This is a genomic window from Lentzea sp. NPDC058436 (genome assembly GCF_042721515.1).
GTDB lineage: Bacteria > Actinomycetota > Actinomycetes > Mycobacteriales > Pseudonocardiaceae > Lentzea.
On the sequence record NZ_JBHXLF010000002.1, the window covers coordinates 1195113 to 1308677 of the forward strand.

The following is a 113565-nucleotide window of genomic DNA, read 5'->3' on the forward strand; positions in this document are numbered from 1 at the left end:
ACCTTCATGCCGCGCATCCAGCTGCGCGCCTCGATCGCGGCGTTGCCTTCCCAGTCGTCCAGGTAGTCGATGGCGTCTTCGAGGAGCTTCTCGTAGTCCCTGCCCACCGCCATGTTCAGGTCGTTGAGCCTCGCGATGGCCTGGGTGGACGCCTCCAGGTCGCCGGAGCCGAACTCGCGGAACATGTCGGCCATGCGCGGCGCGATCGGCCCGCCGAAGAAGGCGTGGTCCTGTCCGAGCGACTCGGAGAACACGCGGTAGAGCTGCTCGAAGGTCTGGGCCTGAGCGTCCATTTCGGACTGCCACGACATCAGCTCAGCCCTTCCCGTGCGATGGTGTTCATGGCGTTCGCGCTCTGCGTGTCGGCTTCCCGGTAACGGGAGGCGATCTCGCGCAGTGCCTTCGCCGCCAGGCCGAGCGTCTCGGCGTTGTCCTCGAACACGCGCTCCAGGTACCCCCTCGCCTCCTGCCACGAGGCCAGCGCCGGTTCGCAGAGCGAGCCCTGACCGGCGCTGAACGCCTCGTCGAACTCGCCTGTCGCGGCGAGCTGCGCCCGTGCCGCGCTCAGCTCACCCGCCAACGGTGCCAGCGCCTGGTTCGCGGCGCTGTCGAGGTTCTCGGCCTCGGTCTTGAAACCCCCAGCCACATCGTCCTCCCCAGTGGTCTTCCCCAGTCGGTACGGGTCGGACGGTAGCGCTGACCCGGGAGTTCCGTGAGGTGAACCGGACGAGTAGTTGCACCTACAGCGCAAAGGCTCCCCTCCGCGCCGGGTTCGCTGCCAAGATCGGGGACGCGGTGACTCGAGCCAACTGGAGGGCAAGTGGTCCGGAGACACAGCAGGGCAGTGGCGTCCGCGGTCGTGGCGATCGCGGTGCTCCTGTCGACGGCGACGCCCGGCACGGCGGCGGGCCCGTCGGCCGAGTACCGGGAGGCGACGGCGGTCGTCCTCGCTCCGCGGGAGCCGGCGCCCGTCACGGCCGCCGCCGAACGGTTCTGGGAGCTCCAGCTCAACCTGTGCAACAGCGGGATCGCGGGCTGTTACCGGCAGGGCCGGTCGATCCCCGAAGCGGCCGACCTGATCCGTCGCGTGCGCCCGAACCTGGTGACGCTCAACGAGATCTGCTCCAACGACGTGCCGAGCCAGCTGGCGCCCGCGTTGCAGCAGGCATGGCCGGGCGACCACGTCTACCACCTGTTCGTCCCGGCGGTCCGCCGCGACACCGGCACCCCGGTGAAGTGCGTCAACGGCCAGGACTACGGCAACGCGGTGCTCGGTCGCGTGGCGGCGGCGAACTACCGTGGCGTGAACGCGTGGAGCGGCCGGTACACCAGCCAGGACAGCGGAAACGAGCAGCGCACGTTCGCCTGCGCTTACGCCGTGGGCGACCACCTTTCGTGCGCGACGCACCTGTCCGCGAGCAGTGAGCCGGTCGCGCTGGCCCAGTGCAGGGCGTTGCTGTTCGACGTCGTCCCGAACATCCGGTCCGCCGAGGGACTGACCGGGAGGACGGTCGTGGGCGGCGACTTCAACCTGGAGTACGACACGTCCGATCCGGAGAACGCGCAGAACTGCGTGCCGCCCGGCCACGTCCGCAAGGGCGACGGTGACGTGCAGCACGTGGTGTTCTCCGGCGACAACGCGTTCGTCAGCACCACGAAGTACGGCATGTCCCACACCGATCACGACGGGTTCCTGGTGCGACTGAACAAGCCGTGACGCGGGGGAGCGGCGCGTCCGTCCACTGAGGACCGGAGCGCCGCTCCTCGTTCAGCAGGACGTCCGGACGCCCTGACCGGCGGCCAGCGCCTGCTCGACGTCCGGATGGATCCTCAGCACGTCGTCGAGCCCGGTCATCTTGATCGGCCGCAGCACCACCTTGTGCGCCGCCACGATCCGGAACGGGATGCCCGCCGCCTCGGCGTCGCGGTGGTGTCTCAGGAGCTCGTTGAGCCCGGCCGACCCGAAGAACCGGACGGCGGACAGGTCGACCACGACGGGGTGCGGCGGGGTGGCCATCGCGAGCGCGGTCTGCAGCTCCATGCGCAGCGGCAGGACGGTGAACTCGTCGACCTCGCCGGCCGCGCGCACGACGATGGAGAGGTTGTGCACCTCGCGTTGCACGTGCAGCGGTCCGAGGAAGGTGTTCGGCATGGCAGGAGCCTCCTGGCCGTCGCGAACTGAGCTTCGGAAGTGGACGCAGCTGCATGTTCAACCGCTTGTTCCCGCGACTGTAGTCCTTTTCCACCTCGCAGGCACATAGGCAGGGCCACCCACTGTCGCGGGTGGCCCTGCGGCTCACGCCGTGGCGTGGGCCCGTGACTCCTGCGCCGCCCGCCCGAGTTCGGCCGTCGGACGCTTGAACGTCTCGCGTCCCGTCGCGATCGCCACCGCGCTGAGCGCGCACACGGCGGCTGTGAAGGTCGCGACACCGATCCAGTCCTCACGCGCCGAGCCGATCGCCGCGACCACGCTCGGGGCGAGACCCGCGATCGCGAACCCGATCTGCGTGCCGATCGCCATGCCGGACAGCCTGACCTCGGTGCTGAACATCTCGCCGTACAGGGACGGCCAGATGCCGTTGATCGCCGAGTAGGCGACGCCGAACAGCAGGATGCCGAGCGCGAACACCAGCCCGTACGCGCCGATGGAGATCGACCACAGGTACGGGAAGATCAGCACCGCGCACGCGCCGCAGCCTGCGAGGAACACGGGTTTGCGGCCGATCCGGTCCGAAAGGCTTGCCAGCAAAGGAATCGCGGCGAGCGCCACGACGTTGGCGAGAACGCCGACCCACAACATCGGGGTGCGCGCCAGCCCGATCGTGTTCACCGCGTAGCTCAGCGCGTAGACGGTGAAGATCGTGCTGACCGAGGCGATCGTGGCCGCGAGCACCACGCGCAGCACGTCGGCCCAGTGCGTGCGGAACAACGTCGCGACGGGGAGCTTGGCCACCTTGGTGCGCTTGAACTCCGCGGTCTCGTCGATCTTGCGGCGGATGACGAGCCCGACCACCACGACGACCGCGCTGCACCAGAACGGCACGCGCCAGCCCCACGTCAGCAGGTCCTCCTGGGGCAGCGCCGCCACGGGCAGGAAGATCGCCGTGGCGAGGATCTGCCCCGCCTGCGTGCCGCTCAGCGTGAAGCTCGTGAAGTACGCCCGGCGGTGTTCCGGCGCGTGCTCCAGCGACATCGAGTTCGCGCCCGCCTGTTCGCCTGACGCCGAAAGTCCCTGCAGCAGACGGAGAACGACGAGCGCGATCGGCGCCAGCACACCGGCCGTCTCGTAGGTCGGCAGACACCCGACGGCGAACGTCGCCACGCCCATCAGCAGCAACGTGAACACGAGGACCTTCTTGCGCCCGAACCGGTCGCCGACGTGCCCGAGGACGAACGCGCCGAGCGGCCGCGCGAGGTACCCGACGCCGAACGTGGCGAGCGCGAGCAGCGTCCCGGTGGCCGGATCGGCGGCGGGGAAGAAGACCTTGTTGAACACCAGCGCGGCGGCGGTGCCGTAGATGAAGAAGTCGTAGTACTCGAGGGCGCTGCCGATCCAGGCTGCCAGCGCAGTCTTGCGGGCCATCGATGTGGTCACGGCGTACTCCCATGTACGACCTAGTTAGTTAATACAAGGTCGGACATGGGGGCATCGCCTGTCAAGGATTTGTTTCAGCTGGTCAGGTAGTCGACCAGCATGTCACCGAGCATGCTTCGGTAGTGCTCGCGCCGGTCTGGATCGAGCATGTCGCGCCCGAAGATCGCGGCGAACGTGTGCCGGTTCGCCAGCCGGAACACGCAGAACGAGCTGATCACGATGTGCACGTCGAGCGGGTCGACGTCGGTCCGGAACCGCCCGGCCGCCCGCCCGCGTTCGAGGATCTGCGCCAGCCCGTCGAGCGCGGGGTTCGCGAGCCCCGCGAGCACCTCGGACCGCGCGATGTGCTCGGCGCGGTGGATGTTCTCGATGCTGACGAGCCGGATGAAGTCGGGATGAGCCTCGTGGTGGTCGAACGTCAGCTCGGCGAGCCGGCGGATGGCGTCCTCCGGCGCGAGGTGCTCGACGTCGAGCTCGGCCTCCAACGCCCGGATCGCCAGGTAGGCGCGCTCCAGGACAGCGATGTAGAGCTGTTCCTTGCCGCCGAAGTAGTAGTAGATCATCCGCTTCGTGGTGCTGGTCCGCTCGGCGATCTCGTCGACGCGCGCGCCCGTGTAGCCCTTGTCCGCGAACTCCCGCGTGGCAACGTCCAGGATGTCGGCGCGGGTGCGGTCCTTGTCCCGCTGGCGCTCGGCATCGGATGACGACGGTGCGGCCACCGGGCCCCCTTCTGTCTTGGGATGACCAGGCAACTCTAGTGCCTGGGGTGGGGTGCGGCCGGGGGCGGCGGGGGTGTGGCGGGTGGTCGGGTGTGCGGGCTCGGGTGGCTTGGGTGCGGGTAAGGCCGGTGGGGCGGATGGCCGGGGTGTGTGGTTCCGGCTGGTGATGTGGATGGCCGGGACGTGGGGTTCCGGCTGGTGAGGCGTGTGAGCTCCGCTCGTCGGCCAACTCGTCGTCGGGACTCGGCTGCCTTGCCGCCCCTCGGTCGGACCCTTCCCGCCGACACCCACCTGCGCTATCGTGAACTCACTAGTTCGTACATTAAGCCGGGAGGCCGCGTGACCCACTACCTGATCGGGCTCGTCGGCTCCGGCATCGGCCCGTCGCTGAGCCCAGCCCTGCACGAACGCGAGGCCGGCGAGCTGGGACTGACCTACACCTATCGCCTCCTGGACCTCGACGACCTGGACCAACCCGTGGGCGAGGTGCTCGCGACGGCACGCGCCGAGGGCTTCCACGGCCTCAACATCACCCACCCCGGCAAGCAGGCGGTCCTGGAACACCTGGACGACCTGGTCCCGGAGGCGGCGGCGCTGGGAGCGGTCAACACCGTGGTCTTCCGGAACGGCAAGGCCATCGGCCACAACACCGACGCCACCGGGTTCGCGCGCAGCCTGCGCCGGGGGCTTCCCGACGCGCGGCTCGGCGAGGTCGTGCTGCTGGGCGCCGGTGGAGCCGGCGCGGCGGTGGGGCACGCGCTGTTGTCGCTCGGCACCAGGCGTCTGGGTGTGCACGACGTCGACCAGGAACGTGCGGAACAGCTGGCCACAGCGCTGCAACGCAGGTTCGGCGCGGACAGGGCCGTCACGTGCGGTCCCGAGGCCGCGGCAACGGCCGACGGGCTGGTCCACGCGACCCCCACCGGCATGGCCGCGCATCCCGGGCTGCCGATCGACGAGTCGTTGCTGCGCAGGGAGCTCTGGGTCGCGGACATCGTCTACCGGCCGTTGGAGACCGCGCTCCTCAAGGCGGCGCGGGCGAAGGGCTGCCGTGTGTTGCACGGGGGCGGGATGGTCGTGTTGCAGGCCGCGGAGTCGTTGCGGCTGTTCACCGGCGCCGAACCGGACGCGCGCCGCATGCTCGCGCACTTCGAGGAGTTGGAAGGGGAGCCCGCGCATGCGTCCTGAACTGCGCACCGCTATCGCCACCGTGTGCCTGTCCGGCACGCTGGACGACAAGCTCGCGGCGGCTGCCGAGGCCGGGTTCGACGGGATCGAGCTGTTCGAGAACGACCTGCTCGCGTCGCCTCGCGGTCCGGCGGAGATCCGGCGGCGGTGTGCCGAGCTTGGGCTGACCATCGATCTGTACCAGCCCTTTCGCGACTTCGAGGCCGTGCCGCCGGACGTGCTCGCCCGCAACCTTCGCCGCGCCGAGCGCAAGTTCGACCTCATGGCCGAGCTGGGCGTGGACACCGTGCTGGTGTGTTCGTCGGTGTCGGAGGACGCCATCAACGACGACGACCTCGCGGCCGAGCAGCTGCACCTGCTCGCTTCCCGTGCCGCCGAACGAGGTCTGCGCATCGCCTACGAGGCGTTGGCGTGGGGCCGGTTCGTCAACGGGTACGAGCACGCGTGGCGGATCGTGCGCAGAGCAGGCCATCCCGCGCTCGGGGTGTGCCTCGACAGCTTCCACATCCTGTCCAAAGGGGACGATCCGCGGGCGATCCGCGCGATCCCCGGCGAGAAGGTCTTCTTCCTGCAGCTGGCCGACGCGCCGACGTTGCCGATGGACGTCCTGCAGTGGAGCCGCCACCACCGGCTCTTCCCTGGGCAGGGCGACTTCGACCTGACGACGTTCACCCGCAACGTGCTCGACGCGGGCTATCGCGGGCCGCTGTCGCTGGAGGTGTTCAACGACGTCTTCCGCCAGGCCGACCCCTACCGCGCCGCGGTCGACGCGATGCGGTCGCTGATCGCACTCAAGGACTCGCTGGGACTGCTGGACGTTCCGGCCGCGCCCGTTGCCGACGGGTACGCGTTCGCCGAGGTCGTGGGGGAGTCGAACCTCGCCGCGCTGGGCTTCGCGCGGGCCGGTGTGCACAAGACGAAGCCGGTGGAGCTGTGGACGCAGGGCAACGCACGCGTCCTGGTGAACGCGGAAGGTGAGCCTGGTGCGATCGGCGCGCTCGGCATCGCCATTCCGGATCCGGCAGCGGCGGCTCAGCGCGCGAAGGTGTTGCTGGCGCCACCGTTGTCCCGCACGGCCGGTCCCGGCGAAGCTCCGCTCACCGCGATCGCCGCGCCCGACGGCACCCAGATCTTCCTGTGCGCGGACGACGACTGGCTCGGCGACTTCGTGCCGACGGGGGAGTCGGCGGCCGAGGCGGGGATCACCGGCATCGACCACGTGGCGCTGACCCAGCCGTTCGACAACTTCGACGAGGCAGGGCTCTTCTACCGCTCGGTGCTGGGACTGGAACCCGGTGCCACGGCGGAGTTCGCGGCGCCGTTCGGACTGGTGCGCGGCCGGGGTGTGAGCGGCGGCGTGCGGCTCACGCTGGACGCCGCGCTCGTTCGGCGCGGCGGGTGGGCGCCTGCTGTCCAGGAACCGCAACACATCGCGTTCACCTGTGCCGACGCTGTCGCGTGCGCCGAGGTGCTCCGCCGGCAGGGCGCGGAGCTCGTGGACATCCCCGGCAACTACTACGACGACCTGGCGGCGCGCACCGACCTGTCCGCCGAGCGCATCGCCGCGCTGCGCGAGCAGTCGGTGCTGTACGACCGCGACGAGCACGGCGAGTACCTGCACTTCTACACCGAACTCGCGGGCGCGCGGGTGTTCTTCGAGGTGGTGCAGCGGATCGGCGGGTACAGCGGGTTCGGCGTGGTCAACGCGCCCGTGCGGATGGCGGCCCACCACGAGGCGCGCCGAGGTCGTTGAGCCGCTGCCGGACGCGGGCCGCCTCGCTGTCGCGGTCCTGCTCCCGGTACAGCTCCCAGGCCGTCCACCAGATCGTCCCGGCTTCCTCGTGCTGTCCCAGGGCGGCGTGCGCGTGACCGAGGTTGTCCGCGGTGTTCGCGACCTCGTACATGTTGCCGTGGCTGCGGAACAGGGCGAGAGCGCTGCGGTAGTGGTCGACGGCCTGGTCGTGGTCGCCGGTGCGCAGGGCGATGAACGCGAGGCTGTCCAGGGTGTCCGCCTCGCCGATCGGGTGCCGGTGCCGCCGGTGCAGGTCCAGCGCCGCCCGGCAGTGGTCGCGAGCCGTGTTGAAGTCGCCGAGCCGCGCGGCGAACCAGCCGACGGAGTTGAGCCCGTCGGCCTCCCACGCGGGCTGGTCCAGGGTGCGGTAGAGGGCGAGCGCCTGCCGGGCGTGGTCGTAGGCCCGCCGGTCGTCCTGCCGCCGCTCCCACACGGTCGTGAGCGCCTGATGGCTGTGCGCCGACTCCGTGGTCTCGTTGTGCCGCAACGCCAACGCGAGTGCCCGGTCGAGGTGCTCGGTCGCCTCCTCCAGCAATCCGCAGCGGGAACACGCACTGCCGACATAGCGATGAGTGCGGATGCGGGTCGTCGGATCCGGCAGGTGATCGGCGGCGACCAGAGCCGCGCGCCACGACGTGAGCGCGTCGTGCCGGTGGCCTCGCCGGTAGTGGAACGTGTCCAGCGCCCGCGCGAGGTGCCACACGACCTCGTGCAGTCCGAGCGCACCCGCGACGCGTTGCGTGGCGAGGAGGTTGGCGTGCTCGGCCTCCAGCCAGGCCAGCGCGGAGTCCGCGTCCGGCAACGGGAGCGGGCGAACACCGGCAGTCAGCGGTCCAGGCCGGACGAGCGTGCGGTGAGGGTCGAGCAGCACGTCGGCGGCGTGCGCGGTGTGCAGGTAGAAGTCCGCCACTCGCGCCAACGCGGCATCGCCGTCAAGCACGGTGGTAGCGGCATAGTCGCGCACGAGGTCATGCATCCCGTAACGACCGTGGGGCCGCTGCTCGACGAGTGACGCCTCCACCAACGCCGTCAAAGCGTTGTGCGCCAGCCCGGTGAGCGCTGCGGCAGCGGGCGCGGTGATGTCGGGGCCAGGCGCGATGCCCAGCAACCCGAACGCGGTCCGCTGTTCCTCGGTGAGCCCGCGCAACGACCACGACAGCACGGCGGGCAGGCTCGCGGCGGGATCGGTCGTGTGCCCGAGCACCGCCAGCCCGAGCTGACGCAACTCTCCGGCCACTTCAGCGAGAGTGATGGCGGGATGGGTGACGGCGTTGCGGACCGCGATCGACAGCGCCAGCGGATGACCCCCGCACAGATCGACGAGTTCGTCGGTGGCAACGGGTTCCGCGGCGACGCGGTCGGCGCCCAGCCGCGTGATCAGCAGGGCACGTCCCTCGTCACGGGTGAGCACATCGAGGGGGAGGTGGCGGGCTCCATACCGGTCGACGAGCGACGCCAGCCGGTGTCGCCCGGTGACCAGCACCGCGCAGGTCGGGCTGCCCGGGATCAGCGGGACGACCTGGCCGGCACCGGCCGCGTTGTCCAGCACCACCAGCATCCGCCGTCCGGCCACCAGGCTCCGGTACAGCGCCGCCTTGGCGTCCAGACCGGTCGGCACGCGGTCGGGCGCGACCCCCAACGCCGTGATGAACCCGAACAGCACCGCGTCGGGCGCCAGCGGCGGGTCCGGGGCGAAGCCGCGCAGGTCGGCGAACAGCTGCCCGTCGGGGAACTCGTCGGCGTGCCGATGGGCCCAGTGCAGCGCGAGCCAGGTCTTGCCGATGCCTCCGGCGCCGGCGACCGCGGTGATGAGCACGGTGCCGGAGGTGCCGAGAAGTGCCTTGTCCAGCAACGCCAACTGCTCCGCGCGGCCGGTGAGCTCCGGGGGCGCGGGCAGTTGCCGCGGCACCTCCGGACCGGCTGCGCGCGTCGTGGCCAGGATCCGCTGGTACAGCTCGCGCAGCTCAGGCCCGGGATCGGTGCCCAGCTCGTCGGCGAGGCGCACGCGGAGGTCGTGGAACCGGGACAGCGCGTCGGCCTGGCGGCCGCTGCGGTGCAGGGCGAGCACCAGCTGCCCGGTGACCCGTTCGTCCAACGGGTGCGCGTCCGCCCGCTCGGTCAGCTCGGCGACCAACGCCGCGTGCCCGCCCTGCGCGAGCGCGAGGTCCACGCGGTCGGCGTCCGCGGCGAACCGTTCGCGCGCAAGGCTTTCCCGCACTCCGGCGATCCACGGCGTCTCCACGCCTTCGAACGCCTCACCGCGCCACAGCCCCGCCGCCTCCTCCAGCAGCTCCAGAGCCTGCCCGCGGGCCTGCTCGACGAGCCGCCGGAACCGGTGCAGGTCAACGGCTTCCGGGTCCACGCGCAGGACGTAACCGCCGCCGAGCCGCACGATCTCGGCGTGCCCCGCCAGCACCCGCCGCAACCGCGACACGTAGTTGCTCGCGACCTGCCGGGCCCGGTGCGGCAACCGCTCCGCCCACACGCGGTCCAGCAGTTGATCCATGGTGACGACCCGGTTCGCGTCCACGAGCAGCACCGCCAGCACGCACCGCTGCCGTGCGTGACCGATCTCCAGCGGCCGGCCGCCGACCAGCACCTCGACCTGCCCGAGCACGCGCAGCTCCACCACGACGTACACCTCCCAGGCGGTACTTCCTACCCCGTCGGACGGCCGTTGAGCAGGCGATTGCCGAAGTCCGGTGTGAACGTGAGATGCCGGGGGCTCACGTTGTGCGGCATGACATGGAGACGCACGACCAGAAGGGTGACGACGGTGCTCGCCGCGACGACGTTGGTCGCGAGCGCACTGACGGCAGGGGGCGTTCACCAGGCCGGTGCCGCGCCCGCGTTCACGAGCCCCGTCTCGAGCTGGTTCATGGACCAGCTCCTCGCGCTGCAGCCGGGTTCGACGAACGGCGGCATCTACGCCAACAAGCGCGGCTACCACAACACCCGCGACGGCAACCCGTCCTACGACTACTCGGTCACGGACCCGGAGGACCAGGGCGGCCCCTCCAACCTCGCTGCCGGGTACGACTGGACCTTCCCCGACGCCCAGAGCGGCAGCTACACCACCATCGCCCGCTACTCGAACAGACTGCTGGCCGCGGGCAGGGCCAACGACCCCCGGCTCGCGGGGTGGCGCGAGTTCTTCGGCCAGACGGACACCGACCGCGAGGTCGAGGGGTGGGACTTCCGCAAGAAGGTGGCGGCCAGCTCGGACGACAGCCACCTGTGGCACATCCACCTCAGCGAGAACCGCAACCAGGTCACCGGCTTCGACAACAAGGTCGCCATGCTGAGCGTGCTCAAGGGGGAGACGCTCAACCAGTGGCGCAGCACCCAGCTGTTCACGTCGACCAGCACCGGCGGCCTCGTCCACACCATGCGCGGCCGCGACGGCTCGTGGACCGGCTTCGGCAACGTGAAGACCGCGACCGGCACGACGGTCACCCCGGTCGACACCGCCTCGGCGATGGTCGCCGGCGAGCAGCACGCCCTGGTGGCGGGCAACGACGGCGAACTCTGGCACGCCATCCGGCGCGTCGACGGACCGTGGACGGTCTTCGGCAACGTCGAGGACTTCGCCGGTGAGATCGGCACCATCACCAGGGTCGCCGCCACCGAGGTCGGCGGCGCGCTGCACGTGGTCGTCCTCAGCGGAGGCAACAACGTCCACCACAGCATCAGGCGACCCAACGGCACGTGGACTCCGCTGCACAGCGTGGAGGCGTTCGCCGGCGACCTGTCCGAACTCGGGGACGTGGCGGCGGCGGGGTTCGTCAACGGCGAGCTGCAGGTGGCCGTGACCAGCGGGATCCGGCTGATGCACACGTTGCGCCGCACCGACGGCAACTGGAGCGCGTGGGGCGACGTCGAGGCCTACGCCGGAAACCCCGGCGGCCCGCTGTCGGTGAGCGCCACCGAGGTCAACGGGATCTTCCACCTCGTGGCGAACTACGGCTTCGCGGGCGTGCGCCACTCCACGCGCCTGCCCAACGGCAGCTGGACGCCGCTGCTCAAGATCGACGACTACACCGGCAACCCGACCGGCCTCGCGCTGGACGTCGCGACGGTCGGGTTCACCAGCGGTGAGCTGCACGTGGTCGCGCTGGCGACGAGCGGCGCGATCTGGCACGCCGCGCGGTACGGCGGTGGAGGGTGGTCGTCGTGGGGTGACGTGCGGGGGTACGCCGGGAATCCCGGCCTGGCCACGCGGGTGAGCCTCGCGGCGGGCTGGCGGTCCTGAGTCGGTGAGGGTGGAGCGCTGTGGCGCTCCACCCTCGTCAGAACTGTTCGTTCGACCCCGCGGCGATCCGGAAGCCGTGCCCGGTCGGCTTGTGGGTGCAGGAGATGCCGGTTTCCTTGGACACACAGGTGAAGTCGCCCGCCGTCAGGGACCGGCCGTACGGCAGCACCCGTTCTTCGCTATCGGTGAAGTTGCCGTAGCGAACGCCTCCGGTGCAGATGAAGTCAGTCTTGCCCTGTGCGTCCACGAAGAGCCCGCTGCCCCAGTTGATGTTGGGGTTGCAGCGCTGGGGGCGAGGTGGCACGGGAGAGGTCTTCCCGTGGCAGCCGGCGGTCGGTTCGGAGGGGTTGATGCTGCACCTGAAGTTTCCAGACGGAGACTCGAAGGCGTAGTACACCGAGATGCCTGTGCTCACACGGTGGTCGTTGGGGTCGACCGGAATCGGCTGCGCGAGACCGTCGACCGCCCCGGACACCGCCGCCGCCACGCGGTCGAGCGTCGCCGCGTCTCCCGTGTGGTTCATGTGCGAGCAGCTCGCCGCCAGCGTCGCGAGGATCAGGTACCACCCGGTCGCCGGGCTGAGCGTGTCCGACCGCAGGTCCTGCAACGTGACGAAGTCCAGCGCCATCCCGGCAGGCACCTCGATGGCGTGCTTCGTGTGCAGCAGGCTGTGGTCGACGCGGCAGGACTCGGTGACGGTCGTCAGCCGTGCCCCGTCGGCCGGGCTTTCGCCGTCAGGGCCGGACGTGTAGTAACCGTGCGCGGACGGCACGGGCACGACTCCGTCGCTGAAGAGCGGCAGCGAGTAGAGCTTGAAGCCGAACAGCGTCCGGTCGACGGTCACGTCGCCGGCGACCTGGGTGACGGCGGTGCGGGCGGGCAGCCACGGCGGCAGATCGCTCTTGCACCCCTGGGGAAGTGCACTTCCCTTGTCGTGCGGTCCCAGGCACAACGCTGCCTTCTGGTCGGGCGGAGGCTGGTCCTTGCCGCCCTCCTTCATCTGGTGGATGCGGTCCGCCAGCCAGGTCGCGCCCCACGGTGAGCCGAGGTTCGGCGTGCCGAGGGTGATGATGTTCGGCACGGTGTCGCCCTTGCTCTGCAAGGCGTAACGCAACGCCAAGCCGCCCATCGAGTGCGCGACGGCGACCACCTTGCCGTCACCACCGGCTGCCTTGTGGTCCTTCGACACGGCGTCCACGAACCTGCCGAGGCACTCCGCGATCTGCGGATCCGACGCCCAGTGAAGGGATCTGCGGCCGTAGTCGAACGTGTAGGTGTTGACGCGCTCACCGAGCCGGGACGCGAGTCCGTTGGCCGTGTCGGTCATCGGCCCGCCGGTCCAGCCGTGCACCAGCACGACCGGGCGGCGGGTGGCGGACTGCCCCTCCGCCGTCCGCCACGCCCCGGCGTCGCAGTCGTCGGTCACCGCGGACACCGGAGTGACCGCGGAGAGCAGGATCACCGGCACGACAAGGGAAACGAGCAGCTTCCGGAACGTGATCACCGTGCCACCTCGGTGTTGCTGATCTTCCAGGCGCCCTCGTGCAGGACGAGGCGCAACGTCCACGTCGCGGGGGTGGGGCCGCCGGCCTGGGCCTTCGCCGTCGCGCTGCCGTCCTGCCCCGCGCGGAACGTCGCGACGTCGATCACGAGCGGCGAGACGGTCGCGAGCTGGGCCACCGCACCGGCTTCGAGGGGCTGGCCGGGGGAGATGGCGAGCGCCCGGCGCACCCGTGCCTCGTCGGCGCTGGTGATGTCCGCCGCGAGCGACTTCGCGGCCTCCTCGCTCAACGGCGGCGCCGCGACCGTGGAACTGGTTTGCGGCGCCGGGTTCGCCTCTCCCGGGGTTCCCTTGCTCGTCAGGAACCAGAACGCCACGAAGATCAGTGCCACGACCAGGGTCACGGCACCCGAGACCAGCCACCACCGCAAGGACATGTCCCGCCTGTCGCTGCGGGGGTGCCGCCCGTTAGCGCATCGCCTTACAGCGAACGGGTGAAGTGCCGGATCTCGTCGGCCACGAGGTCGGGATCGGTCACCGGCACCATGTGCCCGGAGTTCGGCGCGAGCACGTGCCGTCCGCCGGCCTTCTCCGCGGACGCGCGGTGGGCCGCGGTCACCGCCGCGCGGACCTTCGCGCCCATGCCGGCGGAGTTCAACGCACCGGAGATCACCGTGACGCCGACGCCGTCGAGAGCGGGCGGGTTGTCCTTCAGGGACTGGAGATCCGCGACCACGTCGGCGAGCTCGGCCTTGCGCGTCCTCGTCGTGGCGACGGTGAAGCCCTCGGTGCGCATGTCCTCCCGCGCGTCGGCGGGCAGAGCCTCCAGAGTGGACCGGTAGGTGGTGGCGAGCAGTCCCAGCCGGGCCAGCACCGTGCTGCCGATCTGGCCGACCGCCTCGGCGATGCGCGCCGGTCGTCCGAAGACCAGGTCGCACCCCTCGTCCGACGGGTCGACGAGCACGACGCCGACGACCCGTTTCCTGCGCTGTGCCGCGGCGAGACGCGTGATCGGGCCGCCCCAGCTGTGCCCGACCAGCACCACGTCGCCCTGGACGTCGTCGATCACGTCGACCAGGTCCAGTGCGAGGTCGCGCAACCGCCGCGACCCGCCGGTGGCGGCGCTGCGGCCCAGTCCGCTGCGGTCGTACACCACGGACGGCGCGGCCAGCCGCTGCTGGACCGGGGCCCAGTAGGAGCGGCTGGCGGCCAGTCCGCTCTCGAAGATCACGGTCACGGATCCGGAGCCGTTCCGTCGCTGAGCGTGCAGGTGGCGTCCGTCCCTCGTGGACACGATGTGAGGTTCGCCCTGCGAATGAGTCATGAGACTTAGGTTAGGCTCCCCTCATGTTGGAAACGGACGGGGTGGTGCTGACCGGACACGACCTGGTGCTCGCACATCACGAGCACCAGGTCGTGCACGGGGTTTCGGTGGAGCTGACGCCGGGTGCCGTCACGGCGCTGGTCGGCCCCAACGGGTCCGGGAAGTCGACGGTCCTGCGGTCGCTGGCCCGCCTGCACAAGCCGAAGGGCGGCGAGGTGCACCTGGGCGAGCGGTCGGTGTGGCGCGGATCTGCGTTGTCCGGCAAGGAGTTCGCGCGCAACGTCACCCTGCTCACCCAGCAGCGCCCGACGCCGTCGGGGGTGTCCGTCGAGGACGTCGTCGGCTACGGGCGCCACCCGTACCGCTCCGGCTGGCGCGGTGTCGACCCGGACGGGGCCGCGGCCGTCGCCCAGGCGATGGCGATGACCGGGGTCGCGGACATGGCGGCGCGCGGCGTCGACGAACTGTCCGGCGGTGAGCTGCAGCGGGTGTGGCTGGCCTCGTGCCTGGCCCAGCAGACCTCGGTGCTGCTGCTCGACGAACCCACGAACCACCTCGACCTGCGCTACCAGGTGGAGATCCTCGACGTCGTCCGCGACCTCGCCAACGACCACCACGTGGCGGTCGGCGTGGTCCTGCACGACCTCGACCACGCCGCGATCGTCGCCGACCACGTCGTCCTGCTGTCGCAGGGCAGGGCACTGGCGAGCGGCAGCGTGAAGGACGTGCTCACGGCGCAACACCTGACCGAGGCCTACGGCGTCGTCGTGCACGTCGCGGACGACCCGGTCACCGGAACCCTGCACTGCCGCCCGGTCGGCAGGCACACACCCCGCCCCTGAACGCCCTGTCTGGAGAGAACTGTCATGCGCATCCCGATCCTGGTCGCGGCCACCGCGATCGTCCTGGCCGCCTGCGGTACCACGGAGACACCCCAGTCCGGTCAGTCCGGCGAGAACGCGGGCGGGCCGGTCTCGGTCACCGACTCGCGCGGCAAGGCGGTCGAGCTGAAGTCCGCCGCCAAGCGCGTCGTCGCCCTGGAGTGGGGCGAGGCCGAGATCGTCGCGTCGCTCGGCGTGATGCCGGTGGGCGTGGCCGACACCGCCGGTTACAAGACGTGGGACGCGGCCGTCGCGCTGGACGCGTCGGTCAAGGACGTCGGCAAGCGCGGCGAGCCCAGCGTGGACGCGATCGTCGCGCTGAACCCGGACGTCGTGGTGATGGCCGCCGAGCGCGACTCGACCGTCGTGCCGCAGCTGGAGAAGTACGTGCCGGTCGTGGTCACGAAGTCCAGTGACGCCGCGCGCAACTTCGACCGCCTGCGCGAGGACGTCAAGATGATCGCCCAGGCCATGGGCAAGACCGCGGAGGCCGACAAGCTGCTGTCCGAAATGGACACCAAGCTGGCGGAGGGCAAGAAGACCCTGGAGGCCAAGGCGGGCACGCCGTTCTTCATGGCCGACGGCTACCTCGAAGGCAGCACGGTCAGCATCCGCCCGTTCGGCAAGGGCTCGCTGGTCTCCGACACGGCCGAGGCGCTCGGCCTGAAGAACGCCTGGACCGGCCAGGTCGACCCGCAGTGGGCGCTCGGCCAGACCGACGTCGAAGGCCTGACCGCGCTCACCGACCCGAAGACCGTGCTGTTCTACAGCGCGTCCGAGGACGACGTCTTCACCACCGGCCTCGCGCAGAACCCGGTGTGGCAGCGGCTGCCGTTCGTGGCGTCCAAGCAGGTCCACAAGTTCGAGCCGGGCACCTGGACGTTCGGCGGGCCGAAGTCCGTGGTCCGCATCGCCGACCAGTTCGTGAAAGCCCTCGCCTGACCGTGAGGAACGCCGTCGTCGCGGCGGCGAGCCTGGTCGTCATCGTCCTGCTCGCCGCCGTCCACCTCACCCAGGGCACCGCCGACACCGGCGTGCTCGACGTCCTGCGCGCCGTTGTCGGAGCCGGTGACGAGCAGACGTACGCCGTGCTGTCCGGCTCACGGGTGCCGCGCCTGCTCACGGCGCTGCTGCTCGGTGTGGCGCTGGGCGTCGCGGGCGCGGGCATGCAGTCCGTGGCCCGCAACCCGTTGGCAGCGCCCGACACCCTCGCCGTGAACGCGGGCGCGTACCTGGCCGTCGTCGCGGTGTCCGCCTTCGGGGTCACCCTGCCGACGCTGCCCGCGGGCGCCACGGCGTTCGTCGGGGCGCTGGCCGCCGCGGCGGTCGTGCTGGGCCTGTCCGGTGCGGGCTCCGCGACGCCGCGACTGGTCCTGATCGGCTCGGCCGTGACGCTCGCGTTGCAGTCGATCACGATCCTCCTGCTGCTGACCTACGAGCAGGAGACGACCGGGCTGTTCGCCTGGGGCAGCGGCTCGCTGAGCGTCGCGAACCTCGACGCCACCGCCCAGATGGCGCCGGTCGTGCTCGCCGCGACTATCGCGCTGGTCGCGATGGGCCGGTCGCTGGACGTCCTCGCGCTCGGCGACGACAACGCGACCGTCGTGGGCCTGAAGGTCCGCCGCACCCGCGTCGGAGCCGTGCTGCTGACGGTGGCGCTGACCGCCGCCGCGGTGACGGTCGCCGGGCCCGTCGGGTTCGTCGGCCTGTGCGCGCCGGTGATCACGCGGCTGCTGATGTCCAAGGGCGGCAGGCACCGCGTTCTGCTTCCCCTGTCGGGACTTCTGGGCGTCGTGCTGGTGCTCGGCGCCGACGTGCTCCTCCGCGCCGCGATGGGAGCGGCGGGCGCACTGCGCGTGCCGACCGGTGTGATCACGACGGTGCTGGGCGCGGTGGTCCTCGTGTGGCTGGCCCGACGCGGCCGTCCCGGCGGGTCCCGCCGCCAACCTCCGGCGGGCCGTGTCGCAGTGGCGGGTTCGCGCCGTCGCCTGGTGATCACGGGCGTGGCCGTCGCGGTGCTGCTGGTGGCCGCGCCGATCGTCGGCATGCTGTTCGGCGACCGGCTCGTGCTGCTGGGAGACCTGGTGAACTGGGTGTCCGGCCGCACCGGCACGGCGCTGACGTTCGTCCTCGACCAGCGCCTGCCCCGCGTGCTGGCCGCGCTGACCGCGGGCGCCGCGCTGGCGTTGTCGGGCTGCGGCATCCAGTCGGTGAGCCGCAACCCGCTCGCCGAACCAGGCCTGCTGGGCATCACCGCGGGCGCGGGCCTCGGTGCCATCGCGCTGATCACGTTCGTGCCGCTGGCGGGAGCGTGGCAGATCGCGGGAGCCGCCGGTGCGGGTGCGCTGGTCGCGTTCGCGCTGGTCTACGGCCTGGCGTGGCGGTCGGGCCTGGACTCGGACCGGTTGGTGATCATCGGCATCGGGCTCTGGTCCGGCGGGATGGCGCTGATCACGCTGATGATCGTGACGTCGGACCCGTGGAACATGGCCAAGGCCCTCACGTGGTTGTCCGGGTCGACCTACGGCAGGACGCTGGACCAGGTCGTGCCCGGCCTGATCGCCCTCGCGGTGCTGACCCCGCTGCTGTGGTCGCGGCACCGCGAGCTCGACCTGCAGAGCATCGACGACGACACACCCCGGATCCTCGGTCTGCCCCTGGAACGGTCGCGCGTGGTGATCCTCGCCGCGTGCGGTGTCCTCGCGGCGACGGCCGTCGCCGCGATCGGTGTCGTGGCCTTCGTCGGTCTCGTCGCGCCGCACCTGGCGCGGTCTCTCGTCGGCGGCAGGCACGCCCGCGTCCTGCCCGTGGCCGCGGCGATCGGCGCGATCCTGGTGAGCGTCGCGGACACATTGGGGCGCACGGTGATCGCTCCGGCGCAGGTGCCGGCGGGTCTCGTCATCTCGTTGGTGGGCACGCCGTACTTCGTCCTGGTGCTGTGGCGCTCACGGGCCACCCGGACCTGAGCGCAACGCCTGGACGACCGCGTCGGCGGCGGGGGAGCGGTCGTCCCCGGTGACGACGACGGTCCGGCGCCGTTCGGTCAGGCCGGGGTCGCGGACGGGGACCCACGTGACACCACGTGGGACGACGTCCGCGGCCAGTCCGGGAAGGACGGACACGCCGAGCCCGGCCGCGACGAGCCCGAGCCGCGTCTGCCAGGTCCGCGCCTCATGACCGACATGGGGCGCGGACAGGGTCGGCCACGCGCCGAACTGCGGGTCGCCGTCCTTGCCCGCGCCCACGACCCACACCTGGTCGGCGAGGTCGCGCACGTCGACCTCGGCCTGCCCGGCGAACGGGTGCCCGTTCGCCACGGCGACACCGAGTCCACGCCCGACGGGCACGGACTCGGTGCGCAACCCCGCCAGGTCGTAGTCGGGCAGCCCGTCGCCGACCGCGATCACCGCGACCTCGATCCGCCCGGCCCGCAGCCGGCGCAGCAACACCGGACTGCCCGCCTCCCCGAGTCGAACGGTCAACGCGGGGTGCTTCTCCTTCACACGCGCGATCGCCTGCGGCACAAGGCTTGCGGCCGCCGTCGGGTAGGCGCCGACCGCCAGCCGTCCCGCGATCCGGTCGCGCAGCCCCGCGATCTCCAGTTCGGCGGCCTCCAGGTGCGCGACGACCTGGCGCGCGTGCCCGAGCAACGCCTCGCACGCGGCCGTGGGACGGACCCCGCGCGCCCACCGCTCGAACAGCGGGCTGCCGACCGCCGCCTCCATCACGCCGACCTGCCGGGAGATCGCGGACTGCGTGTACCCGAGCGCGTCCGCGGCCGCGGTGAACGACCCGCGTCGTGCCACTTCGACGACGACGCGCAGCCCGGCCAAGGTCATCTCCGACATGCGGGCCAGTATCGCCTCACACCTCGTGATCGGCGGCGTGCGCGGACTCCTTCTGCGCCTCGAACGCCGTGAGCCGCTCCCGCACCGCGTTCGTGACCAGCTCGTAGGCGTCGGAGTTGAGCAGCAGCCGCAACGGCGGCGCGTCGGACAGCGCGGCGTTGATGATCGCGTTCGCGACCCCCGACTGACTGCCGGGCATCGAGTCGACCGGTGGCGGTGAGGTGTCGGCGGGCCCACCCCGGTAGGGCTCGCTGACCGGCACGCGTTGCGCGGAGTCGTAGAAGCTCGTGCGGACCATGCCGGGCTCGACGAGCACCGTGCTGATGCCGAACGGCGCGATCTCCGCGGCCAGGGCCTCGAAGTAGCCCTCCACACCCCACTTGGTGGCGTGGTAGATCGCGAAGCCGGGGAACGTGATGTGACCGCCCATGCTGGACACCTGCACGAGCACCCCGCCGCCCTGCTGCCGCAGCAACGGCACCGTCCTGCGCGCGACCTGGATCGACGCGGTCAGGTTGGTGGCGATCGAGTCCTCGACCTGCTGGTCGCTCAGGTCCTCGGCCGCGCCGAACACACCGCTGCCCGCGTTGGAGACGACCACGTCGATGCGGTCGTGCTCGGCGAACGCCTGCTTGAGGACCTGCTGGAGTTGCACGGTGTCCGTGACGTCGAGAGCGCGGCGCCACAACCGGTCGCCGTACCGCTCCGCGAGGTCGTCGAGCCTGCGGGGATCGCGCGCCGTGGCGGCCACGCGGTGCCCGCGCTGGAGGACCTGCTCGACGAGTTCGCGCCCGATCCCCCTGGACGCTCCTGTGATGAACCAAGTGGACATGGCTTCCACGCTAGGAAGCCACAGCCATGAGCACCAGCGATGGTTTCGCACCTCAGTCATGCGTCGCGCGCATGGCTCCGCTCACCTCGCGAACACGGCCTGCACGGCGTCGAACGGGCTGGTGGAGCGCAACGCCCGGGCCGTGATCAGCGCGCCCTCGGCCCCGGCGACGACCGCGTCCGCGAGCGTTCGCGCATTGGCCTGGTCGAGTCCGAGCGTGGTGAAGTGGCCTGTCAGGGCGGTGATGATCGCCGTGAACGAGCGCGCGCTGACCTCGCCGAGGTCGGCCGACTCGATCACCAGCGGCGCGACAGCGCAACCCTGCCGGTAGTCGCTCGCCACCAGGGCGGCCCTCGCCAGGTCCAGGTAGGCGCGGACGAGGTCGGCGGGCGTTCGGGCGTCCGCGGCCGCCCTGTCGATGTTCGCGACCTGTTCCCGCGTGTGCAGTTCCGCCGCCTCGGCCGCGAGTTCGGCCTTGCCGCCGGGGAAGTGGAAGTACACCGAACCGCGGGGCGCCTCGCTGCGCTGCACCACGTCCGACAGCGCCGTCGCGTGGTAGCCCTGCTCGCGGAACAGCTCACGAGCAGCGGACACCATCTTCTGACGTGCGTCGGAGCGCCGGCCTGCCATGCCGTCACGCTACCTGAAGGTATGACGTCCGACATAGCTTGTTGCAAAGTATGTCGACCGACATAGCATGGAGCGAGGAGGTTCTCATGTCATCTGTTCTGATCACCGGCGCGTCGAGGGGAATCGGCCGCGCCATCGCCGTCGAACTGGCGGGGCGCGGCCACCGCGTCATCGCCACCGCCCGTCACCCGCGGGACCTGGCGGACGTGCCCGCCGACCTGCGCCTGCCACTCGACGTGACCGACCAGGCGAGCGTCGACGAGGCCGTCGGCGCGGCCGGCGAGGTCGACGTCCTGGTGAGCAACGCGGGCGCCACCGTCCGCGCGCCGCTGGAGAGCGTGCCGATCGCCGAACTGGAGAACCTGTTCCAGCTCAACACCTTCGGTGCGCTGCGCGTGGCACAGGCAGTGCTGCCCGCGATGCGCGAACGCGGTTCCGGCCGGCTCGTCTTCGTCTCCAGCGTCCAGGGCAGGGTGGTGCTCCCGGTCATCGCCCCGTACGGCGCCAGCAAGTGGGCGCTGGAGGCGATCGCGGAGGGCCTCGCCCTCGAAGCCGGTCACTTCGGCGTGAAGGTCAGCATCGTGCAGCCGGGCGCGGTCTCGTCCGGCGGAGCGGAACGGGCGAAGGCCTTCTTCGCCGACGACGACCCGTACCTCCCGTTGCTGCGGCAGGTGGGCGCCCTGCGCGGCGAGTCGGTCACGCCGGAGGAGGTCGCGACGGTCGTCGCGGACACGATCGAACACCCGGCCCCCGCACTGCGCGTCCCGGCGGGCCTTCCTGCCGAGAAGCTGCTCCGCGCCCGCAAGGACGCACCCGACGAGATCCCGTTCCTCCCCGCGCGACTCGACTGGTAGACGCCCCGCGAGTTGCCGCGCCCCCGCCGCCGGGTTCTGCTGGAGACCGACCCGGAAGGAGCGGCCCTCGTGAAGACCCCACCCGCAGTGTCCGCCGACGACTGGAACGCGGCCCGCGAAGTGCTGCTGCGCAAGGAGAAGGAGCACACCCGCGCGAAGGACGCGTTGGCGGCGGAGCGTCGCCGCCTGCCGTGGCTCCGGATCGAGAAGCAGTACGTCTTCGAAAGGCCGCAAGGCGAAGCCGGCCTGCCCGACCTGTTCGACGGGCGCCGCCAGCTGATCGTCTACCGGCACTTCTTCGAACCCGGTGTCGCCGACTGGCCGGAGGGCGGGTGCAGCGGCTGCGCGATGTTCACCGACAACCTCGGCCACCTGGCCCACCTCAACGCCCGCGACACGACGTTCGTGCTGGCCTCCGCCGCCCCGCAACCCGACATCGAGCGGTACGCCCACCGCATGGGCTGGGGTGACATCCCCTGGTACACGACGCACGACGACTTCTCGGAGGACTTCGGCGTCGACGAGTACTTCGGCCTCAACGTGTTCGTCCGCGACGGCGACGACCTCTACCGCACCTACTTCACCAACGCGCGTTCGGCGGAGCAGATCGGGAACGTCTGGAGCCTGCTCGACCTGACGCCGCTCGGGCGGCAGGAGGAGTGGGAGGACTCGCCGGAGGGGTACCCGCAGGAGCCGCCGTACGTGTGGTGGCGCCGGCACGACGAGTACGGCACCGCGGAGGATGCGGGCTGACCACGCACGACGATCGAGACACCGCCGAAGCAACCCCGCCGACCTTCACGGCGCAAGCCCCGGATGGTCCCTGAGCTGCCGCCGGGAAGTCACCCCGAGCTTGTGGAAGATCGCCCGCAGGTGCGCGTCGACCGTGCGCTTGCTGACGAACAGCTGCCCCGCGACCTCGTTCGACGTCGCACCGGAGGCGACCAGCCGGGCGACCGCCAGCTGTTGCCGCGTAAGGGTTTCGTGGGTCGACGCGGGCCGATGGGCGATCTCCTGCCCGGCGTCGCGGAGTTCCTCGGCGGCACGTGCGGCGAACCCCTCTGCTCCAGACGCCGTCAACAGGTCGTGGGCGGTGCGCAGCTCCCGCAGGGACTCGTCGCCCCGTCCGGCGCGCCGCAGCCACTGCCCGTACAGCAGGTGGGCTCGGCCCCGGTAGGGGCGCAGCGGACTGTCCTCAAGTGACTCGACGGCCTCGCGGTAGTCGTCCTCTGCGCCCGTCACCAGGCCGCGGGCGTAGGCCGTGACTCCCCGGCCGAGATCGGTCCCGGCGGCGCGGGTGCGTTCGGTCAACGCCTCCAGCGCTCGTGCGGCCACATCGGGTTGTCGTTGCCGGACGGCGGCTTCGACGAGTTCGGGCAGGGCCACCCCGACGAGGAACAGGTCGCCGTGCTCCGTCGCCGCGCGGGCCGCCGATAGTGCCGCCTTGTGGTCACCCAACCCGTTGTGCAGCAACGCGGCGCTCCAGTGCAGGCTGGCCACGTGCCCGGAGCCGCCGCCGGCTTGGAGTAGGTCCAAGGTCTCCTCGCGGTGGCCGCTCATCGCCGCCAGCAGGAGCCGGTGGTGTCGCAACGGCGGTTCCCCGACCGCGTCGGCGATCGCCTCCTCCTCGGCGGTCGCGGCGAGCGCCTGGCCGACGTCACCGCAGAGCACGGCCCCGGTCGCCTTCTGGGCGAAGGCGAGTCTGAGCAGCATCGGCGAACCCGACTCGCGCCCCGCCTTCAGCAGCCACTCGGCGAGGGTGAACTGCGTGTCGAGGTCCCACAGGTCGGTGCCGATCATCGACGCCAGCGCGGGCCGGCGGAGTTGGCCGTTGTGCAGTGCGGCCCGCAGCAGCGGAAGCGCGGCGCCGTACCCGTGCTCGGCCCAGGTGGTCAGCGCTTCGAGGAGGTCCGGCTCGCCAGGAGGCGGTGCCACGGCGCGAGCCGCGGCGAGGACCTCCTCGACGACACCGCCCGCGCGGCCCACGACGAAGCTGGTCTCGACGGCGTCGAGGAAGCACTCGCGGGCGAGGTCGGGCGCAGGGCCGGCCAGGCGTCGCGCCGCGCTCACCGTCCACGACGGACCACTCGTGTCGCCGGGCCTGCTGAATGCGATCCGGCCCCGCAGCTGGTCGGCGCGAGCGTGCTGGACCTCGTCGAGCGCGGTGGTCTCGACGGTGGCGAGGAGATCCGCGGCGCGTTCTAGGACGCCCGCCTCGACGCAGGCCTCCACGGCGGCCAGCGTGCGCGTGGCGCGGCGTCGTCCGTCCAGCGACAGGGCGACCGCGCGTTCGAGGAACGCTGCCGCCGCCGCGACGCCGCCCCGCGACCGGGCCCGTGCCGCGCACTGCTCCAGGTCCGCTGCGACGCCCTCGTCCGGCCCGGCGCAGGACTGCGCGCGGTGCCAGGCCCGCCGGTCCGGTGCCGTGAGCGCGTCCGTGGCGTCGGCCAGAGCCCCGTGCACCGCACGTCGCGTGCCCTCGGACGCGGCCCGGTAGACCGCCGAACGCGCCAGCGGATGGCAGAAGCGGACGCGCGCGCCGAACTCGACCAGCCCGGCGGTCTCCGCCACCGCTCCGCCGACCCCCAACGCTTCCGCAGCGGGCCACAGCAGGCCGGGATCACCGGTGGGATCCGCACTGGCGATGGTGAGCAGCAGACGTGCGTCATCGGGCAGATCCGCCAGCCGGACGCGAAACCCCTCCTCGACCCGCGACGGCACCGCGGCAGGAGCGGTGAATCCGCCGTCCAGGGGCAGTTCCAGCAGCGCCAGCGGGTTGCCACCGGCCTCGGCGACGAGCCGGTCGCGAACCCGGTCGTCGAGCGGGAACGGGTGGCGCGCCGCCAGCAGGGCCTTCGCGTCCTCGTCGCCCAGCCCGCCGACGTGCAGGAGCGGCAGCTCGCCGAGCGCGTCCACTGTGGACGAACGCAGCGCGAGCACCACGGCGACGGCGTCGGCCCCGGTCCGACGAGCGAGGAACGCGAGAGCCTGCGACGAGACGGAGTCGAGCCACTGCGCGTCGTCGATCACGCACAGGACCGGCCGCCCCGCCGCGGTGACGAGGTCGAGGACCGCCAGACCGACCTGGAACGGCTGCGGCGTCCCACCGGCCAGCCCGAACGCGATCCGCACCGCCTCCCGGCGAGGCGCGGGCAGGTCCGGCAGGTGACCGAGGACCGGGACGCAGAGCTGGTGCAGCGCGGAGTACGGCAGCTCCTGCTCGAACTCGGACCCGGCCGCACGCAGCACGAGGAACCCGGAGGCCGCCCCCACCGCGTGCGCGAGCAACGCGCTCTTGCCGATGCCCGCCTCACCGCTGAGCACCAGCGCACCACCGCGACCCTCGCGCGCACGCCCGACGAGCTCGTCAACACGCCGCTGTTCGCCGTGCCGGCCGATCATCACCACACCGCTCATTCTGACGGCCGGGACCTCACCCGGTGCTTACCGGCACCTTTCGCTGCCCCTTGAGGAACCGGTGGACGATGAAGTACTCGGCCACGAGCACGTTGCCCAGCAACGACAGCCACGCGCTCGTCGTGTAGACCTCGCGGTACTCCAGCCACGTCACCGAGTTCATCAACGCGAGCAGCGGCAACTGGTAGAGCCGCAACGTCACCGCGGCGAACGTCAGCGTGTAGTTGCGGATCATCCAGACGCGATGCATCTGCACCTCACCCTGCCGAATGGTGCTGTAGGCCTTCGCCGCCGTGTACAGCCACGCGATGATCAGCACGAAGAAGGCGACCTGCAACGCGAACCCGCTCTTCGTGACCGCCGACGAGTAGACGGCCGCGAGCGAGGCGACGACGACCGCCACCAGGTAGACCCGCCCCGTCACCCGGTGCAGCCGCGGGTAGCGCGTCCGCAGCTTCGGCACGAACTGCCACGGCCCGGTGACCAGCGCGATGCCGGCGGGCAGCGCGTGGATCACGAGACTCGTGTAGTAGCCCGGCGTCGTCCGGTCGAGACCCGGCACCGTCGTGCCCCCGACCAGGTACGGCGGCACGAAGACGGCGGCGGTGGCGAGAGCCAGCAGCGCGAGGAGCCCCCACAGGAACCACCACCAACGCCTGCCGGCGGCCCGTGACACGACTGCAGTGGACATGCGTGAATCCCACTTCCTGTGCGGAACGGTCGAGGTCGCGCAACCGCAGGGCCGTCACGTCGCCGTGCGACGGCGAGGGGCCGCGGTCCGCGGGCTTGATCATCAACCGCTTCGCGGGCGTGCCGCATCGGCACAACATGCCTATTTCGCGTCCGCCCGGCCACCACAGCAGGGCCGCAGGGGCGGGGAGAACAGGCCGGATACGATGACGGCAATGCCGGGGTCGTAGCGCAGAGGCAGTCGCAGTGGACTCCGAATCCATCACACGCCGGTTCGAATCCGGCCGCCCCGGCAGGCCAGGCCCTGTAGCGCAGAGGCAGTCGCGCCACCTTTGCAGGGTGGAGGACGCCGGTTCGAATCCGGCCGGGGCCACGCGACGGGAGACAGCATGATCACCGAAGCCGACCTCGCGGCGTTCCACGACACCGTCGCGCGGCTGCGGGCGCTCCCGGCCGACGACCCGGTGCGGCTCAAGGCCGAACGGGTCGCCGAGTCGTTCGCGCGCGAGGGCAGGAAGCACCGCAGGAAGGTGCGCGGCGCGGAGGACGCCCGAGCCGACGCCGCCGTGGACGCGGCGACCGCCACGGGCGCGCTGGACCGCCGGGAGGACGCACCGCTTCCTCCGGTCGACGCCACGGGCACCCGCGAGCTGGCCAAGTCCCGGCGTTGCTACGTGTGCAAGGACTTCTACCGGCTCGCGGACGCGTTCTACCACCGGCTCTGCCCGGCCTGCGCGCGCGAGAACACGGAGCGCCGCACCGCGAGCGCAGACCTGAGCGGCCGCAGGGCCCTGCTCACCGGAGGGCGGGTGAAGATCGGTTTCCAGGTGGCGCTGATGCTGCTGCGGGACGGAGCTGACCTGCTCGTCACGACGAGGTTCCCGCGCGACGCGCATCGGCGGTTCGAGGAGGTTCCCGGCAGTGAGAAGTGGCTGCACCGGCTGACGGTCGTCGGCATCGACCTGCGCGACCCACGTCAGGTGCTCGGCCTCACCGAGTCGTTGCGCGAGGACGGCAGGCCGCTCGACGTCCTGGTCAACAACGCCGCCCAGACCGTGCGCCGCCCGCCGGAGTCGTACGCGGCGTTGATCGCCGGCGAGACCGGAACGCCTCCGAAGGCGTTGCTGGCGCCCGGCTTCAGCCCGATGCTCGCACTGGGACCGAGCAGCGGCGCGCTGGCACTGGCGCAGCTCGACGAGGCCGGGTTGCTGCCGGACACCTCCGCGGCGAACTCATGGTCTGCACGGGTGGGCGAGCTCGACGCGGCAGAGGTGCTGGAGACACATCTGGTCAACGCGCTCGCGCCGACGTTGTTGTGCGACAGGCTCTTGCCGCTGTTGCTGGCCTCGCCGCACCCGCGCCGGTACGTCGTGAACGTGACGGCCGTCGAGGGCCGGTTCGCCGTGCGGAACAAGACCTCCGGGCATCCGCACACGAACATGGCCAAGGCCGCGCTCAACATGCTGACCCGCACCAGCGGCCCGGAGCTGGCCGAGCAGGGCGTCTACATGTGCTCCGTCGACACCGGCTGGATCACCGACGAGAACCCCGCGCCGAAGAAGGCCCGGCTGGCAGAGGACGGGTTCCGGACGCCGCTGGACGTCGTGGACGGTGCGGCACGCGTCTACGACCCGATCGTGCGGGGCGAGGCGGGCACGCCGGTCGCCGGGGTGTTCCTCAAGGACTACCGGGAGGCGGCGTGGTGAGCCCGCTGGAGCCGCTGCTCGCCTGGCTGCGCACCGGCACGACGACGGGGGAGCGGCTGGACTTCCCGACCGGTACCGCGCTGCCCGACGGCAGGCTGGACCTCTGCAAGCAGGACCTCGGACCCGACGGCGCCGCACTCGTCGCGCAGGCGTTGCGGCCCGGCGTGGTCAAGCACCTGCTGCTCGGCACCGACGGTCTCGGCGACGGCGCGGCCGAGGTGGCGGGAGAGGCGGTCGAGCGCGAGGTCGAAACGCTCTACCTGGGCTGCAACGGGATCACGGCGGGCGGTGCCTGCCGCATCGCGGACAACCTGCGGATGTCACCCCAGGCGAACCGCGTGACCGGCATCTGGCTCAAGCGCAACCCGATCGCCGACGGCGACGCGGCCGCCGGGCTCGTCGAGGCGGCGCGGTCGTTGCGCACTCTGGACCTCGTGCAGACCGATCTGGACGCCACAGCCGTGGAACGCCTGGCAGCGGCCGTGATCACCGCTGTCTCCGAGGGCAGGCCCGTGGAGCGCCTCTACGTGGGCGGCAACCCGCTCGGCCCGGCCGGCGCGTCCCCTCTCGCGGCACTGCTGGCGGCCGACGCGGTGAGCGAGCTGTACGTGTCCGCGGCCGGGCTCGGCGACGAGGGCGCGCACGTCCTCGCCGACGCGCTCGTCCCAGGCAGGCTGCGCCGGATCTCGCTGGCCAGCAACGGGATCGGCCCGCAGGCCGCCGCGAGGCTGGTGACCGCGGCCGCGCGGGCGGGCGTCGAGGTGTGCGACCTCGGGCGAGTCAAGGCCGCCGGAGTACTGGGCGCCGAGGACAACCGGCTGGACTCGGCGGCCGCGACGGCGATCGCGGACGCGTTGGCGGACCGGCCCCACCGGTTGCGGCACCTGGTGCTGAGCAACACCGGCCTCGGCAGCCAGGCCGCCCACCGGTTGCTCGACGGCGCCCAGCGCGCGGTCAGCCCCACCCGTTTCGTGCTGGGCAAGGGGGTCGCGCGCAGCATCACGCGCAGGCTCGACGCGCTGAGCGCCGAGGTTCCCGCGCGGCCCGACGTGCCGGTGGACGTGGCGGCGGTGCGCAGCGTGCACCGCCAGCCGGTCGACCAGGACCTGTCCGGCTGACGGCAACCGGAGCACGGCTAGCGAGGCATCTTCGCGAACACCTCGACCCAGAACCGCTGCCGGTCCTCCGCCATGCCGACCAGGTACGTGGCCCGCAGCTTCGGCGGCAGCAGCGCGACCAGCCGTGCGACGACCTTGCGGTGCCGCCGCAACTGGGACAGCTCCGCGTTGGCCAGCACCTGGTGCACGACGTCGCCGTCGTTGCCGCCCTCCGGTGACGCCGACTCGGCGCGCAACCGGTCCTCCCACCTGTCCACCTGCCTCGCCAGCTCACCGAGCCCGGTCACGGGGCGGTGGGCCAGCCGGTCGACCAGCGCGGTCAGCGGGACGGGTGCGTACTCGCCCTCGCCCAGGTAGATGGTCGCGAGCTTCAGCGGCAGCCCGCGCTCGTGCAGCTTCACGAGCCGCTCGACGGTGCGCTTGGTGATCCACTCGCGACCCTCGTCGTCGATGTCGTGCTTCCACCACTCCAGGACGGTCTCCGCGACACCGCCGTACCTGCTGATCAGCCACTCGTTCGCCGGGATGTCGGCGGGGTCGACCACGAGCGACGCGGTGAAGCGCGTCGCCTGCGCGATGTTGTTGCGCGACACCAGGAGCTTGCGGCCGAGGTGGTAGGGCGGGTTCTGGATCGCCACCTGGGCACGCAGGTTCTCGATCGGCCGGCCGGCGAGCGACCACTCCTGCGTGATCTCCATCAGGCGTGCGAACGCGGCCTTGTCCTTGGGCCGGTTGTACTCGTCCCAGACGATCGCTTTCGGCTCGCCGCCGGTGAACGGGCGCGCCATCAGGTTCTCCAGGGTGCCCTCGGACGTCGGCAGTGGAGCGCAGAGGTCCTCGACGTTGGTGACGGGCAACGAGAAGTACAGCGGGTCCCTGCCCAGCCCTGCCCGCAGCGTCTCGCGCACGAGCTCGGTCTTGCCGCAGCCGGGCGGGCCCTGCAGCAGCACGGTCCAGCGGTTGCGCAGCGCCGCCTTCAGGACCCGCCGCACCGGGTCCGGGACGGTGGCGGGGTTGGGCACGCCGAGCGCGGTCGCGAGCCTGTCCAGGATCTCGCCGGTGCGGTCGGTGGTCTTCTTGCCGTGCGCCTCCTGCAGTCGCAGCCGCTCACCGTTGACCAGGGGAAGCGCCCAGCGCAACGGGAAACCCTCGCGCGCGTTGGCCAGGACGTGCTCCATCGTGCGCGGTGACAACAACTCCCGCAGCCCGGCGCCGAGCGAGCTCCACACACCGAAGAACGCGCCCAGGTCCCACTCGCGGTACCGCGACGCGAGCTTCTGGCGCCACGCGGTGTCGTTCGCCGTCATCCGCACCGTCACCATGCGGTCGAGGATCGCGAGGTCGCTGCGCCGGGCGGACGTCTCGGCGAGCGACTCGTTGTCGGTCAGGAACACGCCGACACAGCCCAGCTCGCGCAGGTCGTGCTCGCCGAGCGTCCAGTTGCACGCGATCTGCATGAGCTGAGACTGGATCGTCTCGCCCGCCTGCAGCGAGTCGTCGATCAGCAGCACGAACTTCCCGCCCGGCCGCAGCTGGCTCATCACCAGCTGGCGCAGCACGAGCTCGCCGTCCTCGCGCACCGGAGCGTTGATCAGCAGGTCGTCCGGCGTGAGGTTCGCGGCAGGCACGAACACCAGCTGCGTGTCCGGGTGGGCCTCGGCGAGGTGGGAGAAGAAGGTCGCGGTCTTGCCGATGCCGTGCGATCCGAAGATCTGCCCGGTCTGCCCGATGTCGATCATCGCGTCGATGAACGCGGCCAGCTCGGACCTCGCGGTGGTCGTCGTGGTCATCGGCTTCTTCCGGTCACGGGCCGCACGCGGTGGCAGGCCATGGGTGGTGTGTGGTGGTCGGGCCAGTCGTCGCCGCCTTCGGTGATCAGCCAGATCCACTTGTCCGGCTCGGCGGGGGTGACGTGCGGCGCGAGGCCGTCGGTGAGCATGATGACCGCGTCCGGGCGTTCCTCGAAGAGCTGTCCGTCCACAGCGGACCGGCCCTCGACGTGGTCCACGACGGCCTGGAAGCTGGTTCCGCCACCGCCGAGCACGGGCTCACCCGGCCGGAACGGCATCACGACACCGTCGAACGCGAGCCAGTGCGCCTGCACGCCGTCGATCCCGCCGACCAGGTCGGTCATCCACTCGACGACGCCGGCGGGCATCGACCCGGACGTGTCGTAGGCGATGACCAGCACCTTGTCCCGCACCGGCCCGCGCCGTGACAGCACCGGGTCGTGCCCGAGCGCGGCCAGCACCGCGCCGCGCTTCTTCGGGTACACCAGCCGCTCGCCCTCGCGCAGCTTCGACCCGAGCACGTCGACGAGCCACCGCTGCCACCAGTCGACCTTGCCGGTCCTCGCCGCGGTGCCCCGCAACGCGCCCGCGCCGAGGCTGCCCCACACCTTGCCCGCCACGTCCTCGGTGCGGCCCATCAGATCGAGCAGTTCGGACTCCGCGTTGCCGTTGCCGCGTCGCGCCGCCAGCAGCGAGTTCAGCAGCGCGGACGACACGACCGCGTCGATCGCCTGCTGGTCCAGCTGGACCTCGTGGGTGACGTGGACGCACAGCGGTGCCGGCACGGGTGGGTCGGCCATACGCTTGAGTTCGGTGTAGACGGTCATGTCGGTGTCGACGAAGTCCTGGTACGCCAACGGGGTGAACCCGTTCGCGGTGAGGTCCTCGACGTACTTCTCGTGGACCTCCACGGGGTTGATGCCGGTCTTCTTGCCGTCCAGCAACGGAAGTCCCCGGCCCAGCCGCACCGTCGCGACGTGGTTGATCACAACCTCGGCTGCGAGCGTGAACACCGGGTCGGCCCGCAGCTCCTCGTCGACGAACAGGTGCCGGTGCACCAGGTGCCGGGCCTCGTGGAACAGCACGAACTTCACGCCGTCCAGCCCGATGCCCACGAAGAAGCCGGGGTTGAACAACAGCAGGCACGTGCCGTCACCGGACGCGACGACGGCGGCCGTGTCGACCGCGGTCGTCGCGATCTGGTGACGGCACTTGGAGAACAGCCACGAGCCGACCGCGGACTCGGAGAGCCCGAAGTCGAGCAGCGCGGCCTCCTTGAGCCGCTCGGCCTCGGCCACCACCGAGGGCTCGGCCGGACGCCAGTTCGCCAAAGCCCGCCGGTCCGTCAGGTCGACGACCGGCGGGCGCTTGCGGTAGCTCATCTCTCCCACCAGTAGGATCCGTGCCGACGGGTCGTAGCGCAGAGGCAGACGCACACCCTGCAAAGGTGAACTACGCTGGTTCGAATCCAGCCGCCCGTCACCTTCCGGCGTGCGCGATGGCGCCGCTGGTCCGCACCAGCTCCGGCACCGTTCCGGCGAACGTCGGCAGCAACTGCGCGAGCACCGCCCACGCGTCCGGGTCGGCGCCCAACTCGGAGCGCACCAACGGACTGAGCACCGCGACGGCCTCCTCCAGCCTGCGCGGGAACAGCAGGCGCCCGAAGTGCAGCACCCCCAGCACCGCGTGCGGAGGTCTCGTCGTCTCGACGTACTGCACGAGTTCGACGATGCCCGCCTGCCGCAACCGGTGCGCGAACTTGGGATGCGACCCGAACTGGGTCCGCACCCGCGCCGGGCAGTCGATCCGTTCGGTCAGCGCCCACCGCGCGTAGCCGGGCAACGGCTCCGCCTCGTCCGCTGCCGCCACCTCGGCCCAGTCTTCGCTGGTCACCGACCGCACCGCGATCCGCGCCGTGCCCATCGTCCGCGCGGCCCGAAGCTCCCCGATCATCCCGTTCGGACCGACGGGGATCTCCCGCGTCTCGTGCGAGCAGAACGCGTCGACGCAGTGCTCGGCCATCGGCAGCCACGTCTCGCCGCGGCCGAACGGCCTGCCGCGCAGGATGTCGTTCTTGAGCGCGTCGGGCGTGCCGGAGTGGTGGAACACCAGCCCGCGAGTCCTGGGTTCGTCCTCCTCGAGCACCCACAGCCACACGGACCGGGGCGCTCCGAGCCGTTGAAGCTCTTGCGCCGCGCGGCTGTAGACGTGCCGTTCCGGCTTCCCGATGCCGAGCCGCCGCCGCACCACCGCCGCGTCCCCCGGCTCGACGAGCGAGAGCAGGAAGTGCACTCCCGGCAGGTTGTTCCCCCATGTCACAGCGGGGAGTATCGCAGAGGGCGCTGCGGCGGCGCGCCGGATTTCCCCGGCTCTACTTGCCGGCCTCCTGCAGCACGGCCTTCATCTCGTCGGGCCCGATGTAATCCGGTCCGGTCCACACCGTGACCAGGCTCTTGACCCGAACGGTGCTCGCCTGGCCGACCAGCACCCGGTAGACGCCCCACACGCGGTCCCTGACCTCGACTCCCGGCCCGCCGGAGGACTTGGACCTGATGAGCGGGGCGACCACCACGGCGTCCTCCTCGCCGTCCTTCACCCCCGTCTTCAGAACGACGACCTTCTTGTGCGCGCAGGTCCTGACTGAGCCGACTCGCAACGACGGCATGGCTGGTTCCTCCCCCTGGGTGCGTGACGAAAGCACTGTGTGCCAGGGAGGTCGACCGTTTGTCGATCGGATGTGGATCAGGAGTGGTGCTCCTGACCGGGCATCACGACCCGGCCAGGAGCACATCCGCTAACCGGCGTAGACCTCGAACTCGTAGATCCGCGCGGCCGTGTTGCCGTTGTTCGCCGGCGTGGTGACGTTCAGCCGGACGTACCGCGCCTGCCGTTGCGTGATCGGGTGGTGCGAACGGCTCGACCTCACCGACGACACGTTCACGACGGTGGTCCAGTTCGTGCCGTCGACCGACGTCTGGACGTTGTACGCGCCGGTGTTGTGGCCGGTGCTCTCACCGCCGAGTCCCGCGTGCTTCAGGACGAACGATCCGACGTTCTGCGTCGAGCCGAGGTCGACCTGGAGGAACTTCGTGCCGCTCGCCAGCGAGCACCACTTGCCGGACAGGCTGCCGTCGAACGCCTTGGCGGCGGCTTCGTTGGCGTTGCACGGAGTGGAGGCCGTGGCCGGCTTGTTCAGCGCGAGGTTGGTGCCGAGTGCCGGTGCGGCCGGTGGGGGAGTGAAACCGTCGTTGTAGGACGGTGGCACGTCCGCCGCGTTCGTGCCCCACGTGCTGGGCGACGAACCCATGGTGAAGTTCAGGGTGGCGTTGCCGGAGATGTCGCCGTACCGCAGCCAGGTCCGCGACGTGGCCGTCCCGTTGCGGTTGAAGCTCTGCACGTACTGGGAGGTCGGGCCGGCGCCGGAGCCGTTGATCTGCAACGTGCCCGACGGCCTGGTGACGGTGATCGACGGGAACAGCGGGCCGTGCAGGGCGAGCACGTCCGCGCCCGGCGTGGGCGGGTACAGGCCCATGGCGGACCAGACGTACCACGCCGAGGTGGCGCCGAGGTCGTCGTTGCCGGGCAGCCCGCCCGCGGCCGTGGTGAACGACTCGGTCATCACCCGCCGCACGGCCGCGCTGGTGCCCTGCGGGTAGGCGGCGTAGTGGTAGGCCCACGGCACGCCGTGCTCCGGTTCGTTGCCGATGTAGAAGTACGGCTGGCTCAGCCCTCCGTTCAGCTGGGTGAAGTGGTGGTCGAGGCGCTGGATCGCCGTCTTCGGGCCGCCCATCAGGTTGATCAGGCCGCCGAAGTTGTAGGGCACCATCCACGTGTACTGCGACGCGTTGCCCTCGGTGTAGCCGCTCGGGCTCGCCGGGGTGACGGGCCACGCCCACGAACGGTCGGTGTTGCGCTTCTGCACGTAGCCGGACTCGGGGTTGTAGACGTTCGCCCACCACTGGGCGCGGGTCATGTAGGTGTTGTACTTCGCCGTGTCGCCGACCGCTCCCGCGAACTGGGCGACGGCGAAGTCGGACGCCGAGTACTCCAGCGAGTCCGAGGGGTCCTCGGTGATGAACTGCCTGCTGACGTAACCGGACTGCCGGCCGCGGATCGTCCCGCCCTGCGTGGTGCCGCCGTTGGAGCTCTTGTCCATCAACGCCAGCGCGGCCGCGGTGTCGAACCCGCGCACCCCGAACGCGTACAGGCTCGACACGACGATCGGGCCGGGGTCGCCGTTCATCACGAAGTGCTCGTTGCTGTTGTGCGACCACTTCGGCAGCAGGCCGCCCTGCTGCCCATCGAGGACCATGGACTTGGCTATGTCACTGGACTCCGCGGGCGCGAGCAGCGCTATCAGCGACGCCCACGAGCGGTAGATGTCCCAGCCGGAGTAGTTCTGGTAGACGGTGTGGGACGCCGTGCGCACGGCCTGGTCGAAGCCGCGGTACTGGCCGTTGACGTCGCTGGCGATGTTGGGGTTCTGGAACACGTGGTACAGCGCCGTGTAGAACTTCTGCAGGTCCGCGGCGGACCCGCCGGTCGCCTGCACCCGGTTCAGCACGTCGTTCCACGCGGTGTCGGCGGCGGTCCTGGTCGCGGCCAGGTCGAAGCCGGGGGCCTCGGCGGCCAGGTTCGCCTGGGCGTTCGCGATGCTGACGAACGAGACGCCGACCTTCAGCTGCACCACGGGGTTCGCGGACGTGTCGAACGTGACGTAGCCGCCCGAGTTCACGCCGCTGGTGCTCGCCGACCCGGCGGTCACCGTGCCGCCCAGCCACGTGCCGAAACCCGTTGGCGCGCGGTCGAACTGGATCGCGTAGAAGAGCTGGTAGGTCTTCGACGCCCCGCAGAAGCCGCCGCCGGTGAACACCCCGGTGAGCTGGCTGCCGTTGATCGCGATCGACCCGTTGCGGTTGCCCGTGGCACTCCGGCTGCTGTTGATCAGCACGCGCGCCGTCGTCGTGCTGGGGTAGCTGAGCTTCATGAACCCGGTGCGCTTCGTCGCGCTCAGCTCGACGCCGGTGTTGTAGTTGTCGAGCCGGTTCTTGTAGTAGCCGGGCGCGGCCGACTCGTTGGCCTTCGTGTACGAGCCCGCGTAGCCGGTCCAGTTGGTGCCGGGGGAGGAGGTGATGTCACCGGTGATCGGGAGGATGCCGAGGTCCTCGTTGTTGGCGCAGCCCGCGCCGTTGAAGTGCGTGAGGCTGAACTCCTGGATGCTCGTGTCGCTGTAGCGGTAGCCCGACGGCGAGGCGGTCGGGGTGTCCGGGCTGAACTGCACCATGCCGAACGGCACCACGGCGCCGGGGTAGGTGCTGCCGCCCGCGCCACCGGGCACGGGGTTCGGCGAGTTGCTGTTGTCGGTGCCGATGAACGGGTTCACGTGCTGGGTCAGGGCGAGCGCGGCCGGTGCGGCGGTCGCGGGGGCGGTGAACAGGCCTGCGGTCAGCAGGCCGGCGACCATCAGGGGGATCGGGCGTCTGGCGCGTCGGTGCAGGGATCCGAACATCGACCTTCCTCTCCTCGTCAGGCAGGGAAGACAACGTTGTCAACGCGCAGGTCGGCCCGTCGGGAGTAACGACAACGCGACGCTGAGCAGTCGTCTCATGTGCGGGACGCTACTAGCGCTCGCCGTCTGGCACAGGAGACCGTTCGGCCGCAGACGGGGCGGTGGCGGGCGGCCGGGCGGCATGAAGTCGGCGACCTGTTCGGCCGCAGACGGGCAGAGCGCGGAGGCGATGGCAACGCTGTCGGGCCGCGACCTCACAGGTCCGCGAGCGGCACCGGCCTGCCCAGCAGGAACCCCTGCGCCTGGTCGCACCCGAGCGTCCGCAGGATCTCCAGCTGCTCGACCTGCTCCACCCCCTCGGCGATCACCGTCATGTCCACCGCGTGGGCCATCGCGATGATGCTCGTGACGATCGCCTCCGCCTCGTCGGAACGCCCCAGCCCCGCCGTGAACGAGCGGTCGATCTTGAGCGTGTCCAGCGGCAGGGCGAGCAGCTGGGCGAGGGACGAGTAGCCGGTGCCGAAGTCGTCGATCGCCAGCCGCACACCGAGGTCCCGCAGCGCCGCGAGGGTGCGGGCGGCCAGGGCCGGGTCGCGGGTGAGAGCGCTCTCGGTGATCTCCAGGCACAACGAGCTGGGGTCCAGGCCCGCCTTGTGGGTGGCGTGCCGGACCGCGGACACGAGCCACGGGTCGTCGAGCTGGCGCGCCGACAGGTTCACCGTCAGCTCCAGGTCCGGTGCGAGGTCGGCGATCTCGCGGGTGGCGGTGTGCAGCATGTGCGCGCCGATGATGTTGATCAGGTCGCTCTCCTCGGCGAGCGGGATGAACTCGCCGGGGGAGATGAGGCCGTAGCGCGGGTGCGTCCAGCGCAGCAGGCCCTCGACGGCGGTGCGCCGGTCGGTGCGGAGGTCGACGATCGGCTGGTAGGCGAGCCACAGCTGGTCGCCGAGCGGTGCGGTGCGGAGGTCCTGTTCGAGCTGGAGTCGGCGCTGGATGCTGTCGCGCAGCTCGACGTCGAAGAACGCGATGCGGCCGCGGCCCCTGGTCTTCGCCTGGTACATCGCGAGGTCGGCGTCGCGCAGCAGGTCGGCGCCGCCGCGGGGGTCGCCCGGCTCGGCGAGGACGATGCCTACGCTCGCGTCGACGTGCAGGCGGCGGCCGTCGACCGAGATCGGGCGGTTGAGCTCCGCGCGGACGTGGTCGGCGAGGGCGGTGGCCTCGTCCGGGCCGGTCACGCCGTAGGCGATGACGGTGAACTCGTCGCCGCCGAGCCTGCCCACTACGTCGCCTCTGCGGGCGCTGCGGCTGAGTCTCGTGCCGACCACGCGCAGCACCTCGTCGCCGGTGCTGTGGCCTAGCGAGTCGTTGATGACCTTGAACTTGTCCAGGTCGATGAACAGCACCGCGGTCAGTCCCGACCGGTGGGTGCGGGCGGCGGGGCTGAGCCGGTTGATCGTCACCGTGCGGTTGCAGAGGCCGGTCAACGCGTCGTGCGTCGCCTCGTGCTCCAGCTGGCTGTCGATCATGCGGCGTTCGGTGATGTCGGTGAACGACACGACCGTCGCCGACGGCAGCATGCCGTCCGGGGAGAGCGCGCGGGCGCTCAGCGACAGCCAGACGTGGCTGCCGTCCGGGCGCAGCGAACGGAGGATCCGGCCGTGCTGCGCCCTGCCGGTGGCGCGCGTGATGGCCGACGAGTAGTCCGCCTGCGCGATCGGCTGGCCGGACTCGTCGTGCAGCTCGGCCAGCGACGCGGGCTGGCCGATCACCTCCTGCGCGCGCACGCCGAGGATCCGCTCGGCCGCAGGGTTGACGGACTCGACGAGGCCCGTGCTGCCGACGACGAGCACACCCTCCTCGATCGCGGCGACCACGGCCGTGAAGTGGTGCTCGGCCCGTCGGCGCGCGGTCTCGTCCGCGCAGATCAGCACGTAGCCGTCGTCCATCCGGGCGGCCGAGACGCGCATCGCCAGCACGCCGCCGTCGAAGCTCCGGTGCACCGCGTCGACCACGCCACCGGCCTCCAGCACCTCGACCGGGTCCAGCGGCGCGCCCACGACCTCCGCGATGGGCCGTCCGATCACCTCGATCGCGCGCCGGCCGTAGACCTTCTCCGCGCTGCGGTTCCAGCTGGTCACGACGGCGTCGGAGGTGGTGGCGATCAACGCGTCGCTGACGTGCGCGGCCAGGGCGGCCTGGTAGCGCAGCGCCGCGGCGGCCGCCTTCTGCTCGGTGACGTCCCGCATGATCACCTGGAACGCGGGTCTGCCCTCCCACGTCGTGCGCACCGAGACCGACTCGATGTCGGTGGTGCCGCCGTCGAACCGCACGAGGACGGCGTCCGACGGGTCGCTCGTCGCGCCGGGTTCGGTGAGCTTCGAGATCCGCCGCAGCATCTCCGGCGCCGAGTCCGGGTGCACGAAGTCGGTGATCGGCCGTCCGAGCAGGTCGGACTCGGACCGCGCCCGCACGAACTGGACCGCCGCCGGGTTCGCGTAGACCAGCAGACCGGCCTCGTGCACCACGATCGCCTCGGGGGCGAGGTCGACCAGCAGCCGGTAGCGGTCGGCCAGGTCGGCGAGTTCCTGCTGCTGGACGTTGCGCCTGGTCACGTCCGCGACGACGCCGACCAGGGCCCGTGCGGACCCGTGGGTCGAGACGCGGGCGCGGAAGTGCAGCCAGCGCCTGCCGGCCGGGGTCTCGAAGGACTGTTCCAGCTCGAAGTCCTGCCAGGCCGGCGCGGCCTTCGCGGCCACGGTCAGCGGCGCGATCAGCTCGGCCAGCCGGGTGCGCACGACGTCGTGGGCCTCTCCCGGCACGCCGATCACCGCGTCGAGGCCCGGCTTCCAGCCCAGCCGGTCCGTGCCGAGGTCGAGCCACCAGACGACGGCGGCGCCGACCGAGAGCGCGAGTTCGACCAGCAGCTCGTGGTCGAACTCGTCGTCGCCGGTCAGGCCGCTCACGTCGTCGTTCCCCGATCCGACTTCTCGTGGGGACCGCGGTGGTGTGACCATCGGGAAGTCCTACTACACAGTTGACCAGAGCCGCATCCGTCTGGCGTGAACATGGTGTGCCGTTATATCGGGTCGCCGCGACCGGCCGATGATCAGGGCCCACTCTTCCGAGTCCATTGTGGACGATCATTGTATTACCGAGAGTTGGTTTACACCGTTATTCTTACCTCTAATAGGTGTCAACCCTCGGTGTAGGGGGAGCGGGTTATGGTTGCTCTAGGTGTTGGTATCTGCGGAATCGGCGTGGTCAGCGCGTACGGGTGGAACCGCCCGTCGCTCTGGGAGGGACTGCTGAGCGGCAAGCCGGCGGCGTCCATCGTCCCCGAGCTCGGCCGGTTCCCCGGTGACACCGTCTGGGCCGCCTGCGTCGGTGAGGGTGGTGATCCGGCCGACGGGCCGAGCCGGTTCGCGCAGGCCATGCGGTCCGCGGCCAGGGAGGCCGTCGAGGACGCGGGCAGGCGCGGGTGGACCCCCGGCCGCCGCGTGGGCCTGCTCCACGCCGTCGTGCTGGGCGAGGTCGACCTGTGGCGCGACTTCTACGTCACCCGCGGCGGTCGCCTACCCGTGCACGACTACTTGGCGTTGATGCCGTCCACCCCCATGTCCACGTTCATGCAGGAGTACGGCTTCCACGGGCCCGCGATGAACGTCTCGGCGATGTGCGCCTCCGGCAACGCCGGACTGATCACGGCAAAGGCCTGGCTGGACGCCGGAATCGTCGACGACGTCGTGTTCGTGGCGACGGATCTCTCCCTGACCCCGGAGAACGTCTCCCACTTCGTCCGGCTCGGCGTGGCGATCGTGGACGCGGAACCGCTCGACGCCTGCCGCCCGTTCCAGGAGGGCAGCAGGGGGTTCGTGATGGGCGAGGCGTCGGTCGCGTTCGTCCTTTCGCGTGACGCGACGAACCCCTACGCCCTCACCCTCGGCGGGGCGATGTCGCACGACGCGTACCACGTGACGTCGATCGACCCGAGACTCGACCAGGTGACCGCCTGCTTCACCGACGCCCTGGACAATGCGGGGGTGAGCGCCGCCGACGTCCGCTACCTCAACGCGCACGGACCGGGCACCGCGCAGTGCGACACGGCGGAGGCGGCCGTGCTGGAGCAGCTCTTCGCACCCGACACCGGCATCTTCTCCGTCAAGCCGCTGACCGGCCACTGCCAGGGCGCGGCGTCGGCGATCGAGGTCGCGGTGACCGCGATGGCGTACGACAACGGGGTGATCCCGGCACCGCCGGTGGTCGCGTCCGGCCACCCGCGGCTGCTCGACGGCCCCACGCCGCTGCGGGACGGCCTCACGATCAAGTCGTCGCTCGGCATGGGCGGCCACAACTCGGTGGTCGTGCTGGCGCCGCCCGCGTGACGTGCCGGGGTGGAGCCTGCTCCACCCCGGATCCGGCAGTGCAGGGGATCTCGCGCACGGCCTGCCGTCAATAGCGTTCTCGGCATGACGAACAACGAGATCACCACGAACTCCCGCCGCAACCGCGCCCTGCTGTGGGTCGCCCTGGTCGTGTTCGCGGTCTGCAACATGGGCGCGTCCTTGGCAGGCCTCACCGCGGTGGGCATCGCGTTCGGCGCGCTGACGCTGCTGTCCGGCAGCGCGCTGGTCATGAGCCGCCCCAAGCGCTGACCAGGAAGCCGGTCGCACGGGCGGGCACGGCGGTCGGCTGGCGCAGCGGATCAGGCGGCCCCGAGACGTCGACGATGTCCCGGAACCCGCCGCAGAGCGCTCGCGCCGCCCGCAGCCTGCTGTTGAACCGGTGCGTGAGGTTCGCGTACCCGCCCTGGCCGTCGTTGATCTCCTGGAACGCCTCGCGGGCCTGCCGCCCGAGCGCCGCGTCCCTGGTCAGCACCGCGTACAGCAGCGTGATGTCCTGCGCGGCGAGCAGCCGGTTCGGCGACGGGTGGTCGTTCGCCGTCGTGACGAACCGCTGGAACTGGTCCTCCACGAGCCCCGCGTCCCGCCGACCGGCCGGTGCGAGCACCAGGTCGTGCCGCCGGACGGCGAAACCCAGTGCCAGCTCCAGGGCACGGCGTTGCCGGGTGAACTGGACGTCGACCCGGTCGTCGTCGTCCGCGACCGCGTGCACCGCCCGCATGGCCGTGAGGGCCCTGGACCGGTCTCCTCCCCGCAGGGCCTCGGTGTACGCGAGCTGCGCGTGCGCCCCCTGGAGGCAGTCGCGGTACAGCTCCTGTTCGTCCGCGCTGTCGCCCGCGCGAGCCCGGAAGTGGGAGGCGTGCCGGGCGGCCGCGGCGAAGCAGCGGATCGCGGCGTCGAAGTGACCGAACATCTGCAGGACGTGCCCGCGTCCGCTCATGCCGCGGCCGACGCGGAGGTCGGCGAGCCCGAGCGGGCTGTACCGCGCGGCGTCCACCTGCCACGCCCTCGCGTACCGCAGTGCGGTGATGTTCTCGGACTCCATGGCGGCGTGGTAGCGCACCTGCAGGTAGTGCAGCCAGGCGTCGACGCCCGCGGCACCCACGTCGGTGATCAGCCGGCCGGCGTGCGCGAGCAACAACGGCAGCACGGCCCGTTGCCGGGTCCAGATGGCCTGGTCGATCTGCGCGAGCGCCTGGTGCGGGTCGCGTGCCAGTTCGACGCCGTGGCACACCAGCAGGACGCGTTCGTCCGCGGCGGTGGTCGACGGCAGCGGGGGGTCGGTGGCGATCGAGTCGAGCCACGGCCTGACCCTGCCGGCGTCGCGGTAGCGGGCGTCCTTGTTCCCGGCCAGGTAGGACGACGCGGCGGTGGAGCCGGGCCGGCGGTTGCGGTGGTACGCGGTGAGCGCGTCGAGCATCCGCTCGGGAGCGGGGAGGAAGAGGCACTCGGCGCGTGCCGTCTCCCGCAGTTCCGGCTCCGAGCGGTCCCGCACCACCCCGGCGTGCACGAGTTCGCCGAGGTTCGTCGTGCCGCTCAACGCCTGCGCCACCACCTCGTCGCAGTGGCGGATCCTGCGGTGGGCGTGCCGGGCGGAGAGCCGCAGTCGCGCGGCCACGGCGCGAACGCCGGTCCGGACGCCTCGCAGGCCGGAGGAGTCGATCCACAGGCGGACGTCCGTCGCGGACAGGGCACCTGATGCACGGCACCGGGTCACCACCAGCACCAGACCCGTCCGGATCTCGGCGGGAGTGAGGCCCTCGACCACCGCCGCGAGGACAGGGGGAAGAACGGGCGGGCCGTCGCCCGAACCCTTGCGGAGGTCGTCGAGCAGCAGGCGGCGGACCAGTCGAACATCTTGCGCCGAGACGTCCATGACCCGAGTGTGGTGGGGGATGGCGCACTTTCGCGAACCTCGCCGCCACGACCGGGACCGGGCGGTGCGAGCGTGGTGTGCTCGCCGCCATGAGCTGGATCTTCATCAACTACCGGACGCAGGACGAACCGGGGTTCGCCGCACTGCTGCAGCGCGAACTGAGCAGGGCGCTCGGCGCCGCCGCCGTCTTCCACGCCGGTTCCTGCATCCGTCCGGGAGACGACTTCACCGCCGGACTGCTCGACGGCGTGCGGGGTGCCGGCGTGCTCGTCGCGGTCATCGGGGCCCGGTGGTTCACGACGCCGCACGAGTCGGGAGGGCGTGCCGTTGACCACGAGAGCGACTGGGTCCGGCGCGAGATCGCCGAGGCGTTCGCCCGGGGCATCAGGGTGGTGCCCGTCCTGATCAACGACGTCGAGCGGTTGACGAACGCCTCGCTTCCCGCGGACGTCCAGCGCCTCGCCACGTGCCAGTACCTGCGGCTGCGTCACCGCGACGTCGAGTTCGACCTCGCCAGGATCACCGCGGAGCTCGCCGTGCACGTCGGGCGGGGAGCCTGGAGCGCCCTGCCTCGGCTCTGACGCCGCACGCATGCCCACGAGCGCCGCCCGGTCAAGCCCGAAGATGGCCGATATGTGCCACCCCGACCATCTTGTCCGGACAGAACCGTCTCATTAGCTTTGCAGTCCTCAAGCCCCACTTTCCTTCCGGCACAACGGTTGCCGGGGCTCCGGAGGACTCAATGACGAGCACGGACGCGGCACTGCTGTCGGTCCGGGGCGTGGTGAAGCGCTTCCCGGGCGTGACGGCTCTGGGCGGCGTGGACTTCGAGGTCCGGGCCGGTGAGGTGCACTGCCTGCTCGGGCAGAACGGCGCGGGCAAGTCGACGTTGATCAAGGTGTTGTCCGGTGCGCACCGGCCGGACGAGGGTGAGATCCGCTGGCGGGGCGAGGTCGTGTCGTTCGGCGACCCGACCGCCGCGATGCGCAGCGGGGTGGCCGCCATCTACCAGGAGCTGGACCTCGTGTCCGGCCTGTCGGTGGCGGACAACGTGTTCCTCGGCCACGAGCTGTCCACCGCGGGCTTCACGCGGCGGGCGGACGCCCGGCGCAGGACCCGCGAGCTGCTGAAGCGGTTGGGGCACCCGGAGATCTCGCCCGACCGCGACGTCGGCCGGTTGTCCGTGGCGCACCAGCAGGTCGTCAGCATGGCGCGGGCGCTGTCGCTCGACGGGCAACTGCTGATCATGGACGAGCCGTCGGCCGTGCTGGATCCGGACGAGGTGCGCGTGCTGTTCGGGATCATCAGGGAGCTCACCGCCCAGGGGGTGGCGGTGATCTACATCTCGCACCGGCTCGCGGAGATCAGGGAGATCGGCGACCGGGTGACCGTTCTCAAAGACGGCCGCACGGTCGCAACGGGACTGTCGGCGCGCGAGGTCAGGACGCCGGACCTGATCGCGTTGATGACCGGCCGCGTGCTGGACAACGTGTTCCCGCAACGGAAACCGGTCGACCCGGCCGCGCCCGAGGTGCTGAGGGCGCGCGGCCTGACCGACGGCGACTTCGACCCGGTGGACCTCACGGTGCGCGCCGGTGAGGTCGTCGGGCTCGCGGGACTCGTCGGGTCGGGGCGTTCGGAGATCCTGGAAACGATCTACGGCGCGCGGAAGGCTGCCCACGGCACGGTCGAGGTCGACGGCAGGAAACTGCGAAGAGGGAGCGTCGGCGCGGCCGTGCGGGCGGGCATGGGGTTGTGCCCGGAGGAGCGCAAGAGCCAGGGGTTGCTGCTCGACCAGGCCGTGTACCGCAACATCACCGTCTCGTCGATGTCGGCGTTCGCGAGGTTCGGCTTCCTGGACGACCGGGCCGAACGCGCCCGCTCGACCACGCTCACCGAGTCGCTGGACGTCCGGCCCGCCGGCGTCGACCGCGTGGTGCGCGGGCTGTCCGGCGGCAACCAGCAGAAGGTCGTGCTCGCGCGGTGGCTGCTGCGCGAGTGCCGCGTGCTGCTGCTCGACGAACCCACCCGCGGCGTCGACGTGGGCGCGCGCAGCGAGATCTACGAGCTCATCCGCGCGCTCGCGGACTCCGGCGTGGCCGTGGTCGTCGTGTCGAGCGACGTGGAGGAGGTCCTGGGGCTGGCCGACCGGGTCCTGGTGGTGCGCGAGGGCCGGGTGGTCCACGACGGCCCTGCCGACGAGATCGACGAGTCCCGGGTCCTCGACCTGGTCATGGAAGGACATGCCGCATGAGCGAGGACACCGCCGCCGTGCCCGCGCAGCAGACCCTGAAAGCACCGCCCGCCAAGGAGTCCGGCATCTCGGCGCTGCTCGCCTCACCGGCGGGGCGCAACACCGGACTCGTCGTCGCCCTGGTGCTGTTGTGCCTGGGCGGCGTGGTCACGGCGGGCGACCGGTTCGCCGACGTCGACAACCTGCTCACCATCCTGCGGCTCGCCGCGGTGATCGGCGTCGTCAGCATCGGCATGACGTTCGTGATCACCGGCGGCGGGATCGACCTGTCGGTCGGCGCGATCGTCGCGTTGTCCTCGGTGTGGGCCACCACCATTGCCACACAAGGGATCGCGAACGACTCGCACTGGATCGTCATGGTGTTCACCGCCCTGCTCGTGGGCGGGGCGTGCGGACTGGTCAACGGCGCGCTCATCGCCTACGGCCGGGTCGTGGCGTTCATCGCGACCCTGGCGAGCCTCGCCGCCGCACGCGGACTCGCCGAGATCATCTCCAACCGCAGGACGCAGATCGTGAACGTGCCGGGCTTCACCGCGTTCTTCGACGCATCGGTGCTGGGGGTACCGGTGCTCGTGGTGATCTTCGCGTTGGTCGCCGCGGGCGGGTGGGTGCTGCTCAACCGCACCACGTTCGGCCGCCGCACGTTCGCGGTCGGCGGCAACCCCGAGGCCGCGCGCCTCGCCGGCATCGACGTGCGGCGCCACACCGTGATGCTCTACTCGCTGCTCGGTCTGTGCTGCGGCCTGGCCGCCGTGATGCTCATCGCCCGCACCACAACGGGAAGCGCCACCCACGGCGGTCTCTACGAGCTCGACGCGATCGCCGCGGTCGTCATCGGCGGCACGCTGCTCTCCGGCGGCCGCGGCACCATCGCGGGCACCGTCTTCGGCGTCCTGATCTTCACCACGCTGTCGAACGTCTTCACGCTCAACAACCTCTCCATCTCCGCCCAGGCCGTCGCGAAGGGGGCGATCATCGTCGTCGCCGTCCTCCTGCAGCAGCGGCTCGCCCGACGCAGTGGCGCTTGACGCCGCCTCTCACGACCGCTGCCACCCGAGGAGACAAGAAACCCATGCAGTTCAAGAGAATCACTCTGCTGGCCGCCGCGTCCGCACTCGTCCTCACCGCCTGCACCGGCAACACGCCGGAGAACCAGGGCGGCGGCAACCAGGGCGGAGGCGTGAAGGTCGCCAACGACGAGCCGGGCAAGAAGGTCGTCATCGGCTTCTCCGCACCGGCCGCCGACCACGGCTGGATGGCCGCGATCACCAACGCCGCCAAGGCCGAGGCCGGCAAGTACTCCGACGTGGAGCTGCGCGTCGTCGAGGGCACCAACGACGTCAACCTCCAGATCAGCCAGGTCGAGACGTTCATCAACGACAAGGTGAACGCGATCGTCCTGCTGCCGTTCGACGGCGCCGCGCTCACCCCGGTCGCGCTGAAGGCCATGAAGGCCGGCATCACCGTGATCAACGTCGACCGCGAGTTCGACAGCCCGTTCGCGGCGCGGTCCACGGTGCTGGGCGACAACTACGGCATGGGCGTGTCCGCCGGCACGTACGTCTGCGAGCGGCTCAAGGACAAGCCGGGCTCCGTGGTCGCGGAGATCGCCGGCATCGACTCGCTGCCGCTGACCCAGGACCGCAGCAAGGGCTTCGCCGACGCGCTCTCGGGCTGCGGGCTGAAGGTCAACAACCGCGTCGCCGCCGAGTTCACGGTGGAGAGCGGTGAGCGGGCCGCCGCGAACCTGCTGCAGGCCGCACCGAAGATCGACGCCCTCTGGAACCACGACGACGACCAGGGCGTCGGCGTCACCGCCGCGATCAAGAACTCCGGCCGCAGCGAGTTCTTCATGGTCGGCGGCGCCGGATCGGCCAACGTCATGCGCGAGATCAAGGCGGACAACGGCCCGCACAAGGCGACCGTCATCTACCCGTCCACCCAGGGCGCCGACGGCATCCGCCTCGCGCGGCTCGCGGTGCAGGAGAAGAGCCTGGGCGACCTGGTCGAGGTGGAGGTCCCGCGCCAGGTGCAGCTCTACGCACCGGTCGTGACGAAGGACAACGTCGACCGCTACCTGCCGACCGCCTTCGAGTCCTGAGAACCTGAGAGGACCGCACAGTGACGACTTCCGGGACGACTTCCGGGACGACACCCGAGCTCGGCATCGCGATGATCGGCCACGCCTTCATGGGAGCCGCGCACTCCCAGGCGTGGCGGGTCGCGCCGCGCTTCTTCGACCTGCCCGTGCGCCCGGTGATGTCCGTGCTGGCCGGCCGCGACGCCGACCGGACGCGGGCCGCCGCCGAGCGCCTGGGCTGGGCGGACTCGACGACCGACTGGAAGTCCGTGCTGGACCGCGACGACGTGCACGTGGTGGACATCTGCACGCCGGGCGACACGCACGCCGAGATCGCGGTCGCCGCCCTGGACGCCGGCAAGCACGTGCTGTGCGAGAAGCCGATGGCCAACAGCGTTGACGAAGCGGTCGCCATGGCCGAAGCCGCCGCACGCGCCGCACAGCGCGGTGTGCGCGCGATGGTGGGCTTCAGCTACCGCAGGGTGCCCGCGCTGGGCCTGGCCCGCGACCTGGTCGCGCAGGGCAGGCTCGGGCGGATCCACCACGTCCGCGCCCAGTACCTCCAGGACTGGATCGTGGACCCCGCCGCGCCGCTGTCGTGGCGGCTCGACAAGGAGAAGGCGGGCTCCGGCGCGCTGGGCGACATCGGCGCGCACATCGTCGACGCCACCCAGTTCGTCCTCGGCGACACGATCAGCGAGGTGATGGGCACGCTCGTGACGTTCGTGCCGGAGCGTCCACTGGCGACCAGCCACTCCGGACTGTCCGGCACCGCGTCCGAGGAGACCGGGCCGGTCACGGTGGACGACGCCGCGCTGTTCCTGGCGCGCTTCGGCTCCGGCGCGCTCGGCTCGTTCGAGGCCACGCGGTTCGCCAACGGCCGCAAGAACGCGCTGCGCATCGAGGTCAACGGCTCGGCGGGCAGCCTGGCGTTCGACTTCGAGGACATGAACGTGCTGGAGTTCTTCGACGGCACGGAGGATCCGGCGGTCTCAGGGTTCCGCCGGATCCTCGTCACCGAACCGGGGCACCCGTACGTGGGCGCCTGGTGGCCTGCCGGGCACGGGCTGGGCTACGAGCACGCGTTCACGCACCAGGCCGTCGACCTGGTGCGGGCCATCGCGGCGGGCACGGACCCGGCGCCGACGTTCGCCGACGGGCTCCAGGTGCAGCGCGTCCTCGCCGCCGTCGAGGACAGCGCGACGTCCGGCACGTGGCAGCAGGTCTGAGGAGGGATTTCGAGATGGCACGTCCGATCACGTTGTTCACGGGCCAGTGGGCCGACCTGCCGTTCGAGGAGGTCTGCCGGCTGGCCTCGGGCTGGGGCTACGACGGCCTGGAGATCGCCTGCTGGGGCGACCACCTCGACCCGTGGCGGGCCGCGGAGGACGACGACTACGTTGCGGACCGGCTCGCGATCCTCGCCAAGCACGACCTGAAGGTGTGGGCGATCTCCAACCACCTCACCGGTCAGGCCGTCTGCGACGACCCGATCGACGAGCGGCACCAGGGCATCCTGTCCGCGCGCAACTGGGGTGACGGGGACCCCGAGGGCGTGCGTCAGCGTGCGGCCGAGGAGATGAAGATGACCGCGCGGGCCGCGGCCAAGCTCGGCGTCGACACCGTCGTGGGGTTCACCGGGTCGTCGATCTGGAAGACCGTCGCGATGTTCCCGCCGGCACCGCAGTCGATGATCGACGCCGGCTACCAGGACTTCGCCGACCGCTGGAACCCGATCCTGGACGTGTTCGACGAGGTCGGCGTCCGGTTCGCGCACGAGGTGCACCCGTCCGAGATCGCCTACGACTACTGGACGACCGTGCGCGCGTTGGAGGCCATCGGGCACCGGCCCGCGTTCGGCCTCAACTGGGACCCGTCGCACTTCGTCTGGCAGGACCTCGACCCGGTCGGGTTCCTGTGGGACTTCCGCGACCGGATCTACCACGTCGACTGCAAGGACGCCCGCCGTCAGGTCGGCAACGGCCGCAACGGCCGGATGGGCTCGCACCTGGCGTGGGCGGACCCCCGGCGCGGCTGGGACTTCGTCTCCACCGGACGCGGCGACGTGCCGTGGGAGCAGTCGTTCCGGATGCTCAACACGATCGGCTACGCCGGCCCGATCAGCGTCGAGTGGGAGGACGCGGGGATGGACCGGCTCGTCGGCGCGCCCGAGGCGATCGAGTTCATCCGCCGCAACGCCTTCGACCCGCCGTCGGCCTCGTTCGACGCCGCGTTCAGCTCGGGCGGCTGACGCTGGCCTGTCGTGCACGGCCTTTTGGTTCCGATGTGACAATTGTTCGATGGAGAGCACCTTGGGTGTCGAGGCGGGATCGCCGGCCGCTGTGCTGCGCATGTTGATGGACGGCAGCCCGCGCACCCGAGCGGAGATCGTGGCCGCGACCGGCCTCGCCCGGTCCACGGTGCGCGCCAGGCTGGACCTGCTCGTGGCCGCTGGGCTGGTGAGCGACAGCGGGACGGGGGAGTCCACCGGCGGTCGCCCGGCTGGCCGGTTCGGGTTCAACCCCACCGCCCACATCGTGCTGGCCGCCGAGGTGGGCGCAACCCACGCCACGGTCGCGATCTCCGACCTGTCGTGCCGGCTGCTCGCCGTCGAACAGGTGGACCTCGACGTGGCGGACGGGCCGGAGGTGATCCTGCCGCTGCTCGTGGCGACCTGGCGTTCGATGCTGTCCGCGGTGCGCGCGGCGGAGATCGCGGGCGTCGGCATCGGCCTGCCCGGCCCGGTCGAGCACTCCACCGGCCGCCCGAACAACCCGCCGATCATGCCGGGCTGGGACGGGTTCGACGTGCCCGCCGCGATCGAGGCGGAGTTCGGCGTGCCGGTGCTCGTCGACAACGAGGTCAACCTGATGGCGCTGGGCGAGCACACCGCCTCGCACCCGGACGTGCGGCACATGATCGTCGTCAAGGCCGCCACCGGCATCGGCGCCGGTCTGATCAGCAACGGCGTCCTGCACCGCGGCGCGGCGGGCGCGGCGGGCGACCTCGGGCACATCAGGGTGCCGCAGGGCGCCGAGGTGCTGTGCCGGTGCGGCAACACCGAGTGCCTGGAAGCGGTCGCCGCCGGTCCCGCCCTCGCGGCGAAGCTGCGCGACCTGGGCCATCCCGCGCACTCGACGGCCGACGTCGTGAACCTCGTCCGGGCGGGGAACCTGGAGGCCGGGCGCGTCGTGCGGCAGGCGGGCAGGGACATCGGCGAGGTGCTCGCCGGCTGCGTGAGCATGTTCAACCCGTCGCTCGTGGTCATCGGCGGGCTGCTGGCAGAGGCTGGCGAGATGCTGCTGGCGGGCGTGCGCGAGTCGATCTACCGCCGCTCGCTGCCCCTGGCCACGGAGAACCTGCGGATCGTCGCGTCGGGTGCCGGGGTGACCGCCGGTGCGCTGGGCGCGGCGGCGATGGTGGTGCGGCACGTGCTGTCGCCGGAGGTGCTGGACGCGCGGCTGGGCGCCGTCGCAGCCGGTGTCTCCACCGGTCAGGTGCTGACCTCCTAGTCCTCTCGGAACGTGCTGAAGGCTCCCGGTGTGGATCACACCGGGAGCCTTCGTGCGTCGTGCGTCCCGGTAACGGCGGTGCTCATCCGTAAGTCACAGGCATTGTGACCGCAACGTGCCTGACTTTTGATTGACCGCCGCCAATAGTCCGACATAGAGTCGCCGTATGGCTGTGACCAGCACAACATCGGGGTTGGCCTTGGTCTCGGTGTCACACCCCGGGGAAGATCACTCGGTCGCCGTGGGCAGCGAGCCCACGGTGGCGACCCAGCACCTGCTGCGGCTCATGCGCACCGGCGCGACCGACCGCGCGATCGCCCGTGAGCTGGACGTCAGCCTGCGCACGCTGAACCGGCGCATCGCACGCCTGCAGTCGTTGCTCGGCGTGCAGTCGAGGTTCCAGCTCGGGGTGCTGGCGGCGGAGCTGGAGTGGCTCGCGGTGCCGGCGTCCCGCGCCTCGGGGGAGTGACGGCTCAGGCCTCGCCCGCCGGCTCGCTTTCGAGCGCGAGGTTCAGCAGGTCGCCCAGCTGGTCGAGCTGCGCGGCCGACAGCGCGCCGAACGACGACTCGACGACCCGGTCGGCCAGCGCCTGACCCTCGGCCCGCAGCCGGGCGCCCTCCTCGGTGAGGCGGTGGCGCACCGCGCGTCCGGGACCGGGGACCCGTTCGATCAGCCCGCGCTCGGCCATGCGCACCGCCAGCGACCCGAACGACTGGTCGGTCTGGAACGTCAGGATCGCGAGGTCGTGCAGGGACGCGTCCGGCTGCCGGTCCAGGTGGCGCAGGGTGTCCCACTGGACCAGGGACAGCCCGAGCGGGGCCAGCGCCTGGCTCATCGCCCGGTGGTGGCGGTGCTGCAGGCGCTTCACGGCGAGTCCGACTTCGGCGGGACGGTGCTTCACGGCACCCAGCCTAACCAACGTTGCTTAGGTAAGCATCCTTAGTGACGTTTCCTCATGTTCCAGTCCTGTTGAGACGGTCTCGCCAAGACTCTCTTGTGGCGGCGCTAGGTGTCGTGGAAACTGCGGAACGCAGGTGTAACCGATTACGCAGAATGGCGCCGTGAATGCGCGGCCGCATTGTCGGCGGCCGTTGCGCGGGTGCGTCTGCGCTGCGGTCTGTGGTCGTTCTTCATCGCACACGTCCTGAGGAAATCGGCATGTCGATCACGTTGATGGTGGAACAGGGCCTCGCGGAGACGTACGCGAGATTCCCGAGCCGGACGCATCCCCGAATGGCGTCCGTGGAATCGGAACTGCGGACCTGGTTCGCCGAGTCGGAATGGGCGGAGTGGGCGGGTGCGGCCGGTTCGGTGGCGCGGCACCGGCTCGGTGAGCTCGCGGCGCGCGCCTATCCGGATGCCGCGGACCCGTTGCCGTTCGCCAAGTTGCTGGCGTGGATGACCGTGGTCGACGACGTCGTGGAGTCGCCCGCCGCCGACCACGGCCAGGCCGTCCGGACACTGCCGGAGTCGCTGGTCGCGGACCTGCCGCGCACGTCGTGGTGCGGTGGCGCGCCGGTCGCGGTGCTGGCCGACCTGTGGCCGGACGTGGTGGGTGACATGGCGCCGAGCTGGCAACGGCGTCTGCGCGCCCACGTCGCAGACTGCTTCCGCGTCGAGGAGCGGTGGAGGGAGGGACGCCGGACGAACACCCCGCCCGCCCTCGACGCCTACGTCGCGGGGCGCCGCGAGGACGGGGTCTTCGTCGTCGGCCTGGACCTGGTCGAACGCGAACTGGGCGCGGCGGTTCCGCCGGCGATCTTCCGCTCGGACCTGCTGCGGGAGTTCTGGGCGGCCGCGGCGGACGTGATCGTCTGGACGAACGACCTGCTGTCGGCCGACCGGGAGATCGCCGCCGACGACTCCGTCAACCTCGTCCGGGTGCTCGAAGCGTGCGGTTGCTCGCGGGCGACGGCGGTGGAGCAGGCGATGACGATGCTCGAGAAGCGCGTCCGGGAATTCTTCGACCTCGCGCTTCAGGTGCAGTGCGCCTGGCCCGCGGATGAGTGGGCTGCCGAACGTTGGGTCGACGGGATGAAATGCACGATTCGCGGCCTTTACGAATGGTCGGTCACCACCACGCGTTACCGCTGTGAAGGTTCTGAGGAGTGAGTCCCGTGACCATCGCCTGTTCTCCGGTCTCGGTCGACGACGCGTTGCGCCTCACCGCACAACGCGTCGGTGGACGGCTCAGATCAGCGCTTTCGGACCTTCCAGGACCCCTGCGGGTGAGCGCGGGCTTCCACTTCGGCTTCTGGGACGCCCGCGGCACGCCGATCACGGCGTCACCGGGGAAGATGGTGCGGCCCGCGTTCGTCCTGGCGGCAGCACGAGCAGTCGGATGCCTGGACCTCTCGCGGGCGACGCGCGCCGGTGTCGCGGTGGAACTCGTGCACAACTTCTCGCTCGTGCACGACGACGTGATGGACCAGGACCGCGTGCGCCGGGGCCGTCCGACGGTCTGGACGCAGTTCGGCGTACCGCACGCGATCCTGCTGGGTGACGCGACGTTGTCGCTGGCCAACCGCGTCCTGGTGGGCGAGGGCGGTGACGGTGCCGCGACGATGAGCGCGGAGCTCAGCTCCGTCGTCGTCGAGCTGTGCGAGGGGCAGCTCCAGGACATGGCGTTCGAGCAGACCCTGGAGGTGTCGCCGGAGGAGTACCTGGCGATGGCGGCCGGCAAGACGGCTTCGCTGCTGGCCGGTTCCTGTGCCCTGGGTGGTCTGGCGGGAGGTGCCGGCGCGCGTCAGGTGTCGGCGCTGCGCGGGTTCGGCCACCACGTCGGGCTCGCGTTCCAGCTCGTCGACGACCTGCTCGGCATCTTCGGCGACTCCGCCGTCACCGGTAAGCCGGTCGGCGCGGACCTCCTGCGGTACAAGAAGTGCATGCCGGTGCTGGCGGCGATGCGGTCCGGCACGGCGGCGGGCGACGAGCTCACCGAGCTGTACCGCACCCGGACGATCACTCGCGCGAACCTGGCCCACGCCGTGGCGCTGGTGGACCGGGCGGGCGGCAGGGACCGCACCCTGGACGAGGCACGACGCCGGCACGACCTGGCCGTCGAGAACCTCGCCGAGGCCGGCGACCGTGCCGAGCTCGAAGCTCTTGCCCGCTTCCTGGTCGGCAGGAGCAGCTGAATTCGCGGTCGTCGCGGAGGGTGAATGAATCGTCACCGCATCGGCAGGTCTTTTGCGGTACTTCCGCACCCCGTCCGATTCCGGGATTTGTAGTCTGTTGACACGTGCTTTCGGCGGAACCAACCGCCGTCGGCGCGCGTCGGTTCGAACGGACGAGGCGCTCGGGACACGGAGACGATGACGGAAGAGACGTTCGGGCCGTACCGGATCGAGGAACTCCTCGGTCGCGGTGGAATGGGCGAGGTGCACCGGGCCTACGACACGACGCACGACCGGATCGTGGCGCTAAAAAGGCTCTCACCCGGCTACCACGACGACGAGGACTACCGCGCCCGCTTCCGCCGCGAGGCGCGGATCGTCGCACGGCTGCGCGAGCCGCACGTCATCCCGATCCACGCGTACGGCGAGATCGACGACCGCCTCTACCTGGACATGCGGCTGGTCGAGGGCTCCGACCTGTCCGACCTGATCCACGGCCAGACCCTCGAACCGGCGCGGGCCGTCCGCATCGTCGAGCAGGTGGCGAGCGCCCTCGACGCCGCCCACTCCGACGGCCTCGTGCACCGCGACGTCAAGCCGTCCAACATCCTCGTGGCCGCCGGCGACTTCGTGTACCTCGTGGACTTCGGCATCGCCCGCAGCGCCTCACCCGCCGCGACCAGCCTGACGGCGTCCGGCTCGGTCGTCGGCACCCTCGACTACATGGCGCCGGAACGCTTCGAGAGCGGCCCGGTCGACGGCCGCGCCGACGTGTACGCCCTGGCCTGCGTCCTGTTCGCGTGCCTGGCGGGCCGCCGCCCGTTCACGGCGGACGGCACTGCGGCCCAGATCTGGGCGCACATGAAGGAGGAGCCGCCGAAGGCGTCGCCGCTGAACCCGGCGGTGCCGGTGGCGTTGGACGGCGTGATCGCCAAGGGGATGGCGAAGAGCCCGGCGGACCGGTACACGACGGCGGGGGAGTTCGCTCGGGCCGCCGCGCAGGCGCTGGCGGGTTCGGGGACGCCGGCTGCGGGGGTGGCGGGGCTCGCCGGGGTTGGGACGCCGCCGGGTGGGCTGGCTGGGCTGGGAGTGCCTTCGGCTCCGGGTGGGCAGGCCGCGCCGGGTGCCTTCGTTGCGCCGGGCGGCCTGGCCGGCGCTCCGCCGACCCCACCGGGTGGTCACGTGGCGCACAACGCCCCTCCGACGCCACCCGGCGGGCAGTCCGCGCCCGCCGCTCCCATGACCCCACCGGGCGGCCACGCGGCCCCGCAGCCGCCCGCGAACCAACCCAACGGCTGGCGGCAGTCCGTTCCCCAGGCTCCGCAGGGCTCGGGGCCGCTCGCCTCCGCCCAGTTCCCCAGGCCCACCACACCCCAGTACGGCCCGCCCCCCTTCCAGCACACCGGCCCCCAGCCAGTGCACGCGCAGCCGTACCCACCCGCCCGGTCCACGTCCCAGGCCAAGCGCATCGCCCTGATCGGCGGCGTGGTCGCCGTCGTGGCGGGCATCGTCGCCACCGCGCTGATCATCGGCAACGGCGACAAGACCATCGGCTCCGGCACGTCCACCAGCCCTCCGTCCAGCAGCACGACCACGACGACCACCACGTCGTCCTCGCCCACGACCACGACGACTACCCGGACGCCGCAGGACGACGCGCTGCTGGCCGCCCTGCCCGCCGTGTTCAAGACCGCCGTCAACTCGTGCCTGCCCGTCAAACCCGACAACGGGCCGGTCGCCGCCGTCCGCTGCGACAGGTCGAACGGGACGGACGACCCGCGGTACGCGAAGCCCGCCGAGGCCGAGTTCCGGCTGTTCGCCGACAGGGCCGCGCAGGACGCGTACTTCCTGGGACTGGTGACGAGCCGCGGGATTCCGCGCAGGGACGACCGCGGCGGGTGCCGGCCCAAGGTCGACGCCATCCACTACGCGCTCTACTACCGCAACACCGGCGGCCCGTTGCCCGGCGAGTTCACCACGTGCTTCATCGCCGACGGCAACGCTCAGGTGTGGTGGGTCGACAGCAAGACGCTCACCATCGGCGTGCTGAAGAAGCCCGGTGACATCGACACCCTCGACAAGCTCGACCTGTGGTGGAACACCTCGATCCTGTCGGCGTCGAACTAGGGCCTGTCGCGGAGCGGACTTCGACACAGGCCCTAAAGGCGCGGGCCCGAGAAGTTCACCCGCAACGTGTACACCGAGCTCGACGCCGTGATGAACAGGTCGTTGCGGCGCGGCCCGCCGAACGTCAGGTTCGAGCACACCTCGGGGACCCGCAGCTTGCCGATGCGCGTGCCGTCCGGCGCGAAGCAGTGCAGGCCGTCGTGCGCGGCTGCCCAGAGGCGGCCCGACGCGTCCACGCGCAGGCCGTCGAACCCTCCCGCGTCGGAGGCGGCGAAGACCTCACCGCCGGAGAGCGCGCCGCCGTCGACCTGGAAGACCCTGATGTGGCTGGGGTCCTGGCGGGTGTCGGAGACGTAGAGCAGTGACTCGTCGAGGGAGAACGCGAGTCCGTTCGGGCGGCTGAAGTCGTCGGCCACGATCGTCACCGAACCGTCGGGGGCGGCGCGGTAGACGTGGCACGCGCCGATCTCGCTCTCGGCCTGGTGTCCCTCGTAGTCGCTGTCGATGCCGTAGCTGGGGTCGGTGAACCAGATCGCGCCGTCCGACGACTCCACGACGTCGTTGGGGCTGTTGAACCTCTTGCCCTGGTGCCTGTCCGCGAGGACGGTGGTCGAGCCGTCGTGCTCGGTGCGCGTCACGCGGCGTTCGCCGTGTTCGCAGCTGACGAGCCTGCCCTGGCGGTCGACCGTGTGTCCGTTGTGGAATCCCGCCGGCTCGCGGAAGACGCCGACGACGCCGGTGAGCTCGTCCCAGCGCAGCACGCGGTCGTTCGGGATGTCGCTGAACACCAGGTAGCGGCCCGCGGGGAAGTACGCGGGGCCCTCTGTCCACCGGCAGCCGGTGTGCAGCCGCTGGATCCACTCGTCGCCGTTGACGTGCGCGAACCGCTCGTCCAGGACGACGAACTCCGCCTTGACCTTGTCCATGAGCACCCCCGGAAGACGTCACCCGATCAGCCGGATCCGCGACCGACGCCAATCCGGTTGGTGGATCGTGTCGAACCACCCTGTGTGAAGGCAACACGATCCATCCTCATCGGCCTGGTGGCGGTGGCCGCGGCGCTGGCGGCGGGACACCTCGTCGCCGGGCTCATCAGCCCGCTGGCGTCACCGTTCCTCGCCGTCGGCAACACCGCGATCGACCTGACACCTCACCCGGTCAAGGACTTCGCGATCCGCACGTTCGGCGAGAACGACAAGGTGGTGCTGCTGGGCGGCATGGGCGTCGTGCTCGTGCTGCTCGGTGTGGTCGCGGGACTGGTGTCGCGCCGCAGTCCGTGGCCCGGCACCGCGCTCGCCGGTGTGCTGGGTGTGCTCGGGATCGCCGCGGTGCTGGCCAGGCCGACCACGACCGGGTGGTCCGTGGTCGCTCCGATCGCGAGTCTCGTGGTCGGTGTCGTGGTCTTCCGCTGGTTGTGGTCGCTCGCGCCCTCGGAGGCGCCGGGACGACGCAAGTTCCTGCTGACGACCGCCGCGATCGCCGCGGGTGCCGGTGTGTCGGCGGTGGCGGGTCAGTTCCTCGCCGGCCGGGTGGACGTCGAGGCGTCGCGGCGCGGCATCACGCTGCGGCCGCGTGAGACCGCGCCGGAGATCCCGTTCGGCGCCGACTTCTCCCGCGAGGGCACGCCGCCCTTCATCACACCGAACGAGAAGTTCTACCGCGTCGACACCGCGCTCACCGTTCCTCGCCTGCGGGCGGAGGACTGGCGGCTGCGCGTGCACGGCATGGTGGACAACGAGATGGTGCTCACCTACGACGACCTGCTGCGGCGCCCGTTGGTGGAGAAGACCATCACGCTGGTGTGCGTGTCCAACGAGGTTGGCGGCCCGTACATCTCCACCTCGAACTTCATCGGCGTCTCACTGCCGGACCTGTTGCGGGACGCGGGTGTGCGCCCCGGCGCCGACCAGCTCGCGACGCGCAGCGTGGACGGCTGGACGTGCGGCACGCCGGTCGACTCGATCATGGCGCCGGGCTCGAACGCCTTGCTGGCCATCGGGATGAACGGCGAACCGCTGCCGCTCGAACGAGGTTTCCCCGTCCGCATGGTCGTTCCCGGCCTCTACGGGTACGTCTCGGCCACGAAGTGGTTGGTGGACGCGGAACTCACGACCTTCGACGCGTTCGACCCGTACTGGGCGCAACGCGGCTGGGGCAAGAAGGCCCCGGTCAAGGTCATGTCGAGGATCGACCGGCCGAAGTCGTTCGAACGGGTGCCAGCGGGCCGGTTCGTCGCGGCGGGAATCGCCTGGTCGCAGCACATCGGCATCGACCGCGTCGAGGTCCGCGTCGACGGCGGGCCGTGGCAGGAGGCGACGCTGAGCACCGAGGTCAACGTCGACACCTGGCGGATGTGGCGCGTCGAGCTGGACCTGAAGGAGGGCAACCACACCGTCGAATGCCGCGCCACCGACCGCAAGGGCACCACGCAGACCAACGAGCGTGCCGCGCCGATCCCGGACGGTGCCACCGGCTGGCACTCGATGGTCTTCTCCTCCGTCGCCTCTTGACCGAGTCAGCAGACCAATCCGTTTCCGCAGCGGTGCCGAATCCCCTGCACAGAGCCCGAAAACCCTTGGGAGATGTCCTGTCATGAACAAGACCGTCCGCAACACCGTCCTGGCCCTCGGCGCCGCCTCGCTCGCCCTGTTCGGCGCGGCGTGCGGCTCGGGTGACATGGCGAGCAGCAGCTCCAGCTCCGCGCCCACCTCCGCCACCTCGATGGCGCCGTCCTCCTCGGCGATGGCCGACCCGGCCGCCAACCTCGTGGGCCCCGGTTGTGCCGACTACGCGAAGCAGGTCCCGTCCGGTGCCGGCTCCGTGTCGGGCATGGCCGCCGACCCGGTCGCCGTGGCCGCGAGCAACAACCCGCTGCTCACCACGCTCGTGAGTGCCGTGTCCGGCAAGCTCAACCCGAAGGTCAACCTGGTCTCGACGCTCAACGGTGCCGAGTTCACCGTCTTCGCACCGGTCGACTCGGCGTTCGCCAAGATCGACGCCGCGACCATCGAGACGCTCAAGACCGACGACGCGCTGCTGACCAAGATCCTGACCTACCACGTCGTCCCCGGCCAGATCACGCCCGACAAGATCGCCGGTGACCAGAAGACCGTGCAGACCGGCACGGTGAAGGTGACCGGTTCCGGTGACGCCATCAAGGTCAACGACGCCAACGTGATCTGCGGTGGCGTGAAGACCGCCAACGCCACCGTCTACCTGATCGACTCGGTGCTGATGCCCGCCTGACATCTCCAGGGCAACGGCATCGCGGCTCCGGGAACCACGCGCACGGCGTGGTTCTCGGAGTTTCCTAGCGGTCGCCGAGCTGTCCGATTCGGACGGTCAGCGTCCCGTCGGACGAGAAGATCGCGTTGTTCTCCGGTTCGCGCAGCACGACCACGATCACGGTGTCGGGGTTCACCGGCCGCAGCGCTCTGGTGATCAGGAACGCGTCGAGGTCGTCCGGCACCGCGATGATCACGCGGTCGGCGAGGTCGGCGGCGGCTTCGTCGAGCGCGCATCTGTCCCGCCCGTCCCCGACGACCGCGGTGGCACCGTTGGCGGTGGCCTCGGCGGCGGCGAGGAAGTCGGTGTCCAGCACGGTCAGTCGCGCGTCGGGCTGGGCCGTCAGCACCGAGTTCACGGCGCGGCGCCCGGCGTCGCCGTATCCGACGACGAGGATGTGATCGGTCACGACGGGGGATTCGGAGTGCCACCCGGAACAGATTGGCGTCCGATCCAGTGAAGGCCGCCGGTGACAGCCGGTCACGGCCAGGAGTCGACCCGCCTCCAGCGCCGGCCGGCGTCGGTGGCCATCCCCAGTCCGAAGTGGACTCCGCGGCTCACCTCCGCCGCGTGACCTGGCCCGGCTCGTGCCGCAGGTCGTCGAGACCACCCCGCACGTCGTCGATCGCGAGCTGCTCGGCGGCGGCCGAGTCCCCCGCGCGCAGGGCGCGGACGAGTGCGCGGTGCTGGGTGTAGCGGTCGAGGCCGAACCGGTGGTTCGCGAGCGCGCGTTCGAGAGTGCGGGAGCGGCGCTCGGCCTTCGTGAAGACCCTGGTCTGCTCCAGCAGCCTGACCAGCACGGCGTTGCCCGCGCAGGCCGCCACGGCGTCGTTGAAGCGCTGCATGGTGTCGAGCAGGGTGTTCAGGTGCTTCTCGACGGGACGGCCCTCGGCGTCACGTTGCTTGATCACGATCAGCAGGTCGTCCGCCTCGTCGAGGACGGCGTCGAGCGCGTCGGCCTGGGCGGTGGTCGCGTGGCGCGCGGCGAACCGGGCGATGAGGCCGCGCAGCGCTATCTCGACCTCGGCCAGGTCCTCGACGGCCGAGGTGCCGATGTCCGCGACCACGACCGTGCGCGGGCCGGTCCTCCTGATCAGGCCGTCCTGCTCCAGGCGGCGCAACGCCTCGCGGACCGGGGTCGGGCTCATCGAGAGCCGCTCGGCGAGGCCGCGTTCGGTGATCTTCTCGCCGGGTGCCAGCTCACCTGCGGCGATGGCTGCCCCGACCATGCGGTAGGCGCGGTCGGCCAGTGTCTCGCGCGGATCTTCGTCGGCTGTCACGAGCGCTGATACTACGTCAAAGCTCCAAGCTATGGCTTGACGATTTTGCTATAGCATCCTAGTTTGTGGCGACACGTTCCCGAGCCAACGGAGGCTCTCGTGCCGGCACCAGCAACAACGGCGGACAGACGACTCACCCGGCGGATCACGTTCTTCGTGGCGCTCGCCGTGTTCGCCCAGGAAGCGACCTGGGACTTCTACGACGCTCAAGTGCCCCCGCTGCTGCGCGAGCACATCACGAGCACGGCGCTCGTCGGCCTGCTCATGGGGATGGACAACCTGCTCGGCATCTTCGTTCAGCCGTGGATCGCCAACCGGTCGGACAACACCCGCACGCGCTGGGGCCGCCGGATTCCCTACCTGGCGGTGGGCATGCCGCTCGCCGCCGTGCTGTTCACGCTGATCCCGCTCGCCACCACGCTGCCGTCGCTGATCGCGGTGATCTTCGTGTACGCGTTGGTGGGCAACAGCTTCAAGCCGATCGCGCAGGCGTTGCTGCCCGACTTCATCGAGCCGGAGCGGCGGGGGAGGGCGAACGCGGTGGTCAAGATCGCGTCCGGTCTCACCGTCATCGTGTCGGCCCTCGTGAGCGCCCTGCTGGTGGACGACCACCCGAAGCTCGCGTTCACCGTGCCGGCCGTGCTAATGCTGGTGTGCACCGCCGTCCTCGTCTCACGGGTGCGGGACAACACGTCGAGGGCGTACCAGCTCTCGCTCACCGAGGACACCGCGAACGAGCCCGCCACGAGGCTGCGCGACGTCGCGAAGGACATCTTCAGCGACCGCAACCGCAGCAGGCTCCTCGTCGTCACCGCCGTGCTGCTCTTCGCGTCGGCCTGGTTCTCCTCCCGGTCGCTGTTCACCCCGTACGGGATGGAGACTCTCGGCCTGACCCGCGGCGAGGCGGGCTCGCTGACCTTCCCCAGCGGCATCGCGTTCCTCATCGCCGCCTACCCGGCCGCGCTGCTCGCCGAACGCATCGGGCGCGTCCGCACGATGACCATCGGCATGACGGTGTTCGGCGTCGCGCTCGCGTTCGGCACCCTCGTGCCGACTCCCACGGCCACCGTCGTCGCCTTCTGCTTCGCGGCCGCCGGCGCGTCCGGGTTCCTGATCAACGCCGCCGTCGTCCTGTGGAACCTCGCGCCCTCCGCCCGCGTGATCGGCGTCTACACGGGCCTGTACACCGTGAGCTGGGCCGCCGGCGGGTTCATCGGCCCCGGTGTCGTCGGCGCGATGGTCGACATCACCGGCTGGCGGTACATGCTCCTCGACATCGCGCTGGTCACCGCTCTGGCGACGGCCGCGATCGTGCGCGTCGGCGTCCTGGTGCGCCGGCACGCCACCTCCCTGTGAACCCTTCTGTGAACACCCTCGAAAGGACCTCGCTCATGAAAGCCGTCCGCGTCCTGTCGCCCACGGGCATGCTCGGCGCAGGATTCGCGCAGTCCACAGTGGATCGCGGGCTCGAGCTCGGCGCCGACGTCATCTCCGTCGACGCCGGCTCGACCGACTCCGGTCCGCACTACCTGGGCTCCGGCACCCCGAAGACGACGGCCGCCGCCGTCGCCAGGGACCTGCGCGTCCTGCTCCGCGCCGCCGCGAAGGCGGGCATCCCGCTGGTCGTCGGCTCGTGCGGCACCAGCGGCACCGACTCCGGCGTCGACTGGGTCAACGGGATCGTCGAGGACATCCTGTGCGAGGAGGGTCTCGACCTGTCCGTGGCGACGATCCGCAGCGAACAGCGCGCCGACTTCCTCAAGGCCCGCCTGCGCGCCGGCGCCGTGCACCCGCTGGCACCGGCCGGTGAGCTCGACGAGGCCACTGTGGACAGTTGCACGCACGTCGTCGGGATGATGGGCCACGAACCCATCGAGGAGGCCCTGCGCGCCGGTGCCGACGTGGTGCTCGCGGGCCGTGCGACCGACACCGCCGTGGCCGCCGCGTTCCCGTTGATGAAGGGCCTGCCCGCCGGTCCGTCGTGGCACGCGGCGAAGATCGTCGAGTGCGGCGGGCAGTGCACGACGAACCCGCGCACGGGCGGTGTGCTCGCCACGATCGACGAGACCGGGTTCACCATCGAACCGCTCGACCCCGACGCCGCCTGCACCCCCATTTCCGTTGCGGCGCACATGCTCTACGAGACGGTGAACCCGTTCCGGATGCGCGAGCCCGCCGGCGTGCTGGACGTCGAGGACGCCACCTACACGGCGCTCGACGACCGGCGCGTGCGCGTCGAGGGCTCCCGGTTCCACCTCGCCGACCAGCACACGGTCAAGCTGGAGGGCGCCAGGATCACCGGCTACGAGACCATGTCGTTCACTGCCATCCGCGACGAGCACATCCTCGCGAACATCGAGGCGTGGACCGAGCTGTTCGACAAGGTCTTCACCGAACGCGTCGGCCAGACGCTCGGGCTCGACGGCACCGAGTACTCCTACGACCTGCGCCGCTACGGCTACGACGCGGTCCTCGGAGGGCTCGAACCCGCTTCCCGCCCGCCGCGCGAGATCGGCGTGATGCTGCTGGTGCGCGCCGCGACCCAGGAGCTCGCGACCGCCGTCGCCAAGGTCGCGAACCCCCTGATGCTGCACCTGCCCACACCCGACATGGACTACCTGCCGAGCCTCGCGTTCGCGACGTCCCCCGCCGAGACCGAACGCGGACCGGTCTACGAGTTCGTGCTCAACCACGTCGTCGACACCCGCACCCCCACCGAGATGTTCCGCATCGACCACCGGAAGGCCCGCACCCATGACTGACCAGACCACGCCGAGCTTCGGTGACCTCGCGCTGGAGGTCCGGTCCAAGAACGCGGGGCCGTTCTGGGTCACGATGGAGCTGTTCATGCGCGACGAGGCCGGCTACGCACTGGCCGCGGCGCCGGAGAACGTCAGCGAGGACGTCGTCGCGGCCCTGTACGGGGTGCGCGCCGAGGACGTCCAGATCTTCCGCATCCCCGCGCTGAACGTCGTCAAGATCTCGTTCCCCAGGCCGGTCTCCCAGGCGGGTCTGCACGACCGCGACGTGCACGCCGGCCAGCACCACGTCCCGCTGGCGGCACTGCGCCCCAAGCCTGTGTGAGCCGCCCGACGGCGCGACCCTAAGATTGCGCGACTCAACACGTGTTGAGCGCGGGGGGCTCGCGTCGGAGCCGGGGGAGGTGCCGTGCACGCGGATTCCGGTGGTCCGTCGCTGAGACGGTGGTCGGTGTGGATCTCGGTGGCGCTGGTCGTGGTGCTGCTCGCGGCGACCACGGCGGTGCTGCTGGCCATCAGCGACCTTTCGCAGGCGCGGTCGCGGCTGCTGGACGTGGTGGGCCCCGCGGTGGTCAGCGCCCAGCAGCTCGGCACCGACCTGGTCGACCAGGAGAACGGCGTCCGCGGCTACGTGCTCAGCGGCAGCGCCGACTTCCTCAAGCCCTACGAGAACGGGCTGGACCGCCAGGCCGCGGCACGCGCGACCGTCGTCGTGCTGGACACCCCGAAGGTGGCGCAGGGCGTGGCCGCGCTGGACCAGGCGCTCGCGTCCTGGCGCAGCGAGTACGCCGATCCGGCGATCGCCGCGGTCCGCGCGGGCGGCCAGGTCCCCGACGACGCGGTCGGCAAGCAGCGGTTCGACGAGGTCCGCGCCGCGTTGTCGACGTTGCAGGCGGAACTGGCCGTGCAACGCGCCGACGGGCGTGCGGCGCTCAACGACTCGGCCACCAGGATGGCGGTCACCTGCATCGTCGCCCTGGCGGTGCTGCTGATCGCCGTCCTGGGCTGCGTCGCCGCGGTGCTCGTGTACGTCGTGCGCCCGTTGAGCAGGCTGCGCGAGCACGTCGGGCAGGTGGCCGCGGGCGACTTCGCGCACGTGGTCGCCGCGACGGGGCCCCAGGAGCTCCGGGTGCTCGGCCACGACGTCGACACGATGCGCACCAGGATCGTCGACGAGCTGGACCAGGCACAGGACCGCAACGCCGCGCTGGACGCCGCCACCGAGGACCTGCGCCGCTCCAACACCGAGCTGGAGCAGTTCGCCTACGTCGCCTCCCACGACCTGCAGGAACCCCTGCGCAAGGTCGCGAGCTTCTGCCAGCTGCTGGAGAGGCGCTACCGCGACCAGCTCGACGAGCGCGGCGTCCAGTACATCGACTTCGCGGTGGACGGCGCGAAGCGCATGCAGCGGCTCATCAACGACCTGCTCGCCTTCAGCAGGGTCGGCCGCCACCGCGACGAACAGGTGGTCGTCCCCGCCGCGGACCTCGTCGAGGAGGCGCGCGGCAACCTCTCGCACGTGCTGGAGGAGTCCGGCGCGCGGATCGAGGTGGGAGCGCTGCCGGAGGTCCAGGGCGAGGCCCGGCTGCTCACGGCGGTGTTCCAGAACCTCATCGGCAACGCCGTGAAGTTCCGCGGCGAGGAGCCGCCGCACGTGCGGATCGACGCCGAGCGCGGTGACGACGGCATGTGGGAGTTCTCGGTGCGGGACAACGGGATCGGCATCGACGAGCAGTACGCAGAACGGGTCTTCGTCATCTTCCAGCGGCTGCACGCCAAGGAGACCTACCCCGGCACCGGTATCGGGCTGTCGATGTGCCGCAAGATCGTCGAGCACCACGGCGGCCGCATCTGGCTCGACACCGCGGCCACCACCGGCACCACCATCCGCTTCACCCTGCCCGGGGTCGGTGCGGACGTCACGGCGCCGGTCGGCTGAGCTCCTCCACGAGCACCGGCGCACCGGTCCTCGCCACGACGTCCTCCGCCGTGCTGCCGGGAGCGAGCTCGACCAGGCGGAAGGCGCCGTCCTCGACGTCGAGGACGGCCAGGTCGGTGATGACCCTGGAGACGACCCCGCGCCCGGTGAGCGGCAGCGTGCACGTCTCGACGAGCTTGGCGTCGCCGTTGCGGGCGTTGTGCTCCATCAGGACGATCACGCGGCGGGCGCCGCTGACGAGGTCCATGGCGCCGCCCATGCCCTTGACCATCGCGCCGGGCACCATCCAGTTGGCGAGGTCTCCGCGCGCGGAGACCTGCATGCCGCCGAGCACGGCCGTGTCGATGTGGCCGCCGCGGATCATCGCGAAGCTGGTGGGGGAGTCGAAGAACGACGCTCCCGGCAGCACGCTGACGGTCTGCTTGCCCGCGTTGATCAGGTCGGGGTCGACCTCGTCGTCGTAGGGGAACGGGCCGACGCCGAGGATGCCGTTCTCCGCGTGCAACGTCACGGTGGAGCCCGCCGGCAGGTGGTCGGGGATCAGCGTCGGCAGGCCGATGCCGAGGTTGACGTACTCGCCGTCGCGCAGTTCGAGCGCGGCGCGGGCGGCCATCTGGTCGCGGGTCCAGGCCATGTCAGTTCGCCTCCTGGCGGGCGCGGGTGGTGCGCTTCTCGATGTCCTTGCGCGAGGCCTGTTCCGGTGTCAGCGCGACGACGTTCTGCACGAACACGCCGGGCAGGTGCACGTGGTCGGGGTGGATCTCGCCGACCTCGACGACGCGTTCGGCCTCCACGACGGTGAACCGGCCTGCCATCGCGGCGGCGGGGTTGAAGTTGCGGGCGGCGGCGTGGAAGACGCAGTTGCCCGCCCGGTCGGCGACGGCGGCGCGGATGAGCGCCACGTCGGTGACGATCGACTCCTCCAGCACCATGTCCTTGCCGTGGAAGGTGCGGACCTCCTTGGGAGGGGACGAGAGCGCCACCGTGCCGTCGGGGTTGTACCGCCACGGCAGGCCGCCCTCGGACACGAGCGTGCCGACGCCCGTGGGGGTGTAGAACGCTCCCACACCGGACCCTCCGGCGCGCAGCCGTTCCGCGAGTGTCCCTTGTGGAGTGAGCTCGACCGTCAGCTCGCCGTTGAGGTACTGGCGGGCGAACTCCTTGTTCTCCCCGACGTACGAGGCGATCACGCGGCTGATGCGGCGGGCTTCGAGCAGCAGGCCGAGGCCCGCGCCGTCCACGCCGCAGTTGTTCGACACGATCGTGAGGTCGTCGGCGCCCTGCTCCAGCAGCGCCTCGATCAGGAACCACGGGATGCCCGCGAGCCCGAAGCCGCCGACCGCGACGCTCGCGCCGGAACGGATGCCCGCCACGGCCTCGGCCGGTCCGCTGACCACCTTGTCCAGGCTCATCGGTTCTCCTTCGTGAGGTGGTCGACGAGTGCCACGTTGACCTGGGCGGGCTGCTCGGCGTTGGCGAGGTGGGCGGCCTGGTCGATCACGAGGAGGCGGCCGTCGTGGACGGAGCCGGCGATCTCCTCCAGGTGGGGCGGGGGTGTCGCCGGGTCGTCGGCTCCCGCGATCGCCAGCGTGGGCGCGGTGATCCGGTGCAGGTCGGCGCGCTGGTCCATGGCGGCGATGGCCTCGCAGCAACCCGCGTAACCCTCGGCCGGAGTGGCGGCGACCATGGCCTCCCAGCGTTCGTGATCTTGGTACGCGGGCGTGAACCACCGTTGGATGACGGCTCGCGCGACCGCCTGCGTGCCCTCTGCCCGCACGAGGGCGGCGCGGTCCGTCCAGTTCGCGGCCGGTCCGAGGTGGGCGCTGGTGCACAGCACGGCGAGCCGGTCGACGCGGTCGGGATTCCGGGCGGCGACGCGCAGAGCGGTCATGCCGCCGAGCGACAACCCGACCAGGTGGGCCTTCTCGATCTCCAGTTCGTCGAGCAGCCCGACGAGGTCGTCGGCCAGCGCGTCGATGGTGTGCGGGCCGGGCACGACGGGGGAGCGGCCGTGGCCGCGGGTGTCGTAGCGGACGACTCGGAAGTGCTCTTCGAGCGCCGGGACGTTGGCGTCCCACATCTCCAGTGCGGAACCGAGCGACCCGGACAGCACGACGGCCGGGCCGTCCTGCCTGCCGGTGACGACGTGGTGCAGGTCCATCAGCGCACCGCCTCGAAGACCGCCGCCAGGCCCTGACCGCCGCCGATGCACATCGTCTCCAGGCCGTAACGGCTGCCGCGGCGCTGCATCTCGTACGCGAGCGTGGCGAGGATGCGCGCGCCGGTCGCGCCCACCGGGTGGCCGAGGGAGATGCCGGAACCGTTGGGGTTGAGGCGTTCGTCGGCGGGGTCGAGCTTCCACTCGCTCAGGCAGGCGAGCACCTGGGCGGCGAAGGCCTCGTTGAGTTCGATCACGTCCATGTCGTCGAGGGTGAGCCCGGCCCGGTCGAGCGCGGCGGCCGACGCGGACACCGGTCCGATGCCCATGACCTCCGGCCCGACCCCTGTGACAGCCCACGATTTGAGGGCGAGCAACGGTTGCAGCCCGCGCTTCTCGGCTTCGGCGCGGGTCGTGACCACGCACAGCGCGGCGCCGTCGTTCTGCCCGCTGGCGTTGCCCGCGGTGACCGTGGACTCGGGGTCGAGCTTCAGCCTGACCGGCTTCAGCGCGGCGAGGTCGTCCAGCGTCGTGTCCGGGCGGGGGTGCTCGTCGCGGTCGACGGTCGTGTCCGGCTTGCCGCGCCGGCCGGGAACGGTGACGGGCACCAGTTCGTCGGCGAAGTTCCCCGCCTCGTGGGCGGCACCCCACCGCTGCTGCGACCGCACCGCGAGCGCGTCCTGCTCGGCGCGCGAGATGCCGTACTCGCGGCGGAGGTTCTCGGCGGTCTCCAGCATGCCGCCGGGCACCGGGTGGAACCGGCCACCGGCGGTCTCCCTGGCCCGGTCGAGGCGGTCGACGAGCTGGATCCCGCCGCTGCGCACGCCCGTGCGCAGGTTCAGCGCGTAGTGCTCGACCTGCGACATCGACTCCGCGCCACCCGCCACGACGACCTTGGCCGCACCGGTGGCCACCTGCCCGGCCGCGTAGAGCACGGCCTGCAACCCGGACCCGCACCGCCGGTCGATCTGGATGCCGGGAACCCTCGTGCCGAGCCCGGCGTCCAGCGCCGCGATCCGGCCGATCGCGGGCGACTCGCCGTTCGCGTAGCTCTGCCCGAGCACGACGTCGTCGACATCGCCCTCGGTGAGGCCGGTCCGGCGCACCAGCTCCTTGAGCACGGTGGTGGCGAGGTCGGCGGCGCTGAGCGAGGCGAGGGCCCCGCCGAACCGCCCGACCGGGGTCCTGAGGGGTGAGCAGATGACGACATCGGTCATGGCGTCGACGCTAGGCCCTGCGGTCGATATTCAGAAATACTCATTTCGTGCCCGGTGAGACTCTGGGAGTATCAATCGGGTGGAACTTCGCCACCTGCGCTACTTCGTCGCCGTCGCCGAGGAACGGCACTTCGGCCGCGCCGCCGAACGCCTGAACATGGCACAACCGCCGCTCTCCCAGCAGATCCAGCAGCTGGAGGCCGAACTCGGCGTGACGCTGCTGCACCGCACGACCCGCAAGGTCGAGCTCACCGGCGCCGGCGCGGTCTACCTGGAACGGGCCCGAGCGGTGCTCGCGGCCGTGGACGAGGCCGGAGCCGAGGCGCAACGGGTCGCCAAGGGACTGCAGGGCCGCCTGGTCGTGGGCTGCGTCGGCTCCGCGACCTACAGCCTCCTGCCCGCCTTCGCCCGTGCCTTGAGGGACGCGCTGCCGGCCGTCGACTTCGCGTTCCGGGGCGAGATGCTGGCACCGGATCAACTCGACTCCCTGCTGGGCCGGCGCATCGACCTCGCCCTGCTGCGACCCCCGGTCGAGCACACGGCGGTGCGCGTGACGACGGTCCGTCGCGACCGGTTGATCGTGGCACTGCCGGAGGACCACCCGCTGGCCCGCCGGAAGCGGTTGAAGGTCGCGGACCTGCGTTCGGAGGACCTCATCGTGCACGCGTCGCGCGGCCGGTCGGTGATGCACGGGATCGTCACGGACCTGTGCCGGTCGGCGGGGTTCGAGGCGCGGATCCGGCACGAGGTGGCGGAGACGTCGACGCTGGTCACGTTCGTGGCGTCCGGGCTGGGGGTGGCGGTGGTGCCGGAGCCGGTAGCGGAGCTGGGGGTGCCGGGGACGACGTACCGGCCGCTGGCGGGGACCCACGGGGTCGACCTGGTGGCGGCGGTGCGGGCGGACGACGACTCGCCGGTGCTGGCTCGGGCGCTCGGGCTGTTGGAGCGGTGCTGGCTCGGGCGCTCGGGCTGTTGGAGCGGTGGCGGGAGGGGTGAGGTCGGGGCGCGGTGAAGTGGTGGGCGGGGAGCGGGGCCGCGGTAGGCCAGGCCGGGTGAGTGGTCGACGGTCGGCGGGCGGAGGGCTGGCGGGCGGAGGGCTGGCGGGCGGAGGGCTGGCGGGCGGAGGGCTGGCGGGCTGAGGGCGGCGGGCTGAGGGCGGCGGGCTGGCGGGCTGACGGTTGGCCGGCCAACAGCGCTGCCTGCGCCGGCTTAGGCGCCGCTGAGTTTCGTCTTCGCGTGGAATCGCGCTGCTCAACGCCCTGGTGATGAGCGTCCGAAGGTGCCGTAGCCGCGTGCGTGCGGCCCGCCTGCCCCGCACGCCGGGCACCCCCGCCCCTTGTGTCGTTCGTCCATCCGTGCCTATATTTGCCACATCACCCTCATGTAAGCGCTTACATAACAAAGAGTGACATGTAAGCGCTTACATAGAGCCGACTGCGACAACGAGGTGGCAGGCAGCACGATGGCGAAGCAGCAAGCCTCACCCGAGGCCAGGTCCGCAGGCGCGACGATCTACGACGTCGCCGAGCACGCCGGCGTCAGCATCGCCACCGTCTCGCGGGTGTTGCAGGGTGCGACTGTCGTGGCCGAGACCACCCGGCAGAAGGTGCTCACCGCCGTCGAGGCGCTGGGGTACGTGCCGCTCGGCGCGGCGCGGAGTCTCGCGGTCCGGCATCACGAGGCGCACGGGCTGGTGCTGCCGGAGCTGTCCGGTCCCTACTACGCCGAGCTGCTCATGGGGTTCGAGGCCCGTGCCGCCGAGCTGGCGCAGTCGATCGTGCTGGTGCTCACGAACAGCCGCACCGATCTGGCCGCGGCGGTGCGGCAGCTCGCCACCAGGGTCGACGCCATCGCCGTGTTCGGGTCGCCCGCGATCTCGGCCGACGTGGTGCGGGTGCTGCGGGCCAAGAAGCCGGTCGTCGTCATCGCGGGGGAGCCGCAGGACGGTGTCGAGACGATCGCGGCGGAGAACCTGGAGAGCGCGCGGGAACTGGCCGGGCACGTTCTGGGCCACGGCAGGAAACGCGTGCTGTTCGTCGGTGACCCGGACAGCGCGCCCGACATCCGCAACCGGTACGCGGGCTACGTGGCCGCGCACGAAGGACGAGGTCTCCACGCCGCCGAACCTGTCAGGGTCGCGTTGAGCGAGGCCGACGGCACGGCGTTCGCGCGGCGTCTGCTGAAGGGCGAGTTCGAGGCGGACGCGTTGATGTGCGCGAACGACGAGCTGGCGTTGTCGATCATGACCACGCTGCAGGACGCCGACAGGGACGTGCCGGGGGAGATCGCGGTGACGGGCTGGGACGACGTCATGACCTCGCGGTACGTGCGGCCGGGGCTCACGACCGTTCGCCAGCCCGTCCACGAACTCGGTGCGTTGGCAGCCAACAGGTTGCACGAACTCGTGAGCGGTGAGCCGCCGCGGGAGCAGGCGCGGATGCTGCCCACGCAGCTGGTCGTGCGCTCGTCCTGCGGCTGCCTGATCGACCCTCTGTCCACCTGAGACGAAAGGAAGCGAGAAGCAATGGTGCGCAAGACTTCCAGGATGCTCGCGGGCGTGTCCGCCCTGGTGCTCGTGCTGGCGGCGTGTGGCCGCGGCGGTGACGAGGCCGGTGGTCAGCAGGGCGCCGACGTCGCCCAGGGGCCCGCCACCGGCACGATCACCGTCTGGGCCATGGGTGCGGAGGGGGAGAAGCTCCCCGCGCTGGCCAAGGAGTTCGAGGACGCGAACCCCGGTGCCAAGGTCCAGGTGACGGCGATCCCCTGGGACGCCGCGCACAACAAGTTCACCTCGGCGATCACCGCCGGGCAGGCGCCGGACGCGGCCATGGTGGGCTCGACGTGGATGGGTGAGTTCGCTGGCATGGGCGCGCTCGACCCGACGCCGTCGTCGATCGACAAGGGCAAGTTCTTCGACGGCGCGCAGCGCACGACCGAAGTGGACGGAACGTCGTACGGCATCCCCTGGTACGTCGAGACGAGGTTGCTCTACTACCGCAAGGACCTCGCGAAGACCGCCGGGTACGAGACGCCGCCGAAGGACTGGCCGGGCCTCAAGGAGATGGCCAAGGCCATGCAGAGCAAGGCGGGTGCCAAGTTCGGCATCGGCCTGCAGGCGGGCGGCACCGGTTCGTGGCAGTCGCTGCTGCCCTTCGCGTGGTCGAACGGCGCGCAGCTGACCAAGGACAACGGCGGCGCGTACAACTTCGACAGCCCGGAGATGAAGGAGACCCTCGACTACTACGGCTCCTTCTTCAGCGAGGGCATCGCGGACAAGGAGGCTCCCGCGCAGCCCACGACCGAACCGGACTTCGTCAGCGGGCGCGTCCCGATGTTCATCTCCGGCCCGTGGATGATGTCCGCGGTGGAGAAGCTCGGCGGTGAGGGCTTCAAGGACAAGTACGACGTCATGCCGATGCCGGTGAAGAAGACGTCGTCGAGCTTCGTCGGCGGGTCGAACTTCGTCGTGTTCAAGGAGACCAAGAACCGCGACACGGCCTGGAAGTTCGTGAACTGGCTGGCGGACCCCAAGACCCAGGTGAAGTGGTACCAGCAGTCGACGGACCTGCCGTCGGTGAAGAGCGCCTGGCAGGACTCGGCCCTGACCGCCGACACCAAGCTCGCGACGTTCGGCAAGCAGCTCGACACCGCGCAGTCGCCGCCCACCTTCGCCACCTGGGAGCAGGCGATCACCGCGCTCGACACCGAGGTCGAGAAGGTCGCGCGGTCCGGCGCCGACGCGGCAGGCGCGCTCAAGGCCGCGCAGTCCGCCGCCGACTCCATCGGGACCGGCAAGTGAGCTTGTCCGCACCGGCCCGCCGCCGCGGGGTGGAGCGGGCGGCGTGGGGCCTGATCCTGCCGTTCTGCCTGCTGTTCCTCGTGTTCACGGCGTGGCCGGTGATCCAGTCGCTGTTCATGAGCTTCACCGACACGCGCAACCGCGACCTGCGCACGCCGTTCGCGGTGGAGTTCGTCGGGCTCGACAACTACGTGCAGGCGTTCGCCGACCCGCTGTTCCGCACGGCGGCGGCGAACACCGCGTACTTCGTGGTGGTCGGCGTGCCGCTCACGCTGGCCATCGCGCTCGCGGCCGCCGTGGTGCTGGACAAGGGGATCTCGCGGTTCCGCGCGTTCTTCCGGCTCGGCTTCTACACCCCGGTGATCACGTCGATCGTCGCGGTCGCCGTGGTGTGGCGGTTCCTGCTGCAGGACGAGTTCGGGCTGATCAACACCGTGCTCGGCTGGTTCGGGATCACCGGCCCGAACTGGCTGGGCGACCCGGACTGGTCGATGCCGGCGCTGATCCTCATGGCGGCGTGGCGCAACTTCGGCACCGCGATGATCATCTTCCTGGCCGGGCTGCAGGCCGTCCCGCCGTCGCTGCACGAGGCGGCGTCGATCGACGGAGCCGGTGCGGTCAAGCGGTTCCGGCACATCACGTTGCCGTTGCTGCGCCCGACGATGCTGTTCGTCTCGGTGACGACGGCGATCGGCTACCTGCAGTTCTTCGAGGAGCCGTACGTCATGACCAACGGCGGCCCGCTCAACTCGACGATCTCCGCGTCGATGTACACCTACCGGCAGTTCGGGTTCGGCAACTACGGCTTCGCCTCGGCGATGAGCTACCTGATCTTCGTGGTGATCGCGGTCGTCACGGCGCTGCAGTTCCGCCTGCTGAGGGAGAGGAGCTGACATGACCGCGAAGAACCGCTGGTGGCTCTACGTTCCGCTCACCCTCGCGCTCGTCGCCGTGGTCTCGCCGTTCGTCTGGATGGTCCTCGGCAGCTTCAAGGGCGAGGGCGAGATCCGGGCGAACCCGCCGACGTGGCTGCCGCAGGCGCCGTCGCTGGACAACTACACGCAGCTGTTCTCCCGCCTGCAGTTCGGGACGTACTTCCTCAACTCGGCGATCGTCGCCGTGCTGGTGACGGTGGGGAACCTGCTCTTCTGCTCGATGGTCGGCTACGCGCTCGCCAAGCTGGAGTTCCGCGGCAAGCGGGCCCTGTTCGTGGTCGTCATGGCGACCCTGATGATCCCCGGCGTGGTCACGTTCGTGCCGCTGTACGTGCTCGTGGTCAACGCGGGCCTGGCGAACTCGTTGCCCGCGCTGATCCTGCCGTTCCTCGTGTCGCCGTTCGGCGTGTTCCTGATGCGCCAGTTCATCGTCGGCCTGCCGGGCGAGCTGATCGACGCGGGACGGGTCGACGGCGCGGGTGAGCTGCGGATCTTCGCCAGGATCATCCTGCCGCTGTGCGGGCCCGCGCTCGCCACCCTCGGCATCCTCACGTTCCTGGGCAGCTGGAACAACTTCCTGTGGCCCCTGGTCGTGGCGCAGCAGGAGAGCGAGTACACGCTCCCGGTCGCGCTCGCCCTGTACTCGACCGGCCAGAACTCCATCCAGTACGGCCTGCTCCTCGCCGGCGCGACCATCGTCGTCGTTCCGGTGCTGCTCGTGTTCCTCGTCTTCCAGCGGCGCTTCATCGAAGGCATCGCGACCACCGGCATCAAGTGATCGTCCAAAGGGGACCCTCATGGAACCGCCAGTCAGGATCACCCGCCGAACCCTGTTAGTCGCGAGCGCCGCCGCGCTCGCCGTTCCCGCCTCCGCCGCGGCCGCTCCCGGCCATCGGTTCGACCCGGCCCGCGTGCGGGGCTGGGCGAAGGACACGTGGCGCAGCCTCGTCGCCATGACCCCGTCGGGCACCGGCCTGCCCGCGGACAACATCCCCGAGTCGCTCGCCGCGTCCGATCGCTCCGGCTACACCTCGCCGACGAACATCGGCGGCTACCTGTGGTCGACGATCGTGGCCCGCGAACTCGGCCTGATCTCGAAGGACGAGGCGTCGGCCCGGCTGGTCCGCACCCTCACCACGCTCGACCGGATGGAGCACCACGTCCCGAGCGGCATGTACTTCAACTGGTACGACGAGGAGACCGGCGACGCGCTGCGCTCCTGGCCCGGCACGGGCGCCGTCGTGCACCCGTTCTGCTCCAGTGTGGACAACGGCTGGCTCGGCGCTGCACTGCTCACCGTGGCGGGAGCCGACCGCGCGGCGGCGACCCTGGCGCGCAGGCTGTTCGCCCGGATGCGCTGGGACGCGTTCTACAACCCCGGCGACGACCCCGCGCACCCCGTGCGGCCCGGCGGCCTGATCCACGGCGGGTTCTTCCCGTTCGACCACGACCGGCCGGGCGGTGTCTACCAGGGCACGCACATCGGCGGCGACCCCGTCTGGCTGACCACGCACCACTACGACACGACGGTGTCCGAGACGCGGATCACCAGCTACCTCGGCATCATCACCGGCCAGGTCCCGCCGAAGCAGTACTTCGCGATGTGGCGGACGTTCCCGGCGTCGTGCGACTGGTCGTGGCACGAGATGCAGCCGGTGGGGGAGAACCGCACCTACTACGGCATCGAGGTCTTCGAGGGCGCCTACACCTACCGCGGCATGCGGATCGTGCCCGGCTGGGGCGGGTCGATGTTCGAGGAGCTCATGCCGGACGTGTTCGTGCCCGAGGCGAAGTGGGCGCCGAAGTCGTGGGGCCGCAACCACCCGCTGCACGTTCGCGCTCAACGAGAACACGGCTTGCTGGAGGCGAAGTACGGCTTCTGGGGCTTCAGCCCGTCCAGCAACCCCGCCGGCGGCTACCGCGAGTACGGCGTCGACGCGCTGGGCCTCGGCCCCGGCAACGAGCCAGGCAACGGGGCGAACGGCTACTTCTCCGACCAGGAGATGACGAACTACGACGTCGGCTTCGGCACGTGCCGACCGGCCACCGCTCCGACGCCCACCTACGGCGACGGCGTGGTGACCCCGCACGCGGCGTTCCTGGCGATGATGCACGAACGCGATGAGGCGTACACGAACCTCGCGCGCATCCAGGACGACCTGCGCGCGTACGGCAGGGGCGGGTTCTTCGACGCGGTCGCCGTGCGGTCGGGCACGATCGCGCGCCGCTACCTGTCGCTGGACCAGGCGATGGTCATGGGAGCGATCGGGAACGTCCTGTGCCGGGACGTGATCCGCCGGTCGTTCGCCACACCGGCCGTCGAACGCGCGCTGCGTCCGGTGATCGGTGTCGAGGAGTTCGGCGCGAGCCGAGTGTGATGGAGGTTTCTGACATGGTTCGGCTGGTCTCCGAGGACGGCGTCGAGTACCGCGACCTCAACGGCAACGGCGTCATGGACCCTTACGAGGACCCACGCCTGCCCGTGGCCGAGCGCGTGGCGGACCTGCTGGGCCGCCTGTCGCTGGAGGAGAAGGCGGGACTGCTGTTCCACACCGTCATCGAGGCGGGCGCGGACGGCACGGTGAAGGAGGCTCCCGGCGACATCAGCAAGTCGCCGACGAGCGTCGTGGTGACGCAGAAGCACCTGTCGCACTTCAACGTGCACGCCCTGCTCGACGCGCGGATGGCGGCGCGCTGGTACAACAACCTCCAGCGCATCGCCGAGAGCACACCGCACGGCATCCCGGTGACGATCTCGACCGACCCGCGGCACGCGTTCCTGGAGAACGCCGGGGTGTCGTTCAGCGCCAAGGCCTTCTCGCAGTGGCCGGAGTCGCTGGGCCTCGCCGCGCTGCGCGATCCGGCCCTCGTGGAGCGTTTCGCGGACATCGCGCGCCAGGAGTACGTGGCCGCCGGCATCCGGTGCGCGCTGCACCCGGCGATCGACCTGGCCACCGAACCGCGCTGGGCCCGCCAGGCGGGAACGTTCGGCCAGGACAGCGCTATGACGGCTGAACTGGCCGTGGCGTACGTGCGCGGGTTCCAGGGCGAGTCGCTGGGACTGGAGTCCGTCGCCTGCTGCAGCAAGCACTTCCCCGGTGGCGGCCCGCAGAAGGACGGCGAGGACGCGCACTTCCCGTACGGCCGCGAGCAGGTCTACCCCGGTGGCCGCTTCGACGACCACATGGCACCGTTCCGCGCGGTCATCGAGGCGGGCACGGCGGCGATCATGCCGTACTACGGGATGCCCGTCGGCCTGGAGGTCGATGGCGAGTCGATCGAGGCGGTCGGGTTCGGCTACAACCGCCAGGTGGTCACCGGGATGCTGCGCGAGGGCCTCGGCTACGACGGCGTGGTGCTCAGCGACTGGGAACTGGTCATGGACAACCACGTCGGTGACAAGGTGCTGCCCGCCCGCGCCTGGGGCGTCGAGCACCTGGACGCGCACGGCCGCATGGAGCTGATCCTGGAGGCGGGCGCCGACCAGTTCGGTGGCGAGGAGTGCGTCGACGTGCTGCTCGAACTCGTGGCCCAGGGCCGCGTGTCGGAGGAGCGGATCGACGAGTCGGCACGCAGGCTGCTGACGGTGAAGTTTCGACTCGGGCTGTTCGACGACCCGTTCGTCGACGAGGACCGTGCGGCGGAGGTCGTGGGACGGCAGGACTTCCGCGACGAGGGCCACGCCGCCCAGGCCCGTTCGGTGACGGTGCTGCAGGCGGGTTCCAGTGTGGCGGCGTTGCCGTTGCGGCCGGGTCTGAAGCTGTACGTGGAGAACGTCTCACCCGAGGTCGCGGCACGGCTGGGAACCGTGGTGGCCACACCGGAGGAGGCGGACCTGGCGCTGGTGCGGCTGATGGCGCCGTTCGACCCGCGGTCGGACCTGTTCCTGGAGTCGTGGTTCCACCAGGGTTCGCTCGACTTCCAGCCGGGCCTCGCCACCCGTCTGGCCCGCGTCGCCGCCGCCTGCCCGTTGGTGGTCGACGTGACGCTGGACCGCGCGGCGGTGCTGACACCGCTGCTCGACGTCGCGTCGACCCTGGTGGTCAGCTACGGCTCCACCGACGAGGCGCTCGCCGACGCGTTGTCGGGCGTGATCCCGCCGGAGGGCAGGCTCCCGTTCGACCTGCCGCGGTCGATGGAGCAGGTGCGGCGGCACCACGAGGACGTCGCGGGTTACGACGATCCGCTGTTCGCCTTCGGGCACGGGCTGTAGGTGGAGGCCCTTCCTGGCCGGTGCCTCACCGGGAAGGGCTGCTGGCGACGGCGGCACGTCACCGGGGAGGCGGCACCGACGACGGCCCCGGAGTCGGCGGCTCCGGGGCCGCGGACGACGAGGGTTCAGCCGGGGGCGTGCTGGACGGTGCCGGAGCCGGTGGCACCGCCTCTGCGGACGACGAAGCAGGGGCCACCGACGACGATCCAGGAGTCGGTGGCACGGCCTCCGCGGACGACGAAGCAGGCGGCCCCGGAGCCGACGACGGCGGCTCCGCCACCGCGGACGACGAGGGTTCAGCCGGAGGCGTGCTGGTCGGTGCCGGCGGCGCGGCCGGGGGAGGCGGCGGCGGTCCGCTGCTCACCGAGAGCGTCACCGGCGTCCCCCGGAACGCGACACCCTGCGGCGACTGCGCGACCACCGCACCGGCCGGCCTCGGCGACGCGACGGACACGGTCGTCACCTGGTACCCCGCGTCACGCAGCATGGCCTGCGCCCTGCCGAGGTCCGAGCCGACGACGTCGGGGACCTTCATCTGCGCGTCACCCTTGAGAAAGCGCTCCTCGACCTGCGGCAGGGGTTTCTCCGGCAGGTCGGTGTGCACCTTCGTCATCGTCTCGAACCACGTGGCCGCGGGCACCGTGCCGCCGTAGATGTTGCCCTCGGGGCACAGGGTCGGCGCGCCCGTGCCCACGCAGATGCCCTTCGGTGAGGTGCTGTCGTTGAACACCTGGACGGCGCCGGCGTAGTCGGGCGTGGCACCCAGGTAGGCCGCGGACTTGTACTCCTCGGTGGTGCCGGTCTTGCCCATCATCGGCCGCTTCCAGCCGGCCTTGCGCGCCGTGAGCGCCGCGGTGCCCTGGCCCTTGCTGTCCTCGCTCAGGCCCACGGCCAGCGCGTTGGCGAGAGGTTCCGGCACGGCCTGCTCGCACGGCGGCTTCGTGAGCTCGACCGGCTTGCCGTCGCGGTCGACGACCCGGCGGATCGGGGTCGGCTTGCACCAGGTGCCGCCGCTGATGACGGTCGCGGCCACGTTGGCCAGTTCGAGCGTGCTGGAGGGCGCGGGGCCGAGCGTGAACGAGGCGTTGCCGTTGGAGGCGTAGAACTCGGACTGGGTCATCCGCAGGTCCTTGGCGCCCTTCGGGTCCGGGGTCATGCCGGCGATGTTCGTGGCCATCGTCTTGCGCATGCCCAGCCTGGACGCCATGTCCACCACCGCGTCCAGGCCCGTCTTCTCCTCCAGGATCACGAACGCCGTGTTCGGGGAGGTGGCGAGCGCCTGCTTCAGCGGCATCTGTGGCGGGTAGCGGTCGTTGTGGTTGGAGAGGCAGTACCAGTAGGTGTTCGGTTCGCCCGTGGCAGGGCAGGAGGCGGCACCGCCCTTGAACACCCTGGAGGCGTAGGAGTTGGGGGAGGCCACGACGGTGTCGATGCCGATTCCCTTGTCCAGGGCGGCGGCCGCGGTGAACACCTTGTAGACCGAACCCGTGCCGAACTTGTTCTCCACGCCGCTCGGCAGGTCGAACTGCGTCTGGAACTTCTCCTTGTCGAGGCCGTAGTCGCGGTTGGCCACCAGGGCGACGACCTCGTGCGCGTCCTTGCCGGGGCGCACGACGGCCATCGTGTTCGCGACGCCGGGCGTGTTCTTGGGCGCCTGCGCCTCGACCGACTGCTTGGCGTGCTCGGTGATCTTCGGGTCGAGCGTCGTCTCCACCCGGTAGCCGCCGATCTTCAGCTGCTCCAGGCCGAAGCCGGACTCGACGAGGTACTCGACCAGGAAGGAGCAGAAGAACCCGTAGGACGGTCCGGCACCGACGCAGCCGGTCTGCAGTGGACGCACCGGTTCCTGCAGGCCGAGCGGAGCGGTCTTGTGCCGGTCAGCGTCCTCTTTGGACAACTTCTCGTCGATGACCATCGCGTCGATCACGAGGTTGCGGCGCTCGATCGCCTTGTCCGGGTTCGCCTCCGGGTCCAGGGCGGTGGGGCTGTTCACCATGCCGGCGAGCGTGGCGGCCTGCGGGATCGTCAGCTCGTCCGGCGTCGTGTCGAAGTAGGCCTGCGACGCGGCGGTGACGCCGAAGATCGTCGAGCCGAACGGCACGAGGTCGAGGTAGCGGCGGAGGATCTCGTCCTTGCTCAGCGACGTCTCCAGGCCGATCGCCAGCCGTGCCTCCCGCAGCTTGCGGGTGATGCTCTGCTCCTGGGCCGCCTGTTGCGCGGCCTTGTCGTTGCGGGCCACCACGTGCACCAGGTAGTTCTTCACGTACTGCTGGGTCAGGGTGGACGCGCCCTGCTGCACCGAGCCGCTCGCGTTGTTGCGGGCGAGGGCGCGCAGGCTGGCCAGCCAGTCGACGCCGTGGTGGTCGTAGAAGCGGCGGTCCTCGATCGCGAGCAACGCGTCCTTCATGTGCTGCGAGATCTTGTCCGCCGGCGTGTGGACCCGGTACTGGTCGTACAGGTACGCGATCGGCGCGCCGTCCTTGTCGGTCACGGTCGTCATCAGCGGCGGTCCGGTGTTCACCATCTCGGCCAAAGTGGACTGGACCTGGTCGCTGACCTTGTTCGACACGAAGCCGAGCGTCGCGGTGACGGGGAAGAGAAGCCCGGCGACCAACGCGCCGGCGAGCACGCAGAGCCCGGCCAGCTTGCCGACACCGGACCCGATCCGCTTGCGATTCACACCGGACTCCTCTCATTTCAGGGCGGCTTTCGGCGGTTACCCGGGGAATCACCGATCAGGCGACCACATCGAATGAATCGCAGGTCGGAAAGTCGTCACCGAGCGTGCCTGAACAGGACTTCGCTCACTCCGTGGTGCCAACAAATGCAGGTCTTGTTTTTCCGTTGGTGCCACGGGTAGCTGCCGTTCAGGACCATTCACGCACGGGGAGGAAACCGATGTCGTCGCAACGAAGTGCCGGCTCCCGATTCGTTCGCGCCACCGCGATCGCGTTGCTGGCGAGTGTTCTGAGTCCCGTGCAGTCCCACGCCGCCGAAGGGGCCGACGACCACACCGCGGGCTCGCAGATCGCCAGGCACGAGGGCACCGGCGAGATGCTCGGGTCGCCGTCCGAGCTCGGCGCGGAGAACGTGGGCAGCGTGCACGGCATCGACGTGAGCAGCCACCAGGGCAACGTCGACTGGGGGCACTGGTGGCGCTCGGGGAAGCGGTTCGTCTACATCAAGTCGACCGAGGGAACCGGTTACCGCAACCCGAACTTCACCCAGCAGTACAACGGTTCCGCGGCCGTCGGAATGGTGAGGGGCTCCTACCACTTCGCGTTGCCGGACCGTTCCGACGGCGCGACGCAGGCCCGGTTCTTCGTGCAGAACGGCGGCGGCTGGTCGCGTGACGGCAAAACGCTGCCGGGCACGCTCGACATCGAGTACAACCCGTACGGCGGCGACACCTGCTACGGCCTGAGCCACGGCGCGATGGTGGGCTGGATCCGCAGCTTCAGCGACACCTACCACGCGCTCACCAAGCGCTGGCCGGTGATCTACACGTCCACGCTGTGGTGGGACAAGTGCACCGGCCGCTCCGGTGACTTCAGCTCCACCAACCCGTTGTGGGTCGCCCGGTACGCGGCGGCGGCCGGCCCGATGCCGTTCCGCTGGCCTGTGCACACGATCTGGCAGTTCACGTCGTCGCCGATCGACCAGAACGTGTTCAACGGAGGCGCCGACCGCCTCGCCGCCCTGGCCGCGGGATGAGCCATGTCCACCCGCGTCCGCAGGTCTGAGCTCTTCCTCCTCGTCTTCCTCGGCGTGGTGTTCGCCGTGTCGTCCACTCTCGTGGTGGGCTCCGTGGCGCACATCGACAAGATCGGCCTGACCGTCGACGGCCTCAGGGACGGCGCGGTGCTCCGGGGTGACGTGTTCCGCGACGTCAGCGTCAGCACGGACGAGCCGGACGTCCTGGACCGGGTGGAGGTTCTGGTCGACGACGTCGTGGTCGCGACGACCCGTGACCGCGATCGGTTGACCCTCAAGGACTTCAGGCCTGCCGAGGGCGACCACACGCTGATCGCCCGCGTGCGCAGCGCCACTCCGCTGGTCATGGACGCCGTCGTGGACCAGCGGTTCACCATCGACGACACCGCGCCATCCGTTGTCGTGGACCACGTCCGAGCAGAAGGGCCGCGCTCGCCGGTGATCATCAAGGGCACCGCCCGCGGTGCGGCGGTCGTGCGGATCGGTCAGACCCGAGCCCTGATGGTGAACGGCGTCTTCGCGGCCGTCGTGCCCGCGGCGTCGGCGACCGTCTACGTCGAGGCGCGGGACGCGGCGGGTAACTCCGCCGGGCGGCACGTGGTGGTGCCCGTGTCGCGTCCCGACGTGCGGGCGGTGGAGGTGACGGCGGCCGACTGGGCAACTCCCCGCGCACGCGAACACGTGCTCGCGATGGCGCGCAAGGGAGAGGTCGAGGCCGTCCGCCTCGACGTCAAGGACGAGACGGGACAGGTCGCCCACCTGTCGGAAGTGCCGCTGGCGAAGCAGATCGGCGCCGTCCGTGACCTGTACGACCCGCGCGCCGCCGTCGGGGAACTGCACGCAGCCGGGGTGCGCGCGGTCGCGGTGATCATCGCCTTCCGCGACCCCGTGCTCGCGCGGGCGTCCGCGGCTTCCGGGCGGCGTGACCACGTCGGCGCCGGGCTGACCCTGACGAACTCCGCCCATCCTGAGGTCCGCGGCTACGTCGTCGCCCTGGCGCGGGAGGCCGCGTCGCTCGGTTTCGACGACGTGCTGCTGGACCTCTCCGGCGGTGAGTCCGATGTGGACTTCGTGGCCGAGCTGAGGGACGCGGTCCGTGCGGGCGGTGCCTGCTTCGGCGTCGTGGAGGAGGAAGGCGTGGTCGCTCAGGCGGACTTCGTCGTCCCTTCCGGACGGTGACGCTGCGCAACCACGTCTCACTCGATGCGGTCGAACCCGGTTCGGGCCGCGTGGAGCGTGTGAGCGCGGGGGTACCAGTCGGTGAACCGATCGACTGAAGTCCCAGGAGGACGGCATGAAGACCAGGACCACCGCACTGGCCGCGCTGATCGCCACCATTCCGCTGGTGCTCGCCCCGGCGGCCGCGAACGCGATGGCGTGCTACGGCAACTTCAGCGACACAGTCGGCAAGCTGACGGAGATCGCGCGGGAGGAGTTCATGACGCCGGTCTGCCAGGCGCAGCTCCAACCCGGGACAGACCGCCGCGACGTGCAGGAGCTCAAGGACGTCGTGCTGCCGAAGGCCGTCTCGGGCCTCGGCGGCATGGAGATGATCTACAACCGCAGCAAGCCCGTCCTCGACGACGTGGTGGAGAAGTGCTACTCGCCGGAGGACTACTGCAGCCCCGAGGCCGTCGGACGCGCGACGCGGTGCATGAAGGACGAACTGCCCGGCATGGCGATGACCGCGCTCGGACCCGACGTGCTGGCCACCAGCTGCGAGGGCCTGAAGGCGGCGGCGGGCACCGATCCTCAGGCGTTGCGGGACAGGGCGCGCGCCGCAGCGGAGGCGTACATCGGGTACCTGCGCCAGAACTGACCCGAAGCACGTGACGAGGCGCGCCGGACGCATCCGGCGCGCCTACACGTCTTTGCTGACCACGGCCCGTGCCAGCTGCGCCGCGTGGTCCATCGCCTCGACGCACAACGCCATGCGCCCCAACGACTCCACCTGATCCGTCAGGTCGTCCCCGCCGAGTCCGTCGTCGGCCATCGCCCGCACCATCGCCGCCGTCGCCCTCTCCATCCGCTGCGCGAGAGCGGCGAGCGCGAGCATGACGTTCTCCGCCTGCTCAGGGCTGACCGATGTCCGGTTGCTTTCAGGCAGCCGCCCCAGGTCGGCGTCCCAGGTGGACGCCGCGGTGCACAGGGCGTCGACGAACGGCTGCCAGCCAGCATCGTTCACAGAACACCTCCGATCAGGTCTGCGGCGGATACCCGCGCCGCGGACGTCGATGACAGTCCGTGAGGAATTCACTGAACAGGGTGCTTGCTGGTCGGAGATGTCTGGAGGGTCCTTCCACGGGTACTGCCACCTCGACAGAGGTAACGCCCCGTTCAGGAAAGGACACGGGCATGGCCATGGACGACCTCCTGGACGAGGGCCGCACGGCCTTCCACACGCAGATGTTCGGCTACCACCGAGGCCAGGTCGACGACGAACGCGCCCGCCTCGAACAACAGCTCGAACTCGCCTGCGCCGACCGCGACGCCGCCCTGGAAACGGCCGACGACCTGACGCGCCACCTGGAGGAGGCGCGTTCGGAACTGGCGGAGTACCGGACGCTGCACGCGGGACACAGCAAGGACAACGCCGTGTCCGGCTGCATCCGGTACCTGCTGCACGTGGCCCGGCGCAAGGCGGAGGGGATCGAGGCGGACGCGCGGGCCCGCACGGAGGACGCCGTGCACCGCGCGGAGGAGTCGGCCGGCCGGCACGCGCGTTTGCTGGACGAGGCGGAGCAGGAGACGCAGCGCCGGTTGGCCGAGGCGAGTCAGCGGGCGCGGGAGATCGTGGGGGAGGCGCTGGAGCGGTCGCGGGTGCTGCTGGCGGACCTCGGGGAGCGGCAACGGTTGCTGGACCAGTGGTACGAGGAGATCGGGGACGCGCCGGGCGGTTCGGCGGTGGGCGTCAGGCCGGAGATGCCTGCACCGAGGAGGCCCGAACTCGTGGAGGTCGGTGCGGCGAGGGGCGCGGAACTCGCCGCCGTCGAGATGCCGGAGCCTCCCGAACCCGACGAGGAGCCCGCCTCCACCGCCCAGATGCCGAGCGTTTCGGCATGACCGCGCTCGCCAACGAGTCTGCGCACTCCGCCGCAGCCTCCACCACAACGCCGAGTGCGACCTGCGTGCTGGTCGACGTCCGCGACTCCGGCGTCACCGGCGTCCGCTGGGCCGCCGACTGCGCCCAGTCGCTCGGCATCGCCCTGGTCGTGCACGCCGGCACCGGCAACGACCCCGCGCACACCGAGGTCGCGGCCCTGCTGGCCCAACGGCCCGACCTCACCGTCCACGTCGACCACGCGGACACCTATCCGCCCGTCCAGGAGGGCGCCCTCGTGGTCCTCTCCCGCGCACGGGCCCTGGCCGCACCACCGCTCGCCGGCCGCGACCTCCGGGACGTGGTGGTCATGGGCGGGTGCCCCAGGGCCCTCGTAGGACGGTTCGGTGTCGTCACGGCCGTCGTGGAACGCGTTGGTGGCGAAGGGGTGCTGCAGCGGGCGACGACCCTGTGCCACGCACGGGGGGCGACGCGGCTGCGGGTGCTTGCCAGGCCTTCGTGTCCGCGGTCCGGAGGGTGGCTCGACGACGCCGCCGACCTCGTTCACGCGTCCTGCCGGGACGTGATCGTCGAGCTGGTGCGCGACGCCAGGTCCGTCGCGGAGGAGACGCGGCTGTTCCCGAGCGACCTGCTCGTGGTGTCCGGCCGGGAACGCGGGCCGGGTGAAGGCCTTCAACCGGACGCGAGGGCGGCGCTGCACCAGGCGTCCTGCCCCGTTCTGTTCAGCTGTTCGTGACGGGGGAGTGGATCATGACCGTGGGAAGGATCGTCCTGTACGTGCTCGCCGCAGCGCTCGCGGGGGTGATGATCGGGATGCTGAAAACCCTGCCGCAGAACGAGATGCCGCCGGGGGACCAGCCGCGGCAGCCGGTCGCGGCCGCCAGCATCTCCGTGAGGACGGCACCTCCGTCCACGACACCACCGACGTCCACAACACGAACACCGTCGTCCACACCGGAGGCGCTCAAGGACGCCACGCCCCGTCCCGGACCGGCGCTCCCGCCCGGAGTTCCGGTGCGGGAGCAGGGAGAGGGGTGGTGGCGGACCGTCGCGGGCACCACGGCCCAGGTCGGCACCGGACGGGTGCGCACCTACTCCGTCGAGGTCGAGCAGGGCGCCGTGCAACCGGTGGCGCACCAGGCCTTCGCGGCGACGGTGGACGCGACGCTCGCGGATCCGCGCGGGTGGACGGCGTCGGGGGACGTCGCGTTCCGCCGGGTCGACGTCGCGGAACCGGACGTGCGGATCAGGCTCACCGCCACGGAGACCGCGCGGGCGACCTGCGGGTTCGACCTGCCGTACGACACGTCCTGCTACCACGAGGGTGTCGTCTACGTGAGTGCGCCGCGGTGGTTTCGCGGCGCTGAGGCGTTCGCCGGGGACCTGGAGGGCTACCGGAGGTACCTCATCAACCACGAGGTCGGTCACTTCCTCGGGCACGGGCACGAGTTCTGCCCCGCCGACGGCGCTCCGGCGCCGGTGATGATGCAGCAGACGTTCTCGGTCTCCAACGACGGGCTGGCCGAGATCACCGCCACGACGCCGCAGGGCCTGACCGTCCCGCGCGACGGCAGGACGTGCACCGCGAACCCGTGGCCCCAGCAGGAGGTGGCCAGGTGAGGATCGCGATGATCTCCGTGCAGGACGCGCCCGGCCGGTCCAGGCACGTCGCGACGCTCTCGGAGGAGCTGCACCGGCGAGGGCACGAGGTGACGATCTACACCCGCCGGGCAGGCGAACGGCCGCCGGACCGCGCCGGCGGGGTCGAGGTCGTGCACGTGCCGGCCGGACCGGCGCGCGGGCTCAGCCAGGACGAGGTCGTGCCCCACATCGGGGAGTTCGCGCGGTTCCTGAACTCCCGCTGGGCGGACTGCGCGCCGGACGTCGTGCACGCCCACCACTGGACGTCCGGCCTCTGCGCAGTGCTCAGCGCGCGGCGCACCGCGATCCCGATCGTGCAGAGCTTCCACGGACTGGCGGGCGGCGACTCGCTCGACGTCGAACGGCTGGTCGGCCGCGGCGCCGCGGGTGTGGTCGCGACGTCCGCGAACGAGGCCGCCGAACTCGTCCGGCTCGGCGTGCGCCGGTCCCGGATCTCCACCGTGCCCTGGGGTGTGGACACGCGGGTGTTCACGCCGAACGGCCCGGTCACGCCGCGCACCGGGAGGCTGCGCGTCGTCGCCACGAGTGAGCTGGCGCCGGACGACGGCGTCGACGACCTGATCGTCGCGCTGACCGCGGTGAGCGGCACCGAACTGGTCGTCGCCGGCGGTCCAGCCCGGCGCTTCCTGACCGGCAACGCGGAGCACGTGCGCCTGTGCGAGCTGGCCACCCGGCACGCCCTCGCGGACAGGATCAGCTTCGTCGGGCAGGTGCGGCGCACCGAGATGCCCGCTCTGATCCGGTCCGCTGACGTCGTCGTGTGTCCTCAACGGCACGCGTCGTTCGGAGTCGTCGCGCTCGAAGCGATGGCGTGCGGTGTGCCGGTCGTGGCCTCAACAGCCGGTGGACTGGCCGACTCCGTGGTGCACCAGGTGACCGGGTTGCTCGTCCCGCCGCGCAACCCCGCGCAGCTGGCGCGGGCACTGCGGTCGCTCCTGGGGGACGAGGTGCGCCGTCAGGAGCTCGGCGCCGCGGGCCACGACCGCGTGACCATGCGCTACGCGTGGGACCGCGTCGCGCTGGACGTGCTCCGGGCGTACGACCGCGCGATCGGGCCCGAGGTGATCGCGGTCCAGCGCGGGCCGTCCCAGGTCTACGCGCGGTTGCGGCGGGTGCTCGGCCGTGACGACACCTCCGGCTGAACGGTCACGACCCGCTCGTACACGGCCAGCGCCTCCTTCGCGAGCCGGCGCCGCGAGTACCGGCTCAGCACGCGGTCGCGGCCGGCGATGCCGAACTGCTCCGCGAGCGTCTCGTCGGCGAGCACCGTCCTGAGCGACCGCGCCAGCCGCCGGCCGTCCTGCGGCGGTACGAGCAGACCGGTCACGTCCGGCAGCACGACGTCGTTCAGCGCGCCGACCGCCGTGGCGACCACGGGGACACCGCAGGCCATCGCTTCGAGCGCCGCGGTGCCGTACGCGTCGGCCGTCGGCGCGCACACCGCGACGTCGGCCGACCTCAGCACCGCCGGCCGGTCCCCGCGCGGCACGGCGCCGGCGTCGACGAGCTCGACGTGGTCCATCGTGGACAGGACGGCGCTGATCGCGGCGGCGCCCTCACCGGGGTCCAGTCCCCCCGCCACGACGACGCGCACCCGTCCGTCGTGGACCGCGGCGGGACCGTCCGGGGTGAACAGGCCGGGATCGACGCCGCTGGGCAGGACGGACACGTGGCTGCGGCGCGCGCCGGACTGCCACAGCCCGGTGGCCTCCGCCGTGCTCGTGGCCGTGATCCACGCGGCCCTGCGGGCGATGAGGATCTCCGCGTCGGCGCGCTGTTCGACCTCGGTCTCGCCGGCCCCGTGACAGCAGTGCACCACCGGAACCCGGAGGCGGTGCCCGCCGATCAGGGCGACGAGTCCGGACGTCCAGTGGTGCGAGTGCACCACGTCCGGGGTCCACAGCCGCCACTGCTCGGCGAGGAACTTCGCGAAGTCGGCCAGGTGAGCCACCAGGTCCTTCTCCGCCAGCGCGTGAGAGGGCCCCGCGGGAACCCGCACGACGTCGTAACCCTCCGCCGTTCTGACCTCGCCGGGCGACTCCGCGTCGTCCCGCCGGGTGTAGACCACCACTTCGTGCCGGGAAGCGCTCAACCCCGCGCAAAGCTCCGCCACGTGGGCGCTCTGAGAGGTGATTCCGGCAAGCGGGCTCGCCTGTGCGGACACCATCGCGATTCTCATTCGCCGGCCACGTCCTCGATCTCCAGTGCGATTCGGAGCTGCCGGCTCAACTCATCGGTTCCGGTGGTCAATGGGGCGACCGTATTGGTTGTCGGCGCCGCCGACAAACGCGGGGGCCCGGACGTGCGGCAGCGGCGTGTCGTCCGCCGCCCTTCGCGCACCCGCTGAGGAACGAGCGCATGTCCTGGCCGCGAGAGATCGGTTGATGCGGCGTGAAACCGCAGCTCATCGACCGGTTGCGGGTCAAAGGCAGGACCTGCGGGCGTCGAGGTGCCGGGTCCTTCTCCGTGTGGTCCCGAACGACCTCGCTCCTGTTGGCGGGCCCGAAGTGCCGTCCGCGCAGGATTGTTCACCCCAAAGCAAGGCTCCGGCGTGGAATATCGAGATTGCTCCTGATCATGAGACCGGTAATTCCTAAACCTCACGAACCGCGCATCACCCGAAGGTGTGGTTCGGCCGGTTTGAACCGTACATCGAGGCAGTTTCCGATTTGGTTCGGACGAACCGCTTGGATACGGTTCTCCCGGACTTGCGGAAGGTGAGATTGACCGCTGCGGTCCGTTCTCGAAAGAATCGAACTAGGAGATTTTTGTGCTGAAGAAGGCAGGGGCGGCCGTCGCTATCGCGGGCGCATTCCTCGGTATTGGTTCCACGGCGCTGGCCGACGCCCCTGAGCTGGACATCACGGACCAGGTGGGCGTCGCCGACCTGAACGACTCCGAGGTCGCCAGCGATCTGAACGCCTGCTTCATCGACGTCAACGTCATCGCGGTGCCGGTCCTGTCGGACAACGACAGCGGCCTCTGCGCCAACCCCGACGACAAGTGACGCGGGACGGCGCCCGCTTCGCCGGTGCGCCGTCCGCTGATCGGAGGAGCGGGGCTTTCGGGCAGGGGTGCCGGCCCCGTTCCTCCCGTCACAGGTGCAGATCAGAACGACTGGTTCGTGAGGAGAAGATCGTCATGCTGAAGAAGGCTTTTGCCGCGGTTGCTGTCGGCGCGGGTTTCCTGATGATTGGTTCGCCCGCGTTCGCCACGCAGGGTGACGCGATGGACGAGATGACGGACCTCGCGTCGAAGTACGACCACGACCACCAGGTCGGTCTGGTCAACATGGAGAACTCCGAGATCCTCAGCGACATCAACGTGTGCCACGTCGACGTCAACGTCATCGCGGTGCCGCTGTTCTCGAACAACGACGGCGGACCGTGCGTGAACCCCGACGTCGAGGCCGACTCGGACCGCTGACTCAAGGCAGCGGGTGGGGTCCCCACCAGGCAGAGCGTCCGGCCGGACACCGGCCGGGCGCTCCGCCGCACCGGAGGTCGTGCGAGGGCGCGAGGCCCTTTCCGGAAGAATCCGGGGATGCTCGTTCACCACACCGTCGTCGACTCACTGGTCGGGCCGCTGACCCTGGTCGGTGAAGGGGAGTCCCTGCTCGGCCTCTACTTCGACGGCCACCTGCGAACTCCACGGCTGACCGACCTCGGCCCTCGCACGGACACGGGGTTCGACGAGACACGCCGCCAGCTCGACGAGTACTTCGACGGCACGCGCCGCACGTTCGACCTCCCCCTGGCACCACGCGGTTCGGCGTTCGAACGCAGCGTGTGGACGCTCCTGACCTCCATCCCGTACGGCGAGACGCGGACGTACGGGCAGCTGGCGGAGGAGCTCGGCGACCCCAGGGCCGCCCAGGCGGTGGGCAACGCCAACGGGTGGAACCCGATCAGCATCATCGTGCCGTGCCACCGCGTGGTCGGGGCACGCGGTGGCCTCACGGGCTACGCGGGCGGCCTGAGCCGCAAGCGGTACCTCCTCGAACTGGAGGAACCGCCCGCGGACCTGGACGGCCGCCTGTTCTGAGCGGTCTCACTTCCGCCAGAACAGGTGGTGGGTGACGCCGCTGGAGCTGGGCACGACGTCGAGGTGGAACCGGTCGAGCAGCTCGTCGGGCGACTTCCACAACGGAACTCCGTGACCGAGCTCGACCGGTGACACGGCGACGTGCAGGGTGTCGATCAGGTCCGCGTCGAGGAACGACCGGACCGTGGTGGCACCGCCGCCGATCCGGACGTCCTTGCCCTGCGCGGCCTCCTTCGCGAGCTTCAGCACGTCGGCGGGCGAGCCGTCGACGAAGTGGAACGTCGTGTCGGAGAGCGTGAACGACGGCCGTTCGTGGTGGGTCAGGACGAACACCGGGGTGTGGAACGGCGGTTCGTCGCCCCACCAGCCCTGCCAGTCGTGGTTCTCCCAGGGGCCGCGGTGCGGGCTGAACTTGTGCGCGCCCATGATCTCCGCGCCGATGTTGTGCGCGAAGTCGCGGGTCAGGTAGTCGTCGAGGCCTCGGGTGCCGCCGGGGTCGGTGCGGTTGGGCCAGCTCGCCGTGGCGCCCGCCCACGCGAACATGGTGCCGGGGTCGGCGTGGCCGAACGGCCTGTCGAGGGTCTGGTCCTCGCCGGCGCCGAAGCCGTCTCGCGACACGACGAAGTTCTGGACCTTCACCAGCTGGGTCATGGGGCGTCCTTTCCGTTCCTGGTCGATCATCAGACCGCCGCGGCCGCGCGAACTCATCGGTGCTGGGCCGGAAGGATCATGCCGCTACGACGACCTGTGCGCGAGTGCTGACAGAAGCGGACAGGATCACCGTCGTCCCGGGCCTGTGGGAGCGCTTTCATGGTGCACTGCCGGTTCGGCTCCGGTCGGATCTCGGCGCCGGGAAAGGTGCACGGGATGAGTCCCCGGCGGCGGATCGGACATGTCCTACTGGCCCTGACGACGACGTTCGGCCTGCTCACCGGCACCTCGCCGGCGAACGCGGCCACGACGCCGTCACTGGAGTTCACGAGCCCGCTGAGCCAGGCGCTGTACGGCTCGGCCTACACGGCCGCGCTGGACAACCTGTTGCGCGTCAACACCATGGGCTACGACCCGCGCCACAACAGGAGCGGCCTGCAGGACCCTGCCGTCGGCTTCGTCCGCGCGGGTGGCGGCTACCAGCAGCCGTGGACGCGCGACGCGTCGGTCAACAGCTGGAACGCGACCAGCCTGCTGTCCCCGGCACTGGCGGAGAACACGCTCTGGGCCGTCGTCGACAAGGACCCCGCGGGCGCCCTGCGCGTGCAGCAGGACGACCAGCAGTGGGACCAGGTCGTGTGGCTGACGGCCGCGTGGCACCACTACCTCGTCACCGGTGACCAGGAGTTCCTCGGCAACGCCTACCGCACCGCCGCGAACACCCTGACGATCCGCGAGAACGCCTCCACGGCCGGCTTCAACCCCACCTACGGGCTGTTCACCGGCGCGTCGTTCTTCAACGACGGCATCGCCGGGTACCCCGCGCCGCCCGCCGACGCGACCGAGTCGATCAGCACCGGCAGCATGCCGTGGCCGGGTGTCGCGAGCGGGATGTACCTGAGCACCAACGAGGTCTACTACTCCGCCTACGTGAACGCGGCGAACATGGCCGAACGGCTGGGGCAGCCGCAGGCCGCCGCCCGCCACCGCGCGAAGGCGGCCGCGCTCAAGATCGCGATCAACCGTTACTTCTGGAACCCGGTGACGGGCCTGTACGACTACCAGCTGCTCGCCGACGGCACGCGCGGCGCCTACCAGGAGGGCACCGGACTGGCGTTCGCGATCCTGTTCGACATCGCGAGCCCGGCCCAGGCGCGGTCGATCCTCGCGAACGCCCGCTCGATGACGTGGGGCATGCCCGACACCTTCCCGCACTGGGACCGCTACTCCGACGCGCAACCCGGCCGGCACAACGCGATCGTCTGGCCGCTCGTCCAGGGCCTGTGGGCCAAGGCGGCCGCCAAGGCCGGTGACCAGGGCAAGTTCGCGACGGAGACGGCACGGCTCGCGAAGCTCGCGACCGGCAACAGCGGGTACTGGGAGATCTACAACGGCACCACGGGCGTGGTCGACGGCGGCTACCAGCGACTCGGCGACACGGTGAAGTTCCACTGGGGATCCGAGCCGGACCAGACCTGGTCGGCGACGGCGTTCCTCGACATGGTCCACACCGGACTGTTCGGGCTGCGGCACACCGAAGCCGGACTGTCCTTCGCGCCGACCCTGCCCGCGGGCTGGGGTGACGTCACCCTGCGGAACCTGCGCTACCGCGACGCCGACCTGACGATCAGGCTGCGCGGGGCGGGCACGACGATCCGTTCGGTCACGGTCGACGGTCGTCCGTCGCGCGCCGAGGTCCCCGCCACGTTCCAGGGCGCGCACACCGTGGAGATCACGCTCACGGGAGCGCCGACCGGCGACCGCGACGGTGACGGTGTGGCCGACGCGAGCGACCGTTGCGCGGACACGGCGGGCACGGTCTCCGGCTGTCCCGCCCCCGGCCGGCTGGAGGCCGAGGACGCGCGCAACACCGGCGGCGTCAAGACGAACGTCAACCACACCGGGTACTCCGGCAGGGCGTTCCTCGACGGACTGTGGGCACAGGGCGCGGCGTCGTCGTTCACGCTGCACCGCGCGTCGACGGCGGCGGGTTCGGGCTCGATCACCCTGCGGTACGCGAACGCCCACGGCGACGCGCGCACGATGACGTTGTCGGTGGACGGACGCGCCGTGCGGCAGGTGAGCTTCCCGAAGGTCTCGGACAGCTGGGACGCGTGGGGCACGGTGACGTTCGCCGACGTGCCGGTGAGCGGCCGCGATCCGGTGGTGACGCTGTCCTACGGCGCCGGCGACTCCGGGGCGATCAACCTGGACTGGCTGGAGTACCGCGGGCCGTGAACCTGGCACAGGGCCGTGGACCTGGCACAGGGGCGGCCCCTGAACCAGGCCCACGGACTCGTCACTGCGCGGTCGGGATCGGGTGGCCCTCCGAGGCCTGCACGACGACGATGCCGTTGCCCTGCAACGCGAGCTGGTACGCCTCGCCAGAGCCGCGACCGATGACGGCGCCGAGCTTGGCCGTCTTCTTGATCGACGACTGCAGCGAGGTGGACCACAGCACGGCGGACTGCATGTCGACGTACGTCGGCACGTCCACGTTCAGAACGACCGGCGTGCCGTAGGCGGTGACGGCGAGCGCGCCGGTGCCGGTGAACGTCGTGTTGAACAGGCCGCCGCTGAGCATCGACGCGCCCTCGGTGCGGTTGATGTCCCACTTGAGCGTGCTGTCGAACGCGAGCACGTTCTTGCCGTTGACGGTGACGCTCTCGTTCTCCAGGTACAGCACGAAGATCTCGTCCGCGTCCTGGGCGAGGAACACGTCGCCGCTGCCCGACACCTTCATCAGCGACATGCCCTCACCCGTGAAGGCCTTCTTGAACAGCTTGCCGATGCCGCCCGCGCCCTCGTAGGCGAAGTCGACGTCACCCTGGTAGGCGACCATCGACCCCTGCTTGGCGAAGAAGAACCCGCCGCTGCCGGTGAGGTCCACCTTCAGCATGCGTTCGTTCTGCAGTTGGAAGCTTCCGGGCTCGACGACGCGTTCCTGGTGGTTGAACAGTGAGCTGCGCATGCCGCAGATCATGCCTTAGCGGCATTTCGGACGATGCCGTGCGCCATCGTCGCGAAGACAACGTCGTGCAACGGTTTCTGCACGACCCAGTAAAGCTGCCCGAGCAGTCCGTCGGCGGTGAACGTGATCTTCTGCCGGTAGCGCGTGCGGTCGCCGAAGCGGTCGACGCGCATGTCTAGCACGGTGTGACCGGGCATCTTCATGTCCGCCCGCAGCACCAGCCGCCTCTCGTCGTCGTCGCGGTGCACGACGGTCCAGAAGTCCACCACGTCGCCTTCGCCCACTTCGGGCGCCCGGCCGCGGAACAGTCCGATGCCGCCGAGCAGGTGGTCGAGCGCGCCCCGGACCGTCCACACGAGAGGGATCGTGTGCCAGCCGTTGTCACCGCCCAGTTCGGTCACCGTCCGCCACACGTCGTTCGGCGACGCGTCGGTCAGCACGGTTCGTTCCTCGGTGAACACCTCACCGTCGCTCGACTCGGTCCGCTGTTCGGTCGCGGCGCGGATGGCGTTGTCGAGGCTCGTCATGCCGCCGGGCGGTGTGGGCAGCACGTCGGTGGCGGGCCGGCCGGTCACCGCGAGGTCGTGGTCGAGCGAGGCGAAGAGCGGCTCCGCGACCGCTGCTGGCACGGGCGTGACCAGCCCGGCGAACTGCGCGGCGAGCTTGTGGGACCACAGCGGCGCGGGCACCGGCATCCTGACCGGTAGCCGCAGCACCCGAGCACAGCGTTGCACCAGGTCCAGGTAGGTCAGTCGTTCCGGGCCCGGTACCTCGAACACGCCGTCGACCGGTTCCGCGAGGTTGGCGGCGGCCACGAGGAAGTGCACGACGTCTGCGGCCGCGACCGGGCTGCTGGTGTTGTGCATCCACGACGGCACCGGCACCCACGGCGTGAGGCGCGCCGACGACCGCAGCAGCTCGAAGCTCGCCGAGCCGGCTCCGACGACCATCGACGCCTGCAGCACGAGTGCGGGCACCCGGCCGGCGGCCAGGACGTCCCCGACCTCGGCCCGTGAGCCGAGGTGCGCCGACAGGTCGGGGGAGTCGGGCCGCGGGCCGCCGACGTAGACGATCTGGCCGACGTCCGCGTCCTGCGCCGCGGTGGCCAGCACGGCGGCGGCTTCCCGGTCGACGTCGGCGAAGTCCGGCCGGTCCAGCGAGTGCACGAGGAAGTACACGACGTCCTTGTCCGCCAACGCCTTCCGGACGGCGTGCTCGTCCGTGGCGTCACCGACGTGCACCATCACGTTGGTGGGGAACAACGTCGCCTGCGAGCTCTCGCGCACCAGCACCGCGACCTCGTGGTCACGGGCGAGCAGCTCCGGCACGAGCAGCGACCCGAGGTGCCCGGTCGCGCCCAGCACGAGGCACCTCATCGGATGCCCGTCCGGTTCTGCAACGCCCCGATCTTCGTGCCGTACAGGAAGAACACCGCCATGAACACCTCGATCCGCTGCTGCGACGTGAGCCCGTCGAGGTCCACCGCGACCTCCGAGTCCCGCACGTCGGTCTGCCGCGCCATCCGGTCGTTGAACACGGCCCTCGCGACGTCCTGGCTGCGGTCGTCGACGTCCGCGTGGAACAGCCGGCGCAGGTCGCAGTCGGGCGGCAGCGGGTGGCGGACGAGGTCGGCGGGGTACCGGGCGTTCATGACGCGCGCCGCCGTGTTGAGCGTGTGCGCGAGGAGCGCCGGCCCCTTGTCGAAGTGGTCGACCATCGCGACCAGCTCTTCGAGGGTCGCGACGTCCTCCTCGATGCTGACCGGTGTGCCGATGTCCAGGTCGAGGCGTTCCATCGCCATCGCGACGTTGTCGAGCACCTGGTCCGGGTCGACGACGAGCTGGTCGCCGAGGTGGACGCTCGCCCGGTGGTGGTGGGGATCGAGTAACTCCCGCGCCTCGCGGCCGAGGTCCGCGGGCAGCAAGTCTTCGTGGTCGGTCGTCACGCGCATGAACTGCCCGTTTTCGGGTACGCGCAACCGTCGATCCACGAACGAGGGACAACGGGATTGCCGAGCTGTGTCGCCGGGTATCGCTCACCGATGACCACGTCGATCGCGCTCTTCACCCGTGACCTGCGGGTTCGCGACAACCCGGTGCTGCACGCCGCGGCCGCCGCCGACCGGTGCGTCCCGTTGTTCGTGCTCGACGACGCGATCACCTCGTCCTCGTTCTCCAACGCCAACCGCGCCTCGTTCCTGCACGACAGCCTGGCCGATCTCGACGCGTCGCTGCGCGAGCGCGGCGGCAGGCTCGTCGTGCGCCGGGGGAAGGTGGTCGAGGAGGTCGCCAGGATCGTCTGCGCGCACGACGTCACCGAGATCCACGTCGCCGCGGACGTCAGCAGGTACGCGCACCGCCGTGAGGAGGCCCTCCGGGAGCTGGGCGTGGACCTGCACGTGCACGACGCGTCGATCAACGCCGTTCCGCCGCTGTCGCTCACCCCGTCCGGCGGTGGTGACCACTTCGCCGTGTTCACCCCGTACTTCCGCAAGTGGGAGACCGTCCACCGGCGCGGCGTCCTGCGCGCACCCCAGCGGCTGACCGTGCCCGAGATCAGCGGTGACCTGCCGCAACTGCGCCACGGCACGCCGTCGCCCGACCTCACCGAGGGCGGTGAGACCGTGGGACGCAAGCTGATGGCGAGCTGGGCGCGGTCCGGTGTGGACGACTACGCCGACGTGCACGACGCCCTGGCCGACGACGCCACCTCGCACCTGTCCCCGCACCTGCACTTCGGCACGGTGTCGGTGACCGAGCTGATCGACCGCGTGGGCACCGGCTCCGAGGGCGCCCGCGCCTACGTCCGGCAGCTCGCGTGGCGCGACTTCCACCACCAGGTGCTGGCCGCGCGTCCCGAGTCCGCGACGGAGGACTACCGCACCCGCCACGACCGCTGGCGCCGTTCGGACCGCGACTTCGAGGCCTGGCGGGACGGTCGCACCGGCTATCCGATCGTGGACGCGGCGATGCGCCAGCTCGACCGGGAGGGCTGGATGCACAACCGGGCCCGCCTGGTCGTGGCGAGCTTCCTGAGCAAGACCCTGTACCTCGACTGGCGGCGCGGCGCCCGGCACTTCGTCGACCTGCTGGTGGACTGCGACCTCGCGAACAACCAGATGAACTGGCAGTGGGTCGCCGGCACGGGCACCGACACCCGGCCGAACCGCGTGCACAACCCCGTCGCCCAGGCGGTCCGTTACGACCAGGAAGGCCTGTACGTCAAGCGCTACCTGCCCGAACTGGCCGATGTGGACCCCCGGCACGTCCACGAACCGTGGAAGCTGCCGGACGACGAGCGGAAGGCGCTCGACTACCCGCCGCCGATGGTGGACCTGCGGGAAGCGGCCGACAGGTTCGCGGCCGCACGCCGCAAGCGGTGACGCTCAGGCCGTCGACTCGCGCACGACGAGCCGGCACGGCTGGCGGACGACACCGGCCGCCGGACTGCCTTCGAGCGCCGCGAACAGGTGCGTTACGGCCGTCGCGCCGAGCTGCTGGAGGTTGAGGTCGATCGTGGTCAGCGGCGGTCTGCAGTCCGCCGCGAAGATCTCCCAGTTGTCGTAGCCGACGATCGCGACGTCGTCGGGCACGCGCCGGCCGAGATCGAGCAGGGCCTGCGCGACTCCGCTCGCGATCTGGTCGTTGCCGCAGAAGACGGCGTCGGCCTCGGGTGAGGTGGCGGCCAGGAGACGGGCGGCGTGCCTGCCCCAGCGCTGCGACCACTCGCCGTGCAGCGGCTGGCCGCCGGCGAGCGACAGGCCGTGTTCGGCTAGGACGGTGTGCACGGTGGCGGCGCGGTCGCGTGCGGCGCGGTAGTGCTGCGGGCCGGTGATGTGGGCGATGTGCCGGCGTCCCAACGCGATCAGGTGCTCGACCGCGAGCCGTGCCCCGCCGGGGTCGTCGGAGACCAGGCACAGGTCGTCGGGGTTGGTCGACCGGCAGTAGACGTAGACCGCGGGCACCGGGAGGTCGGCGGTCAGCGACGTGCGGACGTCGTTGCTGTCGCCCACCACGATGAACCCGTCGACCTGGCGGGCCAGCAGCGTGCGGATGTAGTGGTTGCGGCGGATGACGTCCCCGCGCGTGTCGCACAGCAGCACCGACATCTCCAGGTCCGACAGCGCGTTCTCGGCGCCGAGCAGGATGGGGATGGCGAACCGGCCGTCCAGTTCGTCGGTGAGCAGGCCGATCGCGCGGGTGCGGCCGGCGACCAGGCCCTGCGCGAGCGGGTTGGGGCGGAACGACAGTTCGGCCGCAGCGCGCAGCACGCGGGCCCTGGTGGCCGCCGCGACCTCGTCGCGGTCGTTGATCGCCTTGGACGCGGTGGCCACGGACACGCCGGCCCGCTTCGCCACGTCCCCGAGTGTCACCGCGTCCGAACGCCGTCTTCCCATCGAAATCCTTTCGAACGAGATTCGACTGCGCATTCGACGATTTCTGGTCCTGATGGCGCATTGTCGAAATCGTTTTCGGTCTCCAGAGTGCGTTGTGTGGCAGCGAAGCGCAACACCCGGTCGATCCGCGGGCCAGTCGTCCCGTCCCGAGGACCTCTCCGTCCACTCGGGACGGACGAGGTGCGCGTCACCGGTGGTTTCTGGGAGTCGCGGCAACGGGTCAACGGCGAACGGTCGCTCGCCCACGCGCTGGAGTGGATGGAGCGACTGGGCTGGACCGGCAACTTCACCGCCGTCGGTGGCGGTGCGGGATCACGCCGGCGAAAAGGACGGGAGTTCTCCGACTCCGAGGTCTACAAACTCGTCGAGGCGATGTCGTGGGAGCACGGCAGAGCGCCGAACTCCGAACTCGACGCCCGCGTCGGCGCGCTCACCGCCGGCTTCGCCACCGCCCAGGCCGAGGACGGCTACCTGAGCACCTCGTTCGGCCGGGACTGGCAGCGGCCCCGCTACAGCGACCTGGCCTGGGGCCACGAGCTCTACTGCACCGGGCACCTGCTGCAGGCGGCGGTGGCGCGAACGAGGGTGTCAGGCCCCGGACCGTTGCTGGAGGTCGCCCTGCGCGCGGCGGACCACGTCTGCGAGCGGTTCCGGCAGGACGGCACGGGGATCTGCGGGCATCCCGAGATCGAGACCGCGCTGGTGGAACTGGCGCGGCTGACGGGGGAGCAGCGCTACCTCGACCAGGCCGCGCTGTTCGTCGAACGGCGCGGGCACCGGAGCCTGCCCGCGCACGAGTTCGGCTGGTCCTACTTCAACGACGACGTCCCGGTGCGCAAGGCGACGGTCCTGCGCGGACACGCGGTGCGCTCGCTGTACCTGGCGTGCGGGGCCGTGGACGTGGCGGTCGAGACCGGGGACGACGACCTGCTGGACGCCGTGGCGGAGCAGTTCGACCGCGCCTGGGCGCGCCGGGCGCACCTCACCGGCGGCATGGGGTCGCGCCACCAGGACGAGGCGTTCGGGGACGACTTCGTGCTGCCCGCCGATCGCGCGTACGCCGAGACGTGCGCGGGCGTGGCCACCGTCATGCTCGCCCAGCGGCTGCTGCTGGCCACCGGCGAGAGCCGCTACGCCGACGTCTCCGAACGCCTGCTGCACAACCTGATCGCGGGCGCGATCGGTGACGACGGGCGGAGCTTCTTCTACGCCAACACGTTGCACCAGCGCACGCCCGCACAGCCGTGGCACGGCGGCGAGCGGCTCGACGTCGTGGGCGGGATCAGGGCACCGTGGTACGAGGTGTCGTGCTGCCTGCCGAACCTAGCGCGGCTGCTCGCGAGCCTGTCGTCGTACCTGGTCACCGCCGACGACACGGGCCTGCGCCTGCACCAGTACGCGACCTGCGAGGTGGAGACCGAACTCGCCGACGGCCGTCCGGTCGGCGTCGAGGTGCGCACCTCGTACCCAGAGGGCGGAGACGTGGCCGTGCGGGTGACCAGGGGCGACGGACCCTGGTCGATCGGCCTGCGCGTGCCGGGCTGGGCGGCGGGAGCGGTGCTCGTGGTCGACGGAGAGCGCCGCCCTGCCGCACCGGGAGATGTCGTCGTGAGCCGGAACTGGGCGGTGGGCGAGGAGATCCGTCTGGAACTGCCGATGCGGCCCCGGTTCACCCGGCCGGACCCGCGCATCGACGCCCTGCGCGGGTGCGTCGCGGTCGAACGCGGGCCGGTCGTGCTGTGCGCGGAGTCGTTGGGGGAGAACAACCTCGACGCGCTGAGGGTCTGCTCCGAGCACGAACCGGAGCAGGCGGGTGACGCGGCGCTCGTGCGGGCGCGGTTCGACGTGCCGGCCAACGCCTCGTGGCCGTACGGCGTGCCGCTGGCCGAACGAGGCCCGGCCACCCCGTTGCGGCTCACGCCCTACCACCGCTGGGCCCGCCGGGGCCCCTCGACGATGCGCGTCTGGCTCCCTGCCGACTGACCACGTCTCAAAGGAGAGACCGTGAAAGCGAAGCTCGCGGCAGTCGCACTGCTGCTGGCCACCGCCGCGTGCGGTGCGGACGAACCCGGCGCCGCCGACGACGGCGCGACCCTCACGCTGTGGACCCGCGCGGCGACCGAGGCCGTGTCCAAGGCGTACGCCGACGCCTACAACGCCTCGCACCGCAACAAGGTCGAGGTCACCGCGTACCCCAACGAGGAGTACCCCGCGAAGCTCGCCTCGGCTGCGGGCGCCAGGTCGCTGCCGGACCTGTTCGCCGCGGACGTCGTCTTCGCACCGCAGTACGCCTCGCAGGGCCTGTGGGCCGACGTCACCGAGCAGTTCAGGTCGTTGCCGTTCAAGGACTCCGTGGCCCCCTCGCACGTCCGCGCCGGCACGTGGGAAGGCCGCAACCACGCCGTGCCGCACACCATCGACCTGTCGGTGATGCTCTACAACAAGGACCTGTACGCGAAAGCCGGTCTCGACCCGGAGAAGCCACCGCGCACGCTCACGGAGTTCGCCGAGCACGCCCGCAGGATCGACCAGCTGGGCGACGACGTCCACGGCACGTACTTCGGCGGCAACTGCGGCGGCTGCGTCGAGTTCACGCTCTGGCCCTCGGTCTGGGCGGCGGGCGGTGAGGTGCTCGACGCCGACGGCCGCACCGCGCAGGTCGACTCGCCCGAGATGGCCGAGGTGTTCGCCGTGTACCGCGACCTCTTCGACTCCGGCGTCGCGTCCCCCGCGTCGAAGAGCGAGGCCGGCCCGACGTGGCTCGGGGCGTTGCAGGGCGGGAAGGTCGGCATCGCGCCCGGCCCGTCGGTGTGGCTCAACGCGATCGAGTCCAAGGGCGTGAAGACGGGCCTCGCGCCGATCCCCGGTCTCACCGGTGGCGAGTCGACGTTCGTCGGCGGGGACTCGATCGGGATCGGCGCCACGAGCGGGAAGGCCGCGCAGGCATGGGACTTCCTGGCCTGGACGATGTCCGACGAGGCCCAGGTCGAGGTGATCGCGCAACGCAAGGGCGTGCCGGTGCGCACCGACCTGGCGTCGAACAAGTACTCCTCCGCCGATCCGCGGCTGGTCACGGCGAACGGGTTGGTGGCCAAGGGGAAGACGCCGTACGCCCGCAACTTCAACGCCACGTTCAACGACCCGCAGGGGCCGTGGCTGACGACCGTGCGCGGTGCGTTGTTCGGTGACGCGGGCAAGGCGCTCGCGACGGGCAACGAGGCGATCACCAAGTCGTTGCGGCAGGGCTGAACCGTGCGCAGGCGAGCGGTCACCGGAGCCCTCTACGCCACGCCCGCCGCGGTGCTGGTCGGGCTGTTCTTCGTGGTTCCGCTGCTGCTCGTCGTCTGGATGTCGTTGCACCGCTGGCCGTTGCTCGGCACACCGAGGCTCAACGCGCCGGGCAACTACACCGGGATCGTGGACAACACCCTGGTGAGCTCGGCCGCCTGGTTCACCCTGCGGTACACGGTGCTGATCACCGCGTTGCTGTTCGTCCTCGCGTTCGGGCTCGCGCTGCTCGTGCAGAACCGCAGGCCCGGCGTCGGGTTCTTCCGCACCGCGTTCTTCCTGCCGATGGCTGTCGGGTTCGCCAGCGCGTCCCTGCTGTTCCTCGGCCTGCTCAGCGACGAGATCGGCCCGTTCCCCACCGGCGGCGACAGCCCGGGACTCGGCTCGGCCGTGCTGCTGGTGCTGTGGCGGTTCGCCGGGTTCAACATGCTGATCCTGCTGACCGGGCTGCAGGCCATCCCGCTCGACGTCTACGAGGCCGCGCGGATCGACGGCGCGAGCCGCTGGCAGGTGTTCGGCAGGATCACCCTGCCGTTGATGCGCCCGACGATCGCGCTCGTGCTCACCATGATGATCACCGGCTCGTTGCTCGCGTTCGACCAGTTCTGGATCCTCACCAGGGGAGGGCCGGACAACAGCACCACCTCGCTGGTGATGGTGATCTACCGGGAGGCGTTCGTCCGGCTCGACCTCGGGTCGGCGGCCGGCGTCTCGGTCGTGCTGCTGGTGCTGCTGGCCGTGGTCAGCTCGGTGCAGTTCGCCGTCCTGCGCCGGAGGCCGGCATGAGGACCTCCTACTACGTCACGGGTTCCGCGCTCGCGATCCTGTTCCTGTTCCCGCTGCTGTGGAGCGGGTGGGCGTCGGTGCGCACCGACACCGGGTTCGGCCTGGAGAACTACGCGCGGCTCTTCACCTCCGGCAACGGGATCCGCGCGGCGCACGTCCTCAACAGCGTGGTCGTCAGTGCGCTGACCGTGACCGGAACCCTGGTCGTGGCCACGTTCGCGGGCTACGCGTTCGGCCGGTTCCGCTTTCCCGGCCGCGACCTGCTCTTCCTGCTCACGCTCGCGATCCTGATGGTGCCGTACGCGACGATCCTGATCGCGTTGTACGTCCTGCTCGGCTGGTTCGGGTTGGAGGACTCGCTGGTGGGCCTCAGCCTGGTGCTGATCGTCTTCCAGCTGCCGTTCTCGGTGTTCATGATGCGCAACAGCTTCGAGGCCGTGCCGGTCGAACTGGAGGAGTCCGCCCGCGTCGACGGGTGCTCCAGCTTCGGCACGCTGGTGCGGATCATGCTGCCCGCCGTCCGGCCGGGACTCGTCACCGTCGGGCTCTTCGCGTTCCTCACGTCGTGGAGCGAGTTCTTCGCCCCGCTGATCCTGCTCAACTCCACGGAGAAGTTCACCGCCGTCCTCGCCGTGGTCAACATGCGGACCGCCGGTCACGGCTCGATCGACTACGCCGCCCTGGAGGCGGGCGTGGTCTTCATGGCCGTGCCGTGCCTGGTGCTGTTCGCGTTCATGCAACGCAGCTACGTCCGGGGATTCACCTCGGGCGCGCTGAAAGGCTGAGGAGGCCGGCATGACCCGGTTCTGGAAAGGACTGCTGACCGCTGTGTTCGCGGCGGCGATGACGGCGAGCGTGGCAGCGCCGGCGAGAGCGGACACGTGGGCCCCGCCCTCGAACCTCGTGACTCCGCTCAACCAGGTGTGGCAGCACGTCGAGAGCACCTACGGAGACCTCTACGGGTTCCGCAACTACGGCTGGGACCAGCTGTTCGCCAACCGCGGCTACCTGAACTTCTGCGTGCGCTGGGACTCGCCGCAGCCGGTCACCGCGCAGCAACGCGACGCGGTGCACGCGCAGCTCACCCGGCAGTACCAGAAGTGGATGGCCGTGATGGCCGGGCACAACAACTTCCCGTACGCGTCCGTGCCGATCAAGGTCGTCGGCTGGGCCGTGCGCGACCGCAACCAGCTGAAGTGGACGGACAACTCCGTCGACATCTACGTCAACGACATCCGCGAGAACGCCCCGCAGTGCTCAGAGGGTTGCGGCAGGTTCTTCAACCGCAACGGCAGCTACCCGCGGTGTCCCGGTGGCGTCGCACGGCACTACGACCAGTCGTTGTGGCTCACGGCCGGGATGGGCGGCGGCGCCGGAGGTGACTGGGGCCAGCGAATCGGCAGCGAGTACTTCATGAACAACCTGAACTCGTCGGACGTCCACATCCTGCTGCACGAGATCGGGCACACGTTCGGCCTGGACGACTTCTACGACTGGTCTCCGAGCGGTGTCGGCGGGTTCCTGATGAAGGCGGGCAGCGCCAGCGTGATCACCGAGTTCGACAAGTGGATGTTCCGCGACTGGTGGCGGCACCTGAAGAACAGGTACGGCTTCTGATGGCGCCCCAACCTTCCCGGCGCACCGTGCTGCGGGCGGGTGCGATCGCCGTCGCGGCGGCGGCCGTGCCCACCCGCGCGCTCGCCGCGGCACGCCCCGACTTCGGGGTGTCCGCCGAGCTGTTCGGCCTCGGCGCGGTGACCCTGCTGCCGGGCCCGTTCCGGGACAACACCCTCCGCACCCACGCCTACCTGAAGTTCCTCGACCCCGACCGGTTGCTGCACACGTTCCGCCGCAACGTCCTGCTCGCGTCGAGCGCCACCCCCTGCGGGGGCTGGGAGTCCCCCTCCACCGAACTGCGCGGGCACTCGACGGGGCACGTGCTGACCGCGCTGGCCCAGGCCTACGCCGCCACCGGTGACACGGCGTTCTCCACCAAGGCGGCCTACCTGGTCGACCAGCTGGCGGTGTGCCAGGAACGGTCGGGGACGGCCGGGTTCAGCACCGGCTACCTGTCGGCGTTCCCCGAGAGCTTCATCGGCAGGGTCGAGGCGCGCGAACAGGTCTGGGCGCCCTACTACACCCTGCACAAGATCATGGCAGGGCTGCTCGACGTGCACCTGCTCACCGGCAACGCCCAGGCGCTGACGGTGCTCTCGCGGAAGGCGGCGTGGACGTCCTGGCGCAACGGCAGACTGGGCCACGACCAGCGGCAGAACATGCTCGACACCGAGTTCGGCGGCATGAACGAGGTGCTGGCGAACCTGTACCAGCTCACCGGCGACCCGGCGCACCTCACGACCGCGCAGTACTTCGACCACGCGGAGGTGTTCGACCCGCTGGCGCAGAACCGCGACGCGCTGAACGGCTACCACGCCAACACCCAGATCCCGAAGGCGATCGGGGCGATCCGCGAGTACCACGCGACCGGCACGGCCCGGTACCGCGACATCGCCCGCAACTTCTGGGAGTTCGTCGCCGGCGCGCACAGCTACGTGATCGGCGGCAACTCCAACGGCGAGTACTTCAAGGCACCCGGCAGGATCGCGTCGGAACTGTCCGACACCACCTGCGAGTGCTGCAACTCTTACAACATGCTGAAGCTGACCGCGCAGCTGTTCCGGACGAACTCGGCCGACGCGCGGTACTTCGACTTCTACGAGAAGACCCTCTACAACCACCTGCTGGGCGCGCAGAACCCGAGCTCGACCCACGGCCACCACAGCTACTACACGCCGCTGCGGCCCGGTGGGATCCGCACGTACAGCAACGACTACAACGACTTCACCTGCTGCCACGGCACCGGGATGGAGACGAACACCGCGCACAGCGGCCGGATCTACGCGCACTCGGGCACCACGTTGTACGTCAACCTGTTCGTCGCCTCCTCGCTGAGCTGGCGTGGGTTCACCGTGCGGCAGGAGACGTCGTTCCCGGAGTCGGCGTCGTCGAGGCTGACCATCACCGGGTCCGGGGCGATCGACCTGCGCGTGCGCGTTCCGGGGTGGGCCTCCGGTGCCCAGATCAGGGTCAACGGGGTGGCGCAGCCGGCCACGCCCGGCACTTATGCGCGGATCGACCAGTCGTGGTCGAGCGGTGACGTCGTGGAGATCAGCCTGCCCATGACGCTGAATCGGGAGTCCACTCCGGACAACCGCACGGTGCAGGCGGTGCGCCACGGCCCGATCGTGCTGGCGGGCGCCTACGGGACGAACAACCTGCAGTCACTGCCGGTGCTCCAGCCGTCGACGATCCGGGCCACCTCGACCCCGTTGCAGTACACGGCCACGGCGAGCACCGGCCAGGTGACGCTGATGCCGTTCTACAAGGTGCACGGGCAGAGGTACTCGGTGTACTGGACCGTCGCCGCCGAGACACCGCCGTTCGTCGCGCACTACCCGTTCGACGGCAACGCGAACGATGCGACCGGCAACGGCCTGCACGCGGCGCTCGCGGGCGGTGCGGCGTGGACGACCGGCCGTGGCGGGCAGGCCGTGGACCTGTCCGGCTCCGGCGCACACGTGGTGCTGCCGTCCGGGCTGCTGGCGACCGCCTCGTCGTTCAGCATCGCCACGTGGGTGCGGCTGGACGCCGTGACGACCTGGTCGCGGGTGTTCGACCTCGGGTCCGGCACCGGGGCCTATGCGTTCCTGACGCCGCTGAGCTCGTCCGGTGGCGTGCGGTTCGCGTTGACGACCGGGGGAGCGGGGGCGGAGCAGCAGATCAACGCGTCCGCGGCGCTTCCCCAGGGCGTCTGGACGCATGTCGCCGTGACGCAGAACGGTGATCTCGGCGTCCTGTACGTCAACGGCGTGGAGGTGGGCCGCAACTCGTCGATGACGGCGAGGCTCGGCAACACCGCGCAGAACTGGATCGGGCGCTCGCAGTACGCGAACGACCCGTACCTCGACGGCGCCGTGGACTCGTTCCGCGTCTACGGCCGCGCACTCAGCGTTGCGGAGGTCGCGAACCTCCACTCGACCGGCACGTGAGGAGAACCGATGCGCGCCACCCTGCTGGGCGCCGCGACCTTGCTGGTGGCGGGCGTTGTCGTGGCAACGCCCGCCCACGCGGCCAACCCGATCGTCACCTCGGTCCACACCGCCGACCCGGCTCCACTGGTCGTCGGCAACACGATGTACGTCCACGCCGGACGGGACGAAGCCGCGTCCGGCCAGCAGAACTTCCTCATGCGCGAGTGGCGCGTCCTGTCGACCACCGACGCCGCCACCTGGACCGACCACGGCGCGAAGATGAACATCGGCACGTTCCGCTGGGCCGGCGCCGACGCGTGGGCCAGTGAGGTGGAACCCAGGAACGGCAAGTACTACTGGTACACCTCGGTCAACGGCAACGGCGCCGGGTGGATGGACATCGGCGTCGCGGTCGGCGACAGCCCGCTCGGCCCGTTCACCGACGCCAAGGGTGGGCCGCTGATCAGCGACAGCACCCCGAACTCGTCCGGTCTCAACATCGACCCGACGGTCTTCACCGACGACGACGGCCAGGCCTACCTGTACTGGGGCAGCTACTGGGGTGCGCGGGCGGCGAAGCTCAAGCCGAACATGATCGAACTCGACGGTGCGGTCGTGACCCCGCAGGGCCTGACGAACTTCTGGGAAGCGCCGTTCCTGTTCAAGCGCAACGATCTCTACTACATGATCTACGCGGCCAACGACACCAACGGCTGCGTCACGTCGTCCAGCTACGCCTGCCAGCGCTATGCCACCGCCACGAACCCGATGGGCCCGTGGACACACCGCGGTGTCGTGCTCGGCCAGGTCTCCTCGACCACCAACCACGCGGGCGTCGCGCAGTTCAACGGCCAGTGGTACATGGTCTACCACAACGCGAACGCTCCCGGCGGCGGCAACTTCCGCCGGTCGGTGGCAGTCGATCTGCTGCACTTCAACGCCGACGGCACGATGCAGCGCGTCGTCCAGACGACCACGGGCCCACCGCCGAACCCCGGCGGTGGCAGCACGAACATCGCCCCGGCCGCGACGGTCTCCACCTCGTACGTCTCACCGTGGGAGACCACCGCGGCGGTCAACAACGGCGTGACGCCGTCGAGTTCGGCGGACCGCTCGAACCTCGTCTACGGCAACTGGCCCGAGCAGGGCACGCAGTGGCTGGAGTACACCTGGCCGTCCGCGCAGTCGATCAACCGCAGCGCGGTCTACTGGTTCGACGACGACCAGGGCATCGACCTGCCCGCGTCGTGCCGCCTGCAGTACTGGACCGGCAGCGCCTACGCAGACCTGCCCGGCTCCTGCGGGACGGCCGCGAACACCTTCAACACCAGCACGTTCACCACCGTGTCCACCACCCGGTTGCGGTTGAGCATCACCGCGAGGACCGGCCTCTCGACGGGAGTCCTGGAATGGCAAGCCTTCGCCGCCTGACGGCGCCCGCGCTGGCCGTCGTGCTGCTCGCGGCCGGGCTGACCCCCGCGTCGGCCGCGCAGCCCATTGGTTATCCGACGTTCACCGGTCCGTCCGTCCCGGCACCCCCGGCCGCCTACAGCACCGCGAGCACGATGCACGCGATCTACGACGCCGAGGTCGGCGGCACCGACTTCTGGATGGACCGCCTGCTGGCCAGGCCCGGCAGCGACCCGGCGGGCAACTTCCTGATGACGCGCGGGCGCGGGTTGTTCATGTACACGCACAACCCCTCGGTGATCGGCTTCGGCGGCAGGTCCGCCTACTGGGACGACATCAGCGGCCAGAACGCGTACTCGGTCGCGCTGTCACCCGGCACGTTCACCGAGCAGGTCTCCCAGCGGGTGCAGAAGCCCAGCCACTACCGGGCCGTCTTCGCCAGCGGCGCGATCCGGGTCGAGATGACCAAGTTCATCACCCACAACAACGTGGCGGTGACGAACCTGACGATGCTGAACACCGGCAGCGCGCCCGTCGTGGTCGGGTTGCGCGCGACCTCGCCGTACGCGACGACCGCGAGCGGCGACGAACTGGTCGGCAGCCGGGCGGTGAAGAACAACCTCACCACCATCAGGCCGCGCCTGTCCGGTGACGGGTTCGCGGTGAACAACAGCGGCCTGGAGAGGTCGGTCACCCTCAGCGTCGGCCAGAGCGTCACCACGAAGGTGGCGATGGGCTTCCCGACGACCGAGATCCCCGCCTCGTCGACCGAGTACCAGTCCTACCGCGGCTACACGCCCCAGACGGCGTTCGCCACCCACGTGCGCGCCTACAACCGCTGGTGGGCGGACAACATCCCGTACATCGACGTGCCGGACCAGGCGATCAAGAAGAACGTCTACTACCGCTGGTGGCTGATGCGCTTCAACCACCTCGACGTCGACATCCCCGGCCAGGACTACCAGTTCCCGGTCTCGGTCGAGGGCGCCACGGGCTACAACAACGCGATCGTGCTGACTCAGCCGATGCACATCGACGACCTCAAGTACCTGCGCGACCCCGTCTACTCCTACGGACCCTGGCTCTCGGCCGGGCAGACTTCCAAGGGCGGCCGGTTCCTCGACAACCCCGGCGACCCGGAGAACTGGTCCAACTCCTACACCCAGTACATCTCCGAGGCCGCCTGGCGCAGCTACCAGGTCCACGGCGGCCAGCCGTCGATCGCCGCCCTGCTGGCCCGGTACGCGGAAGGCGACGCGAAGGGCCAGCTCTCGTTCTACGACACCAACAACAACGGTGTGATCGAGTACGACTGGGGCGCGTTGACCGGCAACGACGCCGACGCGGTGTCGTTCGACTGGCGGGCGGGCCGTCTCGACCGCGCGGAGACGGCGTACGTGTGGAGCGGAGCCGTTGCCGCACAACAGGCCTACGCCCTGGCCGGCAACACCGCGAAGGCCACCGAGATGCAGGCGCTCGCCGACCGGATCCGTTCAGGAGTCGTCAACACCCTCTGGAACCCGTCCCGGCAGCTGCTGGAGCACAAGCACGTCGCCACGAACACGCACGTGCCGTGGAAGGAGATCAACAACTACTACCCGTTCTCGGTCGGCCTGATGCCGAACACCGACCAGTACAAACAGGCGCTGCGGCTCTTCGCGGACGCGGCCGAGTACCCGGTCTTCCCGTTCTACACGGCCAACCAGCGCGACAAGGCGGCAGCGGCGGCGGCAGGCCATCCCGGCTCGAACAACTTCTCCACGATCAACTCGACGGTCCAGTTCCGCCTCTACTCCTCGGCGCTGCGCAACTACCCGAACCAGTGGATGACCGCCGAGGACTACAAGAAGCTGCTCTACTGGAACACCTGGGCGCAGTACATCGGCGGCAACACGCAATGGCCTGACGCCAACGAGTTCTGGGCCGACTGGAACGGCAGCACGATCCAGTACCGGTCGTGGATCCACCACAACATCCTCGGCAGCGGAAACTGGACCGTCGTGGAGGACGTCGCCGGCCTGCGCCCGCGCACCGACGGCCTGATCGAGCTGTCACCGATCAACATCGGCTGGTCGCACTTCGCCGTCAACAACCTGCGCCACCGCAACACCGACCTGAGCGTCGTGTGGGACGACCCGTCCGACGGCGTGACCCGCTACAACGGTGTCCCGCAAGGCTATTCGGTGTACCTGAACGGCACCCGCGCGTTCACGGTGGACCGGCTGACCCGCGTCCTCTACGACCCCGCGACCGGCACGGTCACGCTGCCCTCCGGCGGCACGGTCACCCACCAGACGTCGATCGCCGGCGTCCGCGCACCCCGCGACGTCGTGCAGAACAGCACGCGGATGGTGGACGTCTTCGCCAAGGCGGGTGTCGACCTGACCTCCACCCGTCCGAACCTGGCCCAGGGCGCGTCGGCCTCCTACACGGCGTCCGGCACGTCGGCCGCCGCCGCGGTGGACGGCTTCCCGATCAACGAACCGATCTGGGGCAGCGCCGGCTCACCGAACGCGACCGACTGGTACGAGCTGAACCTCGGGCAGCAGCGCCAGGTGGGGGAGGCGCGCCTGTACTTCCGCGACGACCGGGGCGGCAACCGCTACCGGGCGCCGGCGTCGTTCCAGGTGCAGTACTGGAACGGCAGCGCGTGGGCCGACGTGCCGGGCCAGGTGCGGACGCCGGTCTCGCCGCGGGCCAACTACAACCTCGTCCAGTTCACACCGGTCAGCACGCAACGGCTGCGCGTGGTGATGACGCACGCCGCCGGCTTCCGGACGGGGCTGACGGAGGTGAAGCTCTACTGAGCGCGACGGCGGACGGGTGGGAGAACGAGCTGTGCGGCGTCTCCCACCCGTCCACGATGGACGAAGCTCGGTAGCATCGCGGGCATGCCGTTTGCCGACGAACTGATCGGTGTCCAGACCGTCCGCGCCCTCATCACCTCCTTGCGGGTCGTGAAGCCCCGAGCGCGTCTGCCGCGGCTCAGCGCCGCCGAGGCCGTCCTGCCTCCGCTGGCACTGCGGGAACGCAGCGACCTCCTGCGGGACGCGCTGCTCGACGACCTGCCGGGTGACTACGCGTCGTTCGCGCGGACCGTGCGGGCCGCCGCGGAGAAGTCGCCGTCGTTCACCGGCTGGCTGATCTGGCCCGTCACCAGCGCCGTGGCCACCAAGGCGATCAGCGAGGGCGGCACCGACGCGTTCGACGACGCCCTCGCGCTGCTCGCGGAGCTCACGCCGCGGCTGACGTCGGAGTTCGCGCTGCGTTCGTTGCTCAACGAGGACCTCGGCCGGGCACTGGGCACGATCCTCGGCTGGACCCGGTCCGAGGACGAGCACGTGCGCCGGCTCGCCTCCGAGGGCACGCGGCCGTTGCTGCCCTGGGCGATCCGCGTGCCCGGAGTTCTCACCGCACCCGAAGCGACCCTGCCGATCCTCGACGCGCTCTACCGCGACGACAGCGAGTACGTGCGGCGGTCGGTCGCCAACCACCTCAACGACATCAGCCGCCGGCACCCGGACCAGGTCGTCGCGACCGCGACCGGGTGGATGGCCGCCCCCGACGCCAACACCGCTCGTCTCGTCCGGCACGGGCTGCGCACCCTGGTCAAACAAGGACATCCCGGCGCGCTGGCGTTGCTGGGCTTCACCTCGGCGCGTCTCGACGTGGTCGGTCCGCTGCTCGCCGCCAGCACCGTGGCGATCGGGGAGACGTTGTCCTTCAAGGGATCCGTGCGCAACCTCGACCGCGAGCCCGCCCGGCTGGTGATCGACTACGTGGTCCACCACCGCAAGGCCAACGGCACGCTCACCGGCAAGACGTTCAAGCTGACCACCCGGACTGTGGAGCCGGGGGAGACCTACGAGCTCAGCCGCGAGCACTCGTTCAAGGTGCTGACCACCCGCCTCTACCACCCCGGCGAGCACGCGGTCGAGCTCCAGGTCAACGGGGTGCGGTCGGGCCGCGCGGAGTTCGTCCTGCTGGACGGCGTCACTCCTTGACGACGGCGGCCAGGTAGTCGTCGATCGCATGGAGGTTCTTCGACAGGGCCGCGATGCGGTCGGCCATGCGGCCGCGTTCCAGCCGCACCCTGCTCACGAAGTCCGGCGCGGGGTACTGCGAGATCGCCGCCTCGGCGATGCAGGGCAGCACGGCCCTGATGATCTCCGTGGTCAGCCCCGCGTCCAGCAGGCTGCGGATCTGCTCGACCCGTGCGACCGAGGACTCGTCGTAGTCGCGGTAGCCGTTCTCCTGCCGCAGGGGGCTGAGGAGGCCCTGTTCCTCGTAGTAGCGCAGCAGCCGGGCGGAGACGCCGGTCCGCTCGGTCAGCTCTTTGATCCGCATCACAACCCCGCGACCGCCGTTTGCCTTCACACTGATGTCAAGGTTGGAGCCTAGTCGAGCCGCCGCCATCGCGGAGGTCCGCCGTGAGGCCGAAAGCCTCCTTGCGGCTCTGACCATTCGAAGGAAAGTCGTGAGCACCACACTGAACGCTCCGCGGACGTCCGCGGAACGACTGCCGCTCCCGCCCCTGATCGCGCTCTTCACCGCCGGGCTGGTCACCACGCTGACCGAGGCGTTGCCGGCGGGCGTGCTGCCGCAGATGAGCAGGGCGCTGGAGGTCTCGGAGTCCGTGGCCGGTCAGACGGTCACGATCTATGCCGTCGGCACGCTGCTGACGGCGATCCCCGTCAGCCTGGCCACCTCCACCTGGCCGCGCCGCCACCTGCTGCTGACGGCGCTCGTGGGGTTCGTGATCGCCAACCTCGTGACCGCTCTCTCGTTGAGCTTCCCCCTCACGATGGCCGCCCGGTTCATCGCCGGTGCCTCGTCCGGAGTCGTGTGGAGCCTTCTCGGCGGCTACGCGTCGCGCCTGGTCGGTCCTGGGCTGAAGGGCAGGGCGATGGCGTTCGCGATGGCGGGGACACCCGTGGCGCTGTCCCTCGGCGTGCCCGTCGGGGCGTACCTCGGCAGGGCGGTCGGGTGGCAGCTCACGTTCGGCCTCGTGACGGCCCTGACCGCGCTGCTGATCTGCTGGACCGCGTGGCGGCTGCCGAACTTCCCCGGCCAGCAGGCGGAGGACCGGATCCCGTTGCGCCGCATCCTGAGGTTGCGCGGCATCCGCACAGTGCTCGCGGTGACCGGCGCGTTCGTGCTCGCGCACACCATCCTCTACACCTACATCGCGCCGATCCTCGCCGACGCCGGGCTGCAGGACCAGGTCCAGTGGGTGCTCCTCGACTTCGGCGTCGTCTCGATCGTCAGCATCTGGCTCACGGGCGTGCTGATCGACCGGCACCACCGCACGCTGGTCGTCGTCAGCACCACGCTCTTCGCCGTGGCCGCCGCAACGCTGGCCGTCGCGTCCTCCAGCCCCATCGTCGACTACGTCGCGGTCGCTGCCTGGGGACTCTCGTTCGGAGGTGTGGCCACCCTGCTGCAGTCGGCTTTGATGAGGGCGGCGGGCAGGCACGCGGACGTGGCCCAGTCGTCGATGGTGACGACCTGGAACCTCGGAATCGGTCTGGGCGGCCTGGCCGGCGGCGCGTTGCTCGCCGGGTTCGGCTCCGGATCCCTGATGATCGCGGCCGTCGTGCTGCTGGTCCCGACCGTCGTGGTCGTGGTCCTCGCTCGCGGCCACGCGTTCCCGAAAGCTCTCGTGGAAGGACGGTCATGACCGCACGAACCGACATCAACTTCTACTTCGACCCGATCTGCCCGTTCGCGTGGATGACGAGCAAGTGGGTCAGGCTCGTCCAGGCGCAACGCGGCTACACCGTCGACTGGCGGTTCATCTCGCTGCGCCAGATCAACGCGCACCTCGACTACGACAGCCACTTCCCGGCCGAGTACGAGGCCCAGCACACGGCCGGTCTGCGGTTGTTGCGGGTGGCGGCGGCGGTGCGGGAGGCGCACGGCCGTGAGGCGGTCGGCCCGCTCTACGCCGCTCTCGGCGCGCGGATCTTCGAGACCGGTCCCGACGAGGGGCGGATCCCCGGCTGGCAGGGTGATCCCGCTCTGGTCGCCGACGCGCTGGCCGAGGCGGGTCTTCCGGTGTCGTTCACCGACGCTTTGGACGACGTGGCGCGCGACGCCGAGATCCAGGCCGAGTCGGACGAGGCGTTGTCGTTGACGGGCAAGGACGTCGGCACGCCGATCATCCACTTCGAACCGCCGGAGGGCGTCGCGTTCTTCGGCCCGGTGATCAGCCGGTTGCCGGACGAGGAACAGGCCTCGGAGCTGTGGGACCACGTGGTCGGTCTCGCCCGGTTCCCCGGATTCGCCGAACTCAAGCGGAGCCTGCGCGAACGGCCGCAGCTGCCGTCGTTCGGCGTCACGACGCGGGAGACCGGCGAGGTCGAGGACTGGCACGCGGGGAGCCGCAGACTCAAGAAGTAGCGACTGCCTCCTGCTCGGTCCACAGGAGACAGTCGCCTCGGCTCGTTACTCGGTGCCCTCGAACGTGACGGCCGCATCGGTGCGGGCGGGCTGGCCCCACACGAAGTCACGCGCGGCCGGGTCGCCACTCAGGTAGTGGCGGAACCACGACGTCATGACCCGCTTCGCCGCGACGAGCTGGGCGGCGCGCGTGATGGAACCGTTGTCGCAGAACAGACCCGACGAGTCCATGAACCCGCAGTGGAACCCGCCGGTGATGGTGCGCAGCTGCCTCGACGGCGGCTTCGCGGCGAACATCGGCCGCTGGTGGTCGGCGACCGGGGTGATCGTGTCCTGCGACCCGGCCAGGAACTGGGCCGGTGCCGCGAGCGTGGCCGCCGCTGCCTTGGCCGACGGTGTCGTCTCGGCGGCGGCGTAGGTGGAGACCGCCGTGACCCTCGGGTTGCGGGCGGCCGCGAGCACCGCCGCGCCGCCGCCCATCGAGTGCCCCGCGACGCCGAGCGAGGCGGTGCTGACGTGGTCGCGGAACCGTGATCCCGCGGTGGTGTCCTG

99 protein-coding genes and 3 tRNA genes (2 of these 102 running past the window's edge) are annotated in these 113565 nt (G+C 70.7%); 63 read left to right on the forward strand and 39 right to left on the reverse strand.

Going from position 1 to position 113565, the window contains the following annotated elements; translation table 11 throughout:
- Positions 1 to 293: the beginning of a hypothetical protein gene (locus tag ACFWN2_RS12685; protein WP_382427111.1), read on the reverse strand. 640 nt of this gene lie to the left of the window's left edge; the window shows 293 of its 933 coding nt (coding positions 1-293); it begins with the start codon at positions 291 to 293; the stop codon falls past the left edge of the window.
- 17 nt (positions 294 to 310) lie between these two features.
- Positions 311 to 646 carry a hypothetical protein gene (locus tag ACFWN2_RS12690; RefSeq protein WP_382427113.1) on the reverse strand — a complete coding sequence of 112 codons (336 nt, stop codon included), beginning with the start codon at positions 644 to 646 and terminating at the stop codon, positions 311 to 313.
- Between the two features lie 174 nt (positions 647 to 820).
- On the opposite strand from ACFWN2_RS12690, the gene ACFWN2_RS12695 reads away from it, so the two are divergent.
- Positions 821 to 1717, forward strand: coding sequence for an endonuclease/exonuclease/phosphatase family protein (locus tag ACFWN2_RS12695; protein WP_382427114.1), 897 nt, complete (start codon positions 821 to 823; stop codon positions 1715 to 1717).
- Between the two features lie 51 nt (positions 1718 to 1768).
- Here ACFWN2_RS12695 and ACFWN2_RS12700 read toward each other — a convergent pair whose 3' ends face one another.
- From ACFWN2_RS12700 to ACFWN2_RS12710, 3 genes are all read right to left on the reverse strand, one after another.
- Entirely contained in the window at positions 1769 to 2152 is a 384-nt protein-coding gene (locus tag ACFWN2_RS12700) for an STAS domain-containing protein (RefSeq protein WP_382427116.1), read from the reverse strand.
- 144 nt (positions 2153 to 2296) lie between these two features.
- A complete protein-coding gene (locus ACFWN2_RS12705; RefSeq protein WP_382427118.1) occupies positions 2297 to 3595 on the reverse strand; it encodes an MFS transporter in 1299 nt (432 codons plus the stop codon).
- Positions 3596 to 3669: 74 nt separating this feature from the next.
- Positions 3670 to 4314, reverse strand: a complete 645-nt coding sequence (locus ACFWN2_RS12710; protein ID WP_382427120.1) for a TetR/AcrR family transcriptional regulator — start codon at positions 4312 to 4314, stop codon at positions 3670 to 3672.
- Positions 4315 to 4653: 339 nt separating this feature from the next.
- On the opposite strand from ACFWN2_RS12710, the gene ACFWN2_RS12715 reads away from it, so the two are divergent.
- Together ACFWN2_RS12715 and ACFWN2_RS12720 are read left to right on the forward strand one after the other, a co-directional pair.
- Positions 4654 to 5502, forward strand: a complete 849-nt coding sequence (locus ACFWN2_RS12715) for a shikimate dehydrogenase (protein WP_382427121.1) — start codon at positions 4654 to 4656, stop codon at positions 5500 to 5502.
- The gene (locus tag ACFWN2_RS12720; protein ID WP_382427122.1) at positions 5492 to 7255 is read left to right on the forward strand and encodes a TIM barrel protein; all 1764 of its coding nucleotides are present in this window, start codon (positions 5492 to 5494) and stop codon (positions 7253 to 7255) included. The genes ACFWN2_RS12715 and ACFWN2_RS12720 overlap by 11 nt, the downstream gene beginning before the upstream one ends.
- On the opposite strand, the gene ACFWN2_RS12725 is transcribed toward ACFWN2_RS12720, so the two are convergent.
- The gene (locus tag ACFWN2_RS12725) at positions 7203 to 9926 is read right to left on the reverse strand and encodes a BTAD domain-containing putative transcriptional regulator (protein WP_382427124.1); all 2724 of its coding nucleotides are present in this window, start codon (positions 9924 to 9926) and stop codon (positions 7203 to 7205) included. The genes ACFWN2_RS12720 and ACFWN2_RS12725 overlap by 53 nt on opposite strands.
- 108 nt (positions 9927 to 10034) lie before the next feature.
- Here ACFWN2_RS12725 and ACFWN2_RS12730 point away from each other — a divergent pair, with 108 nt between their 5' ends.
- Positions 10035 to 11546, forward strand: a complete 1512-nt coding sequence (locus ACFWN2_RS12730; RefSeq protein WP_382427126.1) for a hypothetical protein — start codon at positions 10035 to 10037, stop codon at positions 11544 to 11546.
- A gap of 37 nt (positions 11547 to 11583) precedes the next feature.
- Here the strand turns inward: ACFWN2_RS12730 and ACFWN2_RS12735 are convergent, their stop codons facing one another.
- Genes ACFWN2_RS12735 through ACFWN2_RS12745 form a run of 3 tightly spaced genes read right to left on the reverse strand, consistent with a single transcriptional unit; the run spans position 11584 to position 14341 of the window.
- Positions 11584 to 13050 (reverse strand): alpha/beta fold hydrolase, encoded by a 1467-nt coding sequence (locus tag ACFWN2_RS12735; protein ID WP_382427127.1) that lies wholly within the window; start codon positions 13048 to 13050, stop codon positions 11584 to 11586.
- Positions 13047 to 13484: a hypothetical protein gene (locus ACFWN2_RS12740; RefSeq protein ID WP_382427129.1), complete on the reverse strand. Its 438-nt coding sequence runs from the start codon at positions 13482 to 13484 to the stop codon at positions 13047 to 13049. The genes ACFWN2_RS12735 and ACFWN2_RS12740 overlap by 4 nt, the downstream gene beginning before the upstream one ends.
- A 44-nt stretch (positions 13485 to 13528) precedes the next feature.
- On the reverse strand, positions 13529 to 14341 hold the full coding sequence (locus tag ACFWN2_RS12745) for an alpha/beta fold hydrolase (RefSeq protein ID WP_382427130.1): 813 nt from the start codon (positions 14339 to 14341) through the stop codon (positions 13529 to 13531).
- A 53-nt stretch (positions 14342 to 14394) separates the two neighbouring features.
- On the opposite strand from ACFWN2_RS12745, the gene ACFWN2_RS12750 reads away from it, so the two are divergent.
- Genes ACFWN2_RS12750 through ACFWN2_RS12760 form a run of 3 tightly spaced genes read left to right on the forward strand, consistent with a single transcriptional unit; the run spans position 14395 to position 18218 of the window.
- On the forward strand, positions 14395 to 15213 hold the full coding sequence (locus tag ACFWN2_RS12750) for an ABC transporter ATP-binding protein (protein ID WP_382427132.1): 819 nt from the start codon (positions 14395 to 14397) through the stop codon (positions 15211 to 15213).
- Between the two features lie 24 nt (positions 15214 to 15237).
- Positions 15238 to 16194, forward strand: a complete 957-nt coding sequence (locus ACFWN2_RS12755) for an ABC transporter substrate-binding protein (RefSeq protein ID WP_382427133.1) — start codon at positions 15238 to 15240, stop codon at positions 16192 to 16194.
- Between the two features lie 2 nt (positions 16195 to 16196).
- Entirely contained in the window at positions 16197 to 18218 is a 2022-nt protein-coding gene (locus ACFWN2_RS12760; protein ID WP_382427134.1) for an iron ABC transporter permease, read from the forward strand.
- On the opposite strand, the gene ACFWN2_RS12765 is transcribed toward ACFWN2_RS12760, so the two are convergent.
- From ACFWN2_RS12765 to ACFWN2_RS12775, 3 genes are all read right to left on the reverse strand, one after another.
- Positions 18198 to 19100, reverse strand: coding sequence for a LysR family transcriptional regulator (locus ACFWN2_RS12765; RefSeq protein ID WP_382427135.1), 903 nt, complete (start codon positions 19098 to 19100; stop codon positions 18198 to 18200). The two genes, ACFWN2_RS12760 and ACFWN2_RS12765, sit on opposite strands and share 21 nt — an antisense overlap.
- A 16-nt stretch (positions 19101 to 19116) precedes the next feature.
- The gene (locus ACFWN2_RS12770; RefSeq protein WP_382427137.1) at positions 19117 to 19932 is read right to left on the reverse strand and encodes an SDR family oxidoreductase; all 816 of its coding nucleotides are present in this window, start codon (positions 19930 to 19932) and stop codon (positions 19117 to 19119) included.
- 81 nt (positions 19933 to 20013) lie between these two features.
- Positions 20014 to 20562, reverse strand: a complete 549-nt coding sequence (locus tag ACFWN2_RS12775; protein WP_382427139.1) for a TetR/AcrR family transcriptional regulator — start codon at positions 20560 to 20562, stop codon at positions 20014 to 20016.
- 86 nt (positions 20563 to 20648) lie between these two features.
- Between ACFWN2_RS12775 and ACFWN2_RS12780 the strand changes: the two genes are divergently transcribed.
- Together ACFWN2_RS12780 and ACFWN2_RS12785 are read left to right on the forward strand one after the other, a co-directional pair.
- Complete coding sequence (locus tag ACFWN2_RS12780) at positions 20649 to 21416, forward strand: SDR family oxidoreductase (RefSeq protein ID WP_382427141.1); 768 nt, start codon at positions 20649 to 20651, stop codon at positions 21414 to 21416.
- 69 nt (positions 21417 to 21485) lie between these two features.
- Positions 21486 to 22169, forward strand: a complete 684-nt coding sequence (locus ACFWN2_RS12785; RefSeq protein ID WP_382427142.1) for a DUF899 domain-containing protein — start codon at positions 21486 to 21488, stop codon at positions 22167 to 22169.
- A 45-nt stretch (positions 22170 to 22214) separates the two neighbouring features.
- Here the strand turns inward: ACFWN2_RS12785 and ACFWN2_RS12790 are convergent, their stop codons facing one another.
- Positions 22215 to 24833 carry an ATP-binding protein gene (locus ACFWN2_RS12790; protein WP_382427143.1) on the reverse strand — a complete coding sequence of 873 codons (2619 nt, stop codon included), beginning with the start codon at positions 24831 to 24833 and terminating at the stop codon, positions 22215 to 22217.
- Positions 24834 to 24849: 16 nt separating this feature from the next.
- Complete coding sequence (locus ACFWN2_RS12795) at positions 24850 to 25524, reverse strand: DUF2306 domain-containing protein (RefSeq protein ID WP_382427144.1); 675 nt, start codon at positions 25522 to 25524, stop codon at positions 24850 to 24852.
- Between the two features lie 218 nt (positions 25525 to 25742).
- Here ACFWN2_RS12795 and ACFWN2_RS12800 point away from each other — a divergent pair.
- From ACFWN2_RS12800 to ACFWN2_RS12815, 4 genes are all read left to right on the forward strand, one after another.
- Positions 25743 to 25816: transfer RNA gene (locus tag ACFWN2_RS12800), tRNA-Arg, on the forward strand.
- A gap of 7 nt (positions 25817 to 25823) precedes the next feature.
- Positions 25824 to 25896: transfer RNA gene (locus ACFWN2_RS12805), tRNA-Ala, on the forward strand.
- Positions 25897 to 25912: 16 nt separating this feature from the next.
- On the forward strand, positions 25913 to 27229 hold the full coding sequence (locus tag ACFWN2_RS12810) for an SDR family NAD(P)-dependent oxidoreductase (RefSeq protein WP_382427146.1): 1317 nt from the start codon (positions 25913 to 25915) through the stop codon (positions 27227 to 27229).
- Positions 27223 to 28347, forward strand: coding sequence for a ribonuclease inhibitor (locus ACFWN2_RS12815; RefSeq protein ID WP_382427147.1), 1125 nt, complete (start codon positions 27223 to 27225; stop codon positions 28345 to 28347). The genes ACFWN2_RS12810 and ACFWN2_RS12815 overlap by 7 nt, the downstream gene beginning before the upstream one ends.
- Positions 28348 to 28364: 17 nt before the next feature.
- Here ACFWN2_RS12815 and ACFWN2_RS12820 read toward each other — a convergent pair whose 3' ends face one another.
- The gene (locus tag ACFWN2_RS12820) at positions 28365 to 30137 is read right to left on the reverse strand and encodes an AAA family ATPase (RefSeq protein WP_382427148.1); all 1773 of its coding nucleotides are present in this window, start codon (positions 30135 to 30137) and stop codon (positions 28365 to 28367) included.
- Complete coding sequence (locus tag ACFWN2_RS12825) at positions 30134 to 31519, reverse strand: hypothetical protein (protein ID WP_382427150.1); 1386 nt, start codon at positions 31517 to 31519, stop codon at positions 30134 to 30136. Before ACFWN2_RS12825 ends, ACFWN2_RS12820 begins: the two co-directional genes overlap by 4 nt.
- A 25-nt stretch (positions 31520 to 31544) precedes the next feature.
- Here ACFWN2_RS12825 and ACFWN2_RS12830 point away from each other — a divergent pair.
- Positions 31545 to 31619, forward strand: a tRNA-Cys gene (locus ACFWN2_RS12830).
- Here the strand turns inward: ACFWN2_RS12830 and ACFWN2_RS12835 are convergent.
- The 4 genes from ACFWN2_RS12835 to ACFWN2_RS12850 form a co-directional block, all read right to left on the reverse strand.
- Positions 31617 to 32456: a hypothetical protein gene (locus tag ACFWN2_RS12835; protein WP_382427152.1), complete on the reverse strand. Its 840-nt coding sequence runs from the start codon at positions 32454 to 32456 to the stop codon at positions 31617 to 31619. The two genes, ACFWN2_RS12830 and ACFWN2_RS12835, sit on opposite strands and share 3 nt — an antisense overlap.
- A gap of 52 nt (positions 32457 to 32508) precedes the next feature.
- A complete protein-coding gene (locus ACFWN2_RS12840; RefSeq protein WP_382427153.1) occupies positions 32509 to 32802 on the reverse strand; it encodes a hypothetical protein in 294 nt (97 codons plus the stop codon).
- Positions 32803 to 32931: 129 nt separating this feature from the next.
- Positions 32932 to 35646, reverse strand: coding sequence for a GH92 family glycosyl hydrolase (locus tag ACFWN2_RS12845; protein WP_382427155.1), 2715 nt, complete (start codon positions 35644 to 35646; stop codon positions 32932 to 32934).
- Between the two features lie 254 nt (positions 35647 to 35900).
- A complete protein-coding gene (locus tag ACFWN2_RS12850; RefSeq protein WP_382427157.1) occupies positions 35901 to 38660 on the reverse strand; it encodes an EAL domain-containing protein in 2760 nt (919 codons plus the stop codon).
- 207 nt (positions 38661 to 38867) lie between these two features.
- Here ACFWN2_RS12850 and ACFWN2_RS12855 point away from each other — a divergent pair, with 207 nt between their 5' ends.
- Together ACFWN2_RS12855 and ACFWN2_RS12860 are read left to right on the forward strand one after the other, a co-directional pair.
- The gene (locus ACFWN2_RS12855; RefSeq protein ID WP_382427158.1) at positions 38868 to 40028 is read left to right on the forward strand and encodes a beta-ketoacyl synthase N-terminal-like domain-containing protein; all 1161 of its coding nucleotides are present in this window, start codon (positions 38868 to 38870) and stop codon (positions 40026 to 40028) included.
- An 84-nt stretch (positions 40029 to 40112) separates the two neighbouring features.
- The gene (locus ACFWN2_RS12860) at positions 40113 to 40298 is read left to right on the forward strand and encodes a hypothetical protein (protein ID WP_382427159.1); all 186 of its coding nucleotides are present in this window, start codon (positions 40113 to 40115) and stop codon (positions 40296 to 40298) included.
- On the opposite strand, the gene ACFWN2_RS12865 is transcribed toward ACFWN2_RS12860, so the two are convergent.
- Positions 40276 to 41922, reverse strand: coding sequence for a hypothetical protein (locus ACFWN2_RS12865; protein WP_382427161.1), 1647 nt, complete (start codon positions 41920 to 41922; stop codon positions 40276 to 40278). The two genes, ACFWN2_RS12860 and ACFWN2_RS12865, sit on opposite strands and share 23 nt — an antisense overlap.
- 89 nt (positions 41923 to 42011) lie before the next feature.
- On the opposite strand from ACFWN2_RS12865, the gene ACFWN2_RS12870 reads away from it, so the two are divergent.
- The 8 genes from ACFWN2_RS12870 to ACFWN2_RS12905 all read left to right on the forward strand — a co-directional run bounded on the left by ACFWN2_RS12870 (position 42012) and on the right by ACFWN2_RS12905 (position 50237).
- Positions 42012 to 42503, forward strand: a complete 492-nt coding sequence (locus ACFWN2_RS12870) for a toll/interleukin-1 receptor domain-containing protein (RefSeq protein WP_382427163.1) — start codon at positions 42012 to 42014, stop codon at positions 42501 to 42503.
- 161 nt (positions 42504 to 42664) lie between these two features.
- On the forward strand, positions 42665 to 44176 hold the full coding sequence (locus tag ACFWN2_RS12875; RefSeq protein ID WP_382427165.1) for a sugar ABC transporter ATP-binding protein: 1512 nt from the start codon (positions 42665 to 42667) through the stop codon (positions 44174 to 44176).
- Entirely contained in the window at positions 44173 to 45204 is a 1032-nt protein-coding gene (locus ACFWN2_RS12880; RefSeq protein ID WP_382427167.1) for an ABC transporter permease, read from the forward strand. Before ACFWN2_RS12875 ends, ACFWN2_RS12880 begins: the two co-directional genes overlap by 4 nt.
- A 44-nt stretch (positions 45205 to 45248) precedes the next feature.
- On the forward strand, positions 45249 to 46277 hold the full coding sequence (locus tag ACFWN2_RS12885) for a substrate-binding domain-containing protein (protein WP_382427168.1): 1029 nt from the start codon (positions 45249 to 45251) through the stop codon (positions 46275 to 46277).
- 71 nt (positions 46278 to 46348) lie between these two features.
- Positions 46349 to 47485, forward strand: coding sequence for a Gfo/Idh/MocA family protein (locus ACFWN2_RS12890; RefSeq protein WP_382427455.1), 1137 nt, complete (start codon positions 46349 to 46351; stop codon positions 47483 to 47485).
- A 14-nt stretch (positions 47486 to 47499) separates the two neighbouring features.
- The gene (locus ACFWN2_RS12895) at positions 47500 to 48507 is read left to right on the forward strand and encodes a sugar phosphate isomerase/epimerase family protein (protein ID WP_382427169.1); all 1008 of its coding nucleotides are present in this window, start codon (positions 47500 to 47502) and stop codon (positions 48505 to 48507) included.
- A 49-nt stretch (positions 48508 to 48556) separates the two neighbouring features.
- Entirely contained in the window at positions 48557 to 49768 is a 1212-nt protein-coding gene (locus ACFWN2_RS12900; protein WP_382427171.1) for an ROK family protein, read from the forward strand.
- Positions 49769 to 50027: 259 nt separating this feature from the next.
- Positions 50028 to 50237, forward strand: a complete 210-nt coding sequence (locus tag ACFWN2_RS12905; protein ID WP_382427172.1) for a helix-turn-helix domain-containing protein — start codon at positions 50028 to 50030, stop codon at positions 50235 to 50237.
- Positions 50238 to 50241: 4 nt separating this feature from the next.
- On the opposite strand, the gene ACFWN2_RS12910 is transcribed toward ACFWN2_RS12905, so the two are convergent.
- Entirely contained in the window at positions 50242 to 50670 is a 429-nt protein-coding gene (locus tag ACFWN2_RS12910) for a MarR family winged helix-turn-helix transcriptional regulator (protein ID WP_382427173.1), read from the reverse strand.
- 257 nt (positions 50671 to 50927) lie between these two features.
- Here ACFWN2_RS12910 and ACFWN2_RS12915 point away from each other — a divergent pair, with 257 nt between their 5' ends.
- From ACFWN2_RS12915 to ACFWN2_RS12925, 3 genes are all read left to right on the forward strand, one after another.
- Positions 50928 to 51881: a hypothetical protein gene (locus ACFWN2_RS12915; RefSeq protein ID WP_382427175.1), complete on the forward strand. Its 954-nt coding sequence runs from the start codon at positions 50928 to 50930 to the stop codon at positions 51879 to 51881.
- A gap of 5 nt (positions 51882 to 51886) precedes the next feature.
- Positions 51887 to 52906 (forward strand): polyprenyl synthetase family protein, encoded by a 1020-nt coding sequence (locus ACFWN2_RS12920; protein WP_382427176.1) that lies wholly within the window; start codon positions 51887 to 51889, stop codon positions 52904 to 52906.
- Between the two features lie 177 nt (positions 52907 to 53083).
- Positions 53084 to 55012, forward strand: coding sequence for a protein kinase (locus tag ACFWN2_RS12925; RefSeq protein ID WP_382427177.1), 1929 nt, complete (start codon positions 53084 to 53086; stop codon positions 55010 to 55012).
- 32 nt (positions 55013 to 55044) lie between these two features.
- On the opposite strand, the gene ACFWN2_RS12930 is transcribed toward ACFWN2_RS12925, so the two are convergent.
- Positions 55045 to 55938: an SMP-30/gluconolactonase/LRE family protein gene (locus ACFWN2_RS12930; RefSeq protein WP_382427179.1), complete on the reverse strand. Its 894-nt coding sequence runs from the start codon at positions 55936 to 55938 to the stop codon at positions 55045 to 55047.
- An 84-nt stretch (positions 55939 to 56022) separates the two neighbouring features.
- On the opposite strand from ACFWN2_RS12930, the gene ACFWN2_RS12935 reads away from it, so the two are divergent.
- Both ACFWN2_RS12935 and ACFWN2_RS12940 read left to right on the forward strand, forming a co-directional pair.
- Positions 56023 to 57522 (forward strand): molybdopterin-dependent oxidoreductase, encoded by a 1500-nt coding sequence (locus ACFWN2_RS12935; protein WP_382427181.1) that lies wholly within the window; start codon positions 56023 to 56025, stop codon positions 57520 to 57522.
- A gap of 82 nt (positions 57523 to 57604) precedes the next feature.
- The gene (locus tag ACFWN2_RS12940; RefSeq protein WP_382427183.1) at positions 57605 to 58258 is read left to right on the forward strand and encodes a fasciclin domain-containing protein; all 654 of its coding nucleotides are present in this window, start codon (positions 57605 to 57607) and stop codon (positions 58256 to 58258) included.
- Between the two features lie 64 nt (positions 58259 to 58322).
- Here the strand turns inward: ACFWN2_RS12940 and ACFWN2_RS12945 are convergent, their stop codons facing one another.
- Both ACFWN2_RS12945 and ACFWN2_RS12950 read right to left on the reverse strand, forming a co-directional pair.
- Positions 58323 to 58706: an NAD-binding protein gene (locus ACFWN2_RS12945; RefSeq protein WP_382427185.1), complete on the reverse strand. Its 384-nt coding sequence runs from the start codon at positions 58704 to 58706 to the stop codon at positions 58323 to 58325.
- Positions 58707 to 58854: 148 nt separating this feature from the next.
- Complete coding sequence (locus ACFWN2_RS12950) at positions 58855 to 59577, reverse strand: GntR family transcriptional regulator (protein WP_382427187.1); 723 nt, start codon at positions 59575 to 59577, stop codon at positions 58855 to 58857.
- A 99-nt stretch (positions 59578 to 59676) separates the two neighbouring features.
- Between ACFWN2_RS12950 and ACFWN2_RS12955 the strand changes: the two genes are divergently transcribed.
- The 4 genes from ACFWN2_RS12955 to ACFWN2_RS12970 all read left to right on the forward strand — a co-directional run bounded on the left by ACFWN2_RS12955 (position 59677) and on the right by ACFWN2_RS12970 (position 64275).
- A complete protein-coding gene (locus tag ACFWN2_RS12955; RefSeq protein ID WP_382427188.1) occupies positions 59677 to 60933 on the forward strand; it encodes an MFS transporter in 1257 nt (418 codons plus the stop codon).
- 35 nt (positions 60934 to 60968) lie between these two features.
- The gene (locus tag ACFWN2_RS12960; protein WP_382427190.1) at positions 60969 to 62339 is read left to right on the forward strand and encodes an acyclic terpene utilization AtuA family protein; all 1371 of its coding nucleotides are present in this window, start codon (positions 60969 to 60971) and stop codon (positions 62337 to 62339) included.
- On the forward strand, positions 62332 to 62661 hold the full coding sequence (locus ACFWN2_RS12965; protein ID WP_382427192.1) for a DUF4387 domain-containing protein: 330 nt from the start codon (positions 62332 to 62334) through the stop codon (positions 62659 to 62661). Before ACFWN2_RS12960 ends, ACFWN2_RS12965 begins: the two co-directional genes overlap by 8 nt.
- 84 nt (positions 62662 to 62745) lie before the next feature.
- Entirely contained in the window at positions 62746 to 64275 is a 1530-nt protein-coding gene (locus ACFWN2_RS12970; protein ID WP_382427193.1) for an ATP-binding protein, read from the forward strand.
- Here the strand turns inward: ACFWN2_RS12970 and ACFWN2_RS12975 are convergent.
- Genes ACFWN2_RS12975 through ACFWN2_RS12990 form a run of 4 tightly spaced genes read right to left on the reverse strand, consistent with a single transcriptional unit; the run spans position 64256 to position 67650 of the window.
- Positions 64256 to 64909 (reverse strand): CoA transferase subunit B, encoded by a 654-nt coding sequence (locus tag ACFWN2_RS12975; protein WP_382427195.1) that lies wholly within the window; start codon positions 64907 to 64909, stop codon positions 64256 to 64258. The two genes, ACFWN2_RS12970 and ACFWN2_RS12975, sit on opposite strands and share 20 nt — an antisense overlap.
- 1 nt (position 64910) lies before the next feature.
- Positions 64911 to 65687, reverse strand: a complete 777-nt coding sequence (locus tag ACFWN2_RS12980; protein ID WP_382427197.1) for a CoA transferase subunit A — start codon at positions 65685 to 65687, stop codon at positions 64911 to 64913.
- Complete coding sequence (pcaD, locus tag ACFWN2_RS12985) at positions 65684 to 66436, reverse strand: 3-oxoadipate enol-lactonase (RefSeq protein ID WP_382427198.1); 753 nt, start codon at positions 66434 to 66436, stop codon at positions 65684 to 65686. The genes ACFWN2_RS12980 and pcaD overlap by 4 nt, the downstream gene beginning before the upstream one ends.
- Complete coding sequence (locus ACFWN2_RS12990; protein WP_382427200.1) at positions 66436 to 67650, reverse strand: acetyl-CoA C-acetyltransferase; 1215 nt, start codon at positions 67648 to 67650, stop codon at positions 66436 to 66438. Before ACFWN2_RS12990 ends, pcaD begins: the two co-directional genes overlap by 1 nt.
- 79 nt (positions 67651 to 67729) lie before the next feature.
- On the opposite strand from ACFWN2_RS12990, the gene ACFWN2_RS12995 reads away from it, so the two are divergent.
- From ACFWN2_RS12995 to ACFWN2_RS13025, 7 genes are all read left to right on the forward strand, one after another.
- Positions 67730 to 68662, forward strand: a complete 933-nt coding sequence (locus ACFWN2_RS12995; RefSeq protein ID WP_382427201.1) for a LysR substrate-binding domain-containing protein — start codon at positions 67730 to 67732, stop codon at positions 68660 to 68662.
- Positions 68663 to 69112: 450 nt separating this feature from the next.
- Complete coding sequence (locus tag ACFWN2_RS13000) at positions 69113 to 70153, forward strand: LacI family DNA-binding transcriptional regulator (RefSeq protein WP_382427202.1); 1041 nt, start codon at positions 69113 to 69115, stop codon at positions 70151 to 70153.
- A gap of 21 nt (positions 70154 to 70174) precedes the next feature.
- Entirely contained in the window at positions 70175 to 71449 is a 1275-nt protein-coding gene (locus tag ACFWN2_RS13005) for a sugar ABC transporter substrate-binding protein (protein WP_382427204.1), read from the forward strand.
- Positions 71446 to 72342, forward strand: coding sequence for a carbohydrate ABC transporter permease (locus ACFWN2_RS13010; protein ID WP_382427206.1), 897 nt, complete (start codon positions 71446 to 71448; stop codon positions 72340 to 72342). Before ACFWN2_RS13005 ends, ACFWN2_RS13010 begins: the two co-directional genes overlap by 4 nt.
- Position 72343: 1 nt before the next feature.
- On the forward strand, positions 72344 to 73162 hold the full coding sequence (locus ACFWN2_RS13015; RefSeq protein ID WP_382427207.1) for a carbohydrate ABC transporter permease: 819 nt from the start codon (positions 72344 to 72346) through the stop codon (positions 73160 to 73162).
- 19 nt (positions 73163 to 73181) lie between these two features.
- A complete protein-coding gene (locus ACFWN2_RS13020; RefSeq protein ID WP_382427208.1) occupies positions 73182 to 74762 on the forward strand; it encodes a glucoamylase family protein in 1581 nt (526 codons plus the stop codon).
- A 14-nt stretch (positions 74763 to 74776) separates the two neighbouring features.
- On the forward strand, positions 74777 to 76597 hold the full coding sequence (locus ACFWN2_RS13025) for a glycoside hydrolase family 3 protein (protein WP_382427210.1): 1821 nt from the start codon (positions 74777 to 74779) through the stop codon (positions 76595 to 76597).
- 58 nt (positions 76598 to 76655) lie between these two features.
- Here ACFWN2_RS13025 and ACFWN2_RS13030 read toward each other — a convergent pair whose 3' ends face one another.
- Positions 76656 to 79277 carry a transglycosylase domain-containing protein gene (locus ACFWN2_RS13030; RefSeq protein WP_382427212.1) on the reverse strand — a complete coding sequence of 874 codons (2622 nt, stop codon included), beginning with the start codon at positions 79275 to 79277 and terminating at the stop codon, positions 76656 to 76658.
- Between the two features lie 218 nt (positions 79278 to 79495).
- Between ACFWN2_RS13030 and ACFWN2_RS13035 the strand changes: the two genes are divergently transcribed.
- The 3 genes from ACFWN2_RS13035 to ACFWN2_RS13045 all read left to right on the forward strand — a co-directional run bounded on the left by ACFWN2_RS13035 (position 79496) and on the right by ACFWN2_RS13045 (position 82130).
- Positions 79496 to 80311, forward strand: a complete 816-nt coding sequence (locus ACFWN2_RS13035) for a lysozyme (RefSeq protein ID WP_382427213.1) — start codon at positions 79496 to 79498, stop codon at positions 80309 to 80311.
- 3 nt (positions 80312 to 80314) lie between these two features.
- The gene (locus ACFWN2_RS13040; RefSeq protein WP_382427214.1) at positions 80315 to 81490 is read left to right on the forward strand and encodes a putative glycoside hydrolase; all 1176 of its coding nucleotides are present in this window, start codon (positions 80315 to 80317) and stop codon (positions 81488 to 81490) included.
- 115 nt (positions 81491 to 81605) lie between these two features.
- Positions 81606 to 82130, forward strand: coding sequence for a hypothetical protein (locus tag ACFWN2_RS13045; protein WP_382427216.1), 525 nt, complete (start codon positions 81606 to 81608; stop codon positions 82128 to 82130).
- Between the two features lie 42 nt (positions 82131 to 82172).
- On the opposite strand, the gene ACFWN2_RS13050 is transcribed toward ACFWN2_RS13045, so the two are convergent.
- A complete protein-coding gene (locus tag ACFWN2_RS13050; RefSeq protein WP_382427217.1) occupies positions 82173 to 82496 on the reverse strand; it encodes a hypothetical protein in 324 nt (107 codons plus the stop codon).
- 170 nt (positions 82497 to 82666) lie between these two features.
- On the opposite strand from ACFWN2_RS13050, the gene ACFWN2_RS13055 reads away from it, so the two are divergent.
- The 4 genes from ACFWN2_RS13055 to ACFWN2_RS13070 are packed head-to-tail and all read left to right on the forward strand — an operon-like array spanning position 82667 to position 86176.
- Entirely contained in the window at positions 82667 to 83374 is a 708-nt protein-coding gene (locus tag ACFWN2_RS13055; RefSeq protein ID WP_382427218.1) for a hypothetical protein, read from the forward strand.
- A complete protein-coding gene (locus tag ACFWN2_RS13060) occupies positions 83371 to 84108 on the forward strand; it encodes a hypothetical protein (RefSeq protein ID WP_382427219.1) in 738 nt (245 codons plus the stop codon). The genes ACFWN2_RS13055 and ACFWN2_RS13060 overlap by 4 nt, the downstream gene beginning before the upstream one ends.
- A 14-nt stretch (positions 84109 to 84122) precedes the next feature.
- Complete coding sequence (locus ACFWN2_RS13065) at positions 84123 to 84992, forward strand: DUF3152 domain-containing protein (RefSeq protein ID WP_382427221.1); 870 nt, start codon at positions 84123 to 84125, stop codon at positions 84990 to 84992.
- The gene (locus ACFWN2_RS13070) at positions 84989 to 86176 is read left to right on the forward strand and encodes a glycosyltransferase (protein ID WP_382427222.1); all 1188 of its coding nucleotides are present in this window, start codon (positions 84989 to 84991) and stop codon (positions 86174 to 86176) included. The genes ACFWN2_RS13065 and ACFWN2_RS13070 overlap by 4 nt, the downstream gene beginning before the upstream one ends.
- Here the strand turns inward: ACFWN2_RS13070 and ACFWN2_RS13075 are convergent.
- Positions 86128 to 87213, reverse strand: a complete 1086-nt coding sequence (locus tag ACFWN2_RS13075) for a glycosyltransferase (RefSeq protein ID WP_382427223.1) — start codon at positions 87211 to 87213, stop codon at positions 86128 to 86130. The genes ACFWN2_RS13070 and ACFWN2_RS13075 overlap by 49 nt on opposite strands.
- A 591-nt stretch (positions 87214 to 87804) precedes the next feature.
- Between ACFWN2_RS13075 and ACFWN2_RS13080 the strand changes: the two genes are divergently transcribed.
- From ACFWN2_RS13080 to ACFWN2_RS13090, 3 genes are all read left to right on the forward strand, one after another.
- Positions 87805 to 88041, forward strand: coding sequence for a hypothetical protein (locus ACFWN2_RS13080; RefSeq protein ID WP_089917997.1), 237 nt, complete (start codon positions 87805 to 87807; stop codon positions 88039 to 88041).
- A gap of 134 nt (positions 88042 to 88175) precedes the next feature.
- The gene (locus tag ACFWN2_RS13085) at positions 88176 to 88460 is read left to right on the forward strand and encodes a hypothetical protein (protein WP_382427225.1); all 285 of its coding nucleotides are present in this window, start codon (positions 88176 to 88178) and stop codon (positions 88458 to 88460) included.
- Between the two features lie 117 nt (positions 88461 to 88577).
- Positions 88578 to 89078 (forward strand): methylated-DNA--[protein]-cysteine S-methyltransferase, encoded by a 501-nt coding sequence (locus ACFWN2_RS13090; RefSeq protein WP_382427226.1) that lies wholly within the window; start codon positions 88578 to 88580, stop codon positions 89076 to 89078.
- Between the two features lie 6 nt (positions 89079 to 89084).
- Here ACFWN2_RS13090 and ACFWN2_RS13095 read toward each other — a convergent pair whose 3' ends face one another.
- On the reverse strand, positions 89085 to 89729 hold the full coding sequence (locus ACFWN2_RS13095) for a dihydrofolate reductase family protein (RefSeq protein WP_382427228.1): 645 nt from the start codon (positions 89727 to 89729) through the stop codon (positions 89085 to 89087).
- 216 nt (positions 89730 to 89945) lie between these two features.
- Between ACFWN2_RS13095 and ACFWN2_RS13100 the strand changes: the two genes are divergently transcribed.
- Positions 89946 to 91967: a glycosyl hydrolase family 65 protein gene (locus tag ACFWN2_RS13100; protein WP_382427230.1), complete on the forward strand. Its 2022-nt coding sequence runs from the start codon at positions 89946 to 89948 to the stop codon at positions 91965 to 91967.
- 61 nt (positions 91968 to 92028) lie between these two features.
- On the opposite strand, the gene ACFWN2_RS13105 is transcribed toward ACFWN2_RS13100, so the two are convergent.
- The 3 genes from ACFWN2_RS13105 to ACFWN2_RS13115 are packed head-to-tail and all read right to left on the reverse strand — an operon-like array spanning position 92029 to position 94678.
- Positions 92029 to 92700, reverse strand: coding sequence for an AIM24 family protein (locus tag ACFWN2_RS13105; RefSeq protein ID WP_382427232.1), 672 nt, complete (start codon positions 92698 to 92700; stop codon positions 92029 to 92031).
- Positions 92701 to 92708: 8 nt separating this feature from the next.
- The gene (locus ACFWN2_RS13110) at positions 92709 to 94076 is read right to left on the reverse strand and encodes a DUF2867 domain-containing protein (protein ID WP_382427233.1); all 1368 of its coding nucleotides are present in this window, start codon (positions 94074 to 94076) and stop codon (positions 92709 to 92711) included.
- Positions 94073 to 94678 carry a hypothetical protein gene (locus ACFWN2_RS13115; RefSeq protein WP_382427235.1) on the reverse strand — a complete coding sequence of 202 codons (606 nt, stop codon included), beginning with the start codon at positions 94676 to 94678 and terminating at the stop codon, positions 94073 to 94075. The genes ACFWN2_RS13110 and ACFWN2_RS13115 overlap by 4 nt, the downstream gene beginning before the upstream one ends.
- Before the next feature lie 63 nt (positions 94679 to 94741).
- On the opposite strand from ACFWN2_RS13115, the gene ACFWN2_RS13120 reads away from it, so the two are divergent.
- Positions 94742 to 96082: a cryptochrome/photolyase family protein gene (locus ACFWN2_RS13120; protein ID WP_382427236.1), complete on the forward strand. Its 1341-nt coding sequence runs from the start codon at positions 94742 to 94744 to the stop codon at positions 96080 to 96082.
- 3 nt (positions 96083 to 96085) lie between these two features.
- Here ACFWN2_RS13120 and ACFWN2_RS13125 read toward each other — a convergent pair whose 3' ends face one another.
- Positions 96086 to 97057, reverse strand: coding sequence for a LacI family DNA-binding transcriptional regulator (locus tag ACFWN2_RS13125; RefSeq protein WP_382427238.1), 972 nt, complete (start codon positions 97055 to 97057; stop codon positions 96086 to 96088).
- Positions 97058 to 97192: 135 nt separating this feature from the next.
- On the opposite strand from ACFWN2_RS13125, the gene ACFWN2_RS13130 reads away from it, so the two are divergent.
- From ACFWN2_RS13130 to ACFWN2_RS13170, 9 genes are all read left to right on the forward strand, one after another.
- Positions 97193 to 99079 (forward strand): glycoside hydrolase family 127 protein, encoded by a 1887-nt coding sequence (locus tag ACFWN2_RS13130; protein ID WP_382427240.1) that lies wholly within the window; start codon positions 97193 to 97195, stop codon positions 99077 to 99079.
- 21 nt (positions 99080 to 99100) lie between these two features.
- The gene (locus ACFWN2_RS13135) at positions 99101 to 100345 is read left to right on the forward strand and encodes an ABC transporter substrate-binding protein (RefSeq protein WP_382427242.1); all 1245 of its coding nucleotides are present in this window, start codon (positions 99101 to 99103) and stop codon (positions 100343 to 100345) included.
- A gap of 3 nt (positions 100346 to 100348) precedes the next feature.
- Entirely contained in the window at positions 100349 to 101170 is an 822-nt protein-coding gene (locus tag ACFWN2_RS13140; protein WP_382427244.1) for a carbohydrate ABC transporter permease, read from the forward strand.
- Positions 101167 to 101955, forward strand: a complete 789-nt coding sequence (locus ACFWN2_RS13145) for a carbohydrate ABC transporter permease (protein ID WP_382427245.1) — start codon at positions 101167 to 101169, stop codon at positions 101953 to 101955. The genes ACFWN2_RS13140 and ACFWN2_RS13145 overlap by 4 nt, the downstream gene beginning before the upstream one ends.
- 10 nt (positions 101956 to 101965) lie before the next feature.
- On the forward strand, positions 101966 to 102787 hold the full coding sequence (locus ACFWN2_RS13150) for a hypothetical protein (RefSeq protein WP_382427246.1): 822 nt from the start codon (positions 101966 to 101968) through the stop codon (positions 102785 to 102787).
- A complete protein-coding gene (locus ACFWN2_RS13155; protein WP_382427247.1) occupies positions 102787 to 105219 on the forward strand; it encodes a beta-L-arabinofuranosidase domain-containing protein in 2433 nt (810 codons plus the stop codon). The genes ACFWN2_RS13150 and ACFWN2_RS13155 overlap by 1 nt, the downstream gene beginning before the upstream one ends.
- Before the next feature lie 9 nt (positions 105220 to 105228).
- Entirely contained in the window at positions 105229 to 106632 is a 1404-nt protein-coding gene (locus ACFWN2_RS13160) for a glycoside hydrolase family 43 protein (RefSeq protein WP_382427249.1), read from the forward strand.
- Positions 106611 to 109418 (forward strand): discoidin domain-containing protein, encoded by a 2808-nt coding sequence (locus ACFWN2_RS13165; RefSeq protein WP_382427251.1) that lies wholly within the window; start codon positions 106611 to 106613, stop codon positions 109416 to 109418. The genes ACFWN2_RS13160 and ACFWN2_RS13165 overlap by 22 nt, the downstream gene beginning before the upstream one ends.
- Before the next feature lie 84 nt (positions 109419 to 109502).
- A complete protein-coding gene (locus ACFWN2_RS13170) occupies positions 109503 to 110615 on the forward strand; it encodes a DNA alkylation repair protein (RefSeq protein ID WP_382427253.1) in 1113 nt (370 codons plus the stop codon).
- Here the strand turns inward: ACFWN2_RS13170 and ACFWN2_RS13175 are convergent.
- Entirely contained in the window at positions 110605 to 110958 is a 354-nt protein-coding gene (locus ACFWN2_RS13175) for a MerR family transcriptional regulator (RefSeq protein ID WP_382427254.1), read from the reverse strand. The two genes, ACFWN2_RS13170 and ACFWN2_RS13175, sit on opposite strands and share 11 nt — an antisense overlap.
- 130 nt (positions 110959 to 111088) lie before the next feature.
- Between ACFWN2_RS13175 and ACFWN2_RS13180 the strand changes: the two genes are divergently transcribed.
- Together ACFWN2_RS13180 and ACFWN2_RS13185 are read left to right on the forward strand one after the other, a co-directional pair.
- Positions 111089 to 112291 carry an MFS transporter gene (locus ACFWN2_RS13180; protein WP_382427255.1) on the forward strand — a complete coding sequence of 401 codons (1203 nt, stop codon included), beginning with the start codon at positions 111089 to 111091 and terminating at the stop codon, positions 112289 to 112291.
- The gene (locus ACFWN2_RS13185; RefSeq protein WP_382427256.1) at positions 112288 to 113013 is read left to right on the forward strand and encodes a hypothetical protein; all 726 of its coding nucleotides are present in this window, start codon (positions 112288 to 112290) and stop codon (positions 113011 to 113013) included. Before ACFWN2_RS13180 ends, ACFWN2_RS13185 begins: the two co-directional genes overlap by 4 nt.
- Before the next feature lie 45 nt (positions 113014 to 113058).
- Here the strand turns inward: ACFWN2_RS13185 and ACFWN2_RS13190 are convergent, their stop codons facing one another.
- Positions 113059 to 113565 carry the 3' portion of an alpha/beta hydrolase family protein gene (locus tag ACFWN2_RS13190; RefSeq protein WP_382427257.1) on the reverse strand. Its footprint extends 390 nt past the window's final position, so the window shows 507 of its 897 coding nt (coding positions 391-897); its start codon lies off the right edge, out of view; the stop codon is at positions 113059 to 113061.

Coding starts and splice junctions, on each gene's coding strand:
- ACFWN2_RS12810 (WP_382427146.1), top strand. CDS start 25,913: ATGATCACCGAAGCCGACCTCGCGGCGTTCCACGACACCGTCGCGCGG.
- ACFWN2_RS12900 (WP_382427171.1), top strand. CDS start 48,557: ATGGAGAGCACCTTGGGTGTCGAGGCGGGATCGCCGGCCGCTGTGCTG.
- ACFWN2_RS12850 (WP_382427157.1), bottom strand. CDS start 38,660: ATGGTCACACCACCGCGGTCCCCACGAGAAGTCGGATCGGGGAACGAC.
- ACFWN2_RS13040 (WP_382427214.1), top strand. CDS start 80,315: ATGTCCACCCGCGTCCGCAGGTCTGAGCTCTTCCTCCTCGTCTTCCTC.
- ACFWN2_RS12930 (WP_382427179.1), bottom strand. CDS start 55,938: ATGGACAAGGTCAAGGCGGAGTTCGTCGTCCTGGACGAGCGGTTCGCG.
- ACFWN2_RS13035 (WP_382427213.1), top strand. CDS start 79,496: ATGTCGTCGCAACGAAGTGCCGGCTCCCGATTCGTTCGCGCCACCGCG.
- ACFWN2_RS12795 (WP_382427144.1), bottom strand. CDS start 25,524: ATGTCCACTGCAGTCGTGTCACGGGCCGCCGGCAGGCGTTGGTGGTGG.
- ACFWN2_RS12915 (WP_382427175.1), top strand. CDS start 50,928: ATGTCGATCACGTTGATGGTGGAACAGGGCCTCGCGGAGACGTACGCG.
- ACFWN2_RS12855 (WP_382427158.1), top strand. CDS start 38,868: ATGGTTGCTCTAGGTGTTGGTATCTGCGGAATCGGCGTGGTCAGCGCG.
- ACFWN2_RS12895 (WP_382427169.1), top strand. CDS start 47,500: ATGGCACGTCCGATCACGTTGTTCACGGGCCAGTGGGCCGACCTGCCG.
- ACFWN2_RS12720 (WP_382427122.1), top strand. CDS start 5,492: ATGCGTCCTGAACTGCGCACCGCTATCGCCACCGTGTGCCTGTCCGGC.
- ACFWN2_RS13145 (WP_382427245.1), top strand. CDS start 101,167: ATGAGGACCTCCTACTACGTCACGGGTTCCGCGCTCGCGATCCTGTTC.
- ACFWN2_RS12845 (WP_382427155.1), bottom strand. CDS start 35,646: ATGTTCGGATCCCTGCACCGACGCGCCAGACGCCCGATCCCCCTGATG.
- ACFWN2_RS13100 (WP_382427230.1), top strand. CDS start 89,946: ATGAGTCCCCGGCGGCGGATCGGACATGTCCTACTGGCCCTGACGACG.
- ACFWN2_RS12790 (WP_382427143.1), bottom strand. CDS start 24,833: ATGAGCGGTGTGGTGATGATCGGCCGGCACGGCGAACAGCGGCGTGTT.
- ACFWN2_RS13025 (WP_382427210.1), top strand. CDS start 74,777: ATGGTTCGGCTGGTCTCCGAGGACGGCGTCGAGTACCGCGACCTCAAC.
- ACFWN2_RS12990 (WP_382427200.1), bottom strand. CDS start 67,650: ATGACCGATGTCGTCATCTGCTCACCCCTCAGGACCCCGGTCGGGCGG.
- ACFWN2_RS12775 (WP_382427139.1), bottom strand. CDS start 20,562: ATGGCAGGCCGGCGCTCCGACGCACGTCAGAAGATGGTGTCCGCTGCT.
- ACFWN2_RS12840 (WP_382427153.1), bottom strand. CDS start 32,802: ATGCCGTCGTTGCGAGTCGGCTCAGTCAGGACCTGCGCGCACAAGAAG.
- ACFWN2_RS13065 (WP_382427221.1), top strand. CDS start 84,123: ATGACCGTGGGAAGGATCGTCCTGTACGTGCTCGCCGCAGCGCTCGCG.
- ACFWN2_RS12780 (WP_382427141.1), top strand. CDS start 20,649: ATGTCATCTGTTCTGATCACCGGCGCGTCGAGGGGAATCGGCCGCGCC.
- ACFWN2_RS12940 (WP_382427183.1), top strand. CDS start 57,605: ATGAACAAGACCGTCCGCAACACCGTCCTGGCCCTCGGCGCCGCCTCG.
- ACFWN2_RS13015 (WP_382427207.1), top strand. CDS start 72,344: ATGACCGCGAAGAACCGCTGGTGGCTCTACGTTCCGCTCACCCTCGCG.
- ACFWN2_RS12730 (WP_382427126.1), top strand. CDS start 10,035: ATGACATGGAGACGCACGACCAGAAGGGTGACGACGGTGCTCGCCGCG.
- ACFWN2_RS13045 (WP_382427216.1), top strand. CDS start 81,606: ATGAAGACCAGGACCACCGCACTGGCCGCGCTGATCGCCACCATTCCG.
- ACFWN2_RS13060 (WP_382427219.1), top strand. CDS start 83,371: ATGACCGCGCTCGCCAACGAGTCTGCGCACTCCGCCGCAGCCTCCACC.
- ACFWN2_RS12885 (WP_382427168.1), top strand. CDS start 45,249: ATGCAGTTCAAGAGAATCACTCTGCTGGCCGCCGCGTCCGCACTCGTC.
- ACFWN2_RS12875 (WP_382427165.1), top strand. CDS start 42,665: ATGACGAGCACGGACGCGGCACTGCTGTCGGTCCGGGGCGTGGTGAAG.
- ACFWN2_RS12755 (WP_382427133.1), top strand. CDS start 15,238: ATGCGCATCCCGATCCTGGTCGCGGCCACCGCGATCGTCCTGGCCGCC.
- ACFWN2_RS13185 (WP_382427256.1), top strand. CDS start 112,288: ATGACCGCACGAACCGACATCAACTTCTACTTCGACCCGATCTGCCCG.
- ACFWN2_RS12880 (WP_382427167.1), top strand. CDS start 44,173: ATGAGCGAGGACACCGCCGCCGTGCCCGCGCAGCAGACCCTGAAAGCA.
- ACFWN2_RS12740 (WP_382427129.1), bottom strand. CDS start 13,484: ATGTCCTTGCGGTGGTGGCTGGTCTCGGGTGCCGTGACCCTGGTCGTG.
- ACFWN2_RS13110 (WP_382427233.1), bottom strand. CDS start 94,076: ATGAGGTGCCTCGTGCTGGGCGCGACCGGGCACCTCGGGTCGCTGCTC.
- ACFWN2_RS12860 (WP_382427159.1), top strand. CDS start 40,113: ATGACGAACAACGAGATCACCACGAACTCCCGCCGCAACCGCGCCCTG.
- ACFWN2_RS13005 (WP_382427204.1), top strand. CDS start 70,175: ATGGTGCGCAAGACTTCCAGGATGCTCGCGGGCGTGTCCGCCCTGGTG.
- ACFWN2_RS12770 (WP_382427137.1), bottom strand. CDS start 19,932: ATGTCCACTTGGTTCATCACAGGAGCGTCCAGGGGGATCGGGCGCGAA.
- ACFWN2_RS12975 (WP_382427195.1), bottom strand. CDS start 64,909: ATGGCCTGGACCCGCGACCAGATGGCCGCCCGCGCCGCGCTCGAACTG.
- ACFWN2_RS12820 (WP_382427148.1), bottom strand. CDS start 30,137: ATGACCACGACGACCACCGCGAGGTCCGAGCTGGCCGCGTTCATCGAC.
- ACFWN2_RS13175 (WP_382427254.1), bottom strand. CDS start 110,958: ATGCGGATCAAAGAGCTGACCGAGCGGACCGGCGTCTCCGCCCGGCTG.
- ACFWN2_RS12750 (WP_382427132.1), top strand. CDS start 14,395: ATGTTGGAAACGGACGGGGTGGTGCTGACCGGACACGACCTGGTGCTC.
- ACFWN2_RS12825 (WP_382427150.1), bottom strand. CDS start 31,519: ATGAGCTACCGCAAGCGCCCGCCGGTCGTCGACCTGACGGACCGGCGG.
- ACFWN2_RS12965 (WP_382427192.1), top strand. CDS start 62,332: ATGACTGACCAGACCACGCCGAGCTTCGGTGACCTCGCGCTGGAGGTC.
- ACFWN2_RS13095 (WP_382427228.1), bottom strand. CDS start 89,729: ATGACCCAGCTGGTGAAGGTCCAGAACTTCGTCGTGTCGCGAGACGGC.
- ACFWN2_RS12870 (WP_382427163.1), top strand. CDS start 42,012: ATGAGCTGGATCTTCATCAACTACCGGACGCAGGACGAACCGGGGTTC.
- ACFWN2_RS13085 (WP_382427225.1), top strand. CDS start 88,176: ATGCTGAAGAAGGCTTTTGCCGCGGTTGCTGTCGGCGCGGGTTTCCTG.
- ACFWN2_RS13020 (WP_382427208.1), top strand. CDS start 73,182: ATGGAACCGCCAGTCAGGATCACCCGCCGAACCCTGTTAGTCGCGAGC.
- ACFWN2_RS12925 (WP_382427177.1), top strand. CDS start 53,084: ATGACGGAAGAGACGTTCGGGCCGTACCGGATCGAGGAACTCCTCGGT.
- ACFWN2_RS12960 (WP_382427190.1), top strand. CDS start 60,969: ATGAAAGCCGTCCGCGTCCTGTCGCCCACGGGCATGCTCGGCGCAGGA.
- ACFWN2_RS12890 (WP_382427455.1), top strand. CDS start 46,349: ATGATCGGCCACGCCTTCATGGGAGCCGCGCACTCCCAGGCGTGGCGG.
- ACFWN2_RS13000 (WP_382427202.1), top strand. CDS start 69,113: ATGGCGAAGCAGCAAGCCTCACCCGAGGCCAGGTCCGCAGGCGCGACG.
- ACFWN2_RS13055 (WP_382427218.1), top strand. CDS start 82,667: ATGGCCATGGACGACCTCCTGGACGAGGGCCGCACGGCCTTCCACACG.
- ACFWN2_RS13155 (WP_382427247.1), top strand. CDS start 102,787: ATGGCGCCCCAACCTTCCCGGCGCACCGTGCTGCGGGCGGGTGCGATC.
- ACFWN2_RS12980 (WP_382427197.1), bottom strand. CDS start 65,687: ATGAGCCTGGACAAGGTGGTCAGCGGACCGGCCGAGGCCGTGGCGGGC.
- ACFWN2_RS13170 (WP_382427253.1), top strand. CDS start 109,503: ATGCCGTTTGCCGACGAACTGATCGGTGTCCAGACCGTCCGCGCCCTC.
- ACFWN2_RS12700 (WP_382427116.1), bottom strand. CDS start 2,152: ATGCCGAACACCTTCCTCGGACCGCTGCACGTGCAACGCGAGGTGCAC.
- ACFWN2_RS13165 (WP_382427251.1), top strand. CDS start 106,611: ATGGCAAGCCTTCGCCGCCTGACGGCGCCCGCGCTGGCCGTCGTGCTG.
- ACFWN2_RS12765 (WP_382427135.1), bottom strand. CDS start 19,100: ATGTCGGAGATGACCTTGGCCGGGCTGCGCGTCGTCGTCGAAGTGGCA.
- ACFWN2_RS12865 (WP_382427161.1), bottom strand. CDS start 41,922: ATGGACGTCTCGGCGCAAGATGTTCGACTGGTCCGCCGCCTGCTGCTC.
- ACFWN2_RS13105 (WP_382427232.1), bottom strand. CDS start 92,700: ATGCGCAGCTCACTGTTCAACCACCAGGAACGCGTCGTCGAGCCCGGA.
- pcaD (WP_382427198.1), bottom strand. CDS start 66,436: ATGGACCTGCACCACGTCGTCACCGGCAGGCAGGACGGCCCGGCCGTC.
- ACFWN2_RS13160 (WP_382427249.1), top strand. CDS start 105,229: ATGCGCGCCACCCTGCTGGGCGCCGCGACCTTGCTGGTGGCGGGCGTT.
- ACFWN2_RS13120 (WP_382427236.1), top strand. CDS start 94,742: ATGACCACGTCGATCGCGCTCTTCACCCGTGACCTGCGGGTTCGCGAC.
- ACFWN2_RS13090 (WP_382427226.1), top strand. CDS start 88,578: ATGCTCGTTCACCACACCGTCGTCGACTCACTGGTCGGGCCGCTGACC.
- ACFWN2_RS13075 (WP_382427223.1), bottom strand. CDS start 87,213: ATGAGAATCGCGATGGTGTCCGCACAGGCGAGCCCGCTTGCCGGAATC.
- ACFWN2_RS13150 (WP_382427246.1), top strand. CDS start 101,966: ATGACCCGGTTCTGGAAAGGACTGCTGACCGCTGTGTTCGCGGCGGCG.